Source organism: Psychrobacter sp. PP-21 (assembly GCF_033790785.1).
Taxonomy (GTDB): domain Bacteria; phylum Pseudomonadota; class Gammaproteobacteria; order Pseudomonadales; family Moraxellaceae; genus Psychrobacter.
Map to the genome: position 1 here is coordinate 173,015 of NZ_JAMYEB010000001.1, position 115,343 is coordinate 288,357.

91 protein-coding genes, 1 tRNA gene and 1 pseudogene (2 of these 93 running past the window's edge) are annotated in these 115,343 nt (G+C 44.0%); 47 read left to right on the forward strand and 46 right to left on the reverse strand.

The window, feature by feature from the left end:
* From NJD71_RS00790 to NJD71_RS00860, 15 genes are all read right to left on the reverse strand, one after another.
* Positions 1 to 803: the 5' portion of a phage tail-collar fiber domain-containing protein gene (locus NJD71_RS00790; protein ID WP_319050026.1), read on the reverse strand. 199 nt of this gene lie to the left of the window's left edge; only the first 803 of its 1,002 coding nucleotides appear in the window; the start codon lies at positions 801 to 803; its stop codon lies beyond the left edge, outside the window.
* Between the two features lie 21 nt (positions 804 to 824).
* Positions 825 to 1,355 (reverse strand): phage tail protein I, encoded by a 531-nt coding sequence (locus NJD71_RS00795; RefSeq protein WP_319050027.1) that lies wholly within the window; start codon positions 1,353 to 1,355, stop codon positions 825 to 827.
* Positions 1,348 to 2,238, reverse strand: coding sequence for a baseplate assembly protein (locus tag NJD71_RS00800; protein WP_319050028.1), 891 nt, complete (start codon positions 2,236 to 2,238; stop codon positions 1,348 to 1,350). The genes NJD71_RS00795 and NJD71_RS00800 overlap by 8 nt, the downstream gene beginning before the upstream one ends.
* A complete protein-coding gene (locus NJD71_RS00805; RefSeq protein WP_319050029.1) occupies positions 2,235 to 2,624 on the reverse strand; it encodes a GPW/gp25 family protein in 390 nt (129 codons plus the stop codon). Before NJD71_RS00805 ends, NJD71_RS00800 begins: the two co-directional genes overlap by 4 nt.
* Entirely contained in the window at positions 2,617 to 3,225 is a 609-nt protein-coding gene (locus tag NJD71_RS00810; protein ID WP_319050030.1) for a phage baseplate assembly protein V, read from the reverse strand. The genes NJD71_RS00805 and NJD71_RS00810 overlap by 8 nt, the downstream gene beginning before the upstream one ends.
* A gap of 84 nt (positions 3,226 to 3,309) precedes the next feature.
* The gene (locus NJD71_RS00815; RefSeq protein ID WP_319050031.1) at positions 3,310 to 3,753 is read right to left on the reverse strand and encodes a phage virion morphogenesis protein; all 444 of its coding nucleotides are present in this window, start codon (positions 3,751 to 3,753) and stop codon (positions 3,310 to 3,312) included.
* Between the two features lie 2 nt (positions 3,754 to 3,755).
* Positions 3,756 to 4,187 (reverse strand): phage tail protein, encoded by a 432-nt coding sequence (locus tag NJD71_RS00820; protein WP_319050032.1) that lies wholly within the window; start codon positions 4,185 to 4,187, stop codon positions 3,756 to 3,758.
* Positions 4,184 to 4,810, reverse strand: coding sequence for an N-acetylmuramidase family protein (locus tag NJD71_RS00825; RefSeq protein ID WP_319050033.1), 627 nt, complete (start codon positions 4,808 to 4,810; stop codon positions 4,184 to 4,186). The genes NJD71_RS00820 and NJD71_RS00825 overlap by 4 nt, the downstream gene beginning before the upstream one ends.
* Positions 4,807 to 5,118: a hypothetical protein gene (locus NJD71_RS00830; RefSeq protein WP_075106257.1), complete on the reverse strand. Its 312-nt coding sequence runs from the start codon at positions 5,116 to 5,118 to the stop codon at positions 4,807 to 4,809. Before NJD71_RS00830 ends, NJD71_RS00825 begins: the two co-directional genes overlap by 4 nt.
* Positions 5,105 to 5,512 carry a hypothetical protein gene (locus NJD71_RS00835; protein WP_319050034.1) on the reverse strand — a complete coding sequence of 136 codons (408 nt, stop codon included), beginning with the start codon at positions 5,510 to 5,512 and terminating at the stop codon, positions 5,105 to 5,107. Before NJD71_RS00835 ends, NJD71_RS00830 begins: the two co-directional genes overlap by 14 nt.
* Positions 5,503 to 5,709: a tail protein X gene (locus tag NJD71_RS00840; protein ID WP_093071408.1), complete on the reverse strand. Its 207-nt coding sequence runs from the start codon at positions 5,707 to 5,709 to the stop codon at positions 5,503 to 5,505. Before NJD71_RS00840 ends, NJD71_RS00835 begins: the two co-directional genes overlap by 10 nt.
* The gene (locus tag NJD71_RS00845) at positions 5,709 to 6,161 is read right to left on the reverse strand and encodes a head completion/stabilization protein (RefSeq protein ID WP_290176985.1); all 453 of its coding nucleotides are present in this window, start codon (positions 6,159 to 6,161) and stop codon (positions 5,709 to 5,711) included. Before NJD71_RS00845 ends, NJD71_RS00840 begins: the two co-directional genes overlap by 1 nt.
* Positions 6,162 to 6,267: 106 nt before the next feature.
* Positions 6,268 to 7,038: a phage terminase small subunit gene (gene gpM, locus NJD71_RS00850; protein ID WP_319050035.1), complete on the reverse strand. Its 771-nt coding sequence runs from the start codon at positions 7,036 to 7,038 to the stop codon at positions 6,268 to 6,270.
* A 57-nt stretch (positions 7,039 to 7,095) separates the two neighbouring features.
* On the reverse strand, positions 7,096 to 8,115 hold the full coding sequence (locus NJD71_RS00855) for a phage major capsid protein, P2 family (protein WP_319050036.1): 1,020 nt from the start codon (positions 8,113 to 8,115) through the stop codon (positions 7,096 to 7,098).
* 54 nt (positions 8,116 to 8,169) lie between these two features.
* A complete protein-coding gene (locus tag NJD71_RS00860; RefSeq protein WP_319050037.1) occupies positions 8,170 to 9,006 on the reverse strand; it encodes a GPO family capsid scaffolding protein in 837 nt (278 codons plus the stop codon).
* A gap of 181 nt (positions 9,007 to 9,187) precedes the next feature.
* Here NJD71_RS00860 and NJD71_RS00865 point away from each other — a divergent pair, with 181 nt between their 5' ends.
* Positions 9,188 to 10,972 carry a terminase large subunit domain-containing protein gene (locus NJD71_RS00865; RefSeq protein ID WP_319050038.1) on the forward strand — a complete coding sequence of 595 codons (1,785 nt, stop codon included), beginning with the start codon at positions 9,188 to 9,190 and terminating at the stop codon, positions 10,970 to 10,972.
* Positions 10,972 to 11,985: a phage portal protein gene (locus tag NJD71_RS00870; RefSeq protein ID WP_319050039.1), complete on the forward strand. Its 1,014-nt coding sequence runs from the start codon at positions 10,972 to 10,974 to the stop codon at positions 11,983 to 11,985. The genes NJD71_RS00865 and NJD71_RS00870 overlap by 1 nt, the downstream gene beginning before the upstream one ends.
* A gap of 407 nt (positions 11,986 to 12,392) precedes the next feature.
* Here the strand turns inward: NJD71_RS00870 and NJD71_RS00875 are convergent.
* The 3 genes from NJD71_RS00875 to NJD71_RS00885 all read right to left on the reverse strand — a co-directional run bounded on the left by NJD71_RS00875 (position 12,393) and on the right by NJD71_RS00885 (position 15,907).
* Positions 12,393 to 12,477 (reverse strand) — tRNA-Leu (locus NJD71_RS00875).
* 219 nt (positions 12,478 to 12,696) lie between these two features.
* Positions 12,697 to 14,463, reverse strand: a complete 1,767-nt coding sequence (locus NJD71_RS00880) for a sigma 54-interacting transcriptional regulator (protein WP_319050040.1) — start codon at positions 14,461 to 14,463, stop codon at positions 12,697 to 12,699.
* Positions 14,464 to 14,545: 82 nt separating this feature from the next.
* Positions 14,546 to 15,907 (reverse strand): two-component system sensor histidine kinase NtrB, encoded by a 1,362-nt coding sequence (locus NJD71_RS00885; RefSeq protein WP_319050041.1) that lies wholly within the window; start codon positions 15,905 to 15,907, stop codon positions 14,546 to 14,548.
* Between the two features lie 134 nt (positions 15,908 to 16,041).
* Between NJD71_RS00885 and rimO the strand changes: the two genes are divergently transcribed.
* From rimO to NJD71_RS00945, 12 genes are all read left to right on the forward strand, one after another.
* Positions 16,042 to 17,637: a 30S ribosomal protein S12 methylthiotransferase RimO gene (gene rimO / locus NJD71_RS00890; protein ID WP_319050042.1), complete on the forward strand. Its 1,596-nt coding sequence runs from the start codon at positions 16,042 to 16,044 to the stop codon at positions 17,635 to 17,637.
* Between the two features lie 172 nt (positions 17,638 to 17,809).
* Positions 17,810 to 18,535: a UMP kinase gene (gene pyrH, locus NJD71_RS00895; protein WP_319050043.1), complete on the forward strand. Its 726-nt coding sequence runs from the start codon at positions 17,810 to 17,812 to the stop codon at positions 18,533 to 18,535.
* A 98-nt stretch (positions 18,536 to 18,633) separates the two neighbouring features.
* Entirely contained in the window at positions 18,634 to 19,188 is a 555-nt protein-coding gene (frr, locus tag NJD71_RS00900) for a ribosome recycling factor (RefSeq protein ID WP_319050044.1), read from the forward strand.
* A 305-nt stretch (positions 19,189 to 19,493) separates the two neighbouring features.
* On the forward strand, positions 19,494 to 20,252 hold the full coding sequence (uppS, locus tag NJD71_RS00905; RefSeq protein ID WP_319050045.1) for a polyprenyl diphosphate synthase: 759 nt from the start codon (positions 19,494 to 19,496) through the stop codon (positions 20,250 to 20,252).
* A 174-nt stretch (positions 20,253 to 20,426) separates the two neighbouring features.
* Positions 20,427 to 21,236: a phosphatidate cytidylyltransferase gene (locus NJD71_RS00910; protein WP_319050046.1), complete on the forward strand. Its 810-nt coding sequence runs from the start codon at positions 20,427 to 20,429 to the stop codon at positions 21,234 to 21,236.
* A 158-nt stretch (positions 21,237 to 21,394) separates the two neighbouring features.
* Positions 21,395 to 22,603 (forward strand): 1-deoxy-D-xylulose-5-phosphate reductoisomerase, encoded by a 1,209-nt coding sequence (gene ispC / locus NJD71_RS00915; protein ID WP_319050047.1) that lies wholly within the window; start codon positions 21,395 to 21,397, stop codon positions 22,601 to 22,603.
* 102 nt (positions 22,604 to 22,705) lie between these two features.
* Positions 22,706 to 24,082: an RIP metalloprotease RseP gene (rseP, locus tag NJD71_RS00920; protein WP_319050048.1), complete on the forward strand. Its 1,377-nt coding sequence runs from the start codon at positions 22,706 to 22,708 to the stop codon at positions 24,080 to 24,082.
* Between the two features lie 263 nt (positions 24,083 to 24,345).
* Entirely contained in the window at positions 24,346 to 26,745 is a 2,400-nt protein-coding gene (bamA, locus tag NJD71_RS00925; protein WP_319050049.1) for an outer membrane protein assembly factor BamA, read from the forward strand.
* A gap of 138 nt (positions 26,746 to 26,883) precedes the next feature.
* Entirely contained in the window at positions 26,884 to 27,900 is a 1,017-nt protein-coding gene (gene lpxD / locus NJD71_RS00930; RefSeq protein WP_319050050.1) for a UDP-3-O-(3-hydroxymyristoyl)glucosamine N-acyltransferase, read from the forward strand.
* 46 nt (positions 27,901 to 27,946) lie between these two features.
* Positions 27,947 to 28,474 (forward strand): 3-hydroxyacyl-ACP dehydratase FabZ, encoded by a 528-nt coding sequence (fabZ, locus tag NJD71_RS00935; protein ID WP_319050051.1) that lies wholly within the window; start codon positions 27,947 to 27,949, stop codon positions 28,472 to 28,474.
* 176 nt (positions 28,475 to 28,650) lie between these two features.
* Positions 28,651 to 29,430: an acyl-ACP--UDP-N-acetylglucosamine O-acyltransferase gene (gene lpxA / locus NJD71_RS00940; protein WP_319050053.1), complete on the forward strand. Its 780-nt coding sequence runs from the start codon at positions 28,651 to 28,653 to the stop codon at positions 29,428 to 29,430.
* A 308-nt stretch (positions 29,431 to 29,738) separates the two neighbouring features.
* Positions 29,739 to 31,091 carry a sodium-dependent transporter gene (locus NJD71_RS00945; RefSeq protein WP_319050054.1) on the forward strand — a complete coding sequence of 451 codons (1,353 nt, stop codon included), beginning with the start codon at positions 29,739 to 29,741 and terminating at the stop codon, positions 31,089 to 31,091.
* 145 nt (positions 31,092 to 31,236) lie between these two features.
* Here the strand turns inward: NJD71_RS00945 and tgt are convergent, their stop codons facing one another.
* Entirely contained in the window at positions 31,237 to 32,388 is a 1,152-nt protein-coding gene (tgt, locus tag NJD71_RS00950) for a tRNA guanosine(34) transglycosylase Tgt (protein WP_319050055.1), read from the reverse strand.
* Between the two features lie 322 nt (positions 32,389 to 32,710).
* Here tgt and NJD71_RS00955 point away from each other — a divergent pair, with 322 nt between their 5' ends.
* Positions 32,711 to 33,370, forward strand: coding sequence for an SOUL family heme-binding protein (locus NJD71_RS00955; protein WP_319050056.1), 660 nt, complete (start codon positions 32,711 to 32,713; stop codon positions 33,368 to 33,370).
* A gap of 113 nt (positions 33,371 to 33,483) precedes the next feature.
* Here NJD71_RS00955 and asd read toward each other — a convergent pair whose 3' ends face one another.
* Entirely contained in the window at positions 33,484 to 34,617 is a 1,134-nt protein-coding gene (gene asd / locus NJD71_RS00960; protein WP_319050057.1) for an aspartate-semialdehyde dehydrogenase, read from the reverse strand.
* A 447-nt stretch (positions 34,618 to 35,064) separates the two neighbouring features.
* Between asd and NJD71_RS00965 the strand changes: the two genes are divergently transcribed.
* On the forward strand, positions 35,065 to 36,195 hold the full coding sequence (locus NJD71_RS00965) for an endonuclease/exonuclease/phosphatase family protein (RefSeq protein WP_319050058.1): 1,131 nt from the start codon (positions 35,065 to 35,067) through the stop codon (positions 36,193 to 36,195).
* A gap of 513 nt (positions 36,196 to 36,708) precedes the next feature.
* Here the strand turns inward: NJD71_RS00965 and NJD71_RS00970 are convergent.
* Positions 36,709 to 38,103: a peptidylprolyl isomerase gene (locus tag NJD71_RS00970; protein ID WP_319050059.1), complete on the reverse strand. Its 1,395-nt coding sequence runs from the start codon at positions 38,101 to 38,103 to the stop codon at positions 36,709 to 36,711.
* 158 nt (positions 38,104 to 38,261) lie between these two features.
* Positions 38,262 to 41,159, reverse strand: a complete 2,898-nt coding sequence (gene lptD / locus NJD71_RS00975) for an LPS-assembly protein LptD (protein ID WP_319050060.1) — start codon at positions 41,157 to 41,159, stop codon at positions 38,262 to 38,264.
* Between the two features lie 386 nt (positions 41,160 to 41,545).
* Between lptD and NJD71_RS00980 the strand changes: the two genes are divergently transcribed.
* Both NJD71_RS00980 and murU read left to right on the forward strand, forming a co-directional pair.
* Positions 41,546 to 42,661: an aminoglycoside phosphotransferase family protein gene (locus NJD71_RS00980; protein WP_319050061.1), complete on the forward strand. Its 1,116-nt coding sequence runs from the start codon at positions 41,546 to 41,548 to the stop codon at positions 42,659 to 42,661.
* Between the two features lie 96 nt (positions 42,662 to 42,757).
* Positions 42,758 to 43,504, forward strand: coding sequence for an N-acetylmuramate alpha-1-phosphate uridylyltransferase MurU (gene murU, locus NJD71_RS00985; protein WP_319050062.1), 747 nt, complete (start codon positions 42,758 to 42,760; stop codon positions 43,502 to 43,504).
* 111 nt (positions 43,505 to 43,615) lie between these two features.
* Here murU and NJD71_RS13980 read toward each other — a convergent pair whose 3' ends face one another.
* The 7 genes from NJD71_RS13980 to NJD71_RS01015 all read right to left on the reverse strand — a co-directional run bounded on the left by NJD71_RS13980 (position 43,616) and on the right by NJD71_RS01015 (position 53,177).
* The gene (locus tag NJD71_RS13980; RefSeq protein WP_423725573.1) at positions 43,616 to 43,732 is read right to left on the reverse strand and encodes a DUF2474 domain-containing protein; all 117 of its coding nucleotides are present in this window, start codon (positions 43,730 to 43,732) and stop codon (positions 43,616 to 43,618) included.
* A 95-nt stretch (positions 43,733 to 43,827) separates the two neighbouring features.
* A complete protein-coding gene (cydB, locus tag NJD71_RS00990; protein ID WP_319050063.1) occupies positions 43,828 to 44,844 on the reverse strand; it encodes a cytochrome d ubiquinol oxidase subunit II in 1,017 nt (338 codons plus the stop codon).
* Complete coding sequence (locus NJD71_RS00995) at positions 44,844 to 46,340, reverse strand: cytochrome ubiquinol oxidase subunit I (RefSeq protein WP_442967625.1); 1,497 nt, start codon at positions 46,338 to 46,340, stop codon at positions 44,844 to 44,846. The genes cydB and NJD71_RS00995 overlap by 1 nt, the downstream gene beginning before the upstream one ends.
* A gap of 452 nt (positions 46,341 to 46,792) precedes the next feature.
* Positions 46,793 to 49,264 (reverse strand): esterase/lipase family protein, encoded by a 2,472-nt coding sequence (locus NJD71_RS01000; RefSeq protein WP_319050064.1) that lies wholly within the window; start codon positions 49,262 to 49,264, stop codon positions 46,793 to 46,795.
* A 323-nt stretch (positions 49,265 to 49,587) separates the two neighbouring features.
* Positions 49,588 to 50,769: a tetratricopeptide repeat protein gene (locus NJD71_RS01005; RefSeq protein WP_319050065.1), complete on the reverse strand. Its 1,182-nt coding sequence runs from the start codon at positions 50,767 to 50,769 to the stop codon at positions 49,588 to 49,590.
* Positions 50,770 to 50,989: 220 nt separating this feature from the next.
* Positions 50,990 to 51,628 (reverse strand): 2-polyprenyl-3-methyl-6-methoxy-1,4-benzoquinone monooxygenase, encoded by a 639-nt coding sequence (coq7, locus tag NJD71_RS01010; RefSeq protein ID WP_319050419.1) that lies wholly within the window; start codon positions 51,626 to 51,628, stop codon positions 50,990 to 50,992.
* 217 nt (positions 51,629 to 51,845) lie between these two features.
* A complete protein-coding gene (locus NJD71_RS01015) occupies positions 51,846 to 53,177 on the reverse strand; it encodes an MFS transporter (RefSeq protein WP_319050066.1) in 1,332 nt (443 codons plus the stop codon).
* Between the two features lie 448 nt (positions 53,178 to 53,625).
* Between NJD71_RS01015 and NJD71_RS01020 the strand changes: the two genes are divergently transcribed.
* Together NJD71_RS01020 and NJD71_RS01025 are read left to right on the forward strand one after the other, a co-directional pair.
* Positions 53,626 to 57,051 carry a BamA/TamA family outer membrane protein gene (locus tag NJD71_RS01020; protein WP_319050067.1) on the forward strand — a complete coding sequence of 1,142 codons (3,426 nt, stop codon included), beginning with the start codon at positions 53,626 to 53,628 and terminating at the stop codon, positions 57,049 to 57,051.
* 100 nt (positions 57,052 to 57,151) lie between these two features.
* A complete protein-coding gene (locus NJD71_RS01025; RefSeq protein ID WP_319050068.1) occupies positions 57,152 to 62,146 on the forward strand; it encodes a translocation/assembly module TamB domain-containing protein in 4,995 nt (1,664 codons plus the stop codon).
* A 125-nt stretch (positions 62,147 to 62,271) separates the two neighbouring features.
* Here the strand turns inward: NJD71_RS01025 and hemP are convergent, their stop codons facing one another.
* Complete coding sequence (gene hemP / locus NJD71_RS01030) at positions 62,272 to 62,430, reverse strand: hemin uptake protein HemP (protein WP_227672156.1); 159 nt, start codon at positions 62,428 to 62,430, stop codon at positions 62,272 to 62,274.
* 298 nt (positions 62,431 to 62,728) lie between these two features.
* On the opposite strand from hemP, the gene NJD71_RS01035 reads away from it, so the two are divergent.
* The 19 genes and pseudogenes from NJD71_RS01035 to NJD71_RS01125 all read left to right on the forward strand — a co-directional run bounded on the left by NJD71_RS01035 (position 62,729) and on the right by NJD71_RS01125 (position 85,723).
* Positions 62,729 to 63,880 carry an NUDIX domain-containing protein gene (locus NJD71_RS01035; RefSeq protein WP_319050070.1) on the forward strand — a complete coding sequence of 384 codons (1,152 nt, stop codon included), beginning with the start codon at positions 62,729 to 62,731 and terminating at the stop codon, positions 63,878 to 63,880.
* Positions 63,881 to 64,335: 455 nt separating this feature from the next.
* Positions 64,336 to 65,502 carry a lipocalin family protein gene (locus NJD71_RS01040; protein WP_319050071.1) on the forward strand — a complete coding sequence of 389 codons (1,167 nt, stop codon included), beginning with the start codon at positions 64,336 to 64,338 and terminating at the stop codon, positions 65,500 to 65,502.
* A 353-nt stretch (positions 65,503 to 65,855) separates the two neighbouring features.
* Positions 65,856 to 67,298 carry a glyceraldehyde-3-phosphate dehydrogenase gene (locus NJD71_RS01045; RefSeq protein ID WP_319050072.1) on the forward strand — a complete coding sequence of 481 codons (1,443 nt, stop codon included), beginning with the start codon at positions 65,856 to 65,858 and terminating at the stop codon, positions 67,296 to 67,298.
* A 303-nt stretch (positions 67,299 to 67,601) separates the two neighbouring features.
* Complete coding sequence (gene cgtA / locus NJD71_RS01050; protein ID WP_319050073.1) at positions 67,602 to 68,804, forward strand: Obg family GTPase CgtA; 1,203 nt, start codon at positions 67,602 to 67,604, stop codon at positions 68,802 to 68,804.
* A gap of 78 nt (positions 68,805 to 68,882) precedes the next feature.
* Positions 68,883 to 70,055 carry a glutamate 5-kinase gene (proB, locus tag NJD71_RS01055; RefSeq protein ID WP_319050074.1) on the forward strand — a complete coding sequence of 391 codons (1,173 nt, stop codon included), beginning with the start codon at positions 68,883 to 68,885 and terminating at the stop codon, positions 70,053 to 70,055.
* A 232-nt stretch (positions 70,056 to 70,287) separates the two neighbouring features.
* Positions 70,288 to 71,424 (forward strand): uroporphyrinogen decarboxylase, encoded by a 1,137-nt coding sequence (gene hemE / locus NJD71_RS01060; RefSeq protein ID WP_319050075.1) that lies wholly within the window; start codon positions 70,288 to 70,290, stop codon positions 71,422 to 71,424.
* Between the two features lie 86 nt (positions 71,425 to 71,510).
* Positions 71,511 to 72,578, forward strand: a complete 1,068-nt coding sequence (gene argC, locus NJD71_RS01065) for an N-acetyl-gamma-glutamyl-phosphate reductase (RefSeq protein WP_319050076.1) — start codon at positions 71,511 to 71,513, stop codon at positions 72,576 to 72,578.
* A gap of 103 nt (positions 72,579 to 72,681) precedes the next feature.
* On the forward strand, positions 72,682 to 73,548 hold the full coding sequence (locus tag NJD71_RS01070) for a hypothetical protein (protein WP_319050077.1): 867 nt from the start codon (positions 72,682 to 72,684) through the stop codon (positions 73,546 to 73,548).
* Between the two features lie 186 nt (positions 73,549 to 73,734).
* Positions 73,735 to 74,130 (forward strand): ATP-dependent Clp protease adaptor ClpS, encoded by a 396-nt coding sequence (locus NJD71_RS01075; RefSeq protein WP_319050078.1) that lies wholly within the window; start codon positions 73,735 to 73,737, stop codon positions 74,128 to 74,130.
* Positions 74,131 to 74,858: 728 nt separating this feature from the next.
* Positions 74,859 to 77,253, forward strand: a pseudogene (locus NJD71_RS01080) (AAA family ATPase); the annotation flags it as partial.
* 361 nt (positions 77,254 to 77,614) lie between these two features.
* Complete coding sequence (locus tag NJD71_RS01085; protein ID WP_319050080.1) at positions 77,615 to 78,352, forward strand: uracil-DNA glycosylase; 738 nt, start codon at positions 77,615 to 77,617, stop codon at positions 78,350 to 78,352.
* A gap of 24 nt (positions 78,353 to 78,376) precedes the next feature.
* Positions 78,377 to 78,940 carry a tRNA adenosine(34) deaminase TadA gene (gene tadA, locus NJD71_RS01090; protein WP_319050081.1) on the forward strand — a complete coding sequence of 188 codons (564 nt, stop codon included), beginning with the start codon at positions 78,377 to 78,379 and terminating at the stop codon, positions 78,938 to 78,940.
* 178 nt (positions 78,941 to 79,118) lie between these two features.
* Positions 79,119 to 79,886, forward strand: a complete 768-nt coding sequence (cmk, locus tag NJD71_RS01095; protein ID WP_319050082.1) for a (d)CMP kinase — start codon at positions 79,119 to 79,121, stop codon at positions 79,884 to 79,886.
* Positions 79,887 to 80,182: 296 nt separating this feature from the next.
* Complete coding sequence (gene rpsA / locus NJD71_RS01100; protein ID WP_319050083.1) at positions 80,183 to 81,871, forward strand: 30S ribosomal protein S1; 1,689 nt, start codon at positions 80,183 to 80,185, stop codon at positions 81,869 to 81,871.
* Between the two features lie 322 nt (positions 81,872 to 82,193).
* Entirely contained in the window at positions 82,194 to 82,499 is a 306-nt protein-coding gene (locus NJD71_RS01105; RefSeq protein ID WP_319050085.1) for an integration host factor subunit beta, read from the forward strand.
* A 57-nt stretch (positions 82,500 to 82,556) separates the two neighbouring features.
* Positions 82,557 to 82,964, forward strand: coding sequence for a lipopolysaccharide assembly protein LapA domain-containing protein (locus tag NJD71_RS01110; protein WP_319050086.1), 408 nt, complete (start codon positions 82,557 to 82,559; stop codon positions 82,962 to 82,964).
* Positions 82,965 to 83,036: 72 nt separating this feature from the next.
* On the forward strand, positions 83,037 to 83,735 hold the full coding sequence (pyrF, locus tag NJD71_RS01115; protein ID WP_319050087.1) for an orotidine-5'-phosphate decarboxylase: 699 nt from the start codon (positions 83,037 to 83,039) through the stop codon (positions 83,733 to 83,735).
* Between the two features lie 246 nt (positions 83,736 to 83,981).
* A complete protein-coding gene (locus NJD71_RS01120; protein ID WP_319050088.1) occupies positions 83,982 to 84,779 on the forward strand; it encodes a metallophosphoesterase in 798 nt (265 codons plus the stop codon).
* A 107-nt stretch (positions 84,780 to 84,886) separates the two neighbouring features.
* Complete coding sequence (locus tag NJD71_RS01125; protein ID WP_319050421.1) at positions 84,887 to 85,723, forward strand: histidine phosphatase family protein; 837 nt, start codon at positions 84,887 to 84,889, stop codon at positions 85,721 to 85,723.
* A gap of 142 nt (positions 85,724 to 85,865) precedes the next feature.
* Here NJD71_RS01125 and rpsT read toward each other — a convergent pair whose 3' ends face one another.
* The gene (rpsT, locus tag NJD71_RS01130; protein WP_058024191.1) at positions 85,866 to 86,132 is read right to left on the reverse strand and encodes a 30S ribosomal protein S20; all 267 of its coding nucleotides are present in this window, start codon (positions 86,130 to 86,132) and stop codon (positions 85,866 to 85,868) included.
* 463 nt (positions 86,133 to 86,595) lie between these two features.
* Here rpsT and NJD71_RS01135 point away from each other — a divergent pair, with 463 nt between their 5' ends.
* Positions 86,596 to 87,297 carry an NAD-dependent epimerase/dehydratase family protein gene (locus tag NJD71_RS01135; protein ID WP_319050090.1) on the forward strand — a complete coding sequence of 234 codons (702 nt, stop codon included), beginning with the start codon at positions 86,596 to 86,598 and terminating at the stop codon, positions 87,295 to 87,297.
* Positions 87,298 to 87,477: 180 nt separating this feature from the next.
* Positions 87,478 to 88,014: a ribonuclease E activity regulator RraA gene (gene rraA, locus NJD71_RS01140; protein WP_319050091.1), complete on the forward strand. Its 537-nt coding sequence runs from the start codon at positions 87,478 to 87,480 to the stop codon at positions 88,012 to 88,014.
* Positions 88,015 to 88,131: 117 nt separating this feature from the next.
* Here the strand turns inward: rraA and NJD71_RS01145 are convergent, their stop codons facing one another.
* The gene (locus NJD71_RS01145; protein WP_319050092.1) at positions 88,132 to 89,766 is read right to left on the reverse strand and encodes a BCCT family transporter; all 1,635 of its coding nucleotides are present in this window, start codon (positions 89,764 to 89,766) and stop codon (positions 88,132 to 88,134) included.
* Positions 89,767 to 90,161: 395 nt separating this feature from the next.
* Here NJD71_RS01145 and mfd point away from each other — a divergent pair, with 395 nt between their 5' ends.
* The 3 genes from mfd to NJD71_RS01160 all read left to right on the forward strand — a co-directional run bounded on the left by mfd (position 90,162) and on the right by NJD71_RS01160 (position 96,303).
* Positions 90,162 to 93,872: a transcription-repair coupling factor gene (gene mfd, locus NJD71_RS01150; RefSeq protein WP_319050093.1), complete on the forward strand. Its 3,711-nt coding sequence runs from the start codon at positions 90,162 to 90,164 to the stop codon at positions 93,870 to 93,872.
* A gap of 172 nt (positions 93,873 to 94,044) precedes the next feature.
* Entirely contained in the window at positions 94,045 to 94,476 is a 432-nt protein-coding gene (locus NJD71_RS01155; protein ID WP_057759208.1) for an HIT domain-containing protein, read from the forward strand.
* 402 nt (positions 94,477 to 94,878) lie between these two features.
* A complete protein-coding gene (locus NJD71_RS01160) occupies positions 94,879 to 96,303 on the forward strand; it encodes an adenylate/guanylate cyclase domain-containing protein (RefSeq protein WP_319050094.1) in 1,425 nt (474 codons plus the stop codon).
* 95 nt (positions 96,304 to 96,398) lie between these two features.
* On the opposite strand, the gene fdx is transcribed toward NJD71_RS01160, so the two are convergent.
* The 8 genes from fdx to NJD71_RS01200 all read right to left on the reverse strand — a co-directional run bounded on the left by fdx (position 96,399) and on the right by NJD71_RS01200 (position 103,519).
* The gene (fdx, locus tag NJD71_RS01165) at positions 96,399 to 96,737 is read right to left on the reverse strand and encodes an ISC system 2Fe-2S type ferredoxin (RefSeq protein ID WP_319050095.1); all 339 of its coding nucleotides are present in this window, start codon (positions 96,735 to 96,737) and stop codon (positions 96,399 to 96,401) included.
* 83 nt (positions 96,738 to 96,820) lie between these two features.
* On the reverse strand, positions 96,821 to 98,701 hold the full coding sequence (gene hscA / locus NJD71_RS01170) for a Fe-S protein assembly chaperone HscA (protein WP_319050096.1): 1,881 nt from the start codon (positions 98,699 to 98,701) through the stop codon (positions 96,821 to 96,823).
* Between the two features lie 216 nt (positions 98,702 to 98,917).
* Positions 98,918 to 99,499 carry a Fe-S protein assembly co-chaperone HscB gene (gene hscB, locus NJD71_RS01175; protein ID WP_319050098.1) on the reverse strand — a complete coding sequence of 194 codons (582 nt, stop codon included), beginning with the start codon at positions 99,497 to 99,499 and terminating at the stop codon, positions 98,918 to 98,920.
* A gap of 64 nt (positions 99,500 to 99,563) precedes the next feature.
* Complete coding sequence (iscA, locus tag NJD71_RS01180; RefSeq protein WP_021814983.1) at positions 99,564 to 99,884, reverse strand: iron-sulfur cluster assembly protein IscA; 321 nt, start codon at positions 99,882 to 99,884, stop codon at positions 99,564 to 99,566.
* Positions 99,885 to 100,107: 223 nt separating this feature from the next.
* Positions 100,108 to 100,518 (reverse strand): Fe-S cluster assembly scaffold IscU, encoded by a 411-nt coding sequence (gene iscU / locus NJD71_RS01185; RefSeq protein ID WP_319050099.1) that lies wholly within the window; start codon positions 100,516 to 100,518, stop codon positions 100,108 to 100,110.
* 156 nt (positions 100,519 to 100,674) lie between these two features.
* On the reverse strand, positions 100,675 to 101,901 hold the full coding sequence (locus NJD71_RS01190) for an IscS subfamily cysteine desulfurase (protein ID WP_319050100.1): 1,227 nt from the start codon (positions 101,899 to 101,901) through the stop codon (positions 100,675 to 100,677).
* Complete coding sequence (locus NJD71_RS01195) at positions 101,898 to 102,407, reverse strand: Rrf2 family transcriptional regulator (protein WP_319050101.1); 510 nt, start codon at positions 102,405 to 102,407, stop codon at positions 101,898 to 101,900. The genes NJD71_RS01190 and NJD71_RS01195 overlap by 4 nt, the downstream gene beginning before the upstream one ends.
* Before the next feature lie 467 nt (positions 102,408 to 102,874).
* A complete protein-coding gene (locus tag NJD71_RS01200) occupies positions 102,875 to 103,519 on the reverse strand; it encodes a hypothetical protein (RefSeq protein ID WP_319050102.1) in 645 nt (214 codons plus the stop codon).
* Between the two features lie 453 nt (positions 103,520 to 103,972).
* Here NJD71_RS01200 and NJD71_RS01205 point away from each other — a divergent pair, with 453 nt between their 5' ends.
* Both NJD71_RS01205 and NJD71_RS01210 read left to right on the forward strand, forming a co-directional pair.
* On the forward strand, positions 103,973 to 104,293 hold the full coding sequence (locus tag NJD71_RS01205; RefSeq protein WP_161808411.1) for an HU family DNA-binding protein: 321 nt from the start codon (positions 103,973 to 103,975) through the stop codon (positions 104,291 to 104,293).
* Positions 104,294 to 104,644: 351 nt separating this feature from the next.
* Positions 104,645 to 106,519 (forward strand): SurA N-terminal domain-containing protein, encoded by a 1,875-nt coding sequence (locus NJD71_RS01210; RefSeq protein WP_319050103.1) that lies wholly within the window; start codon positions 104,645 to 104,647, stop codon positions 106,517 to 106,519.
* 162 nt (positions 106,520 to 106,681) lie between these two features.
* Here NJD71_RS01210 and purH read toward each other — a convergent pair whose 3' ends face one another.
* The 6 genes from purH to mrcB all read right to left on the reverse strand — a co-directional run bounded on the left by purH (position 106,682) and on the right by mrcB (position 114,713).
* Positions 106,682 to 108,262, reverse strand: a complete 1,581-nt coding sequence (purH, locus tag NJD71_RS01215; RefSeq protein ID WP_319050104.1) for a bifunctional phosphoribosylaminoimidazolecarboxamide formyltransferase/IMP cyclohydrolase — start codon at positions 108,260 to 108,262, stop codon at positions 106,682 to 106,684.
* Positions 108,263 to 108,411: 149 nt separating this feature from the next.
* Positions 108,412 to 108,774: a DNA-binding transcriptional regulator Fis gene (gene fis / locus NJD71_RS01220; protein WP_319050105.1), complete on the reverse strand. Its 363-nt coding sequence runs from the start codon at positions 108,772 to 108,774 to the stop codon at positions 108,412 to 108,414.
* 180 nt (positions 108,775 to 108,954) lie between these two features.
* On the reverse strand, positions 108,955 to 110,130 hold the full coding sequence (locus NJD71_RS01225; protein WP_319050106.1) for a DUF3426 domain-containing protein: 1,176 nt from the start codon (positions 110,128 to 110,130) through the stop codon (positions 108,955 to 108,957).
* Between the two features lie 162 nt (positions 110,131 to 110,292).
* Positions 110,293 to 111,219, reverse strand: a complete 927-nt coding sequence (gene prmA / locus NJD71_RS01230; protein ID WP_319050107.1) for a 50S ribosomal protein L11 methyltransferase — start codon at positions 111,217 to 111,219, stop codon at positions 110,293 to 110,295.
* A 187-nt stretch (positions 111,220 to 111,406) separates the two neighbouring features.
* Complete coding sequence (locus tag NJD71_RS01235; protein ID WP_319050108.1) at positions 111,407 to 112,222, reverse strand: tetratricopeptide repeat protein; 816 nt, start codon at positions 112,220 to 112,222, stop codon at positions 111,407 to 111,409.
* A gap of 46 nt (positions 112,223 to 112,268) precedes the next feature.
* Entirely contained in the window at positions 112,269 to 114,713 is a 2,445-nt protein-coding gene (gene mrcB / locus NJD71_RS01240; protein ID WP_319050109.1) for a penicillin-binding protein 1B, read from the reverse strand.
* Positions 114,714 to 115,247: 534 nt separating this feature from the next.
* On the opposite strand from mrcB, the gene NJD71_RS01245 reads away from it, so the two are divergent.
* Positions 115,248 to 115,343, forward strand: the 5' portion of a protein-coding gene (locus NJD71_RS01245; RefSeq protein ID WP_319050110.1) for a heavy metal translocating P-type ATPase. It continues 2,694 nt past the right edge of the window; 96 of the gene's 2,790 nt are visible here — the first part of the coding sequence; the start codon lies at positions 115,248 to 115,250; its stop codon lies beyond the right edge, outside the window.

The following is a 115,343-nucleotide window of genomic DNA, read 5'->3' on the forward strand; positions in this document are numbered from 1 at the left end:
TCAATCGTCAGCGTGTGCTCGTTTTCACCAAACTCATTACCGATAGTTTTATAGTCAGATGGATCATCAGCTTTGGTTGATAGTCCGACTAGCGTGCGGCCTTCTGCGAATCGTTCCCACGTACCATAGCCGTGATGGGTAGCCACAGCAGACGCGTCTGAATGATTGAGGGTTGTCTGGTAAATATCGCCAACTTTATATGGCTGTAAATCTAAAAGTCCCGCGATACCTTCCTCTATCTCGTCTAGACGATCTGACAGTAATTGAAACTGGGTGGCCATAAGCTCATCCTGTAATTGATTGATAATATCGTGTAGTTCACTCACTAAAGATTTCAAAGCAAAACGGTCAGTAACCCAATCGCGAGTAGCGATGACCACGTTGCCGTCCATTTCAATGACAACAGTCGCAAGGTTGTCTGCAGTAATCGTAAATATAAGCTCCATGTCACCGCCAGCGCCCTCAGTCAGCGTTGGGCGATAACCACCGTGAAAGTTACCCACGTAGACAAGCTTGCCGCTACTATCGGTAATCCCCACTTCGTGTAAGTTAAAGCCACCTACATTGGACGGGACAACTGCAGATACTTCAGCCGTCGTGTCATTGACGATCTTGATAGAGGTTACGGCTACTTTTGCTCTTTGATTCACCAGGCTAATCTGAGTCAAACGCGAATCAGGCAGATATGGCTGATCGTTAGCATCACCTAATACCACATCCGTTAAGGCAAGTTGTGAGTTCGCTTGGGCATTGGCAATAAATGACTTGCCATAGTCAGTGAGTAATACATAGTAGTTGGCCATTATTGTTACCTAAATAGTTACCTAAGCGTTTGGAGTTGATAGATAAGTGACATTGCCAGTCCGACAAGCGCCGGCAACATAAAATTGCGAGCCATTCACGACACTGGCATCAATAGAGAACTGATCACGGGCAGATTTAACACTGTCTAGCGCGGTATAGATCTCTTGTTGCTGCTGGACGCTCACACGACCGCTCGTAATTTTTACAGTAAAGGTATAAGGCGTGCCTTTTGGATATAGCTCATGCCATGCAAGCAAACTATGACCTATGCCTAGGTTTTGCATTGCTTGCGTCAGTGTGTTTTTAGTACCGCGCTGCGCGTTAAAAGCCCGTGCACCTTTTACTACGTCACGCTTTTTTGCTTCTGGCCATTGACCGTCCCAATACTCGACGCGGCGTGACCAAGCAAGCCACGGTAAAAAAGCTTCAGGGCATCTATCAGCATCGATCAAACGAGCAAAGGTAACAGGTAACGCATCAATGCGCTGCGTCTGGTAATCCAATGCTTGTTCGAGCTTGGTGCTGTTTTTTGGTAGTAGCGCATTAGACATCACGGTACTCCACAGCACTGATCGTCACGTCGATACAGTTGGCATATTTGCCATCTGGCAAACTGATATCAGCAGTAGGTTGTAAGAGGCTGACACGTTGGACACCCGCTTGATGTAATGCGTGATATAAACCAGATAACGTAACGTCATAACCTAAGTAGCGGACTTGCTCGATATATGTATCCAGCTGTGCACGGGCTGCAGCAATTACCACGTCTTTATCTGGGCCCGGATAGAGTGTCAGCTCCGCTTGTAGGCTCCAATTCTCTGGCTGACCAGCAGCTATACGCACGCTATCGGTAAAAGGCCGGCGCTCATCCGTATCAACGGCCAGTCTCACTTGTTCACGTAGTGCATCGCTAGCGATAGCATCATTATGGCTTTGAACATAGACAGTCACGCGACCAGGGGAGGCGGTAACGACACTTGCATCACGAACATCGCCATCAGCAGACAGTGCCCAAAATAAATAAGCGCCTTTACTACCTGCAGAGGCTCGTTCAGGCTCTAACTGGACACGGCGACGTAAGGCCGTATCAGATTCCATGACATCAGGGATCGGAGGGACAGCATTAGGATTGCCAGGCTTAACTAATAGACGAGTCACACCAACACCAGCGGCAAGATGATCAAGCGTTGTGCCAGTGGTATAAGCAAGCAGCATTGACTTGGCTGTCTGGTTGATATGATTGGTCTTAGACATCAAACGATAAGCAAACAGCTCAAGGATCTTGGTCAATGGCTCGCTTTCAAGCGTCAATGCAGCGGCAAGCTGTGGATCTTTGGCTGTCAATTCAGCTTTAAGGTCGGCAAGCTCTGCTTCAAAGTCTAAAGGCGTTAAAATGTCAGGGGCAGGTAGTCCAGATAGGTCGATACGGCTCATAGCGCACCGCCTAATGACAGATAAGTACGTTCAATCTTTTTGCTAATCACATAACGATATTCAATCATCAAACTGGCCACGCCTTGTGAGGTATTGTCGTCAGTCATCAGTTCAATGCGAGTTGGTGTGACACGAGTTTCCCAGCGCATGAGCGCATGAATGACGGAGGCACGAAGCTGCATAATGAAATAGGCATTAATAGGTGCGTCAATTAAGAACGGTAGCAATGAGCCGTAATCGCGGCGCATGACACGACTACCGATAGGCGTCATCAATATATCGCGGACGCTTTGTAAGATATGGTTGGTTTGGTCAATACGCTGACCAGTACTGCGTGACATGCCTTTGACATTGATCACAGTGACGTTGTTATCTTGATTAAGCATTAACGCCCCCAGTAGTGTCTGAGCCAGACTTAACGTTTTTATGACCGTGGTCTAAATACGGTTGGTCATTAATAATTAATTTTCCGTTTTGATTGATGGTTTGACCGTTTACGGTATAAGACTGGCAACCAATAGAATAGGACTCGCAATTAACATCAAAGTTATTACAATCAAAACTGACATCGCGAGCAGATATTTGCACGCGGTTGGAAATAAGCGTAGTAGTAGAATCATCAGGTAAAGTAACCCCTAGGTTATGTGTCGCGTGGTTATAGATGAAGGTTGCGCCATCATCACAATGAATCTCAAACGTATCAGCATTGGCAGACGGCATTGGCTGATCATCATAATCAAACGAAGTTGTCACAAGGCCTGTCGACAGCTCACCAGTCTCGCTAATAACTAAGACTTGCTCACCAACACACGGTGGATTCCAAATTTTGACCTTGCCGATGCGAGCTGCTGAAAACTTTAGCCAGTCGGTCTCTAACCCATCTATCTGCACCCGGCAACGAGCATTAGCATGATCAACGTCTGTGACAATGCCTCGATTGATAAAACTTTGGAGCCGGCGCTCGTTTTCGATAGGGGATGTATTCATGACGTTATCGTCACTCATTGCGATTTTTGATACAAAACAAAAAAGCGTGGATTGAGCAAATACACGCAAAAAATAGCAAGGAGCCTAGTCAGTGGCTAGCGACTCGCGTAGCACTCGAATAATGATATGTCTGTCAGCGCGAGAGATACCGACCAGCTCACGTTTGGGGTAGGGGAATTTCTTAGAACTATCAGGACGGACAGTACTGCGTTGGCCCTCGTGATGGATGCGTGCGATCTTAGCGGCGCTACCTTTGAAACCAATTTGGGCATAGCGGCTGGTTGCGTTAAATTTAAGATGACGCGCCTTGGTCAGCTCGCGAAACATGGGGTTGTTAGAAGCTTTCAGTGGATCTACAAAATCGCTACCATCAGGATCAGTTTGTGCGCGGATACGCTCTCGATTGACCGCTCGCATTTCCATAGCTAGGGTGCGATTGACTTTTTTTAACTGCTTATTATCTAGCTGACTCGCTATTGCGGTCGCCCATTCAGGTAATGCAGTGGCTAGCTCAGTTAAATCGCTCATGATTATAGGTTTGGATTATGTAAAGGTTTTGGCGGGTGTAGAATTGGACGTGGACAAGCATTGAACACGTAATGCCCACTATCATCAGTAGATACCTGGACAATCTCTTCAACTTTAATAGTAAAGACTACAGTGGTTGTGTAATTGCTCAATATATAGGATTCAAATTCAATCGGTGATGGCCCAGATGGTGGAACTGGATCTTGATTCTCTTGATACCATGCCAAAATAGCGACAATGACTAAATTGGCGTCAATGCTCTCGGGGAACTCATCAACCTCGACTAGCAACTGATAGTGTTGACGGTGGCTCAATGATTGACCAGTCCATTTCAGTGAGCCCTTTTCTACGCTAATAATTAACCGGTCAGGGTTCTGGGCAAAGAACTCGACTTTATCAGTTAAAAATCGGCGTAGGCTGTCATCAAATATCATGCGGCAAGCTCTTTATCCCAGTATTTTTTGCGATCGCGCATTTTAGTATCGTACTGGTTCTTTTTATAACCAGGCCCATTGTATACTTCAGCGAATAGTGCCCAATCACCAGTGCGAATGGCATTTAATAAACGAGGATCAGTTTCTATAAATCTGACAAAAGCTTCTAACTGTTCAGGCTCACCTTTGGACAGCGTTAGCACAAAATCAACAGCTGACTTATAGCCCAGTCGTTCCCAGTGAAAGCCCATAATCTGAAACATGCCCCAACTTGCTGACTCTAAGCCTAGGTCTTTATCAATGCGACGCGCTTTCTTTAGACGGTCGTGCTCAGCAGTACCACCACTATAACCACCAGTACGAGTATTGACCACATCGGGGCTAGTACGAACATGATCAAGCGCTTTGTCACGGCCAAATTTTTTGTCTAGCAATCGATACATAATATGGCGCTCAAACAATATTTTAATACGCCATTTTTTGTCATCTTTATCGAATAAGAACCCAGCGCCGCGTGACTCTACGTCACTAACAGAACGTATAGAAGACTCATCACAACGTAAACGGCGAGCAGCGACTTTATAATCACAGTCAATCAGTGTCATCGGTTGGGTAGTGCTCATACAAGATTATCCTTTTTTGATTGATTGATAGCGCTAATGAATACGCCATAACGCGCCCAAAAGGCTCGTAATTTAAAATAAGTAGTAGCGGTTGCAGCAGCAGCAAGCATACGGAATATTGGTAGGGCCCACACACCGTCCCGACCAGTGGTCTCATCAAATGCCAAGCCGACACAGCTCAGCGCGAAAAATAAAATAGTGAGCGTAACCAGTGAGCCAAGCTCGCGATGATATTTAATGATTGTCATAGCACAAACGATGGCAATGACAATGATAGATAAAGTCGATAACGTCTCAAGAATGATCATGATTGTCTGCCTCGTTGGCTGGTTTATCTTTGAATAAAAAAGGGAAAAAGTGACGCAAAGCAGCCATTAGAAGGGGCCGTACATTGTCATTCACGAAGTCATAAAATGTGACAAACAATTCTCGTCCGACCATGCCATAAATGACCGCATAGCCAGTGGCATAGTTGCCACCTGTTAATAATTTTGCAGTAATTTCTGATAGCATCACTGCAAGCAATACACCCGCAGTCGCATTTTGAGATCGCATCCAAAATGGCTCAGCGCGGATCAACAATAGACGGATGCAAGCACCACCAGCAGCGGCCCATATAACAGGCAAAGTAATCAACAACCATTGCAGATGGTTACTCATAACATCATCGATCGTTAATACCTGAATTTGAGTTACGTCCATAATTGAATGACCTGCTTTTGTGTACGTTCGGGCGCGTCTGGCAATTGGATATCAACGCCGGTAGGCAATACAAGATCGTAACCAACCAGATGCGGATTGAGATCCATAACTTGTTCAGTAACACCGCCAGTGAAGCTGAAATAGCGTAAGCAGATCAAATCTACTGTGTCGCCTTGCAATGTCGATACAACACGCATCAGATAAGCTCAATGGTTGAATGCGGCTCATCTTTGATATCAGCAATTGCATTGCGTGCATTGCGATAGCACGTATCGATTTGCGGTGTGAGCTCTTTAGTACGAGCAGTAGCATCTTTGCCTGTGTCATAGTCACGATAATGTTCAGTCAGTTGTGCCTTTGCTAAGTTATAGACGGCCTTTTTGAAGCTAAAACACTTGTCTGTATCATTAGTCAGGTCGTAATCTTCTAAAGTAAGAGAGCCGTGCTGGTGTAGCGCATTGGCCGTCCAAGCTTTTAACTCACGACAGACGCTATTTGCAGAATCAGTCAACGCATATTTCATTCGCGCTGGTGTTACTGTGCCGTCAAGCTTCATTGCGTCAGCAAAGTCTTTGACAGAAATATCAGGCATAAATGCAGGAGTAATTACTATGTTATCTACGACTGGATTGACAGCGCTAAAACCCATAACAACTCCAAGTATTGATAAGAAAAATAAAATAGGTTGAGGCGGTGGTCATATCGGTCATATGCAGTATCAACTGAATGCGTCAATGAGCCGCCTCGGCTCGCGGCTACGAGTTGTTTTCGTCCGATTGCTCAGACAAATTTGGTTCTGGTACCGCTTTTTCTTCTTCCGGTACCGCTTTTTCTTTAACTGGTCCTGGTACCAATTCTGACTCTGGTACCGCTTTTTCTTTAAGCTGTTTCTCAAGGCGTTTGATAGAGCCTTTTACACCACTATTTTCGTCAAATTTCAGCGCATTTTGAAAGTTATCTAATGCAAATACTGGATTGACAGCCTCAGTCAATTCACCGACTTGGCGTGATAGCTTTGCGCGTACCTGGTCAGGCATATCAGCATCAGCGGTGATATTGGATGCGCGTAGTACTTGAGCGATTTGCTCATCATCAATTTCATTGCTGGTTGCTAATTTCTTAGCAGTATCAGCAATTTCTTCAGCGACGACAGTAGCGAGCGTACGTTGATGTGCATCTGGCATTTTCAAATCATGCTTCATCGCGTATTCAGCGATATCAAGCGCACGCCAAAAACGGCCAATATCGATATGCCATAACATCAAGGTCGTCAAGAGATTATCTTGATCACCTTTACCGGCTGACAAAGTTGCATTGATCCATTCATCGTAATGACCAACCAATTCACGCTTCAGCTCAATTTTGGCTTGGATAGATTGCTTAGACTTTAACGCCTGCTTATCTTCACGCAATTTTAGTTGCAACATGCGATAGGCTTGATTAGGTCCCGCAGTGATATTGGTTACTTCTTTTTGTGATAGAGCCTTCTGGCGGTGTCGAGCCGCTGGGGTTGTTTTATCTGTCATGATTTCATCCTTCATTGAGTCTTTTGGCTACATTAGATTGCGAAACTGCTGTACTGGTTAGACCAGTACAACGTTTTCGATTAAGCAACCGGCTTTGTAGTCTTCAACAACATAAGCTTCGTTGTCTGACTCGTAGAATGCGACACGATCATACTCAGGCTCATCTTTATGATGGCGACGGCGGCTTTCATCTTGATAGTAGATAGACAAGTTGTCTAATGGAGTAATCAGGATGGCATCAGCTGGGAAGTTCGGAGGGGTAGACTCAATTTGCACGCCACCGACTTTATCTAACATTAATAGGCTGTTTACTGCGATGACTTCGCTTGGCGTGTTGTTGTCGTTGACCATATTAAAGTCACGCGAATCATGCAGGTCTCGACCTAAAATGACACGTAACGCACTGTCATCACGGACGATAGGATCAATCAACTGATTACGGCAATCTTTGACTAGGGCATCGAGGTTTTTGTAGTGTTCGGCATCCGCACCAACAGAAACTTGACCTGTACCGACTTCTGATTCAGTCATGACTGATTCAGGTGCTTTGGTACGCCATTTCTCTAACCAGCCAATATTCACATCTTGCAATAGTGGGTTTGCTTCGATATCAGTATCGGCGGCGACTTCGGTGCCATTAAAGCCAATCGTAATGCGATCAAGACCTTGCTGCTTGACGACTGCATCGCGGATTTTCTCTTGGAACTCAGGGACACGGGCCCAAGCGTCAAGCTTGCTATAGTTGATTGCTGTGTCAAAGTTAGTTTGTTCACAGACGTAAGTATAAATAAGACCAACTTCGCCAACGTTTTTAGGGTCGCGGCGTTTGCCACTTTTAGTATTGGTACGGCTTGCGATACCACCGCTGATACCTAGACCAAGTGCCTCACCTTTTTGATCAGTTACAGGGATGATATTAATCTTTTTCAAGAACTCGCTAGATTCTTGGATTCGCACTTCAACTTTTTGTTGGACTGATGGCACGACAGTATATTGATCAGTCGCATTGGGTACACCGTTCAGCTGTGCTTGATTTGCCAAATAGCCATTAAACTGTTGACGGGTAATAGTTTTCATATAGTGATGTCCTAATGTGTGTAGTAGTCAGTTAAGTATTGCTATTAGGGAGTATTAGCAGTCAGATTTGACGTAATCAGATGAGCCGGTTGCAGCTGGACGCTGGGTGTAATTGTCTTCAGGCGTATTATCAAGATTGTCTTGCACGCTCTTCAAAGACGTTTCGACTTCGTTTTGCTTTTCAGCAAAATCAGATACCGTCGTGTTCAAATGCCCAACAGAGGCGTTGATCGTGTCAATAGAACTTGCCATTGTTTGCATAACATCTTGGAAGCTTTTGATGGTTGCCGGCAGTTCAGCAAAAGCTTGTGCGGTGGCCAGCTCTTTATCTTTGTCTGTTTTAGGTGTGACAGGGGCGGCAAACATCTCTTTGACAGTTGCAAAGACTGATTTTGGCTCTTCTTTATATTCCCAAGCGCTTTCGGCTGTGGAAATGTAGGTGTCAGGGTTTTGTTTGCGAGCAGATAAAGGGCTGTCGTCGGGGTTCTGTTGGCAAAACTTCATATAGCTGGTGCCAAGTGAGGCAGGACTATCGGTACAAGCTAAACCAACCATATAAGCTTCTTTGGTATCAGCAAATTCTGGATAGAACTCAATAGAGAAATAAACCTTTTGCTTCGACTTGGCGAGCGCGATCAGTTCAGGCGTTGGATCAACTTCTGCCAATAGATATAAATGATCATCAACTTCTTCAGTCGATAGCGATATCACATCGCCATAACAGCGAAAGTCAGAGTTTGGGAACATTGCACGGTAATGTTCTAAATTCACCCGTGCGCCGTATACTTCTGGATTATAGCCAGCGGCCATTTGAGTAATGTGGTCACGAGTTATTTCACGGCCGTCTGTAGTTTGGCCAGCTCGTGCAACTCGAAAAGTCTTGGTAGTCATAGACGGTCCATGATGTAAATAATGAGAGTTTAGGGGTCATAATTTCAAAGCTTTACTTTGACCTATTGCGATATGCAAAAACAAAACAAAAAAGCGTGGATTGAGCAAATACACGCAAAACAAGCATGATATAGAGAGGCTGATAAACCAAAGTAGCGTCATACCCTTATGAGCTGCGTTAATGTCTGCCCTTATCACCCTACCGACTGGCGAAAATCCAAAAACTGTTGCCCGTGGTCTCTATTGGCAAGGTTGGAGTATCAGCGCGATTAGCGAGATGGTCAGTACGCCGCGCACGACCGTAGATGGATGGAAAAAATCAGACGGCTGGGATGAGGCAAAGCCTCTAGATCGAGTAGAGTCCACGCTCGAAGCGCGTATGGTTCAGCTGATTAACAAGGACGATAAGACTGGTAAAGACTTCAAAGAGATTGATCTGCTTGGTCGTCAAGTAGAGAGGATAGCCAAGATCCATAAATATAAAGAGTCTGGCAAGCAATCTGACCTTAATCCCAATCTATCTAATCGTGGTCGCAAAGCAGGACAGAAAAACCCATCCAACGTCATTCAGATAGACGACATCGATAAATTCAAAGATTCATTCAGAGATTGCTTGTTTGATTATCAAAAAGTCTGGTATAGCGCAGGTCTGACCAACCGTATCCGTAACCTATTAAAGTCACGCCAAATTGGCGCAACTTGGTACTTTGCGCGTGAAGCTTTTCTTGATGCCATTGAGACTGGCCGTAATCAAATATTTTTATCCGCATCCAAGGCTCAGGCGCGAGTATTCCGCGAATATATCATTGCATGGGCGATGGAAACTGCAGGGATAGAACTGACCGGTGATCCGATCACGTTAAATATAGAAGGGCCCGAAAAAGACTACAGCGCGACCTTATATTTCTTAGGCACCAATAGCCGCACTGCGCAGTCGTATCACGGCAACGTCTACATGGATGAATACTTCTGGATTCATAAGTTTATTGAATTTAGGAAAGTTGCATCAGGTATGGCTATGCACAAAAAATGGCGTCAGACATACATATCGACACCATCATCCAAGCAACATCAAGCATATAAGTTTTGGACTGGTCAACTGTATAACCGTGGCCGTAAAGGTGACGATCGCATCGAAATAGATGTGACGCCGCATAATCTGAAGAATGGCAAAGTCTGCGGTGACAAGCAGTGGCGTCAAATCGTCAACGTATATGACGCGATGAAAGGTGGATGTGATTTATTTGATATTGATGATTTACGCATGGAGTACAGCGAGGACGAGTTTAATAACTTGCTGATGTGTGAATTTATCGACGATACATTATCAGCATTTAGCGTTTCTGAGTTGCAATCATGCATGGTCGATACGTTAGAGATATGGGATGACTGGAAGCCTTACACGCCAAGGCCACTTGGTAATCAGCCAGTATGGCTTGGCTATGACCCGTCATTGAGCCGTGACAGCGCGGGACTTGTGATATTAGCAGCACCAACCACACCAAATGGCATGATACGCGGCATAGAGCGTTTGCAGTTTAAAAACCCAGACTTTGAAGCACAGGCGAACGTCATCAGAGAGATGACAGAGAAATATAACGTTGAATATATAGCGATTGATGTGACCGGTCTTGGCATTGGTGTTTATCAGTCAGTGATTAAGTTCTACCCGCAAGCCGTCAAACTACACTATAGCCCAGAGCTCAAACAGCAGTTTGTTCTGAAGACTAAAGACGTTATCAAGAAAGGTCGTCTATCTTTTGATCATGAGTGGACTGATGTAGTAGGGGCTTTCACATCGATTCATAAAACAATTACCAATAGCGAAAGGGCAGTGACTTATAAAGCCGATCGCAATGAAGATACTGGTCATGCTGACTTAGCGTGGGCACTTATGCATGCACTACATAGAGAACCTTTGGCAATTGCTCAAGGTGATGACGAATCAGCACTGGAGATATATTAATGAATGAAACCGAAAACCTTGATGCAGTAGATATGCCTGGTATGGAGGCTTTCACGTTTGGCGATCCGATACCAGTCATGGAGCAGTGGCAAAGTCTGTACTGGGGTGAGTGTCACAATCATCAACTATGGTATGCGCCGCCGTACGATCCAGATGCTTTGTCTAAGACAATGAGAGCATCGCCACATCATAGTAGTGCTATCTTTGTTAAGCGTAATATCTTGGCCAGTACTTTTATACCGCATCCTTTACTATCACATCGCGATTTCAGTAAGCTTGCACTAGATCATTTGACGTTTGGCAACGCATACGTTGAGCGAGTACAGTCACGATCCAAAAAAACTATGAAGCTAAACGTACCATTAGGTAAGTACATGCGTGTGGGTACTGATGGCGAAAGCTACTACTTTGCCACGCATAGCTGGGCCGAACCCCATAAGTACAAAGCAGAGAATATCTGCCATATTATAGAGCCTGATGTTAATCAAGAAGTGTATGGTGCACCTGAATATCTGTCCGCATTGAATGCAGCCTGGCTTGATGAGTCAGCGACGTTATTCAGACGTAAGTATTATTTGAATGGTAGTCATGCGGGGTACATCTTATACATCAATGATCCAGCAACAAACAAAGAAGACATCGATGCAATCCGTAAAGCTTTGAAAGACAGCAAAGGTCCTGGTAACTTTCGTAACCTATTCATGTATTCGCCCAACGGTAAAAAGGATGGAATCCAAATCTTACCGATCAGTGAAGTCAGTGCCAATGATGACTTCTTTAAAATCAAAGAAGCGAGTCGAATAGATATTGCAGCTGCTCATCGAGTACCACCTCAACTGATGGGGGCGTCACCAACCAATGCGGCGGGCTTTGGTGATCTAATCAAAGCAGCCAGAGTTTTCGCAGTCAATGAACTCATGCCTTTACAACAGACCATGCTACAAATTAACGATTGGCTAGGTGAAGAAGTCATCAGATTCAAAGACTACTCGCTACTCAAAGATGAAGATTAAATAACCAGTTTTAAGATCAATATATCCGCTCTAAATCGAGCGGATTTTTTTGGCTTTCAAAAAACGCAATCGAAGCCCCGCCTCGCCCACGATAAAAAAACATGGTTTTCGACGACCATGACGATCCTGGCGGTGGCTTTAGCGTAACTAGGGGCAGGGCAGATAATTAGATGTTTTAAATGACGAGATATGACGAATATTTATACTCAATCCCACGCTAAAATATATGGGATGTAGAAGTTAAGGCGCTGTACGCGAATAAACACAAGGTTTGCGGGTGATAGGTCAGTTCTGTGCAATCCCACGGTCTATCCCATCGTGGGATTAGACTCAAATTGCAGACATAAAAAAACCTGCTCGAAAGCAGGTCTAGTATAGGTTTGAGAACTTTTATCACTATCCGAAAATGGTGGGGCTGGAGAGACTCGAACTCTCACACCTTGCGGCGCCAGAACCTAAATCTGGTGCGTCTACCAATTCCGCCACAGCCCCATTTTCCGTTACTCTATCATCAAAAGCGATTAAATTCAAACGCTATCTAGACAGTTAACTGATTCGGTAGTGCGTCTCAGTGGTTGGCTATTATATAGAGTTTGAATTTTTGGTCAACCCCTATTTGCAATTATTTTTAACTATTTCGCAATTATTTTTCGTTATTTCTGTAAATATCTGATTTTAATAGCATTTAAATTTAGCGTCTTTAACCCTCAATTAATCTTTGGAAGGTACTCTTGGTGCAGAGATATCTAGTTGCTGTAATTTACGGGTTAGGGTATTGCGCCCCCAGCCGAGCAAACTTGCCGCCTCTATCTTTTTACCGCCACTATGATTGAGTGCTGCCGTCAATAAGACCCGTTCGAACTCAGGCGTTGCGGTTTGTAAAATATCAGTCTCGCCTGTGTTGAGAGATTGCTCGGCCCAAATAGCAAGTACTTGCTGCCAACTTGGATTTACAAGAGCGTGACTGGCTTTGATGCTTGGAGCGTCTTGAGCATTATTTATGGCAGCGTCACTGTCTTGCAATTGAGGCGTGTGAGTCACTTCTTGTGGTGATAGACCATGCTCCTGATACAGCTCTGCGTCTGCTGGGATATTTTCGAGCAGCTCAGGTGGTAAGTCTGCAGCCGTCACGGTATCACCAGTCGCCATTACTGTGAGCCATAAGCAGACGTTTTCAAGTTGACGGACATTACCTCGCCAGTCAAAGGCTTGCATGATCTGTACGGCAGCAGGATGTAAATGCTTGGCGGCCGTGTTCATCTGCTCAGCGGCAGACTGCATAAAGTGAGCCGCTAATGCTGGAATATCTTCGGGACGTTTGCGCAGTGGTGGTAGTGGTAAACGAATGACATTGAGTCGATAAAATAAGTCTTCACGAAATCGATTTTGGGTGACCAGCTCTTCTAAGTTTTGGTGAGTAGCCGCGATGATGCGTACATCGACTTGGATCGGCTGCTGTCCACCAACGCGGTAAAACTCACCATTGGCCAGTACGCGCAGTAAGCGCGTTTGAGTGCTAAAAGGCATGTCACCAATTTCATCCAAAAACAAAGTCCCACCATCAGCCTGCTCAAAGCGACCTTGCCGGGTTGTCGTTGCACCAGTAAATGCGCCTTTTTCATGACCAAATAACTCAGATTCAATCAAATCATGAGGTATCGCTGCCATGTTAAGTGCGATAAAAGGCTGCTGCTTACGCGGTGAGTGTTGGTGCAGGGCGCTGGCGACCAATTCTTTACCTGTGCCAGACTCTCCTGTGATCAATACAGAGATAGGGGACTGTGCCAATCGACCAATGGCGCGAAACACCGTTTGCATGGCCTGTGACTGACCCACTATGCCGCTAGGATTACCATTGTTTCTTGGATCAGGGATCACTTCAGCGTCATTTTTAGCGTTTTTGGTAGGTGAGCTGGTTGCTATAGGTTGTACATCACTCTCAGAGGTATCAGTGGTGGAGAGCTGACTGTCAGGTTCGCTTGGATAGTCAGCTGCGGCCATGTTTGGTTGGTAGTTGATGGCTTTATAGATAGTGGCAACGGCATCATCTAAATCAAAAGGCTTGGGCAAGTATTCAAAGGCACCTGTCTGATAGCTATTGATAGCAGAAGTGAGGTCTGAATGTGCTGTCATAATGACAATCGGCATATCAGGGAAATGCTGATGTACCCAGTCGCTAAATGACAGACCATCCATCATTGGCATACGAATATCAGTTAATATGACATCTGGTAGCTGAGCGTCTGATTCTGGTTGTTTTAACGAATCGTTGAGACGAGTCCATGCTGCTTGCGCTTGGGTAAAACTGATTACCGTCAGTCCTGCATCTTCAAACGTATCCGCCAAAACCATACGCAGTGCAGCATCATCATCGATCAACCATAGCGTAGCAGGGTGGTCGCTTGGGGTATTATTCACGGTTACTATTGGGGATTTGGCATCGCTTTTAGGTTTGTGGTTATCATTATATTCGGTCATGTATCGGGCCTAATGAGCAATTGTTATTGTTGGTTTGGGATTGAGCGTCTTATAATTTAGCAGTTTTAGAGCATAATGTGTTCTACGTTTCAGCGATAGGCTGGGTAAAGGGCAGATATAGAGTAAAACGTGTTTGATTGTCACTGGCTTCTTTTGTAGAACTCACATCAATCATACCATGGTGGTGGCTGATGATATCTTGCACGATGGATAGCCCAAGACCAGTGCCTGCAGCACGGCTAGTCACCATCGGGAAAAATATCTGTCCAATGAGTGCAGGATCAATGCCTGAACCATTATCGGTAATGGTGATTTGCAAGACTTGCTTGTGCTGCTGTCCTATAATGGTGTGCTGAAAGGCAACGCGAGTCTGAATGTGCAGAGTTGGCTGATAGCCAATGCTTCTATTGGCTTGCACGTCAGCGGATGATGCGTCTTTAGAGTCAGAAAGCTTATTCTGTTGCAGCGTTTGCTCAAACTCAGTCATAGATTCACAAGCATTATTGATAATGTTCAAAAATACCTGAATCAACTGATCTTTATCAGCGCATAACTCAGGCAATGACAAATCATAATCGCGCTGTATAGCTATTTTTGGATACTGGCTGACGACTAAAGTCAGCACATGCTCTAGGGGTTCATGGACATTCAGTGTCTGCCAGTTTGGTAGTTGGTTGGAGCCAAGCAACTGCCCAATCAGATGTGTCAAGCGATCGGTCTCTGAGATGATGATATCAGTATAGTTGCGCAGTTTTTGATTCATTTTTTGCAAATCATTGTTTGTATCAGGGCTGATACTCGATGAGGTATTGCTAGCGGTAGCATCCTTGTTGGTGGTCGTGACATCACTGAATTTGATAAATTGTCGCTGCAATAATTGCGCGGCACCGCGGATACCTGCGAGTGGGTTTTTGATCTCGTGAGCGACTGACCGCAGCATATGACGGGCAACGGCATATTGTTGCTGCTGTCGCTGCTCCTCTGATATACGGCTTTGACGATCTTTACCCCACATCTCAATGATGAAGTATGACTGCTGCTCATAGATCACAGGCGTCACGCTATAGTCAACAGAGAGTAGTAGGTTGCCATTTAATGGCGTCTTGATGAGGTGATCATGGTCAATAAACGGTTGCTGGTAATCTTGCGCTTGACTAAAACGCTCTCTTAAAGAGCAGATAGGCTCGTCCAGATGCCCATTCTCACTACTGTCGCTATTATCCAAAGTGGCGCTTTCCTTGGGTTTTAATTCTTCAGGTGCCAATAGCGTTAAGATAGACTGATTGATTAACCTTCCACTGCTAATAGCCAGCAATTGCTCTGCTTGTGCATTTAAACGTGTAATCGATAACTGGTCATTAACCCATAAAATAGCAGTAAATAGATGCTGTGATACAAATGCTAAATCAGGTGTGGTTTTGGTAGTGATAAAATCAGCGGTCATGGATGTTACCCAAAAAATAGGATGTTTGATTGAATATTTAACCACAAATCAAGACTATAGAGCGGCAAAACTGGTGATTTTTGCAAAAAAAACGTACAATGCGCTCAGCCAATTTATCTCTAGCAAGGTCAGCCATGTCCAAAACTTCTACCGAGTCAGTGAATACGACAACGACAATCCCTACGTCAGCCGTAAAAGATACTGCCACCGTCTTTAATCCTGCCAAGCCAGCTGTGGCAAAAGAGCAGAGCCAGACAGATAGCAGCCAAGCTAATACTAGCCAACCTTATCATCATAAAGCCAACCACAATCAAAACCGCAGCATTGTCCAAAGTAGCCATGCCACTTCAGCCTCGACAGCGAATGCCACGGCTACGATGCCAGTCAGCGCTGCACCAAAGATTGGGTTTGTGTCACTAGGGTGCCCAAAAGCCTTAGTAGATAGTGAGCGTATCATTACTGAGCTGAGCCGTGATGGCTATCAAGTTGCCAGCGACTACGATGGTGCTGATCTGGTCGTGGTCAATACCTGCGGCTTTATTGAATCAGCGGTTCAAGAGTCACTTGACGCGATTGGCGAGGCCATTAGCAAAAATGGCAAGGTGATTGTTACAGGTTGTCTGGGTAAAGAGGCGGACAAGATCCGTGAGATGCACCCTGCTGTACTCGCAGTGACGGGCGCGCATGCTTATGATGAAGTAATTACGGCAGTTGCACAGCATGTGCCAAGACCAAATCGCAGCTTGGACGCCAACTACGATCCAAAAATAAACCTGATTGATGAGGCGGGTATCAAACTCACCCCAAGTCATTACGCCTATCTAAAGATATCAGAAGGCTGTAATCATCGCTGTACGTTCTGTATTATTCCAAGTCTACGTGGTGATTTGGCATCGCGTCCGATTGACAATGTCATGAATGAAGCCATGGCGCTCAAAAAGGCGGGCGTGAAAGAGCTGCTTATTATCTCGCAAGACACTTCAGCCTATGGTCTTGATCTAAAGTATAAAACCAGTTTTTGGAATGGCATGCCGCTCAAGTCTAAATTTTATGACATGTGCCAAGCATTGAATGATTTAGGGATTTGGGTACGCTTACATTATGTCTATCCGTATCCACACGTAGACAAAGTCGTCGAACTTATGGGCGAAAAGAAACTGTTGCCTTATCTGGATATTCCGTTTCAGCATGCCAGCCATCGTATCCTAAAAGCGATGAAACGTCCTGCGCACAGCGAAAACACCTTAGCGCGTATCAAAGCATGGCGTGATATCTGTCCTGATATTGTGATTCGTTCGACCTTCGTGGTTGGTTTCCCTGGTGAGACCGAAGAAGACTTTCAGTGCTTGCTTGATTGGTTAGTAGAGGCGCGCCTAGATCGCGTAGGTGCCTTTACGTATTCAGAAGTCGAAGGCGCAGTTGCCAATGATTTGCCAGATCACGTGCCTGAAGATATTAAGCAGTCTCGCTATGAGCGCTTGATGGCGCTGCAACAAGATATCTCAGCACAAAAACTGCAAGAAAAAGTAGGTAAAACCTTAATGGTATTGGTCGATGAGATTGATAGTGATGAGAATATTGCTATTTGCCGCAGCTATGCGGATGCCCCTGAGATCGACGGTCACGTCTATGTCGATGAGATCAATGCTCAAGTCAAAGTTGGGCAGTTCTTAACGGTAACGATTGATGATGCTAGTGAGTACGATCTATTTGCCAGTTATCAAGGTTAGGCGTTTGACAAGATATACGAGTGAAAATTGCCCAATGGCGGGCAGTTTTTGCTACAATTAGCGCAATTTAGCCTGTTTAATACGCTTGTCTTTAAGTGCAGCGTTGCGACTAAACTTGATTTGTGTTTTACCCATAATTTTCTTTATAATTTCATGATAATAAGGTGACCTCATGTCTGACAAAAACCCGCGTTACGCTCGTATCTTGCTAAAACTCTCTGGCGAAGCCTTGGCTGGTAGCAAAGACATGGGTATTGATACCGAAGTGCTTGATAAAATGAGCCTGTCTATTGCTCACTTGCGCGGATTAGGGGTTCAGGTCGGTATCGTGGTCGGCGGTGGTAACTTATATCGCGGTGCACAGTTACAAAAAGAAGGGTTGGTTGGCCGTGTGACTGGTGATCAAATGGGTATGCTAGCGACCGTTATGAATGGTCTGGCGATGCGCGATGCTCTTGAGCGTCGTAATATCAAAACGCGTCTGATGTCAGCATTGCCAATTGGTGAGGTTACCGAAAGTTATAGCAGTCGTAATGCGATTCGTTATCTCAAAAACGGTGAAGTCTGTATCTTCGTTGCAGGGACGGGCAATCCATTCTTTACGACTGATACAGCAGCATGCCTGCGCGGTATCGAGATCGAAGCGGGCTTGATCCTAAAAGCAACTAAGGTTGATGGGGTTTATGACAAAGACCCAAGCCTACACGCTGATGCCAAAAAATACGACGGTCTCACTTTTGATGAAGTGCTAGAGCAAAAACTTGGCGTGATGGATTTAACGGCTATTGCACTGTGCCGTGAGCATAATGTACCGCTACAAGTCTTTGACATGACCAAACCCAATGCCCTGTTGAACGTCATCATGGGCGAAAACGAAGGGACACGCGTTTTTCATTAATTGATGTGGCACTGAACGCAGAGTTTAGCAAGCAGCTTATAATTAACACCCTGATAGTAAATAAAAAATTTGTCGATAGCGATAAATAAGGACACATAATGATTAAAGAGATTAAGCAAGACGGCGAATCACGCATGCAAAAAACACTAGAAGCGCTTGAGAGCACTTTTAGTAAAGTCCGTACTGGACGTGCCCATCCAGGCATGTTGTCAGGTGTCATGGTCAGCTACTACGGTTCTGATACACCGCTAAACCAAGTTGCAAGCGTCAACGTTGAAGACTCACGCACCTTACTGGTTCAGCCGTTTGACCGTACCATGGTTCAAGCAGTAGATAAGGCTATTCGTGAAGCGGACTTGGGTCTAAACCCAATGACTGCTGATGTGATTCGTGTGCCAATGCCAGCATTGACAGAAGACACTCGCCGCGACATGCAAAAACTTGCACGCGGAGAAGCGGAGAGCAGCCGTGTGTCTATCCGTAATATCCGCCGTGATATGATGAATGACATCAAAGATTTGGCAAAAGAAAAAGAAATCTCAGAAGATGACGAGCGCCGCGCCAATGATGATATTCAAAAAATCACTGACAAATATATCGAAACTATCGATAGTCGCTTAAGCAAAAAAGAAAGCGACCTGATGGAAGTCTGATATTGATACACTTGCTATTTATAGCAATGCTCAATTCAATCGACTATTTATAATGTGACAGCCAATACGTGATAACTATTGGCTGTTTATTCTTGGATATATCGATATGCATTTATTGATCTATCCATAACTTTGTAGTGTTTGCCCACAACATGGCAGACTATAGATTAGATGGTTTAGTTTACAATCTATTAAGGGATTTTATCTCTCAATGACGATAAGTTTGTGAATTATTTACATGACGCTTTTTAATCGCTGCTGCACACGTTATCATTGTTTCACCTTAATAATAAGCAAGTTTGCCTATGTCCTCTCCAGCCGCTATTGCACCTACTGTTCTTCCTCATCATATCGCTATCATTATGGATGGCAATAATCGCTACGGTAAAGCCAATAAATTGGGTAAGGGCCAAGGTCATATCGCTGGTAAAAATGCGCTAGATCCTTTGGTTGAGTATTGTGTCGATGTTGGTATCGAAGTGCTGACCGTATTTGCGTTTTCTAGTGAAAATTGGCAACGTCCACCTAGTGAGGTGGCACTATTGATGCAACTATTGGCATCGACCATCAATGAGCAAATGCCGCGTATGCATAAATACCGCATTCGTTTGCGTTTCATTGGTGATCGCAGTCAGCTTAGTGAAGAGCTGCAAGCATTAATGCTAGATGCTGAGCAAAAGACCGCGAACTTTGAGGCCATGACGTTAGTGATTGCCATCAGTTATGGTGGACAGTGGGATATTGCCCACGCTGCAAAACAACTGGCACATCAGGTGCAGTCAGGTGATCTCAATCCTGAAGATATCAACGCTGAGAGGCTTGGTGAGCAGGTACAACTGGCCGACGTACCAGCAGTAGATATGCTGGTGCGTACAGGCGGTGACTACCGGATATCTAATTTCTTGTTGTGGCAAGCGGCCTACGCCGAGTTGTTTTTTACGCCAACTTTATGGCCAGATTTTGTCCCACAAGAAATTGCTTCGATGATTGCCGAGTTTGCACAGCGTCAACGCCGCTTTGGCAAAACTAGCGAGCAGGTTGTGACAGAGCAGCAAAGCCACTGAAGTGTTTGTCGTCATAAAAATTCAATTAGTACCCTATAAGTGGTCAATATCGCTTGCTTGTAAAATGATAAACCGCTTTAATTAGTGTCACTGCTGTTATTGGGCGATAATCGACTAGCAATTACAATACATCTCTTGGCTGTATTTTCATCATCATTATAAGGCTCGATAAGTATGTGGCAACGAATTAAGACGGCAATTGTTCTCGTTATTATCGTTGGTATTGCAATGTTTGCGAGCCAAACACCTGTGTTATTTGCACCGCTGCTAGCGGTTGGCGTGGTTATTGCGGCTCACGAGTGGGCAAAACTAATGCCGAAATGGCGTCAGCCGATTGTATTTGTGTTATTGGTATTCGTCATTACTGTATTGTCGCTTATGTTCAAGGTGACTTGGCTCTTCTGGTGGATTGCTTCACTAGTCATATGGCTGATGGCGTTATCTTGGGTCAAAGTATTCCCCACGCAGACCAAATGGTATGGTAAACAACTAGCATTGATGGGTGTGGTCATTTTGACAGCGTCAATCACAGCGATGTTTTATCTGTGGCAGCTATCAGCATGGTGGCTCCTTTACGTGTTCTTATTGGTATGGTGCGCTGACAGTGGTGCTTACTTCGTTGGCCGTAAGCTTGGTCGCCGAAAGATGGCACCCAATGTCTCACCCAATAAAAGTATGGAGGGCTTAGCTGGTGGCTTGGTTACCGGTTTACTGGTAGTGGTTGCGATCAGTGTGTTCCAGCTACAGCTGACAGGACTTGCGCTAATTGCTTTTGCCGCACTATCTGCAATCACTATTCTTGCCTCTGTACTTGGTGATTTGTTTGAATCAATGCTCAAACGTCGTGCTGATGTCAAAGACTCTGGAACTATTTTGCCAGGTCATGGCGGTATATTAGATCGCATTGATTCATTGTTATCTGCCACGCCTATATTTGCCCTTGGTTTTTGGCTGATACAGCAGCTGGGTTTAATAGTGGTATAAAATGACAAGGTCGCTTAGCTGGTGTATGAGTATGATACTTAAGCTAAGTGACTGTCTTGGCGAGCGTCTCATACACAGCCTTATTCACGATTACATCATTTTATAGTTTTTCATATCTTGTTTATTCTTCTTTTACTTTCTAAATATCATAGGCATCAATGGTTATGACCCAACGCATCGCCGTATTAGGCGCGACAGGCTCGATTGGCGATAGTACGTTAGCAATTTTGGCTGTGCAGCCGCATCTCTACGAAGTCTACGCATTATCAGGCTACTACCGTTTAGACAAGCTGTTTGCACTGTGTCAGCAGTTCTTGCCAAAGCGCGTCAGTGTGCCAATGGCAGCGGTAGATGATTTTGCTAAAAGGCTCAAAGTAGCAGGAATCGATAGTGATGTCGTAGGGGGCGAGGAAGGTCTAGTAGATATCGCCACTGATCCACAAACTGATACCGTTGTTGCCGCTATCGTAGGTGCAGCAGGGCTACCGTCTACTTTAGCCGCGGCGCGTGCAGGCAAGCGTATTTTGCTTGCCAACAAAGAGGCTCTAGTGATGGCAGGGCAAGTCATGATCAATGCAGTCAAAACGCATAAAGCCACTTTGCTGCCACTCGACTCTGAGCACAATGCTATTTTTCAGTGTTTACCGCCTGCTATTCAACAAGACAACACCCAAATTCATGAGCCAGACCATGGTGTCCGTAAGCTATGGCTGACTGCCTCTGGCGGTCCATTTTTGCAACAGTCATTTGAGCAGATGCAGCAAGCAAGTGTGGCCCAAGCGGTCAAACATCCTAACTGGTCAATGGGGCAAAAAATATCTGTCGACTCGGCCACGATGATGAACAAAGGACTTGAGCTGATAGAGGCCTGTCATCTGTTTGACTTGCCTGAAGACAAGATAAATGTGGTCATTCATCCACAAAGTATCATTCACTCAATGGTAGAATATAGTGATGGCAGTTTTTTAGCGCAGCTGGGCAGCCCAGACATGAAAACCCCAATCGCTCATGCACTTAGCTACCCGAATCGTATTGATAGTGGCTCGCAGCCTTTAGATTTGTTTGCACTCAGTGGTTTAGAATTTATTGAGCCTGATCTGCAAAAGTTTGCCTGTCTGCGTTTGGCGCGTCAAGCCATGCAAACTGGTACGCAGGCGACTATTGTCTTAAATGCAGCAAATGAGATTGCAGTCGCCGCATTTTTGAATGGTCAAATACGCTTGACTGATATTGCAGATATTAATGAGCAAGCTTTGAATGATATACAGTTGCCACCCCTAGATGCCGCTGCTGATATCGAAGATATATTGGCCATTGATAAGATAGCACGTCACTTGACGGACAAGCTTGTGGCAAAACTGGCGTAATTACTCCAGGTGTGGTTGAGCCAAACGATAGTCGCGACGGCAGTACTGATAAAATATATCAATGTTAATAAAAGATGCTAAGAACCCTACTGAGAAAAGATCATGACGTTTTTACTAACGCTTCTTGCAGCAATATTTGTCTTAGGTCCACTCATCGCTTTGCACGAGTGGGGGCACTATATTGTGGCACGGATGTGCGGTGTCAAAGTATTAACATACTCTATCGGTTTTGGTCCTAAACTGTTTGGTTGGACCAGTAAAAAAAGCGGTATCGACTATCGTATCTCGGCCTTACCACTGGGCGGTTATGTCAAAATGCTTGATGAGCGTGAAGGCAATGTCGCAAAAGATGAGCAGCATTTGGCATTTAATCATCAGCATCCACTTAAAAAAATTGCGATTGTTGCTGCCGGTCCCATCATGAATTTTATCATTGCCATCGGGCTTTTTTGGGTGTTATTCATGACACCATCTGAGCAGTTGGCGACTAAGATTGGGCAGGTACTGCCAGATACGCCTGCGGCAATGGCTCAGTTGCCTGTCGGTGATAAGATTGTTGCGATTGACGGACATGAGGTACAGACGTGGGAAGGTATCAACTATCGTCTTGCAGGGCGTATGGGCGAGACGGACAATGTGAGCATCACCCTACAGTCGGATACCCAAGCCAATCAATCGACTCAAACCTATCAAGCTTCTGTCACCCAATTTATGCAGGGTGAAGCACAGGGCAAAGATGCGTTGACCAGCTTTGGGATGTTGCCGTGGCAGCCACAGATTGCGCCGATTGTTGGCGGTTTGGCTCCTGATGGCGCCGCCAGTCGTCAAGGTCTACAAGTAGGCGATCGTATTACAGCCATCAATAACGAAGCAATCAAAGACTGGATCAGCGCCACGCGTATCATTCGTGATAATCCTGAGGTATTGCTTGAGTTCACTGTGTTGCGTGATGATAAGACTGTTCAGCTACAGATCATGCCACAAGGCAAAAAAGACAACATGGGCAACGACTATGGACAAATCGGGGCTATGGTAGACCAAACTGAGATCGTGATCCCTGATGCTTACAAAACCACCGTAGTCTATGGCCCTGGTGAGTCTTTGTTCAAGTCGTTCGAGAAGACTGAACAGCTCGCCGTGATGACGGTAGACTCTATGGGCAAAATGCTCTCAGGAATGATTGGTCTAGATAATCTATCAGGTCCGATTACCATTGCCAAAGTTGCCAAACAAAGCTTCGATATCAGTTGGCAGATGGTACTATCGACTGCCGCGCTTATTAGTTTAAGTCTGGCGGTATTGAATCTTTTACCCATTCCCGTATTGGATGGTGGTCATATTGTTTATCATTTTATTGAGCTGATTCGTGGTAAACCGCTCTCTGAAGGGGTGCAAATGGTTGGGTTAAATATCGGCTTACTCTTACTGGCAGGTTTCATGGTGTTAGCAATTGGTAATGACATCAGTAGGCTGTTTTAATCGATTAATCCGTAATATATTTGATAAATCACGATATACTAATGGTTTAGTGACTCTTATCTACTGATTGTTGCTATGATACGCAAGATATTTTGTGTCGTAGCCTCTGTACTAATCGTAATTTTTAGTTTATTTTGTGATGCATTTTATATAAAGTGTTCTGAGTCAGCCATGTATGGAGTTGCAACTTCATGCAAAACGGGCTAGACAACATATATTTTTTAACTTAACTTTAGCAAGTTTTTTATTGACGGATAGTGTTTATGCGTACGCCTTTATTTATGAGCGCGGCTGGGTTGCCGTTAGTTGTAGCAATGATGAGTATGCCAGTACAGGCTGCAGAATTTGTAGTCACTGACATCGGTTTCAATGGTTTGCAACGCCTAACCCCTGATAGCCTCTATCCGGTCCTACCTATTACGGTAGGAGATACGGTAAATGACAGTAGCTTGGCTGCCAGTATCAAGGCACTATATGCGACTGAAAATTTTGCTGATATTCAAAGCCGTGTCGAAGGCGGTAATCTAAGGTTCGACGTGGTTGAGCGTCCAACCATTGCTGAGGTAAACTTCGAGGGCAACAAACTCATTCCAAAAGAAGGTCTTGAGCAAGGCCTTGGTAATGCTGGTTTGTCAGTTGGTGATGTACTAAAGCAGTCAACGCTACAAGGCGTGGCTAATGAGTTACAACAGCAGTATATCAGTCAAGGATACTACAACAGCAATATCGAAGTAGATCAGACGGTACTCGATGGCAATCGCGTCAAACTCGATGTGCGTTTTATCGAAGGTAAGCCTGCCAAAGTGGTCGATATCAATGTGATCGGTAACAAACACTTTAGCGACGAAGAAATCAAAGATGTCTTTGCGGTAAAAGAATCGTCATGGACACGTTTACTCTCAAAGTCTGACCGATATGCACAAGAAAAACTGGCCGCCAGTTTAGAAAACCTAAAAGCGCTGTACCAGAATGATGGTTATGTACGTTTTGCAGTAGATAATGCGGTACTAAATATCAGTGAAGATAAGCAGAGTGTGTTTATTGAAGTTAGTCTGACTGAAGGTGAGCAGTACCAGTTTGGTGAAACCAATTTCTTAGGCAAACCTACTTTTGATAACAATGAATTGAATGAGCTGGTTACTTTTGCACCTAACGAAAAGTACTCACAAGCCAAATTAGATGCCACTACTGCCGCGCTCAAAAGACGCTATGGTAACGAAGGGTATTATCTAGCCCAAGTCAGACCAGTACCACGTATCAATGACGATACCAAAATGGTTGATGTAGACTATTACATTGATCCTGCACGTCCTATTTATGTTCGCCGTATTAACTTTACAGGTAACTTAAAAACACAAGACGAAGTGCTGCGCCGTGAAATGCGCCAGCTAGAAGGGGCGCTTGCGTCTAGCGAAAAGATCCAATTGTCACGCACACGCCTTATGCGTACAGGGTTTTTTAAAGCGGTCAATGTCGATGTAAAGCCAGTGCCTAATCAGCCAGATCAGGTAGATGTTAGCTACACGGTAGAAGAGCAGCCTTCTGGTAGCTCAACGATTGCAGCGGGTTACTCTCAGAGTGGCGGTGTAACGTTCCAGTTAGATTTGACCCAAAATAACTTTATGGGTACAGGTAACCGCGTCAAAGCGGCACTTTCTCGCTCGGAGACACGTGACTCTTATAGTTTGGGCTATACTGATCCGTATTTCACAGAAAATGGCGTCTCGCAGGGTGTTAGTGCCTACTATCGTAAGACCAAGTATGATGATGACAACGTCAGTAACTATGTGACAGACTCATATGGTGCAACGCTAAATTATAGCTATCCTGTTGATGAAACCAAGCGTGTTAGTGCAGGTCTCAATGTTGATAACACAAAAGTACGTGGCGGTCGCTTCCTAGGTATCTCGAATGCTCAAGAAATTCTTGATGATGGTGGTACACAAACATTTGACGAAGACGATGATGGCGTTTCGACATTCAGAAATGACTATCAAACCTATAACTTATTACTTGGTTGGGACTACAGTACGCTAGATCGTCCAGTATTTCCAACTAAAGGTATGAGCCATAGTGTCGATGCCACTATCGGTTTGGGCGACGCAAATTATCAAAAACTTGTGTATAGCGGCAACGTATATTATCCGCTATATAAAGATGTAGTCGCACGTGGTTACACCAAGCTTGGCTATGGTAATGATTTGCCTTTCTACGAGAACTTCTACGCAGGCGGCTACGGCTCAGTACGTGGTTATGAGTCGTCTACTCTAGGGCCTAAGTCGCAAGTTTATTTTGATGCTATTAATGATCCAGATAACCAAACCTTTTTAGCAGAAGAGGTTGGTGGTAATGCATTAGTTACTTTTGGTAGCGAGCTGATTTTACCGATGCCATTCAAAGGCGATTGGGCAGATCAAGTACGTCCAGTGCTATTTGCTGAAGGTGGTCAGGTCTTTGATACCTCTGATAAAGAAGACAGAACCTTTAATGATTCAGATGTACCTCTATTAACGCAAGACAATGAATTCCGCTTTAGTGCTGGTGCCGGTGTGACGTGGTATACGCCAATTGGTCCAATCTCACTCAGTTACGCGGTGCCTTTCAATGACCAAGAAGGTGATGAGACTGAAAAAGTTCAGTTCCAGATCGGTAATACATTCTAGATTACTAATAAAATCTATCTAACCGCGCTTATGTTTATTTGAATAGGTTAGAATGTCATTAGTTTCCAGTAGGTCGTCAAAATAACAATGTGTTTTGGCGACCGTTTTATATACACCTATATTCTATTAATAGTCATTATGATAACGATTGAGCAACTTATCACTCGGATCGAGCAGCGGCAGCCTATTATCAATAAGGCTGATCTGGATGCTGATCAGTTATGTCGACCATTTGTCAGCGTTGGCAGTCTAACCACTGCTGGTGAGCAACAGCTCAGTTTTCTAGCAGACCCTAACTACATCTCTAGCTTGTCTACTAGCCAAGCAGGTGCCGTTCTAGTTACAGACTCGTATCGGGATCAAGTGCCTGCATCAGCCGTAGCATTGGTAGTATCAAATCCATACTTGGCTTATGCCAGCGCCAGTCAGCTGTTTGCTCGTAAGCTATCGTCCAAAGGAATTCATCCCAGTGCTGTCATTGCTGATAGTGCCATTATTGGCGATGAGGTTACTATCGGTCCTTTTTGTGTGATTGGTGAGCATGTACAAATAGGGTCACGTAGCTCGCTAGAGTCCCATGTGGTCGTCGAAGCACATACTGATATCGGTACGGATTGTGTCATCAAGCCACAAGTCGTTATCGGCCATGATTGCGTTATTGGCAGCCACGTTAGACTACATACAGGGGTGAGCGTAGGTGCTGAAGGTTTTGGGTTTGCACCTACTTCAGATCCTAGTACCTCAGGTTGGGAGCGTATTGCTCAATTAGGCCGTGTGGTCATTGGTGATCACGTGCGTATTGGTAGCCAGACTTGTATCGATCGCGGCGCCATTGACGATACGATCATTGGCAACCATGTTATTATTGATAACCTAGTACAGGTTGCTCATAATGTGCGTATCGGCAATGGTACAGCTATTGCCGCCCATACGGGTATTGCAGGTAGTACTACCATTGGCAAGCGCTGCATTATTGGCGGTGCTGTTGGTATTACAGGCCACATCGAAATAACAGACGATGTCGTGCTGTCTGGTATGACAATGGTCACTAAATCCATAAAAACTGCTGGTTCATACTCTTCTGGCACCGCTGCGATGCCAACTGCTAATTGGCGACGTGCAGCAGTACGCTTTCGTCAGCTTGGTCGTAATTAATCTACACAATCAATCAATATTCAAAACACAGCAAGGAAGCGGCATTATGAGCAGCAACAATATAGATATCCCAACTGATGAAGATATCAAAAGCTTGGCTGAGCAAGGTCTTAAGCTACCACTAACGTACCAGACGATTAAGCATTATTTGCCGCATCGTTATCCTTTTATGTTGGTAGATAGAATTGTCGCTTGTACACCTGGTGAGTGCATCACGGGTATCAAGAACGTGACGATCAATGAAGAGTTTTTTAATGGTCACTTTCCTGATGAGCCGATCATGCCAGGGGTACTGATGGTAGAGTCAATGGCGCAGGTTTCGGGCGTGCTTGGGTTTATTAGTGCTGGTTTGACCGCAGAAGATGGTTATCTTTACCTATTTGCAGGCGTAGACAAAGTGCGCTTTAAGCGTCGTGTCATTCCAGGTGATCAACTCATCATTCGTGCAAAAACAGTCATGCAACGTCATGGTATTTATAAGTTTGATTGTACAGTACATGTTGAAGATGAGCTTGCTGCCAGTGCGCAAATTATGATTGCACGCCAAGAGCAGCAAAAAATAAAAGATGCATAAGCGAAAAAGTGCGTAGTCAATAAAAGCGCATAAAAAGTGATATCAAACCGACCATTACAATTATAATTAGCAGGTATATTTAACAATACAGCCTAGTATTAATATCATTAATAAGGCTAGATGGGTTGTATTGGGCTTACTATTTACTCGTATTAAATGATACAAGGGTTCACACTATGAGTCAGATTCATCCCACAGCACTCATCTCCCCATCTGCGCAGATTGATGAGACTGCCATTATTGGTCCTTATTGTATCGTTGGTGATGAGGTGTCCATTGGCGCACATACGGTACTGCATCGCCACGTAGTCGTGACTCGGCTAACACGTATCGGTGCGCACAATCAGTTTTATCAGTTTGCAAGTGTTGGTGAAGATCCACAAGATCTGAAGTATGCAGGAGAGCGCACTTGGCTTGAGATTGGCGATCATAATACCATTCGCGAAGCGTGCAGCTTACATCGCGGGACTGCTCAGGATGGCGGGCTGACTAAAATAGGGTGCCACAATCTACTGATGGTCAATACTCATGTGGCGCATGACTGCGTGATTGGTGATCATAATGTACTGGCAAATAACGTCGGAGTAGCAGGTCATGTGTCCATCGGTAATCACACAATTATAGGTGGTAACTCAGGTATCCACCAGTTTTGCACGGTAGATGATTATAGTCTAGTGGGTGGGGCCAGCTTGATTCTAAAAGATGTGGCTGCCTTTACTATGGTGTCTGGCAATCCAGCCAAAACCCATGGTATGAATGTTGAGGGAATGCGCCGTAAAGGCTGGTCGAAAGAGACTATTAACGCACTTCGTCAAGCGTACCGTGTGATTTTTAGGTCAGGTTTGACGACGGTACAAGCGCTCGAAACGCTTAACAATGAGCTACTGCCTCAAGAGCCAAAAATACAGCTGCTTATCGATTCACTACAAAACAGTCGCCGCGGTGTGGTGCGCTAAAAGGGTATTGTGACTACTAACCTACGATGCCATTTTATATTTTTTAATTTGCCAAAAGGTTATTAATAAAAGATAATAGCGCCAAAAGCCATAACCAATTGTTATGGCTTTTTATATTTATGAATACTTGACTTTTTTAGTCGCTTAGCAGAAACTGAGCGTTTACGATATTGTAAACAATTCTTTCTTAATGTTACTGGGCGCTTCACATCGAAGTGTTTACTGAATAGTTCGGTAGTGGTACTGGCTATTTGTGGTGATCAAGGATGATTATCAGTGACGTTAATTTGAGCACGAGGACGGAAAAAATGGCTATCAACAAACAAGAACATGCACAGTGGAGCTCGAGTTTTGGCTTTGTACTGGCAGCAGTAGGCTCGGCAGTAGGTCTAGGAAATATTTGGAAGTTTCCATACATGGTAGGTGAAAGCGGTGGTTCAGCTTTCGTTATTGCTTATTTATTCTGTATCGCTCTGGTTGGTTTTCCTATACTGGTTGCTGAGTGGCTAGTTGGTCGCCGTGGACAAAAAAACCCAGTCAACACTTTTGCAGATGTCGCTGCTAGTGAAGGCAAGTCACGTAGCTGGAGCATCGTTGGTGCTACTGGTATCTTGGGTGGCTTTTTGATTCTATCGTTTTATAGTGTCATTGGTGGCTGGGCACTTAACTATATTACAAAAATCTCAACAGGTAGCTTTGTGGGTCAAGACAGCGATTCTGTCGCTGCAACCTTCGATGCTATGCTCGCATCAGCGGGTACATTGACGATTTGGCATACCGTATTTATGATCTTAACCGCGGTCATCGTTGGTATTGGCGTCACAAGTGGTATCGAAAAAACAGCTAAGATCTTAATGCCATTGCTGGGTGTTATCTTGTTCGTTATCGTTGGTTATAACGTGATGAATGGTGGTTTTGGTGAGGCAGTGGCTTATCTATTCACGCCAGACCTTAGCAAACTGACAGCTGACGTTATGCTGGCAGCACTAGGTCATGCGTTCTTCACACTATCAATTGGTATGGGTATCATGGTTGCTTATGGTTCGTACTTGGGCCGTGAAGTGAACTTACTAAAAACAGCACGTACGGTTGTTATTTTAGATACCGTTATTGCGTTGGCTGCTGGTCTAGCCATCTTCCCAATCATCTTTAGTAATGGTTTAGACCCTGCTGCAGGTCCTGGTCTTATCTTTGTTAGTCTACCGATTGCCTTTGGTAGCATGAGTGCAGGTACTATTATTGGTGCATTGTTCTTCTTGCTTATCACCTTTGCCGCTATCACTTCATCTATCTCACTACTTGAGCCAACCGTTGAGTTATTAGAAGAGCGTACCTCGATGAGTCGTACTGTATCGACTATCGTTGCAAGTACGGTAATCTGGCTATTAGGTATTGCTGCATTGCTATCGTTCAACCTATGGTCGGACTTTACTATCATGGGTAATGGTATCTTTGATGCACTTGATAAGCTTACCAGTAAGTTCTTATTACCTCTGACTGGTCTTGCTGCTATCTTATTTGTTGGTTGGAAGATGGATCAACGTGCTATCCAGCAAGAGCTTGGTTTGTCTAATGGCACATGGCAGCTTTGGCAGATCGTTGCAAAATTCATCGCCCCAATCGCTGTTGTGGTGGTATTTGTAACGTCGCTAATGGGCTAATATTAATAGTGATTTAGCACTACTAAATCATCTAATGTTAAAATAGCGCACAGCAAAAAGGGCTTAAGATAATTCTTAAGCCCTTTTTCTATGTTTAACAATGAAGCTATCAATAATCAAAGCTATCAGTAAGGCTTGCAACAGACTAACGTAAGTTCAGCTCAGGCACGGTTTGTCCACGTTTACTATAGAACTCGTTCACGAACTCATCGAACTGATCTTGTTCAATAGCATCTCTAATCCCTTGCATCAAACGCTGATAGTAGCGCAAGTTATGAATAGTTGCCAATTGAGCTCCTAGCATCTCTTTGCACTTATTCAAATGATACAGATACGCACGGCTAAAGTTCTGACAAGTATAGCAGTCACATTCAGGATCTAATGGACCTTCGTCATTGCGGTACTGGCTATTACGGATACGTACCACACCAGCATTGTCTGCATCGCCCGTCACAAAGTAATGACCATTACGCGCGTTACGAGTAGGCATAACGCAGTCAAACATATCTACGCCGCGGCGTACGCCTTCAACCAAATCCTCAGGCTTACCAACGCCCATAAGATAGCGCGGCTTGTCTGCTGGCATATCATCAGGGAGGTAGTCTAGGACATCGATCATTTCTTCTTTAGGTTCACCAACTGATAGACCGCCGATAGCATAACCATCAAAGCCAATCTCTAGCAGGCCCTCAAGTGACTGCTGACGTAGATCAGGATACATACTGCCCTGTACGATACCAAACAAGGCGTTGGTGCTGCCCAATCTGTTATGCTCATCAATACAGCGCTGTCCCCAACGTAGCGATAGCTCTAAAGATTTCTTTGCTTCTTCGTGAGTCGCTGGGTAAGGCGTACATTCATCGAACTGCATGACGATATCTGAATTCAGGCTGTACTGAATCTGCATCGATTTTTCTGGAGAAAGAAATACCTTAGCGCCATCGATAGGCGATTTAAAATTAACGCCTTCCTCAGTGATTTTACGCATGGCGCCCAAGCTAAATACCTGAAAACCGCCAGAATCGGTCAAGATAGGTTTGTCCCAATGCATGAACTTATGCAAACCACCAAATTTATCAATCACCTCAGTACCCGGACGTAGCCAAAGATGAAAAGTATTGCCTAGAATAATATCAGCACCGATGGCTTCGATGTCACGTGGCAGCATACCTTTGACCGTACCATAAGTACCAACAGGCATAAAAGCAGGCGTTTGCACATCGCCATGATTGAGATGAACCGTACCACGGCGTGCACGCGTGTCACCGCTGGCCGTTTTATGTAAGACAAATTGCATATGATAACCGCTATGTAAGCTATGAAAATGGCGCTAATTATAGCATTGTTGGTTAATTTTTTGGACATAGATATTGAGTGCTATCCATATACGGTGGACGCGGTACTCAATAACATTGGCTATGGTCACTTTGTCATAACCAAAAAACACAGACCATACCTCAAAAGACACAGACAGTACGAGTCGTCATTGATAAAGTATTAATCATACTGGTGAGGCATTTAGCGTCATTAGGCTATACGTTAAAGTATTAAAATTTAAGAAGTCATATTTTAAAAATTAAAATTTAAGAAACTATATTTTAAAAAACTAGGAAAACAATATGAAAAAGACAGGGTATTTATTATTAGCAGGCGGATTATTATTGATATCGAAAGGGGCGATGGCGGCTGATGTAGAAGAACCTGAGTACACGTTATTGGCACAAACAGGCGATTTTGAACTACGTCGCTATGATGAACAGCTCGTAGCACAGACGTGGGTGAGCGGTGACCAGCGCGCGGCAAGTCGTGCAGGGTTTAAAGTACTCGCAGACTATATTTTTGGTAACAATACCGCACCAACAGGTGGCAGTAGTAAGATCAGCATGACAGCCCCCGTCACCATGCAGCCTAATAACAATGATGGGGGTAGCGACTCACAAAAAATCGCGATGACGGCACCAGTGAGTATGCAACAAGATGACGGGAAGTGGCGCGTACAATTTACGATGCCTAGCAAATATACGATGCAAACACTGCCTAAGCCAAACAACCCAGACGTTGAAATCGTAGAAGTACCTGCACAAACGTACGGTGTGATTAAATTTTCAGGGTTTACTGGAAGCGAAAAAGTAGATAAAAAGACACAAGAGCTACAGGATTGGATGCAAAGCAAAAATCTAACGCCTACAGGTGATCCTGAGTTGGCACGCTATGATGAACCATGGACATTACCGTTCTTGCGCCGCAATGAAGTCATGATTGCCTATGAGCAAAAGTAGTCGTTCTACTGGGCTCTAAAGGAATGCTACTAGTTTCCTATACTATCTCGATTATTAATCAAAAAAAGACAGCCATTGCTGTCTTTTTTGTGTTCAATTTTTAGCCAGCTGGTTTAGCTGTTTTGCTCACGGATGATGTTGAGCATACGGCGTAATGGCTCTGCTGCGCCCCATAGTAGCTGATCACCAACAGTAAATGCGCCCAAATATTCAGGACCCATATTAAGTTTACGCAGGCGACCTAGCGCAACAGTTAGTGTCCCAGTTACTGCCACTGGGGTGAGGCGATTCATAGTGGCTTCTTTGTCATCTTCGACTAAGTCCAACCATTCGTTGCCACTGTTTTTGAGCGCCGCTTCGATCTCTTCTAGTGGGATGTCTTTTTTGAGCTTGATGGTTAGGCCCTGTGCATGGCAGCGCATGGCGCCCACGCGTACACACATACCATCGATAGGAATGGTGCTTGCGTCATCATTGCCCAAGATCTTGTTGGTTTCAACACCACCTTTCCACTCTTCTTTTGATTGTTTGTTTTCTAACTGAACATCGATATAAGGGATCAAGCTGCCTGCAAGCGGTACACCGAAGTACTGCGTAGGAAAGTCGGCTGAGCGCTGAGTTTGCGCGATTTTTTTATCAATATCAAGGATAGCGCTCGCAGGATTGGCCAGCTCATCCTGTACAGCGTCATGCAAGACACCCATGCCTGAAATCAGCTCGCGCATGTTATTGGCACCAGAGCCACTTGCCGCTTGATACGTCATTGCGCTGACCCATTCAACCCAGCCTCTATTGAACAGCTCGCCGATGGCCATCAGCATCAATGATACGGTACAGTTGCCACCGATAAAGTCTTTTTTGCCACCAGCTAGGGCATCGTCAATAACATTGAGATTGACGGGATCAAGAATGATGATGCTTTCATCTTTCATACGTAGGGTACTTGCCGCATCAATCCAGTAGCCACTCCAACCGCTATCACGCAGTGGTTGATGAACTTTTGAGGTATAGTCACCACCTTGACAGGTAATAACCACGTCACAAGCAGCGAGTGCGTCAATATCATGAGCATCTTTTAATTGACCGGTCTCAATACCATCAAATTTTGGTGCATCGCCACCCGCATTGCTGGTCGAAAAAAACACAGGCGTGATACCGTTGAAGTCATTCTCTTCTTGCATACGTTGTATCAATACTGACCCTACCATACCGCGCCAGCCTACCAAGCCTACTGTTAAATTACTCATGAAATTCAATCCTATTTACAATTATTTGTTGCGTCATCAACCGATAACAATGCCGTGAATGGCACAAAAAAGCAAGGCGTTTTGGCTATTATTTGGTCATTTTCTATACACTATTAAATATGCTCACTATAACTTTAGGTTATCACTATTCAAAATTACTGAGACATCTACTCGTTTCTGATATCGTAGAATAATGCTCAGAATGTCGGCACATTCACACATACTCATTATACTAAGGGGTCTGACATTGTAAATTTTTATGACAGTTGTCCCATAATCATGACTCGCTTGTAGGCGAAAATCCTATGAAATGCTAAAGTAAGCGTCTAGCATCATTACCTAACGTCAGTTCGGTCACATTAAGACTATGATGCACTGCGTCATTGAACAAACGATGTCTGACATCATTGACTCTATTATCCTCTCAATAAACGGTTAGTACATACTATGGATCTCTCACTATTATATTATGGCCTACAGTGGCTAGCAGGATTCATCGCATTTGTTACGATCTGGGGCTGGATACCGCTTGATAATTGGTGGGTGCGTGGTGTTGAGTTTCCACGTATTCAGATCATGGTGCTTGGTATTATTGCTTGGCTGGGGATGATTGTGTTTTCTTCAGAGTGGGAGCTGGGTCAATGGGTGCTGTTCGTTATACTTAGCATCACTTTAGCCTTTCAGCTGAGAATGATCCTGCCTTATACCAAGCTATGGAAAAAGGAAGTTCAAAAAGCAAAAGATAAGCCAGAAGGAAAAGTGCATCACTTAAAAATTATGGTATCAAACGTACTGACACCTAATGATGAGACGCAAAAACTGGTTGAGTTGGTTGGACAAAAGCAGCCTGATATTTTAATCACGTTAGAGAGTGATAAAAAGTGGGAAAAAGCGTTGCATCAGATTGAAACTGATTATCCTTATACGGTCAAGGTACCACTAGACAACCTATATGGTATGCATCTGTATTCTAAGCTTGAGCTGATAGATCCTGAGGTTAAGTATCTGATGATCGATGACATACCCTCTGTTCACACTCAGCTGCGTCTGCAGGGCGGACGGGTGATTTGGTTATACTGCTTACATCCTATGCCACCTAGTCCAACTGAAGCTGATAAATCAACCACGCGTGATGCTGAATTGCTCATGGTTGGCAAACATATCAAAGAAAACAACCAAACGGCGATACTGGCTGGTGATCTCAACGATGTGGCATGGTCAAAAACAACGCGACGATTTCAGCGTATCTCGGGTCTACTAGACCCTCGTATTGGTCGACATTTTATCAATACTTTTCATGTCAAATACCCGTTTTTACGCTGGGCTTTAGACCATATCTTTCACAGTGCTTGTTTTACGGTTGTAGACATCAAACGTATGCCGTCAATAGGGTCAGATCATTTCCCTGTAATGACCACTCTGCAATACGAGCCAGAGGAGACTAGTAATCAAGAGGGTAATGCACCTACTGCCGAAGCAGAGGATGTTGAAGAAGCAGACCATAAGATAGAAGAGGGCAAAAAAGAAGGCAAAAAAGTATCAGATGAGCATAGAGAAGAGCAGCGCAATTTTGCTTAATAATCAATATTACAGGCAGCTGGAACTGGTGCTGTCGTAACGTAAGCATATGCTTACGTCAAATAAGGTCTTTAGCTTCTATTCGTACTACATTGATTGTCCTATAATACCTCCATCAACACAAGGATACGCAAGGATGCAGTGTTGAGACGGTACCAATAAAAGAACAGGTCAGCCCGCTGTCTTATATGTTACTGTTTATGACTCAGGATGAGTCAACATGGAAGAGAGATAATAACAATAATATGAAGCGTCAAAGCCCCGAACCAATCGCCCTAGGTTCGGGGCTTTTCTTTGTGTGCGATTTTCTGATAATAGTATTGCTGATATAGCTGGCGGTATTCAATCACCTATATTAAATAAGTTTGTTGTCAGCTATCTTTATGATTCAATAACAAATTATCCATTTTTAGGTAGCAAAAAAGGGTACATGCTACTGCACATACCCTTTTTTCGTTAAGCTGTCTGATACTGGTATTACTACTTATTGCCGAGTAATCGAACAATGAGTATTTAGCCCAACACTTGGACGTAAGCACCTGCACGTAGCTCTTGTAACCAGTCTTCTTTGGCTTGTGGCGCTAGGCGCTGATACAACGCTTGACGTGCCATATTACGACGATACTGTTCGCTAACATCTTGCTCACGCTTGCCATCGACTTTTAGTATGTGCCAGCCAAACTGAGTTTTGAACGGTGCAGAGTAATCACCAACTACTGTGTTCTTCATAGTGGCTTCGAATGGGCCAACCATATCTTCTTCACTGACCCAGTCTAGATCACCACCGCGCCCAGCTGAGCCTGGATCGTCCGAATAAGTCGACGCTAAACTAGCAAAGTCAGCACCGCTACGCAATTGGTCGTACAGGTCGTTGATTTTTTGTTCAGCAAGCGCATCAGTCTGAAGTTCATCTACTTTCACCAAGATATGACGAGTATGCCACTGCGGTATGAGCATTGTATCGCTGGCCTTTTTATCAGCCAATTTGATGATATCGATACCTTCAGGTGTTAATAGTGGCTCACTAACTGCGCCAACATCAAGCTTGGTTATCTTACTCGATAACTCTGTAGGTAGAGAGGCTGCTTTATGAAAGCCCATATCTCCACCTTGAATAGGAATAGGGTAGCTTCCTTGACTTACCGCAACAGCTTCAGAGACACTGACGTTTGGCGCAAGCAGGCGAGTACGTAAGTTTTGAGCCACTGCTAAGGCTTCTGCGCGCTGCGCTTCTGACAAGCGGCTGTAGTCATCTATATAAGGAACACGGACGTGTACGGTTTGATATTCACTTTGGTTTAGACGCTTTGCTTCTGGTGATGCCAAAAAGGCATCAATATCTTGTTCACTAATGCGCACACGGCGACTGATTTGACGCTGCTGCAGTGCTTGGATAGAAGCCTCTTCAATAAGCTGAGCACGCAGCGCAGCGTAGCTACCAGGACGGGCGGCATCTAGACGTTGCTGCAGTCCCGAGATGCTATTGATGCCTTCAGCTTGAGCGATCTGAGCTAAGCGCTGATTGATATCCGCTTCATCAGGCGATACACCGACACGTTTTACCATTGATAATTGCAGTTCACGCAAGATCAGGGCATTTAGCACCTCAGACTGTAGCTGCGATGAGTTGGCAATAGGTTCTCCTGCTGCTCGTGCACGCGCTTGGGTCTGCGTAATAGCATTGACCAGCTCACTTTTTAGAATGGCATTTTCGTTTACTAAGGCAACGATACCATCTGTACTGGTAGCAGGTGTCAAACGAGCTGCTGTGCTCTGTTCGGCACTCGACGATGCTGGTGCTGCTGCAGGTTTTACAGTGGCTGCTTGAGCACTTAAGGTAAGCGCAAGGCTAGCGCCCGTAGATAGCAGTACAGCGCGGCTGGTTTGACGTAAAGAAAAAAATCTCATGATGCTCCTCATCAATGTCATCGCATCGGATGGTAGTTGGTCAACGCTATCCAATACTGTTAATAATCGATTATTCGACAGCGTTGACCATAATAGGGGTTCAAGTAATGTCTTACAAATATTCGTCTAAATAATAGGTCACACTAGCAAAAAGTGTATTAGTCTTTCCATGCTGTCTGAACAGGTTCAAAGCCCAACACTTTGTCAGCGAGCAATCGTGTCAAGCGGCTGCTGCCACTACCAAGACCATTTAACCGTATCTCTGCCATAACTGCTTCTGTTGGTTCGTCTTTCACATTTAGGTCATTATAGTAACGACGACCATAAACTGCAAAACCAAAGCAACAATCTTCGTAATCAACGCCGATAAGTGAATCGAGCATCTTATTACTATTATAATCATATTGACCTTGAGCCAATATCCGCCAGCTATTATTGATAGGGAAAACAGCAGAGGCCGTAAAAGCAGACAATGGCAACTGATCCGTATTTTCGTCGCGCTGACGTTTAACATAGCCCACATTGAATAAGCTATTGTCTGAGGGTTGATAGCGTAGCTCAGTCGTAATATAGTTCAAATCATAGTCGTTAGTCAGCGCACCGCTGACATCAACCCAAAAATTATTGTAAGGTTGCGTACTGGTATCCCATACCATGCCCGAAGACGAGGAGTTGAAAACTCGTTGCTCATCATCAAGCGTTACACGTCCATCATCTATATAGAACTGTTCTGCAATGCTACCATCAAAACGTGTCACACCCGTTGCATCGATGTAACGATAATTGACGCCAGGCGTAATAGAATGCAAATCCTGCAAGCGATCATGCCCTAAGAACCAACTGTCCGAAAATAGCTGCTCATAGTTTATAGAGGCAATACGAGTATTAAAGTTAGGGATGTCATTTTGATTCTTGTACGGCGAGTACGTGTATTTGACTCGTGGGCTGAGCAAGCGGTAGCCACCCATAGTGTCATCAAAAGCACCAAAAGGTGAGCCTGCTTGATAGAAGTTCAGCGCCGCATCAATACTGGCTTGTGGCACGAATACGGACTGGCTACCATCTTCCTCACTAATATCATTATCTGCTAAGCTGTCCTCATCATATGAGGTGTAGAGATGTTGCAAGCTTAGCTTCGGTCTAATATAGCCCCAAGATCTCTCCATCGGGTAAACAGCACTCAGTTTGTTATAGATACGTGCGCCGCTCTTCTCATCTTCAGAACCATCGTCGATAGACTTTTTGAAGTAGGCAGAATCATGTACACCAGTGATGTCAAAGTTCTTTGCCCACGGTAGTCTATAGTCAAGCTTGAGCTGTGGTAGGCGTGAATAGGGCTTGTCCTTGTCTTCTAACGCCTCACCATCATCGGTAAAGGCATCTAGTGTCTGAAAAGTTTCAACCTTTAGCTCACCATCGACGTAATCATTATAATAGTTAACCCGAGCACGGCGTGGTAGGTTAATGGTGTTATCTGATAAACCTAAATTATCAAAATCGTCAAGATAGTCTGAATCCGAAACGTAGCTATATTTGGCATCCGCACTCAAGCGTGGAATATCTTTAGATGTCCAATAGTGATCATAAAATAAGCTTTTACGATCTTCATCATTGAATTCTTTGTCGTTAGGCAAGTAAGAGCCGCTAACGATCCCTTCACCATAATTTTCGGTCAAGTAGCGAAACTCGCCTGACAACATAGGGTTGCGGTTGGTATATATTTGAGTATTGAGCGTGGCGTCGTAATTGGGTGCTAGATTAAAATAATAAGGCACATCAAGCTCTACACCGCTCTCACTACTCACGCTAGCGCTAGGTAACAAAAACCCGCTGCTACGTCGGCTGTCTATCGGAAAGTTAAAGTAGGGGAGATAAAATACAGGTACGTCAGCAATACGAAAGGTGGTGTCGTAAGCTTCACCGCGTCCAGTATCGGTATTTAGATCGATACTTTTTGCATCGAACTGCCATTTACGATTGGTAGGCGGACAGGTACTAAACATCACCTCGTCCAACTCGTACTCACTATCGTTGGGTTTGTTCAAGCGCTTAGCATAACCATGTGCTTGTAACTCGACACTAGCAAAGGCCACATCATTGGCCGTTGATTGTCCAGTTTCTGTATTATAGTTCAGGCTATCTGCGACTCCAATCAGACCGCCTTGCCTTGCTCTGTCATTGAGGCTCGCCTGAGAGCGGTTTGGCGTACTTTTGACTGATTTTCCAGTTGCCTGATCAGTAAACATAACCTTGCCCTGTGCAGCGGCAACGCCGTTACTCAAGTCAATAACGACTTTTTCTGCTTCAATGTGCTGGGTGCCTTGATCGACTTTGACATTGCCTGACAGTTCAGCGTAATTAATATTATTGTAATAACCATAGTCTGACTCTGTAAACAGGGGCGCTTGGTTATTCGGTACGCTATCTACATCAGCAATAGGTTGTCCATTTGCAGCACCAGCTTCATTCACAGCACGCTGGTAATTAGGGTTACTCTTTGGATAGACCCATTGCCCTTCACAGCGCTGCGCGCTATCTACCGCACTTGGAAGTAGCCGCAAATCTTTACCGACTTTTGGAATGGTTTTGGCTGCTGGTGCTAGGGTGCTTCGGGTATCCTCTGATTCGACGATCGTTACCTCATCGACATTATTTAAGGCAGAAGTGTCTGTTTCTGGTGTGAGCTCATAAAATTCTGCCAAACGCGTGAGGCTGGCTTGAATGCTCTCATCACTAGTATCGAGCTGTTGGTTATCTGTTACTGTGCGGTTAGGTGTAATAGTCGTGCTGGCCCGTGTGTCATTGATTTTTGGAGCACTGTCCACTGTATCTACGGGTTGTAAAGATGACGTATCATCGGCTTCATTAATTGCTGTGATGCTTAGCTCTGAGTCAACGTCTGAGTCGTCAGAGGCGTAGCTGCTCGCACTGCTCATTGATGGCTCAGTTGACTGGGTGTCAGCATCGTTGATAGCTGCACTGACAGATAGACTAGAAAAGCCTAAGGCACCAAATAAGATCAAACGAATGCTTTGGTAAAGCGGAGAATATAACAAGGGCACACCTATGATTGCAGAGCCTATTGGATTGCGATACTGAATTGCATAGCCATACTGTTCGACAACACATCACTGTCAACAAGCGGCTAAAAGATCACTTATTGATAGCGTCGTCTCAAGAGTTTGGCTATTTACATATAATGACGACTAATCATAGTCAAAAAAAACCAAATCAGCTACACTATTTACCAAAATTTATAATATAAGCAAGCTGATTGTGAACGAGATAGAGCGTTCAGTTGAGCATCAAATACTAAGTAATATCTTTATACGTCTACTGGCGCTGATGTTGCGGCCCAGGACAGGGCTATTTTAGCAAGTATTTGCCTGACTTATCACTACTTTAATTATTTATGATTTATATTTAACCAACGACACCCATTATGACTGATAAAATGACTATAGAGCCTGACATGATCGATAACAATAACGACAATCGCCAACAACAACTAGAGCAGTGGTTACAGCAAGTATTTACAGATAAAGCTTTTAATTTGGAGAGTTTACCTGGTGATGCGAGCGCCCGTCGCTATCATCGTATTCAACTATCGGAAGTTAATGAGTCAGAAAATACGCGCTATATTGTTATGGATTCTGCTGATGAGCAAGATGCCATGCGTCAGTTTATCAATGTCGCCAAGCTCATGTCGCCTGCCATCAATGTACCGACGCTCGTCGCGCAAAATCTGGAAAAAGGATTTTTGGTACTACAAGATTTTGGTGCTACAGAATTTGCGCATCTGCTCACAGACGCAGCGCCAGCGCAAATCAACGACTATTATCAACTGGCAATGCAGACACTAGTAGCGTTGCAAACGGTACCCGTTGAGACTGCAAAATCTGGGCACCAGCTGCCAGATTATGATACAGCGCTACTGGATCGTGAGATGAACCTATTTAGCGAATGGTTTATACCTTATATCGGCGTCGATCTAAACGAGACGGTATGGGAGAATTTGAAAACCGCATTGATAAATGCAATCCTGTTGCAACCACAAGTAGTTGTCCATCGTGACTATCATAGCCGCAACCTGATGCAAGACCAAGCGGACACATTACGTTTAGGTGTGATTGATTTTCAAGATGCCGTGATCGGCTCTTACACGTATGATTTGGTGTCGCTAGTACGCGATGCCTATGTCGAATGGCCAGAGAGTCAAGTGTCTACATGGATTAACGACTTTTGGCAGTTACAACAGCAAAACTCACTCTCTACAGCAGACACTGCGTCACAGCTTGAAAACGATGTGAACGTCATGGGTGTACAGCGTCATCTAAAGGTCTTGGGTATTTTTATTCGATTATCTGAGCGTGATGGCAAAGATCGTTATCTAGCGGATATTCCCAAGGTCATGCGTGATCTAATTATTGAATTAAACTGGTTGGCTGAACAAGGAAGTGACGACATCGCGCTTGCCGTTCGACCGTTCAATCAATGGCTACAAGAGACTGTCCTGCCTGCATATCAAGACAAATTTACGTCACTTTCGCTTTCTTAGGATGAGTCGCTACAATAAACATCAGTTAAACTGATTACTTGAATAATGAGCACTTAAATAACGAGTACTCAAATAATAATATAAAAAGGAGCGTACATGTCGACATCTACGTCTAAGATTACGCAAGCAATGATTTTGGCTGCTGGCAAGGGCACACGTTTGCGTCCATTAACATTAGAGACGCCAAAGCCCTTGGTCGAGGTCGGTGGTCAGCCGCTTATTGTGTGGCACATCAAAGCATTACAGGCAGCAGGTATTACTGACATTACAATCAATGCCTCTTGGTTGGCTGACAAACTTATGGATGGCTTAGGTGATGGGTCGCAATACGGAGTCACGCTGCATTGGTCAGTAGAGGACGATGAACCGTTAGAGACGGCAGGTGGTATTTTTCAAGCATTACAGTCAGGAAAGCTGCGAGATGAGCCGTTTATTTTGGTCAACTCTGATGTTTGGACGACCTACAATTTCGCTCAGTTACAAGACTATGTGCTGAGCGCTGACCAGCGCGCGCATCTGCTACTCATTGATAACCCAGAGCACAACAATGGTGGCGATTTTGCGATCAATAATGGTCTGGCTAGTGAGCACCCGATTGGCGACGCAGACAAATATACCTTTGCAGGTATTAGTGTGATGTCACCCGCATTGGTCGAGGGATTAGTACCAGGGCAGCCTGCTGCATTAGCGCCGCTGATAAAGCAGGCGATGATTAAGTTTCAGATTACTGCTGAAGTGATTACGGATAACTGGATAGACGTGGGCACCCCTGAGCGTCTGACACAAGTAAATGACTTTGTTGAACAACATGACATGAGTAGTCACCAGGGTAGAGCAGACTAGCTAATTTAGCAAAAACCCACAAAAAAGCAGCGTTGAATTATCAATGCTGCTTTTTTGTGGGTTTCGACATTTATCTCCAACATCAATGACTCTAGTCCCAGATGCTGTTTATTAAACGCCCATAGCAAGTTTGATGAGCTGTGCAATCGTAAACACAACTAAAAACCCTGCTGTATATAGACCAATAAACCATAACCATTGAGATTGTTTTTTACTAAGCTTTTTCATATCTTTCTCCTGATTAGCGTATGAACAGTGGCTATCGATTACCAACAATAACAGCCACCGTTTCTAGCTGATCCGTTACTTACCACTATTAGCGATTAGTACATCGGATTATGATCAGATTTACCCTTGAACGTATAGTAAGCAAAAGCGGTATAGCTCAAGATAATCGGTAGCATGATAACGGCGCCAATAAGCATAAATGATAGCGAAGTATCCGCCGCCGCTGCCTCATAAATCGTCATCTGATACGGTACGATATACGGGAATAGCGCAAAACAAACACCGATATAACCCATCAAAAATAGCGCAACCGTCAATAAAAACGGACGATACTCACGTTCGGTCTTTAAGTCTTTACGCATGATAAAGAACAAAATCACAGCAATGACAGGCATAGGAGCAAGATATAGCAGCTCTGGAAAACCAAACCATCCCTCTAACGCATCAATGTCCGAAAAATACATAAACGCGGTGACAACAATCATCGCTACCACTAACGCGGTCAGCATCCAGCCTGAGACTCTACGCGCCCATACTTGTAGGGTATGTTCTGTTTTTATGATGAGCCATGTCGAGCCAAGTAAGGCATAACCAATAATCATGGCAAATCCACAAACGATGGAGAAAGGCGTAAACCAATCAAACGGACCACCAGTATAGAGACGGTTGCTGGCCTCTAGCCCTTGCACCAACGCCCCAAGCATAATGCCCTGAGAAAAGGTAGCAACGACTGAGCCTACAAAAAAGAAAGTGTCCCATACATGTCGACGCGACGATGACTTGAAGCGAAACTCAAACGCTACCCCGCGCATGATAAGACCGAAAAGCATGGCAGTCACAGGCAGGTAGAGACCTGTCATGATAATACCGTAAGCAACAGGGAATGCGGCAAATAGACCGCCTCCGCCTAACACTAACCATGTCTCGTTACCATCCCAAAAAGGGGCGATAGAATTCATCATACGACTGCGATTTTTGTCTGAGCCTGCAAATGGGAACAAAATTCCGCAGCCCAAATCAAACCCATCAAGCAGCACATAGATAAAGACAGATAAAGCAATCAATCCGCCCCAAATGAGAGGTAAGTCTAATACATCACCGAAGTTAAACATTAGCGTAATCCTCCATCATCGACATCATCTGCAGGCGCATCTAAGTCCTCTTCAGTATTTTTGGCAGGATTGCTATCGCCACTCAATGCGCGACCTTGGCTTTCTGTTACTGAGTGCTCATAGAAGTTGTCTTCAGCAGGGTCTGTATAAGGCTTAGGACCTTGAGCAATCAAGCGTAAGATATAAAAACTACCGGCACCAAAAACAAATATATAGAGCACAATGAAGCCAATGAGTGTCGTAGCCACTTGCTGCGCTGCAAGAGGAGACATACTTTCAGCAGTACGAATCACCCCATATACTGTCCAAGGCTGACGTCCTGTCTCAGTCACGAACCAACCGGACAATAGAGCAATAAAGCCAAGCGGGGTCATCATCATCCACGCACGGTGGAACCATACGCTATCAGAATTAAATTGTTGTTTCTTAAAGTATTTGTAGAGACTAAATAAGCCAACCAGTACCATAAGCATACCGATACCAACCATGATACGAAACGCCCAGAACACAATGATGACCGGTGGCTGATCTTCAGGGGCCCAGTTCTTCAGACCTTTGACTTCACCATCCAATGAATGGGTAAGAATCAAACCAGTCACATAAGGAATTTTTACTTCATATTTATTAGTCTGGTTTTCTTGATCAGGAATCGCAAACAGTCGTAGAGCAGCACCGCGCTCATCTTCCCAAATACCCTCCATTGCAGCCACTTTGGCTGGTTGATGCTCAAGCGTATTTAGACCATGCTCATCTCCAATCAACACCTGCGCTGGCGCGACAAAGATAGCCATGATCATCGCCATACCAAGCATCACGCGACCATGCTCACGATGATCTGCGTGTTTTTTGGATTGGATATAGTAAGCACCAATACCACCGATAACAAAGGCAGTCGTTAAGAATGCTGCAGTCATCATATGGGCGTAGCGGTAGGGAAACGAAGGGTTAAAAATGATCTCAAGCCAGTCGGTTGGATAAAGTAAACCGTCTGCACCCATCATAAAACCTTGAGGGGTTTGCATAAAGCTGTTGGCAGACAGGATCCAAAATCCCGAGATTAGCGTACCGATGGCGACAATGGCAGTCGAGGCAAAGTGCATGCGCTTGCTGACACGTCCCCAGCCAAATAGCATGATACCCAAAAAAGAAGCTTCTAAGAAAAATGCGGTCAATACTTCATAGGCGAGTAGTGGGCCTAAAACGTTACCTGCCTTGTCAGAGAAGACAGCCCAGTTGGTACCGAACTGGTAAGACATCACCACGCCAGATACCACACCCAGACCGAAAACGACGGCAAATATCTTGACCCAATGCTTGTAAACTTCAGCATAGATAGGATTACCAGTTCTCAACCAGCGAAATTCAAGCACTGCAAGCCAGCTGGCAAGTCCGATAGAGAAGGCAGGAAAGACAATATGAAACGAGATAACAAAAGCAAACTGAATGCGTGCGAGCATCAGCGCATCGAGCTGGTCTATCATAAATGTAGCGAACATAAACGGTTACTCTCATCTGTTAGCTGAATAGCGCTGGCTTCCGTACAACGCTCAAGTAACTGTCCGTAACTGTACATAGATCAAGGTGACAATGATTACGGGCAATGGCTTTTGGTGATACAAACGTTAGCAACATTAGGCATAAATTGTGGCTAAGCTTGCGAGTCACGGTTTAGCTGGATTGAATAATTTATGTCCCTATAAATTCATATATTACAGTCATGTGCTATAGATATATTATGCGCTTCCCTAGATAGTCACGCAACCCGAGTAGGTAGCCAGTCACGTACCTAATAGTCATTAAAATAACCTCTAATGACCCTTGAAAAATAATATTAATTTTATAAAAAACAATAGCTTAAAAATTAGCCATATCGTTTAAGAAAGCTGCTGTCCCTGTTTTTGTGTGGTGATCCACGCTACCAGATACCCATAGATAACAAAAACATACATCATTCTTGTAACTGTTTATGAAGTATTCTTCGTAACGTCAAAATAGTCTGTGGATTGGTTTGGATACTATGACCACCGCTGATAATAGTTTCAGAAGCAGCGCCATCTAAGTGCGCGCTAGTATAAGGAACGATACCATCTGACAGGCGTTCAGTCAGTGCTTGGCTAATATCATCATTGACAGTCACCGCTGCGACTGTTGGCGTAGCGGATTGATCAGACGTGTTTTCTGTCACACTGACACTAGCATTCTCGTCTTCGAGATTTTTTTCTGTTGCTTGAGATAGGTCAACTTTGACACCCTCTGGCTGTGTTTGTGCCAGCCCTTGGGTAATGTCAGCATCATTATTGGCAATAATCGAATGATAGGTCACACGGTCATTAATCGTCAGGTCTTTGGTCAGTTCAATAAAAGAGGACTTGTTGCTTAATTGACTGGCACCGTTTTGTAAATACAACGCCCCTAATGGGTTTTGCGCCAGATCGCCCTGTGTCGCAATGGTGGCTAAGTTGTCAGTGACGGTCTTCGCCAACCCAACTGGCAAATAGACAATGCGGCGCAGTGCACGCGTGAACCAGCGGTCTGCATAGTCAGTACCTCGAAAGGGTGCGGACAAAAACACAGCGGTATCGACTTGTGGCAACGACTGTAGCTCAAACCGTTTTTTGAGTTCTTTTTCACCGAAAGAGGCTTTGAGTGCATCACGAATTTGTCGTTTTTCGCTATTGGACAGCACCTCTTGGTCATCCAGTCTGTCTAAGTCATCAACCAAATCATCATCAGATAGCATCATTCTGGCAATGAGTGCTCCCATACTGTGGCTGATAATCAGACTGTTCTGACTGGCGCGGTTTTGCCCATTGGGATCCGTCTGCTCATAAGTACTATTGATTAACTGTTGAATTTGATAGCGATTTTCTAAAATAGGTAAGTTGGTTGGATAAAATATCTGCCAAACTTGGTAGTTGTCACGCAGTTTGTCGTCATTAAGAATATCGTTGGTCAGATTAACCCATGTTGCCGGGCTAGAGGCCAGACCATGCAGCATAATGATGACACGCTTATCAGGATCATAAGGCTCAAGCATAAAGAGTTTAGGCAGTCTTGCCTCCGGCTGACGCGTGATCAAGTTCAGATAGCCGACACTATCCAATTGGTTTTCTGCGAGCCACATGCCGTAGCCTGCTGAAAAGTTGGCGGCCAAGGGATAGTTATCGTTGAGGACATTGACGGTTTCGGTCTGGTAAGGGTTGTACAAATGAACGTCGAGCTGACGGCTACCCAGCACATCCAATACGCTATCACCGCTTGGTTTTATCAGGCCTGTTAGCAGTAGGTGACCTGTAGGGTAAATGCGAGTGCTTGGTTCACTCTCTGTTTTATTCTTATTATCATCGGCTAATCGACCTGATAGAGAGGACGTGAGTAACTGACGAATGGTCGTGGTATAACGATCGTCCAATGAAGCAACTAAGCTGATGCCCAAACCTGGGCGTTTACTGACAGAGTTAAGCCCAGACAGACGCAGCTCATAAGTGGAGACTAGATCTGCTAGTGCAGAGTCTTGCTTATGAGCATTTTGCAGATAGTTGTTTTCATTTGGCAAATAAATACCAAGGTTATAGCCATCTACCTGTACATTCATGACCTTGATCTGATCAACCGCTTTGCCTTGTAGCGGTGCGCGATTAGCAATGGCTGCTTGCTCGCTACTATTACGTTTAGCAGCAGGGATGGGCAGGTATTCTACCTTTGTGTCATTCATCAACTTATCTGCGTCTTCTGTCGATCGATAAAGCTGAGTGATGACATCATTGCTAGCAGCATTATAAATATCTTGGGTCTGAATATCATTGTCAGTTGGGATGCGAGTCTGTGCGTGGGCACTACTGTAACTCTTATCGGCACCCTCAAAGTCATGGGTCAAGCTGTCATAAAACAAATAGGTATAGCTGGATTTTACGGCATCAAATAGTCGTTCCTGGTAGCTATTAAGACATAGATTGGTTGCGTCTTGCTGTTTTTTCGCATCAGCGTCGCTTAAAGGCGCGTTGGCATAATAGGGGTCAATTGGCGGTCGAGCAAGGGCGTTACGACAGTTTTGTGAATCAGCGAGCTGGCGCGCTTTTGCGTAGTGCAATTCCGCAAAAATAGCCAGTGCAGGTCGGTAGTGCTTATTTAAAATACTGTCAGTAAGCTGGGTCAAACACAACTCAAATTGCTGCAAGCAGGCTTGTTCATTTAGACCTGCAGATAACAAGGCAGATGCAGTATCGCTGCTCAGCTCATTATCAGTGACAATGTTGCCGCGCTGTGCTGAGATGGTCTTAGCTGATGCTTGTCTTTCTACCGAGACGACACTACATGCTGGTAGTAGAATAGCCGCTACCAATAATACGACTGAAGTCACAAACGGCGTTTTTTTATTGGTGGGTATCATCGTATGCTTGCTAGGGCTAACAGGAGTCATAGGTCAGTCCAGTAAAAGGGTAGTTTTGAGAAGAAATCAATTAAAATACTTTTGACTATAATGAGTGTAGCGCAACTTGTGACATTAGACTATGTTATTTAAGGTGCTATGACTAAGCGGTAAGTTTCAAAACGAGAGTATTTGCCTGAATAAGCTGAGGTAACCACTAGAGCGCTATAATCATTATTGTAACAGACACAAAAAAGCGCCTTTGTTTGTATTAATGGTTATATTAATAGAACAAAGGCGCTTTTTGTTTGGAGCTATTGTATTAGGCTAGTGCTGTGGTTTACTCATTTTAGCCATAAACCTGCAGACACAATCTACGCACCGGGTTTGACATTGATGTCAGGTGCCGGAATATCCCAAATGTAGAACTTACCCTCTTCAACAAGTTTAATTTGTTGAGGGATAACCGTATTGTTAGGATATTGTCCCTCAAGGCGGCGTAAGCGTTCTAATGCATTAGCACGGCGATCACTGAGTAGGTCTGATTGCGCTAAGCTTTGTTCAGCTTCGGTATAGCCAACAGAAACCGCTTTTTCTAGATACTTTTGACCTTCCTTAAATCCGCCACCTTCTGATAGCATCATGCCATATAAGAAGTTAGCTTCGCCGCTATTTGGCTGAATTTTAATAGCACGGTCGACATACTGTCCGCCGCGTACCGTATAGTCTGAGCCTAGATCTAGATTACGTCCCATACCATTTAGTTTGGCTGCACGGAGCAAGACGTCATAAGAGGCATTTGGTGATTTGGCATATGGCTCGATCCAATCAGTCAAGACTTTGATTTTTTCGCGCGTGTAATGGCGCTGAGTGCGGTTAGGGAAGTTTGGTGGATAGTGACGAGCATTAGGCGATACATCTGCGATGAAGTCATCAAGTAAGCTGACGTCAAGTTTATCAGTACCTAGACCTGTTTGCTGTGGAATCAGTACGGTCTTAACAAAGCTCATATCTGAAAGCTGTACTCGCGGTGTTGGAATATTTGGCAACTGACCGCTACGAAGATCAATACCGGCAGCAGACATTGGACCAGGCTCATAGACGCGAGTGGTGCCGCTGATCACGGGAGCATTAGCTGGACTCATCATTTGTGATGCTGGTGGCTGAGCGGCGCTGACAGGTACACGATTTGGTTGAGTATTGCTTGATTGCATCATCTGCGCTGCCTGTGCCGTGCTCAAAGGAGTACGGTTAGGCTGAGCGTTGGTTGACGGCATCATTGGCTGAGTACCAACTGACTGAGTGCTATTAGAAGGAGTAGACTCTGTTGTACCTTGAGCGGTACTGACCGTTGCACCTGGCCTTGCCAGACGAATCACACGCTTGCTCGAGTCTACAGCACTGGGTACCGAAGCAGCTGTAGCATCAGCTTCTGCAGCATGTACAGGTGCTGATAGCATCATCGTACAGGCTGCAGCTAAGGCGGTCAAAGTTGCAAGCTTCGGTGACTTATTCGGTGACGTGGCAGCAGTATTATTGGAGTAGATAGCTTTCATAGAAATCATTACCTTGTTTAATTTATTTAGTCGTTATTTATTCATTGGTCGGTTGATCATCAGGATGTATCGTCACTACCAAATCGCACAAATTTTTAATACCCTAGCAAATTAAGCTTTACGCTATCTGTGGTAGGAATGTTAATCGCTAGTATTGGATACGCTCAACAGTACGCGCCTTACTAGTGATAAAAACAACGATGCCCTCATCTACGAATACCTACAAATGATAAGCGGTGGCTTTCATACGATTGGCCATCCAGCGCATGGTCTGGCGGACAGGTGGTGACAATGCAGCGCCGCCACTCGCTAGAGCCAATTCGCGATGATGCAGCTCCTCAATATCCATTTGTGCCAGTATCTCTCTTGAGCGCTGATCATGTTGTGGTAACTGATTAATATGGTCTTGGAGATGCTCGCTGACCTGCGCTTCTGTCTCCGCGACAAACCCCAGACTAAACTCATTTGAGATCGCCCCTGCGACTGCACCCAGCCCAAAAGACATGCCATACCAAAGCGGTGTAAAGACACTAGCATGGCTACCGAGCTCATTTAAGCGCGTTTCGCACCAGACCAAGTGATCGACTTCTTCTTCAGCAGACTCTTGCATGGCTTGTTTGACATCTGTGTCTTTGGCTGCAAACGCCTGCCCGTGGTATAGACCTTGTGCACAGACCTCACCAGTATGGTTGATACGCATCAATCCTGCGACATGACGCGCCTCAGTGATGGTCAGCTCAGGAATCTCATCACTGCTCACCGGTAACGGGCGCGCACTGGGGTTTGAGTTTGGCACGACAGCTCGTAATGCTTTGTCGACCCCAAGTAGTAATTGGTCGACTTTGGATAAGGAACGCAGGGCCATGGTTCACTCCTGATGGCGTTAAATTCTATCAATAAAATAAGACTAGTGACTGCTCTCAGGCAATAATCCTATACATAGCTTTTATGCACATTACTATAGCAAACAATCCAAATTATCGGCATCAATATTATGATCTTGAGCACTATCAATTGCTATAGCCAACCAAGTTCAATATTGCCTGTTCAAAGGGCTGTTTTTTATAGGATCACTCTTATGGGGTTATCTCGTCATTGGTTTGAATGACGGCATGTTTGATATGCTTGTTCAATTTAATGTATAAAAAAGTACCAAAGGCAATATTGAGCACACCAGTGACCAAAAATAGTTGCGGTAGACTTAGTCCTAGTGAGTTTAAGATAACAATCGCAAAAATCGCTGATGTCACCATAAACATCGCATTAAAGATATTGTTGGCACCCACAATACGTGCGCGGTGGCTCTTAGGGGCATAAGCCTGCATAGAGGCATACAAAGGCACAATATATAAACCACCACTGAATCCCAAAAAGAACAAATCAGCAAAAACGCGCCAGCTACCACTCGTACCAAACAAATCACCAATACCGAGCAATACATCATTATTCACGTTTATGTTTAAGCTGGATAGGGAAAAGTACAAATCAATAGCAAAGATACTCAATCCAGCAATACCGAACGGCAGCAAGCGTAAGCTCACTTGATTTTTGGTCAACGATTTACATAATAGTGATCCGATCGATACCCCGACCGAAAACAGCGTCAATAAAAAGATAACGACTGACTCATCACCGTGCAAAATTACCTTGCTAAATTCTGGTACTTGAGTCAAAAAGGTCGCCCCATAGAACCAGAACCAGCTGTTGCCAAGAATGACAAAGAATAAAAACGGCAGTGAATATAAGTAGCGTACCGTGGACAAACTGGTAGTGATGATATTCCAGTTGACCTTGAGGTCCGGCTGCATGGCTGGCATATTAGGAATGTAACGAGCCGCTAGATAGCCTAATACAGCGACAACCAATACCGTGGCACTGATCCAATACAACGATTGGGATAACTGAGTCAATATGCCAGCGACGATCATACCAACAAGAATAGCCAAGGACGTACCCATCTGAAACAGACCATTAGCACCGACCAGCTCATCTTCTTTCATAGCTTGGGGCAGATACGCGTACTTAATCGGTCCAAAGAAGGTCGAGTGCGTACCCATCAAAAACAAAGCGACAAATAAGAGCGCATACCACTCAAAGACAAAGCCAACCGCAGCGATTGCCATAATGACCAGCTCAAGCATTTTGATAAATCGTGTGAGCTTTGATTTTTCATACTTATCGGCAATCTGTCCTGCCAATGCCGAAAACAAAAAGTAAGGCAGAATAAATAGCATCGCCGCCAAATTATTTAAAATACTGACTTCTACACCCAACTGACTGGCAGCGGTATAGGTAAGAACCAATATGAGCGCTTGTTTGAATATATTGTCATTAAACGCGCCCAAAAACTGCGTGAAAAACATGGCGCTAAAACGGCGGCGCTTGAACAACTGAAACTGATTGGACATGAACGTTCCTACAGATGAGACGCGGCTAATAAAGTAAGAAAAAGCCCTGAATATAGCTTATAGTATTATGGTAATCGTCAGTATTATCAAAAACTTATCAAAATATAGCATAGGTTTTATGAATATTAAGCCGTATAATAGCAAGGCTTAGGTAAAAATACATGTAACCTGCGCTATGATTTCATAATTAACTAAGTTATGATTTGTAAATTTTATATGGTTGTATTAAAAGGTGAGAGCGACGGTAAAGTTGACGACCTGCTATCAATCAAAACTGTCTGTATGGTGTCATGGTTCTAGTGCTACCGTTTGCATTGGTAACGTCCATCATTGAGAGCAAAGTAGTCAACCATTCATTCAGCAAACTGCGATAAGCTTATTCACCGGTCAGACTTAGCGATAGCTATCGTTAATAAAAGTGCGCCGTGTGAGGCGATAGGACACAGATATGACACAGCACCCTTTAACTCGAGCACGCAACACAACCACAAAGCAGCGTGATAGGGTGAGTATTCAAAGCAACACCAGTATTCAAAGCGTCTATGTCACCGCGCCGCGTATGTATTTTAAGCGCTCAGCACTCTGTACTGCGCTAGCAACCAGTCTAGTCAGTATTGCCCCTGTAGCATTGGCGGAAACAACCAGTAGCACAGGGATCACAAACCAATTGACCAGCAATCAGATGGTTAGTAACCAAGCTGCTGACAATCAATCAGCTACGCTATCAGACGATGATACCCAGCTAAATGCTGCCTTGGATGCGTTGCGTCTAAAAAAAGCCGTAGAACAAGGCATCATCGATCAGTCGGTCTTAGATGACTATAACGAACAAACCCTAGGTAACCAGACCTCTGGTGCTAATCAGTCGTCCACTCAAAATAGCAGTGTTCAAAGTAGCAATGTTCAAAGTAGCAATGTTCAAAGTAGCAATGTTCAAAGTAGCAGCTCCCAAAACAACACCCTTCGAAATTCGAACCTCTTTAATGATGATTTGTTGCAGCAGGCAACTGCCGTACAGCAGCAAGGCTATCAGATGATGACGCCTGAGCAGATCGATCGTGAGCTTGCGATGCTGGACTTGCAAAACGCTCAGGATATTGACAACATAAACAATCTCGATGGCGGCAATGCCTTTGATGCGCCAATTGCCACGCTAGATGATACAACACCGCCTATAGGCTTGGATATTGATCTGGATGCGACTAATCTACCTGAACCTAGCAATCTTGATACCTTAGGTACAGGGGAGACGATAGAGGAACGGGCAGCTACTGCTGAGATTATGGCACGTCCTATTGATGTCAGTGATTCTGTAAGTAGCGGACGTGTCAATACAGCAAATAATATCAATAATGAGATAATAGCGGGCAACAGCGATACATCAGATCAAGGCAGTACGCCTGCAGAAATTATCAATCCTGATGACTATCTACCCGATTACGAAAGCAATACCCAAGCGGTAAATCAAAGTATCGATCAAGCCGATAAACCAAAGCCACGTGCTCGTAACAGAGGCAATATTGTTAAGCGTCTCTACAATCGTTTTTTCAACGGCGGTGTGATGGCGCTGCCGAATGTAGAAACTACTGTCTATCTAGAGCAACTGTCAGCTGAAGATGCCCCTAATGGTAAGGCTGTACTTGTCGAGGCTGATAACGATATTCAACCGATAAAAAACATCAAAGCTGCACTTGATGATACGTCGGTACAGTCGGTTATTGATTTTACAGCAGCATTGCCACGCTTGCGTGAGACGGCACTAGATGCGGCAAAAGCGGTCGGCTACTATGATGTTACCCTACGTTTGAGCCAGCCTGATCGCGATACAGTCAACGTTGTTATTGAGGCGCTGGGCGAGCCTGTACTTGTAGACAGCCGTATTGTTGAGATTCGCGGTGAAGGTAGCGAGCAAGAAGAGTTTGTTGCGCTCAAAACAGAGCTGCCACCCCAAGAAGGTGATATCTTCAACCACCGTGTATATAAAAGTAGCAAAGCTGCGCTTGAGTCTTTGAGTAATACCTACGGATATTTTGATCAATATTGGTTGAACAAATCTGTGGATATTATCTTGCCAGACAATAAAGCTGATGTCTCGTTGGTATACAACACAGGCGATCGCTATGAGTTTGATGATGTGGTTTTCTTTACGTATGACGAAAAGACCAACACACTGACACAAGATCCTGACAAACTCCCAGTAGAGTTGTCATTACTGCAGCAATTGTACGAATTCACACCAGGCGACCCGTTTTATCGTCCATCAGTGACAAAGTTCAGTAATGATTTATCAGCGACCCGTTATTTTAATACTGTGAATGTCGAGTCTATACTGCCACCTGATGATAGTAGTCAAGCGAGTACATTGGCGTTTGACAATACGCCTACCAATAGCGACGGTACATTAGATGATGATATCAATGACGACAGTATTTTAGATGCTGCCAATGGTAATGGTTTTGCTAGCCTGACTAATAGAGAAGATACTCTCAACGACAATAGCGATATTGGCGGTGAAGGTGACAGCGCATTGACTGCCAACAGTGGTGAGACGGTCAACGAAGCTGATATCGCTGCCATCGAGTTTGAAGCTGATGAAGCGACGCTCGATAAGCTACAAGCAATAAGACAAAAAGCAGAACGCTTAAGCCGCCTACCAAATGATCGTGTGCTAGATGAAAAAGACCAAGAAGCTGATAATCTATTAGGAAAAATCAGTGACTCAATCAGTAACGTGGCGCAAAAGATATTCCCTGACGAAGAAAGTATATTGGCCGACGAAAACTTCGTTCCTCCGACATTAGCGGGACGCAAAACGCCGCAAGACGTTGCGACGAGCAAAAAAATACCGCTATATGTTTTTGTAGCTGCTGATAAGCCCCGTGACGCTCAAGTTGGTTTGGGTTATGGTACGGATACAGGGGTTCGAGCGACGGCAAAGATAGATTACAACTTGCTTAACCGTCAGGGTTATCAAGCAGGTGCAGAGACTGAGGTCTCAAGAATCAGCAAAAACGTCGCGGTCTATGCCAGTCGCCCTTGGAATCATCCACTCAATGATAAGTTGGACGCACGTCTTACTTATGAAGAAGAAGTCATTGACCAAGGTGAAGGTAACTTTGATCTGTCTACCAAAACGCTAAAAGCAGCGCTAGCACGTAATATCCGTAGTGATAATGGCTGGAATCGCAGCTACTCTGTGCGCTATCGTTTAGATGAGCTTGAGACGGGTGTTGATGGAGCAGCGCTTGATGACTTGCCGATACGCTTTACCTCGTCCAGCCCCAAGCAGCAAGCGTTGCTATTTGGCTATGGTATGAACAAGACTGATACGGATAGTGCTACTAACCCGACGCGCGGTATACGTCAGTATTACTCGATTGAAGCAGGTGCTGATAAAGCACTAAGTGATACTGATTTGGCAATCGTTCGTGCTGGTGTCAGCGGTATCTATAGTTTCGGTGACGACAACAAACACCAAGTGCTAGGTAGCGTGAATGGTGGTTATATTTGGGCGGATGATTTTTATGATGTTCCTTATAAGCTGCGCTTTTTTGCAGGTGGTGATCAGAGCATCCGCGGCTATGATTATGAGAGCCTGTCACCGCTAGAAAATGGTTATCTGACAGGTGGTCAAGTATTGGCGGTCGGTAGTGCAGAGTATAACTATGAGTTCAGACCAGGCTTTCGCGGTGCGTTCTTTACCGATGTTGGTAATGCCTATGACAAAGACTTTGAGACTGAGACAAAAGTCGGTGTTGGTGTCGGTATCCGCTGGGCATCTCCTGTTGGAATGGTACGCGTCGATGTAGCTGCAGGGGTGACCGAAGAAAGTATTCCTGTGCGCCTACATTTCTTTATTGGCTCACCATTGTAAATGCTCGCTTTATAAACGTGCAATCAGATTGTTTAAACCGTCTTATCTATTACCCATCGCGCCGATCGCTGGTCATCATTTTTTAACGTAGTTGAGTGTCATGCTGACAGAAAATACCCCGCCTAACCACGCACCAGATGAAGATCCAGCACAGCGCGATGCCCGCGCAGTCAAGCGTTGGTATCCGCTATCATTTCTCATCAAATTACTGGTACTGATTCTTATCGTACTCGCGATTATGTTTGCGATATTCTTTTATGCAGCAGGCACCGATGCTGGTACCAAGTTTATTTTAGAAAAAATCAGTGCTGAGACGGGTATTGATTTTAAATATGGACGCGGTAACTTGCGTGACGGTATTTGGGTAACTGATATCGATGTCGATGCAACTGAAGACCTTGAGATATTAGTAGACAAAGCCTATGTCAAAATAGGCTGGCGTGCAGTATTTGCAAAAGAAGTGCATCTGAGTGATGCTGATATAAATACCATCGAAATTATCAATAAAAAACCACCTACGGGTGAGCCGTTCGATTATAAAACCTTAGAACTACCCATTAATTTACGTTTTGACCAAGCAAAAATTAACAAAGTCGTTTATAGACAGGTTACCAAAGATCCGGTTGTTATCAATAATATTACGGCTCGTGATCTGACGTGGGTCGGTAGTACCGTGACCGTAGGACGCGGTGATTTGCAGTATGCTGATATCGTCAAAATAAGTGCGCTACAAGGTGAGATTGATCTACAAGGCGACTATCCATTAGATCTGAGCGCGATAGCTGAAGTCAGTGCGCTTGAAAAAGCATACATCGACCCATTAAATATTAGTGCGACCGGCACACTGAAACGTACTGTTGGCAAAGTGCGCAGTCGCTACAACGATAGTGATGTCAGTGGTGATTTTGTGGTGCAGGGGTTAGATGCAGGCGCACCGTTTGACGCAACATTACAATGGGATGATATTTTGATCCCTTATGCCGACAGCCAAGATATCCGTTTACAAAGCGGTACGGCTACGGCGTCAGGGGTTATCTCCGAAATACGGTTGCGTATCAATACTGAGCTGACCGCAAAGGATATTCCGTCAGGTCATTATCAAGGGCGCGCGGTCATTGCCGATAGCCAATTGCGCATTGATCGTTTGGAGGCTGATGTCCCAGCGGGGCGTCTGGCGTTACAAGGTATTTTAGGCTGGAGAGACGGCTTTGATGCCACGATACGTGCAACGGGTCGTAATTTTGATATTCGCCGTGCTATCCCTAATGATTATGCTGATTTCAAAGCTTATGCCCCGCAAACACTGAATGGCAGACTATCACTACGCTATCAGCAGCAGAATGTTACGGGCAATACAGAGATCGATGCTGACTTACGCCAGCGAGATGGTGAACATATCAATGCGAATATGGTCCGCGGCAAAACTTCTGCTAAATCTAAGCAGGTGGCGCCTTGGTATATCGATGCCACGTGGCAGAATCTGATCCGCCGCGATGTCCCTAATATCGGTAGTATCGACAGTCCTCGTGGTCAGGCAGATGTCATCGTTCGCGGCTCGAATCTATCAGTCGATGCCAATGCGGTTATTAATGAGCTCAACGCTGCGCCTAAGGGTAACTACGACGTGCGCTTACGTAAAGCAGGTGACGTCATTGATATCAATCGACTCAATTACGATGGTATCGTGGGTGATCTATCAGGTACTGGGCAGATCCAGCTTGCAAACCGCAACCGCCCATTGACATGGCAGATCGACGCCAGTACCAAAGGTCTACTGCCTAAAAAATACCGTAGCGACCTACCACTTGAGCGTCTTACAGGGCGCCTAAGTGCTCGTGGCCGATTGCTCAATATCAGCAAAAACGGTGTAAGTGGTCAGCGTCATGTGATTACTTTAAACAATACCGACTTACAGGCGCAGCTTGATGCCACGCAGAACGGCCGTGCTATTGGGGTGACAGGTAGCGGCGATGCCAGTGTTGATATCGTGGGTGGTGAGTTGTCTGTATTTGACGCGCGCTTTGATGGTCAGGTCGATACAGCAGATGTACCAAAAGGTCGTCTCTCAATTGATGCTGCTGGTACACCAAAGCTAATCAGTATTCGCAAGTTAAACTATAACGGTGAAGCTGGTGCAGTAAATGCAAAAGGTGTCATAGATCTACGGAACAATATCGGCTGGAATGTCGATGGCCGCTTTGACAAATTTAATGTAGGGTATTTTTTACCCAACAATCCAGCCATTATCACAGGCAATCTAAAAACTAGCGGTGAGTGGCAAACTCCTGCCAAAAACAATACGAATGCCGCAGGTAAGTTGCAGCGTTTTGCCATTAATTTCGATGGGGTTTTGGATGCTGAGCAATTGCCAGCAGGTAAGCTTAATATTGAGGCCAGTGGTGATAGCCAACTGATTCGTATCAATCGCTTCCGTCATGTAGGGGCAGCAGGTAGTATCAATGCAGAAGGAACAGTCGATGTGCGACAAGGCATTGCCTGGGATATCAATGCAGTCATGGATCGTTTCAACATTGGGTATTTCCTAAAAGACACGCCAAGCCTGATCACGGGTACTATCGATACCGATGGTCGCTGGGGTGATACGCAGCAGACCATCAATATCAATCAAATAAACTTGAGCGGTATGCTAAAAGGTCAACCACTCAGTGCCAAAGGTAGCTTGGCTGCAAAACTGCGCTTGCCAAAAGACGTGGCCAGTTATTTTAAGCGTCTGCAAGCACAGGATGCTCAAGCACAATATAAGCAAGTAAATGCCTTAGTGGATAGTTTGAACGCTGATAATCTAGTGCTGCGCTGGGGTGATAACTACGTCACTGCCAATGGTAATGCCAAACAGCTGCAAACCAAAATCAATATCACAAGTTTAGATCAATTGTCTGATAAGCTTGCTGGAAAAGTGACTGGCGGTGCCACATTGGCTCAGCCAGCAGGACAGGCGTTACCAACGATTTATATCGACTTGGTCGGTGAACGACTTGCACTACCAGGATTTATCTTACGTCAGGGCCGTATCCGCGGAAAGCTTGTCAACTTAGCCAATAGTCCCAGTCAGCTCATTGTCACTGCTGAGGGACTAGATGCTGCTGGACAAAGTTTCGATAGTATAAAAGCATCATTTAACGGTACCGAAAAATCTCATGTAGTCGATCTAAACATCGCCAATAGTAAGTTAGATATTGGGGCCAGACTCAAAGGTGGCTTTGATAGAGATAAGCTCAGCTGGTCAGGGGTGATTGGTAAAGGCCGCGTCAAATCCAAATACGCTACCTTAAACCAATTACAGCCAGCACAGTTGATTGTGAACTTGCCTGATAACCAAAACGGCAACAATACAGACCTAAAGGTACAGTTAGCAGCGCATTGCTGGCAGGCAGCTGACCAAACGGGCAAGCTATGCCTGCGCCAAAAATTGGTCGCTTCACCATCCAATGGTGAAGTCGATGTGGCACTGCAGAATTTAGACACCTCACTATTTTCAGTATTTTTACCAAAAGATATTGATTGGCATGGCAAAATCAACGGTAAAGCCGTTGTCGGCTGGCAACGTGGTCGTCCGCCAACCATAAACACAACCCTATACTCAGACAATGGCAAAATCGGCCTGATTCAAGATGGCGATAGTACACCAATGACCTTGCCTTATAAGCGCGTTTCTCTTATCGCTTTGTCTGTGCCGGAAGGGATTAAGCTGCGCACTGATATCAATACAGGACGCGGTGCCCGTGGCTATGCTGAGGTTGTCGTTGATCCTTACAAAGATCCTAAGCCAATCTCTGGTGCCCTAGTGCTCAACGAGCTTGATTTAGCGATATTGAAGCCTTTCTTCCCAGGTATGCGTGTCCTAAGAGGTAACGTCACGATGGCAGGCGGACTGGGAGGTACTTTGACTAAGCCGCAGTTCTACGGTGATGTAAAACTCTCTGACGGCCGCGTCGCGATGCTTGACTTACCAGTCAATCTAACCAACGTGAATGTAGAGGCGAAAATACGCGGTACGCAAGCGACCATCGATGGGACGTTCAACAGCGGTGATGGTAAAGGTGAATTGTCTGGTACCGTCAACTGGCAGCAAAAGCTTCAGGCCAAATTAAGTATCATTGGCGAGCGCTTAGTGATCACTCAGCCACCATTATTAGTGGCTGAGATTGACCCTGATATCGATATCATCGTGCGCCCAAGTGATCGCTATGTCGATATCAAAGGCGCTATTAGCGTACCCTCAGCTACCATACGTCCACCAGAAGCCAGTGAAGACATCATCACTCAAACTGAAGATGCCGTCGTATTGGACCGACGTTTGATTGGTAACATTGATGAAGTATTAGCCATCTCAAAACCATGGTCAATCAACGCTGATATCGGTGTCGATTTGGGTGATGATATTAATTTCCGCGGTTTTGGTGCTGTTATTCCATTAGCAGGTGCGATTAATATCACACAAAGCGGTACAGGTATCATGCGCGCAACAGGTGTCGTACAGGTCTCACGCCGTACCAATATTAATGCCTTTGGTCAGAACTTAGAGCTTAATTATGGTCAAGTACGCTTCAATGGTGACGTGATGAAGCCGATATTGAGTATTGAAGCTGTCAAAACGATCACTGGCAAAACCGTGGGCGTACGTGTGAAAGGCAGTACAGAGAGTCCGAACATCACTGTCTTCAATAACGCAGGACTGACCCAGCAGCAAGCAATGAACGCTCTGGTAACAGGACGTATTGATAATAAGAGTGCCACTCAAATCAGTGAGCAAGGATTTAAGTCTCAGGTGACCAATAATCTTGCCGCCGCTGGATTGAGCTTTGGCTTAAGTGGGACACGTGGTCTGACCAACCAAATTGGTCAAGCTTTTGGCTTACAGAGTTTGACGGTTGATGCCTCAGGCAGTAGTGAAGATACCAATGTCAACGTTACCGGTTACGTGACCCCTGATCTATATATCCGCTATGGAGTGGGTGTGTTCAATGCTCAAAACAGTCTGTCGGTTCGCTATCAGTTGACCCGCCGTATTTACGTAGAAGCAAGTTCAGCGGCAGAAAATGCCGTGGATGTCGTCTATAGTTGGCAGTTTTAATAACGTATCTCAAGGACAGATGTTTCACTATTGACGTCAATTGAATCTATTTGAATAATGACTGTCCAAAAAAAACGCCTTGTAATGAAGGCGTTTTTTTATAAGTACAAAAAAACGGTACTAAACTATTTGGTCAGGATTAAACGGTTATTACGAGTTAGGCGTAATCGATACTCTTCGCCCTCATGCTCAATACGCACTTCTTTGGTCAAAGCAAATAGATGCTGTGATTGTAGAGTCGGCAGACGATTTTCACGGCAGTTTAAATAACGAGAGATAACCATGCTCATGGTGAATTCCTTTTGATAGTAAGTGGCTTAGTAAATTAGCTATATCGTAACTGACTTTAACGATAATAATTATCATTTAGATTAAAGGAATTTGCAAGCAATTGATAAAATAAAATGCAGTTATTATGTAAACTTATCTAAGCTTGATGTCACAAACTATAAAGTTCGAGAGTTATGTACGCAAATTTGTACGCACAAAAATCTCGTATGCCTGAATCAACTTCATTGATACAGCCGATCCAAACCAAATAATTAAAAATCATCAACAGACATAATCGTAGAGGACAACGCTATGCCAAGCGAATCAAACAGCCCGTCAGCAATAACAAACGTAACCATCGTCAATGTGGCTGTCGCAGTTATCCATTACCAAAACCAGTATTTGCTGGGGTTCCGAGATGCAGCACAGCATCAAGGCAATCGCTATGAGTTTGTAGGCGGCAAGATAGAGGCGACTGAAACAGCAGAGCAGGCACTAAAACGAGAAGTAGCTGAAGAGACAGGTATATTAGTCGATGATAATACTATCGTTAAGCTTGGGCGTTTGCACCATGATTATGGTGATAAGCAAGTCAGCTTGCAGGTTTATAAGATTGAGCTGACAGCGCAGCAGTACGAGCAGTACAAGGGCCATGAGTATGGTCTAGAAGGACAGGCAATAACGTGGGCAGATAAGTCGCGTCTACTGGCAGGTGACTACCCGTTGCCTGCTGCCAACAAAACTATTCTAGAATGGTTAAGGCTACCTACACAAATAGCCATCACTTATCCTTTAGCTGATTTTCATCAGCATACTGATCCAAAAACAGCATGGCTACAATATCATCAAGAAAAACTACCACCAAAATCTTGGGCATATATTCGCTTGAAGCACAATGGTTCAGAGTCTATAGCCAAGCAGCTAATGGACGCACGTCCAGATCTTCTGGCAATTTTACCGTATAGCAGCGATTATCAATACACTGACACTGAAGTATCAGTAGAAGCTACTCACAAAAAAACCAACGATTCAATCGTCGCTAGGCACTTAACACATTCAGCATTAATGGAATGGCTTACTAATACTCAAGGCGTTATAGCGTCTGAACCGTTACTGCCTGATAACTATTCATTCACTTGCCAGTTGCTCGCTAGCCACTCACTCAATGATTATCCACTCATTGTTAGTTGCCATGATACTGCCAGTATTGATGCTGTCAACAAGCTTGCCAGCGCGCGTATCGAGCAGGGTTTACCTCCAGTCATCGGCATGTTCCTGTCTCCTGTATTAGCGACCCAAACGCATCCTGATACAGTACCACTTGGTTGGCAGTCATGGTCATCATTGGCACAGTTGGCTGATATGCCTATTATCGGCTTAGGCGGATTGGCGCCTTCGATGATTGAACAAGCATTAGACCATGGAGGTCTTAGTATTGCTGGTATCCGTCAGTTTCATTTGTAAGAAATACAAAAACAAATATAGTTCAGCAATCGATATTGTTTGTATAGACTTTGGCCAGATCATCACATGCGACTATTAAAATAAGTAAATGTAGATGACTGATTTTTAAAATATTTATTCAGTAAGTAACTGTGTGGTTATGATGTATTTATAGCAATGCACAAACACATCGTTATTTACAAACCGTTGCGTTTCCCTACATTGGACTACTGTTTTAATCGCCTGACTGCCCTTAATATATATTGCATATCTAAAGCACATTTATTTTTCAGTGATGGATCTACTAACGACGACTCTATAATAATTATAATAAATAAAAGCGTTGGTAGTAGTGAAGCTTGAATACGTTCTCGATTTTATAGCCAATATTCATTTAGAAATTAGATAGATAAATGGAACTGGATAGATGATATACGCAAAGAAATTCAACAGTCACTATTAATAATGGTATCCCTATGAAAACCAACAAGTTACCTAAGTCAGAATGGACTGACACACAGGCAGCTGGTTCTCAATCTCAGCAGTCTATACCGTCTAGCGATTATCGCAGGCACAGTTATGTCACGCAGCAGACCAAAAATGCCAGTAATGACGCTAGCTATAGCCATAAAGACATAAATAATGAACGTTCAGATGATGAGTATTCAGACTACTTAGCAGAAGATAACGTCTTATCACATAAATATTCTGGATACAAAAGCGCCGACCAAGATTCCAATGATGTAGAAGAGTCAGCTATGAATCGTCAGGTCATAGAACAATTCAATACTGCTAATGGCTACAAACGACCAAAAACACTGAACAAAGATGAGCCGTTGATATCAGGGCTTTTGGATGATCAAATGAGCAATTTAAAAGATAACGTCCAACAGGATACTAACGTATCGTCAGCCGATATCGACTCATCATATAAAGAGATACCGGAGCGCGTATTTATGAATGGACTTATCAAACATACAGGCATTGCGTTAGCGATTATTATACCGTTAGCGGCCTTTTCAGCCTATGCAGCCACACCACCAGTAGATATGGCAACTACTGAAACGTCTAGTAATGCGATGAGCGAAAAAACCACAACTGACATGTTATCAATCAAGCCAAGTGATATTATTTATAAGTCTACAAATACACCAACCACAGTAGATAATGTAGACCTAAATTCTTACGCAGGGACATGGTATGAAGTTGGTCGTTTACCGATGTATTTTCAACGTAAATGCGCAGGTGACGTAACGGCAAACTATACGCAAAAGACTGATGGCTCAGGAATTATAGTCACCAATAAATGTATGGCTGCAGATGGCTCAGATATTGTTGCAGAAGGCCTAGCAAAGCCAGTAGATGATAGTGGCAGTAAATTAAAAGTGACGTTCTTACCGAAATGGATCAGGTGGATTCCAGTAGGTCGCGCAGATTATTGGGTGCTGGCACGTGATGAAGACTACAAAACGGCTCTCGTGGGCACACCTGACAAAAAATACTTATGGTTATTGGCACGTTCACCAAATATCAGCCAAGAGACCTATGCTAAGTACCGCCAAATTGCGCAGCAGCAAGGTTACGATTTAAAAGAGTTTATGCTGACGTCACAAACTGATCAAACCGTCAACTTGGTACCATAAAGCTGAATAAGCCACATATTTTCTTCTGCAGAGATTTAGATGCAAATTTTTGATATATCATCAACAATTCATATTCAATAGCTAGACTAATTCAAGATAAAGCAGCCGTCCGTGCTGCTTTATTTTTATTGCTATACATCAGAATTGGGATGCTAATAGATACTATGTAAACGGTTATCACTGGCAAAATAAGGCGTTTTAGGCTAAAATCTAGGCGATTTGAATACTCTGACGTCAAGAACTGATGTTGATAGTGGTTGATAATCGCATTAAAGTCACCACTTAGAGCATACACGACCTATCTCATTTATACTTCTCCGTATTTTATTGATCATACATTACTGACCATAAGGATGTTTCTCGTGAGCAACGCTGATACCTTACGCCAATTACATCAAGACCACTTAAAAAATTACAACAATCAAGAGCAACAAGCCATTGAGCTTATGGGGCTATTGAATAAGCTTTACAATGCGCAAGATGTACAAGTGACTTTGTTTGGTGAAACGCTAGATTCTACCTCAGTCAGTCAGATATTAGCGCTACATCAAAAAGTAGCCCTACGTGACCACGGTGCCAAATCTATCGACATCTCTGATACTTTAGCAATGGTAAAAGTAATTGCAGAGAGCGAAGAGATTCAAGCGAGTCGCATTGACGTTGGTCAACTGCTCGCTAACGATACTGACTTACAAACTGCTCTACAGTCTATCAACAACGCGGGTGCTTCAAATGGCGCGACAGATGTTGTGCTATACGGTTTTGGTCGTATCGGTCGTATCTTGACTCGTCTGCTATTGTCACAAGCGTCAAGCGCAAAAGGTCTACAACTAAAAGCCATCGTTGTGCGTCCAGCTGCAGCTGGTGACTTGGCTAAGCGTATCTCATTGCTTGAGCGTGACTCAATCCATGGTAGATTCTTAGGCGGCATCAGTATCGATGATGACAATAACGGCATGATCGTAAACGGCCGTTTTGTACAAGTTATCTATGCCAAAGACCCAAGCGAAATCGACTATACCGCTTATGGTATCGATGATGCATTAGTTATCGATAACACAGGTATTTGGAAAGATGAAGCTGGTCTTGGTAAGCACTTGCAAGCGACAGGCGTGAAAAAAGTCCTATTAACAGCACCTGCTGGTGGCGATATCAAAAACGTCGTTTATGGCGTGAACAATGATACCGTTGGCGACGATACCATCGTTAGTGCTGCTAGCTGTACAACCAATGCGATTACACCAACGCTAAACGTGCTAAACGATGAGTACGGTATTGTAAATGGTCATGTAGAGACTATTCACTCATTTACTAATGATCAAAACTTGGTTGATAACTACCATAAAGCCGACCGCCGTGGTCGTAGTGCTGTTATGAATATGGTTATTACCAGTACAGGTGCCGCAAAAGCGGTGGGCAAAGCATTGCCAGAATTAAACGGCAAGCTAACTGGTAACGCGATCCGTGTACCAACGCCAAATGTCAGCTTGGCTATTTTGAACTTGAACTTAAAAAATGCACCAGCAAATGCTGAAGCTTTAAATGAGTTTTTACGTAAAATGGCTAACAGCAGCATGTGGCAGTCGCAAATCGCTTATACAGACTCTACAGAAGCAGTATCGACAGATTTTGTGGGTACAACCCATGTTGGTATTGTTGATGCACAAGCGACTATCCTAACTGACAACCAAGCTATCGTATATGTTTGGTATGACAATGAAGTAGGTTACAGCACTCAGGTGCTACGTCTGGCGACACAAATGGCCGGAATCAGCTACGCTCAAATTCCAGCATAGTGTACTGAACATCTTAGAGCAATGACATATTATTAATCATATCGAAGTCGTATTTACTTTAGATCAGCGTTATTTAATAATTATGCGTTCGTAGATACCACTTTGAATAGATTGATATGACTTTAACTGTCATACTTAGACACCCGATAGTCCGATTGATTATCGGGTGTTATTGTCATAATGGGCGTTGAGTAATAGATGCTTGTCTAGTTTTCATTATGACGTAATAGTCTAGCAAAACCCAAAATACAGCCGTTGGTTGTTACCAGTTTATACACTGGATTGTGAATTAAGGAACGTAGAATGCGATTTATTGATGAAGCCGTCGTAACGGTAAAAGCAGGTGACGGTGGTAACGGAATCGCCAGTTTTCGCCGAGAAAAATATGTCCCGCGCGGTGGTCCTGATGGTGGTGATGGTGGCAAGGGTGGAGATGTGTATGTCATTGCAGAAGACAACACCAATACCCTAGTTGACTATCGTTACACACGTCGTCATGACGCTATGAGAGCAGAGAATGGTCATAGTAGAAACTGTTCAGGTAAAGGGTCTGATGATTTGTATTTGCCAGTACCAGTTGGTACGACGGTGGTCGATACCGAAACAGATGAGGTATTGGGTGATTTAATTGAGATCGGCCAGACACTACTGATTGCCAAAGGTGGTGACGGTGGTTTGGGTAATACGCACTTCAAGAGTTCGACCAACCAAGCGCCGCGTAAAGCCACTTCAGGTTTTGAAGGTGAGCTAAAGGTTCTTAAGTTTGAGCTAAAAGTCGTGGCTGATGTTGGTTTGATTGGTTTGCCTAATGCAGGTAAGTCTACCTTTATCCGTCAGGTTTCTGCTGCTAGACCAAAAGTTGCTGACTACCCTTTTACCACGCTAGTTCCTAATCTAGGTGTGGTTGATATCGGTCGTCATCGTTCGTTTGTGATGGCTGACATTCCTGGTCTAATTGAAGGCGCATCAGAAGGTGCAGGACTTGGCATTCGCTTCTTAAAGCATGTTGCGCGTACCCGTCGTCTGTTGCATTTGGTTGATGTAAAGCCAGTCGATGGTAGTGACCCGGTCGAAAATGCACGTGTTATCTTAAATGAGCTTGAGCGTTTTTCGCCTGAATTGGCTAATCTACCGCAGATTTTGGTATTGAACAAAATTGACCAAGTGGCTGAAGAAGAGCTAAATGAGCTATGTACGCATATCGTAGCAGAACTGGGCTGGACAGGCATCGTATTCCGCACAGCAACCTTAACGGGTGAAGGCGTCGATGCAGTCAAATATCACTTAATGAATGAGATCGAACGTGAGCGTGAGCGCGAGATAGAAGATCCTATCTTTGCTGACGCACAAAAAGAGCGTTTTGAGCGACTAGAAGCAGAAGTACGTCTAAATACTGAAGCACAGCGTGAAGCATACCGTGTAGCCAAAAAAGCGGCACGTGAAGGTTTGGATTTGTCTGATGAAGACGATGACGACGATGGTGTTGAAGTAATGTACGTTCCTTAAGCTAGTATGCTTGAGCTGATATACTTGAATGATTAAATTAATCCCTCTAATCAATTTATGTGAGAAAAAGGAGTTTATATGGCAGGTGACATCGCAAATACGACCGAAGAAGCAAGGTTTATTAAACAAGATCGCAACTTTGATATTCAGCGCGTTATTGTCAAGATTGGCTCATCGTTACTGACTAACAATGGTCGGGGGCTGGATCGTACTGCCATATATGAGTGGGCAAAGCAAATTGCACGCTTACACAAAAAAGGCGTAGAGGTGTTGCTGGTGTCATCAGGTGCCGTCGCCGAAGGTGTGGTACGTATGGATCTTGAAGAGCGTCCCAAAAAACTGGCCGCACTACAAGCTTGTGCGTCTATCGGTCAAATGGGTTTGATTGAAACATGGTGGTCAGCTCTGATTCAGCATGGTATTCAAAGCTCGCAGCTTTTATTAACGCATGATGATTTGTCGAACCGTAGCCGTTATCTAAACACCACAAGTGCGCTGACGCAACTGTTAGAATGGCGTGTGCTACCCGTTATTAATGAAAACGATACCATCACTATTGATGAAATCAAATTTGGTGATAATGATACGTTGGGTGCTATGGCAGCGGCAATGATCAATGCAGACTTGTATATTATCCTAACGGATCAAGAAGGGGTGTTTACTGACAACCCACGTGACAACCCCAATGCCAAAATGATCCGTCAAGAGCGTGCGATGGCTGATTATTTATTTGATATAGCGGGTGACGGTGGTAAGCTCGGACGCGGCGGTATGTTGACCAAAATCCGTGCGGGTCGTCTGGCTGCAATGGGCGGTTGTCCAACCGTTATTGTGAGCGGTGCGATTGACGATGTGATCACTCGTGTAGTGTCAGGTGAGGCTGTAGGCACGTTACTGACTACCAATGACGAAGATAAAATTATTGCACGTAAACAGTGGCTTGCAGCTCACTTGCGCATGGCAGGCAGTCTGATGGTTGATGCTGGCGCTGCCAAAGCACTCACTGAACACAATAGAAGTTTACTGCCTGTTGGCGTGGTAGATGTGCGCGGCGACTTCGATGAAGGCGACGTTGTAGAAATCACTCATCAAGATACTGGCGAGCGTATTGCAGTGGGGCAGGTGAATTTTTCATCGAATGATGCACGCCGCGTCGCTCGTGAGCGTACTGAACAGTTTGACAAGATTTTCGGTAACAATGAAGAACGTGTGGTTATGGTACATCGTGATAATCTTGCACTCACCGTTTAGCGCATAAGTTGTGTAGCCGCCTTTACTTTATCTAGCGTCTCTAAGTTTTAGGTACGTTAGATATTAGGTGCGTTAGATGAATTTATCAGCTACAAATAGGTGATAAACTTTGTCTTAACCTCAGTTGATGTAGTTCATACGCTATAACCGTTTATCATTTTATTCAATCTATTTTATCCAATACAGCATCCGTTAACAATTATGGATATTGTGTTACTCTGGAGATTTGTACATGAGTGCTTTAGACAATAGTGACTCGATTCAGCAGCAGTTTGCCCCTTTAAAAAATGACAGACTGCTACGCGCATTGCGCTTTGAACCCATCGATACCACGCCAGTTTGGATGATGCGTCAAGCTGGTCGTTATCTACCAGAGTACAAAGCCACTCGTGCTGAAGCAGGCGACTTTATGAGTCTGTGCAAAGATACAGATCGAGCTACTGAAGTGACGCTCCAGCCATTACGTCGTTTTGATCTAGATGCGGCTATTTTATTTAGTGATATTTTGACCATTCCTGATGCTATGGGATTGGGTCTTTATTTTGAAACGGGTGAAGGTCCTAAGTTCAAACACCCGATTCGTGAACAGGCAGATCTTGATAGATTGCCGGTACTTGAACCTAATGATTCTCTTGACTATGTGATGCGCGCCGTCACAAGTATCCGTAAAGCATTGAATGGTCAAGTACCATTGTTTGGGTTTTCAGGCAGTCCGTGGACGCTAGCTACGTATATGATTGAGGGCGGAAGCTCAAAAGATTACCGCTATACAAAAGGTTTTTTGTACAGTAATCCTGGTTTTTTACATCAATTATTGGATAAGCTTGCGACCTCGGTTATTGATTACCTAGATGCACAAATCGTTGCCGGTGCTCAGATTGTACAAATATTTGACAGTTGGGGCGGCGCACTTGGCCATCGTCAGTTTATTGAGTTTTCGCACGTTTACAACAAACGCATCGTCGCTGAACTGAAGCTGCGTCACCCGCGAGTACCGGTAGTATTGTTTACTAAAGGTGGCGGGTTATGGCTTGATAATCAAGCTGATAGTGAGGCTGATGTGCTAGGTCTGGACTGGACGATGCCAATTGACCGTGCGCGTCAAGTACTGACTGAAAGCCAGCGCCAATTGACCAAAAAACATAAAAAGCTGCAAAGTAGTAAAGCCATTCAAGGTAATTTAGATCCAGCAACACTATATGGATCACCAGCGACTATTCGTGCTGAGGTGAATGCGATGCTTGATCGTGCTTATGCAGATGGCGAAAAGACAGGCTATATAGCAAACTTAGGTCATGGCATCACTCAATGGGTCAACCCTGACAATGCCAAAGTCTTTGTCGATGCAGTACACGACTATAAAATCTAAAATTGGGCTTACTCTTGTATGGCTAGATGAGCCATGTAAGAGCCTATCGGTATTGTCTAGTAATTTTGAATAAAAGAGAATGTTTTATGATTTCAGCAGCTATTGTCGGTGGTACAGGCTATACAGGTATCGAGCTTATTCGCTTATTGTCTGCTCACCCTGAGGTTTCTATTGATTTGCTTACCTCGCGTAGCGAAGCTGGCACTCGTGCTGATGAAATATTTCCAAGTTTGCGCGGCATCTCTGACATTGTGTTCAGTGATTTGGGTGATAACACGCTGAGTGCACTACAAGAGTGTGATGTTGTGTTTTTTGCAACGCCACATGGTGTAGCGATGAAGCAAGCTGAAGCGCTCACGCAAGCTGGCGTAAAAGTTATTGATTTGGCTGCTGACTTTCGTTTGCAATCATTGACTGAGTTTGAGCACTGGTACAAACAGTCTCACGCCTGTCCTGAGCTGTTGAAGACAGCGGTTTATGGATTGCCTGAAATCAATCGTGATAAGCTTGCCAGTGCATTGTTAGTAGGTAATCCTGGCTGTTATCCAACCACTGCAATCTTGGGACTAAAACCAATCATCGAAGCACAAAATGAACATACAAAAAGGTTGATTGAGTCTCGTATCGTAATTGATGCCAAATCTGGAGTATCTGGTGCTGGTCGCCAAGCATCGCTTGCACTTAACTATGCTGAGACAACCGATAACTTCAAAGCCTATAGCGTTGAAGGTCATCGCCATTTACCTGAGATTGAGCAGGGTGTTGCACAGTTATTAGGTAGTCAGTTTGACCATCGTATCCGTTTCTTACCGCATCTGGTACCGATGATACGTGGTATGCTGAGTTCAATTCATATGGAATTGACTGATGAGGGTGTGGCTATTGATTGGCAGCAAACGTTTGAAGACAGCTACGCCTTAGAAAGTTTCGTTGATGTCATGCCAAAAGGTATTTATCCAGACACGCGCAGTGTGCGTGCTAGTAATCGTTTGCGCATTGCGATACATCAAGACAATGAGCGCGCTGAATTGACGGTTATTGTTGTACAAGATAATTTGGTGAAAGGTGCAGCAGGACAGGCCGTTCAAAATATGAATGTGATGTTTGGATTTGATGAGACAATGGGACTAAATTTTGCGCCTATTGTTCCTTAATACTGACTTTGTTGCGTTTAAGTCATTCATATTTATGATACTAGGTATTGATTATAAATTCCGCTATAATGACTTGCCCTTACTTTTAAGAGATACCCTCTAGATGCGTACTAAGCTTGAACTACGCTTTTTCTCGAAGTCAGCACGCTTATCGTGTCAAGTTCCTGTTCTATCTGATTTGGGATACAAAATACATTCCAATCAGGATGATAATGGTTTTGAACAGCATGTCGGGAGCAACCAACGCGGCGCATCTACGCTAGTACTGGCATTGTTCGTGGTAGCCGTATTGGTAACAGCTGTGGTTGGATTAGTATTTGGTCATAAGCTTGGCTATCAGCGCGGCTTTCACTCGATGGAAACACAAGCCAAACAAGCAATTATCGATGGTACTGAAGCGACAGCAGCACTTGAGGACTTGCGTCTCAGTAACAAGATAGCGACGAATCAGGCGGCAACTGCCAAGCAAGAATTGGCCATAAGCTTAGCGAACCTCAACGAGCTGCGTGAAAACCAGCAAGCGTTAACAGTAGAAAACAGACAAGTCACACAGCTCAATGAATTATATGCTGATGTCATTAGTGATAAAGGCGGTATGCCACTGCAAGTATTAGGCGCCAAGATTGAGCCACTACCCGAAAATGCTTTTGAGTATGGTTTTGACATCGGGATGCTTAGCAGCGATGGTCAGGCTAAGCGTCTTAGACCAACGTTGACACTGCTCAACAATGACGACCTTGTAGAAGTGCCTTTAGATCCTGCAAGCTACGCTATTGAAGGTATTGTCCGTATACGTGGTCGCTTTGTGATGCCATCAGGTTTCAAGCCTTTACAAGCAAAGCTTAGCTTGCAAGCAGGTGGGCAAGAGGTGGAACAGCTGTATGATTGGAGACTCGGCGATAGAGTTGATAACATGCTACCATCACTTTTAGATTTGCCAGAAGTCGATGAAAGTCCTATTTCGCAATAGGGACGTGTCCTAATAAACATCTAATAGCGATGATATAGCCAAAAGCAAAGTAGAACGATTATAGTCATAGAAAGTAGAGCGACTATAGTTAGTAATTATATTTTGCATCATGGCTCACCGCCTGCCTTTACAACTTCTTTTATTTTAAACTTACCTTATAATTATACTTTGATTATGATGAAAAAAATGATATCACAAGACATGCCAACAGCTGCTGATTGGCACTTTCCGCATATACCTGCGTATCGTGCCCAAGACGGCGATACCGATGATGAAACATCACCGCAAGCAGATGTATTGGTCGCAGAACCAGAAGTCGCTAAACCACCAATGTATGCAGTGGTTATGTACAATGACAACTATACGCCAATGGAATTCGTTGTTTATATTTTACAGTCAGAGTTTCGCCATACCATGGATTCTGCGGTTGAGATTATGTTGACGATTCACAATAGTAGCAAAGGCATTGCTGGCATTTACCCCAAGGATATTGCTGAGACCAAAGCCAAAAAAGTAAATAGCTTAGCGCATCGCGAAGGTTATCCATTGCTGACGCAGATTGAACCTCATCAAGGCGAATAAGCGTTTGTATCTGATTTTTTCATCAGTATTTGCCTTACCATGCCGAATTTTTTAACATATATCAACGGCTCGCTATCACAGTGAGCCTGACTATTTCTCTTCTCAGCATCTGCTTTTCTTTCGATACGTATTTTTCTAATCACTTCGTTTCAAATCTTCATTGCATCAACCATATTAGTGAGCAGCCACGTCGCTATGATAGACTTGATTTTTTCATAATATATCCTTATATATTAAAGTGTATCTATAAATAGCTTTGAATTCGATACTATTATGATAGCTGCACTATGATGATAGCTGCTTTGTTGGCTACAGAGCTATTTGGCATAGTCATTTGGCATAGTACTCAAATAATCCTCTCGATATTAATACCCCTAATAATCCATTCATTTTTTATCTGCTCAAAAATTTGAGTGTCAGTCGTTGCTGTTTAGCCTTTTAACACTTACTTTTTGTATGCTTTGATACACTTTAGTCTGCGTTAATAGATTGACTCCGTCCAAATATCGTGTTGATATAAAGACAAGCGACTATGAATTATCACAATCACTGCTAACTGGTAGATAGGTTAAGCATTCGTAAAACAGTCTTTACCACAAACAATATATCCACGGCTTGTAATAATACGAATATCACCCTTGAACAATCGATCTGCCGCCCTGATTTACTTACTAACTCATTCATAAAACTATCAATTATAAAGATAGATATAACCGTAGGAAGTTGTTATGTTAAGTCGTCATCTTGAAGTTTCTCTACGTTTAGCAATGACGCTTGCGCGCCAAAAATCGCATGAGTATCTTACTGTTGAACATCTGCTACTAGCGCTACTAGAAAACACCCACGCTGCCAATACGTTGACTGCTTGTAATGCCAATGTGTCGGCGCTACGGTCTGAGCTTGAAGCGTATATTAATAAGCATACGCCAACTATCGATGCAAACACGGAACAATCGCCGCAGCCAACGCAAAGCTTCGATCGTATTTTGCAGCGCGCTATTTTTCACGTGCAATCTATAGGCGGTGGTCGCCTAGTTGAAGGCTCTGATATTTTAGTATCTATGTTCTCAGAGCATGATACTTATGCCGTTTATTTGCTCAAAAAGCAGGGCATTAGTCGCCTTGAACTGACCCAGTATTTGTCACATGGTCAAGACAAAGAAGAGCCGTCTGAACCACGTGCTTCTATGTCTGGCGAGCGCCGCAGTGCATCTGAAAAAACCAGCAAAGATCCATTGGTTGAATTCGCGACCAATCTAAACCAACGTGCTGCAGAAGGTAAGACAGATCCTTTAATTGGACGTGCTTCTGAAATTGAGCGTGCAGCTCAAGTCTTATGTCGCCGTCGCAAAAACAACCCCTTATTGGTGGGTGAGCCTGGTGTTGGTAAAACCTCTATCGCTGAAGGTTTAGCATGGTTAATCATCAATGACAAAGCGCCAAAACCACTTAATGGTTGCGTGATCTATAGCCTTGATATTGGTTCACTGATCGCGGGCACCAAATATCGCGGTGATTTTGAAAAGCGTATGAAATCATTGCTTGATGCCTTAAAGAAAAAACCAAATGCTATTCTTTTTATTGATGAGATTCATATGATCATTGGCGCAGGGTCGTCGATGAGTAGTAATATGGATGTATCAAACTTAATTAAGCCGGCACTTGCCAACGGTGAGCTGCGCTGTATTGGTTCAACTACCTTTACTGAGTATCGTCAGGTGTTTGAAAAAGATCATGCACTATCGCGTCGCTTCCAGAAGATCGATGTAAAAGAGCCTAGCGTCGATGATACTATTGATATCTTACGTGGTCTCAAACCTCGTTACGAAGAGTTCCACAATGTCGAATATACCGACGAAGCATTAGTCACGGCAGTACAATTATCAGCCAAGCACATTCACGAACGTTTCTTGCCTGATAAAGCTATTGACGTAATCGACGAAGCAGGTGCTTATAAGCGTTTGGGCGTGGTACCTGATGTAGAGGACATTGATGCTGAAGAGAGCTTTATTGCCGATTTAGAGCAAGATTTTGATGCGCAAATCGATGCCGAAGCGGTCGATATCGCCGCAGATAATGACAGTGACAATGAGATGCAAGATGAAGCAGAGGCTGCTAAGGCGAATGACCGCGCTAAGTCTACTGATGGTGTGAAAGTAACAAAAGCAGCAAAACCGCCAATGAAAATCGACGTGGCTGATATCGAAGCTATTATTGCTAAGCTTGCACGTATTCCGCCTAAGTCTGTATCAAGTGATGACAAGAGCATTCTTGAACACTTGGATCGCGACCTCAAGCATCTAGTGTTTGGTCAGGATGAGGCGATTGCAACACTTGCTGATGCCATCAAACTGTCTCGTGCAGGATTAAAAGCACCAGATAAGCCAATCGGCTCGTTTATGTTTGCAGGACCAACAGGCGTGGGTAAAACAGAAGTATCACGTCAGCTTGCTAACTTGTTAGGCGTAGAGCTGGTACGTTTTGATATGTCAGAGTATATGGAAGCCCATACTGCCTCGCGCCTGATTGGTGCGCCTCCGGGCTATGTCGGGTATGATCAAGGTGGATTGCTCACTGAAAAAATCAACCAACATCCGCATTGTGTATTGCTTCTTGATGAAATTGAAAAAGCACATCCAGATGTGTTCAACTTGTTACTGCAAGTCATGGATCATGGTACCTTGACGGACAATAACGGCCGTGTTGCTATCTTCAAGCAAGTCATTGTTATTATGACGACGAACGTTGGTGCTGATAGTATCAGTCGCTCTTCTATGGGCTTTACTCAGCAAGATCATAGCCGTGATAATACCGAGTCACTCAAGCGCGTCTTTACGCCAGAATTCCGTAACCGTTTAGATGCGATTATTCAATTCAATCCCCTAGATACTTCAGTTGTCGTATCGGTTGTTGATAAGTTCTTGGTTGAGCTGCAAGTACAGCTTGATGATAAGCAAGTCACTTTAGAGATTGATGATGACGTACGGGATTATCTGGCTGACAAAGGTTATGACCGTCTGATGGGTGCGCGTCCGATGCAGCGCCTGATTCAGGATGAAATCAAAAAGCCATTGGCAAGTATGATCTTATTCGGCGAATTGGTGAATGGTGGGGTAGTGCACTTGACCTTGGAACCCAAAGCAGACGACACACAAGATGGCGATACCGTGAAGCTAGATAAGTCTACGGATAAAGGCTCATCTGACAGTCGAATCGTTCTGACAGTCGTTGAAACTCACGAGCCGCGTTCGGACTCTGAGTCAGTAGCCAGCTAAGCAGCTTACTGAGGCACTTACTACTAATGCGTTTAGTTCTAAGGTGCTGAGTTCGATTGAATGACAAACGGTTACCGTATGAATGCGGTAGCCGTTTTTTTATTGCTATAATTTACAAACAAAGCTCATATGGTTTTTTGTTACCATTAGCCTTTAAAATAAACCAATCATTGAGCCCTATCTCATAATAAATATAAAAAGGATTTACTATGGAACTGTTTGACGAACAAACAACCAAAACGCCAGAGCAAAAACAAGCTATTCTAGATAATGTCCGCTTGCCAGAAGACTGGAAGACGGCATTGGCCGATGAGTTGACGTCTGAAAATATGGATAATTTACGCGCATTTTTGAAAGAAGCTTACCAGTCGAGTGATAGCATCTACCCACCAGCACCACTTATGTTTAATGCGCTGAATCTTACCCCTTTATCACAGGTCAAAGTTGTTATCTTGGGTCAGGATCCTTATCATCGCCCAGGACAGGCTATGGGTTTGTCATTTTCTGTTCCTAAAGCCATCCCCAAGCCGCCATCACTTAATAACCTCCTAAAAGAGATGGCAGATGATATCGGTATCCGTCCGTCAGCGCATGGGGATCTGACCTATTGGGCGGAGCAAGGTGTTTTACTATTAAATAGTTCACTGACTGTACGAGAAGGCGAGCCGAATAGTCATCAAAATAAAGGCTGGGAGCAATTCACTGATGCAGTCATCGATGCGGTGAACGAACAGACAGAGCATACTGTGTTTATACTATGGGGTAGTAAAGCACAGAAGAAGGGAAAATATATTGATACCGATAAGCATCTGATTCTGACTGCAGTACACCCTTCACCCTTGGCAGCCAACCGTGGTGGGTTCTTTGGTACCAAACCTTTTTCCAAAACTAATGATTATTTGGTGCAATATGGTCAGACACCGATTGATTGGCAACTGCCACAATAGATGATGACCATATCGAGTACAAGTTTGAAACCTTATCAATCGTTGAGTCGTCAGCCAGATATCAAAGGTGTGCATACTAGTACATTTTGGTTAGCTGAAGATGCCAAATGGATGCAAAAAGCGCTGAGACTGGCTGAACAAGGCGCTGAATGTGGAGAGGTGCCAGTAGGTGCGGTATTGGTACATGATCAGCAGATCATCGGTCAAGGGTTTAATCAACCAATTGGCTGTCACGATGCGACAGCGCATGCTGAGATAGTCGCGTTGAGAGATGCGTGTCAACGCTTAGAAAACTATCGATTGCCACTACACACAACTCTATATGTGACTTTGGAGCCGTGTACAATGTGTATTGGCGCCTTGATTCACGCCCGTGTAGACAGGCTCATATATGCAGCGAATGAACCGCGTGCTGGTATGGTAGGTAGTCAGCTCGATTTATCAATTCAGCCTTTTTACAACCACAATATCCAAGTTCATAGAGGGTTGTGCATTGAGCATAGTAGTCAGATGCTAAAGACGTTTTTTCGTGAGCGTAGGCGAGCAGCAAAAAAGAATAAAAGTAAGGCTTTGATTGAAAATAACTAATAAACAAGATATCAGTCTTGGTGCTAGTGATAGCGTCTATTTTTTGCTATAATGTCGCCCTATTTGGTAGCGAACCTTTTGTTCTGCTACCAAACATATGATATATCAGTAAATATTACTTTATTGAGATTATGTGATAGATCCCATAAGTAGCAATTATTATTGTTGAGTAAGCACTATGACCGTCTCCACATCTGACAACGATTTGCTCAACAAAAGTGATAGCAAAGGTCATCTAACGCGCTATCCTGTGATCTGTATTGATGGCCCTAGCGGTGCAGGAAAAGGTACGGTCACTTGGCGTTTGGCACAAGTACTGGGTTATCAATTGTTGGATTCCGGGGCGTTATATAGAATCGTAGGACTCAAGGCATTTGAAGCTGGATTAATAACCGCAGATGCTAGCCAACCAATTGACGAAGATGCTGTATTAGCACTTACAAAAAGCTTAGATATAGCGTTTGTACCGAACAATGACTCAGGACGTGTAGACATCATCGTGAATGGGCAAGCAGTAGGTGAGCAAGTACGCAATGAGACAGTCGGTGGATATGCGTCGCAAATTGCAGTGTTTCCACAAGTTCGTCAGGCCTTACTCACATTACAACAAGACATGGCCACACGCTCAGGGCTTGTCGCTGATGGTCGAGACATGGGAACGGTTGTATTCCCAGATGCGGATGTCAAAGTGTATTTGACTGCCAGTGCTGAAGCGCGTGCTCAGCGCCGTGTCACTCAGCTGATTGATGCGGGTCAAACGGCAGATTTTGAAGCGATTTTATCAACGATCAAAGCGCGTGATGACCGTGATGAAAACCGTAGTACAGCGCCATCAAAACCTGCAACGGATGCTTTATTACTTGATAGCTCTACACTTAGTGCTGATACTGTTTATGAGCAAGTAAAGAAGCACTGCCAAGATCAAGGTGTTTTTTTTAGTAGTTAATTAAAGAGTAATAGCTAGTAAAAACAACATATTAAGTACCAAAAAGTTCAACACAAGCTTTGTTTTTGATGTAAAATTATATAGTTAGGATTTGATTTTTTAACTGGACTGAAATAGTTAGCTGAAAAACTCAAACAAAGACAGTTGTTGTTAGTAATTTCGATGATGTGCTTACTAACAACAAACGTTTTTTTATATGACTGTATGAGATATAAAACCAGTATCCTCGTTTTATACAGTCATAAATCTGATCCGTACTGTGCTGGACAGGATACGGCTATACAAAGGTAGACATAATGGAATCATTTGCTGAACTATTTGAAGCGAGCATCGAAGAAACAGGCCTAGATATCGAGCGTGGCTCGGTTATCAACGGTACTGTTGTGGCCATCGATAGCGATTGGATCACAGTAGATACTGGTCTGAAATCTGAAGGTATCGTCGCTCGTGAAGAGTTTTTAAGCGAAGAAGGCGAACTTGAAGTTGAAGTTGGCGATAGCGTTGATGTCGTAGTTGAAGCGGTTGATAACGGCATGGGTCAAACCTTGCTGTCACGTGAAAAAGCTAAGCGTGTTGAAACTTGGAACTTCCTTGAAAAAATCGCTGACAATGATGAAATCGTAAAAGGTATCATTTCAAGCAAAGTTAAAGGCGGTTTCACTGTAGATATCGGTTCAGTACGCGCATTCTTACCAGGTTCATTGGTAGATGTACGTCCTATCCGTGATACGACGCATCTTGAAGGCAAAGAGCTAGAATTCAAAGTCATCAAACTTGACCAAAAACGCAACAACGTTGTTGTTAGCCGCCGTGCAGTTATGGAAGCTGAAAACTCAGCTGAGCGCGAAGAGCTATTGAACAAGCTTGAAGAAGGCATCGAGATCGAAGGTATCGTTAAGAACCTTACTGATTACGGCGCGTTCGTTGATTTAGGTGGTATCGATGGTCTATTGCACATCACTGACATGGCATGGCGCCGTATCAAGCATCCATCTGAAGTTGTTGAAGTTGGTCAAGACCTAAAAGTTAAAGTATTGAAGTTTGACCGTGAACGCAATCGCGTAAGCCTAGGTCTAAAACAACTTGGTACTGATCCTTGGGACAACGTTAGCGGTACTTACCCAGTGGGTAGTGTGGTTAAAGCACGCGTAACCAACCTAACTGACTATGGTTGTTTTGCTGAGATCTCTGAAGGTATCGAAGGTCTAGTACACGTATCAGAAATGGATCATACCAACAAAAACATCCACCCATCTAAAGTTGTTCAAGTGGGCGATGAAGTTGAAGTAATGATTCTTGATATCGACGAAGAACGTCGCCGTATCAGCTTAGGTATCAAGCAGACTCTAGCTAACCCATGGGATGAGTTTGATAAGAAACATGAGCGCGGTGATAAAATCACTGGTACGATCAAATCAATCACTGACTTCGGTATCTTTATCGGTCTAGACGGTGGTATTGATGGTCTTGTTCATCTATCTGATATCTCTTGGAACGAGACTGGCGAAGATGCTATCCGTAACTACAATAAAGGCGACACTGTAGAAGCTATGGTATTGTCTGTAGATGCAGAAGCTAACCGTATCAGCCTAGGCGTGAAACAGTTGAGCTCTGATCCATTTAACGAATACCTAGTTGGTAACGACCGCGGTGCTGTCGTTAATGGTAAAGTAAAAGAAGTAGACGCTAAAGGCGCTACTATCGAGCTTGCTGACGAAGTTGAAGCCTATCTACGTGCTTCTGAGATCCAACGTGACCGCGTTGAAGATGCAACCAAGCATCTGAGCGTTGGTGATGACGTTGAAGCGAAAATCATCAGTGTTGATCGTAAAACACGCAACATCAACTTGTCTATCAAAGCGAAAGACGAAGCTGAAGAGCGTCAAGCGATTAAAGATCTTGGTAGCACCAATACTACTGCTGCTCCAGGTTCTGATGCACAGCCGAAAACTATTGGTGACTTGATCAAAGAACAAATGCAGTAAGCTGTAAGTTATTGATATAGTAGTAATATAAAAAAGCGACTTCGGTCGCTTTTTTTTTGATTAAATTTTGATAGGGATAATTAATAGCGAAGGTTTTTGGCTAAATGGACAAACTCTTATTCCTATTTACCGCAATATCCGCTATCATTTGCAACATTGAGTAACGAGATGTGAGCATCAGTGTATGCAGAGCTATAACCTAACTCTAGCCATGAATGTATTTTTTAATGAATAGCTAATCATTAGCTATTAAATTATTTACTAAGCACACGATACTGTTTCATCATCAGTTTATCCATTAATCAACAAGGCAAGTGTAATAATGCAGCAAGCGATCAACAAATCTGAATTTATTAGTAATTTGAGTGCGAATTGTGACAACATGGCAGATACTACTGTCGATGATGCCGTTCGTGAAATATTAAATTTAATGACTCATACTTTGGCTAGTGATGGTCGAGTCGAGGTTCGCGGGTTTGGTAGTTTTTGTCTACATCATCGCCGTGCTCGTGTGGGACGCAACCCTAAGACGGGTGAAAGTGTACCAGTCCCAGCCAAAGCCATTCCACACTTTAAACCAGGTAAGGCTCTGCGTGAAGCAGTCAACGATAAAGTAGCACATAGCTAATATTTATCTATTATTGACCAAGCACACCTTATCATTCTAAACAGGGGTAACTGTCTCATGCGCTTTTTACTATTTGTATTGCTGTTCTTGAGCTTTGTTTATTCGCTTGGTTTGGTATTAGCAAATAATACCGAGGTTGGAGTCAATTTACTGTTTTCGCAAGCGCCTACGATGAACTTGGGGCTGCTACTCATCCTGTGCTTAATGCTCGGTATTGTCATTGGCATCTTGCTGTCATTGCTTATATTCCGTGTCTTACAGAATAGATGGGAAATATCACGTCTAAATAAGGCGAACACACATTTAAAAGAGCAGCTGACGCAAGCCAATGCGGTTATTGATCGTCAAGCAAGTGCGCCAACGGTGGATGAAGCCGTTTATGGTGCGAGGACTACTAATGTCCAGGGCGCCGCGGAAACTGACTTGAATGCTGGTGGTACGCTGTCCAAGCGTAAACGTGACTAGCTTACTGAGCGATAGCAGTACTGCTGACCTCAAAAATATAATGCTTTGATAATTCTGACATATGGCAAAACCATGAATAACATGATTAATTCTCCAGTGATTGTTGCCCTAGATAACATGACTCTGCAAGCCTCTTTAGCGTTAGCTGATCAGTTAGATCCAACATTATGCCGATTGAAAGTAGGCAAAGAGTTGTTTACTCGCTGTGGCCCTGAGGTTATTAAGGCGCTACACCAGCGTAATTTTGAAGTATTCTTAGACTTAAAATTTCACGATATCCCTAATACGACTGCTCAAGCAGTAGTGGCTGCAGCCGAACTTGGTGTGTGGATGGTGAACGTCCATGCAAGTGCAGGTCTAGAAGCTATGTCTCTGGCAAAACAACGTTTGCTAGATAAAGATCTTGATACATTGCTCATTGCCGTTACTGTATTGACCTCAATGGACAATGAGGCGCTGATGCAAACAGGTATTACTGATGGCTTAGATATACAAGTGAGCCGTTTAGCACAATTGACTAAGCAAGCTGGTTTGGATGGTGTGGTTTGCTCTGCACAGGAAGCAAAGGCACTTAAGCAGCTCTGTGGTCTAGACTTTAAGTTGGTCACACCTGGTATACGGCTGGCTGACGACAATGCTGATGATCAAAAGCGCATCTGTACACCGAGTCAAGCATTGATAGACGGTTCTGATTATCTGGTTATTGGGCGCTCGATTACTCAAGCGACAGATCCTGCGGCTAAGCTGAACAAAATCCTTCAGAGTATTTGATATATAGTGTTTGTAGTAGTTAACAGTAAAAAGGCAGCCTGAACGGCTGCCTTTTTACTGTTCGATGACAGATAGAAAGCTGCTACACTGTTTAGTCTTATGCTTCATAGAATTTTTCAAGTATTGTCGACCATAGTGAGTATTTGGCTTGCTAAGCGCTGGCTTAAAGAGTGAGGCTGCACTTGATGTACGTTTGTATGCTAGTGAGATGGTCGATAATGACATTACTGGATGATATTGAATAATATGAAATTACAGATATTGAGTGACTTACATATTGATAGTTATGTGCGCCAGTCGCAGCCTATCGGGCATATTCCTAAGACTGATGCAGATATCGTATTGGTAGCAGGAGATACCGCCAATAGTGATAAGGGTATGCCATGGCTACAAGAGCAAGCAGCACGCTTACAGGTGCCTTTGATTACTATCGCAGGCAATCATGAGTATTTTGATGAAGATGTACTGAGTTTTGACCAAAACCTTGCGACTTGGGATAACTACAACACAGCTTCTGGTGAGGGTGTCCGTGTCTTACAATGTCAGCACATTGATATTGGGGACGTACGGATCTTGGGCTGTACGTTATGGACTGATTACCAGTATCATGCTAATGAAGACACCATGGCTGCTGCTAAGCATTTTATGCGTGATTATAAGCAAATCTATGCTGGTAAAGAGATGTTCTCGCCTGAAATCTCAATGCAAATTCATGCAAAACACCGTCAGTGGTTGCAACAAGCATTGATCACTGCCAAAGCGCTGGGTAAAAAGACCATAGTAATGAGCCATCATAGCGTTAGCGCATTGTCCGTGTCCAAAAAATACGCCAACTTACCGAGTAATGCGGCCTTCGTTAGTGATCTATCTGGATGGATGGATGAGGACTGGGCACCAATGCTATGGGTACATGGACACACTCATGAAGCCTTTGATTATCAGATAGGCAATACGCGGGTAGTCGTCAATCCAAGAGCCTATCCCAATGAAGTTAGTAGTACGGCCTTAGCATTTGCATGGGATAGAGTCATCGATATTGGTTAAATTAGCTTTGATATAACATTAAAATACTACCAAATATTTACAAGATATATTGCAACTGAATTTGTATGTTGTTCATTCCTGACAAAAAATCTGCTACGCTTGCTACCATGAGTAAATATCTGAATGATACCCCATCAAAAATATCTACTGACAAGCTTGCGAGTCATACACCAAGTGCGCCCGCGCCATCACATCTGCCAGACAGTATGATTCCCTCTGTCAGTTTATTGCCTGAAGACAAACGTCTGATATTGTTTACTAGGCATTCTTTGCGTGAGCGCTCTGATGGCAATGGGTTTGCCAGTTATCAGCTACCGCTGACGCCTAAAGGTCGCGTATTGGCTAAGTCTTGGGGGCGTTGGCTTGCAGGTCACCTCCCATACTCACTCGATGTCGATAGTATTTCAAGTCCGATTGGACGTTGTATTGATACCGCGCAGCTGATGCAGGAGGGGGCTGGTCTCAAACGTGATATTGCACATCAATCACTATTGGTTGAGCCTGGTAGCCTCGTCACTGAGCCTGAAATAGCAAATCCAGTATTCAAAGAGATTGGGGTGCTAAACTTTATCAATCGCTTTTTGCAAGGCAATCTTGAAGGCACCAAAAATGCCTATCAAGGTGGTCTTGATATTCTATCGCTTTTTTATCAAAACCAACCACAGCACGGTCATTTAATGCTTGCTGTGAGTCACGATACATTGTTGTCTGCATTTTTAGCAGTGATGTTTGATTTGGTTGAGATTGACTGGAATGACTGGCCAAAGATGATGGAAGGGGTGTTTTTGTGGTTTGATGATAAACCTTTTGATCAGGCAAATGCGCATTTTATCTGGCGTGGTCAAGTATATACACGTCCGATTAGTTCATTGTTGAATGGGTATCGTGCAGCAGGGTATCACCCAAGTAAACTGCTATTACCACCAGGGGTGCAATGGACATAAGATTTCATCAAAAAATGGTAATGACGTTCCACTAGATATATATCGAGTAGGCATAAAAAAACCTTGCCCCGGTATGAGAACCAGTGGCAAGGTTTTAGTCATTACGCTATAAAAGCGTGATGCGGTCTAAACAATACAAATCTTAAGCTTGTAGGCCTTTGATTGTTTTGTTTAGGCGGCTCTTACGACGAGCAGCTTTATTCTTATGAATAATACCTTTGTCAGCCATACGATCAATAACTGGTACCGCTTTTTTGTAAGCTTCGGTAGCCGCGTCATAATCTTTAGCTTCGATAGCCGCATCAACACGTTTTAAGTAAGTACGAACCATAGAGCGTTGTGACGCAGAGTTCTGACGACGTTTGGTGTTTTGACGGGCGCGTTTACGAGCTTGTGCAGTATTAGCCACGCGTATCTCCTTGATAAAGACAGATAAAAATATGAATGTTGATTGCAATAATGGGTTTAACAATCATCGGTGACGAGCAGCCGTCTCGTCAAACATGATGTCGATGCCTAATATTAAAGTATCTAATATAGATAGACCATCGTAAGCGCCAGAACTGTTTGGAATAATTAAACAGCGTTGACGTGTAAAGCCGGTTATCTTAGCAAATTATTGAGCACAGGACAATATATTTGATGATTAATGCTCAAAGAAGTGGTGTAATTTTATAAATTTGGCTCATTTAGATAACGAAACCAATCATAGACACTAGAAGATATAAGTAGCTGATAAAATCTTTTACAATATATTGTGCATAATGGCGTCAGCTGGCTATGAATTTAGGTATGATATCCTAACGATAGACCTTAGCATGGGTCATTCTTCATCAATACAGAATTTTTAATGTCATATAAGTGGATAGAGTATGCAGCGAAAAGCAATTGTGATTGGCGCAACGGGATTGGTAGGGCAGCATTTGGCAAAACAGCTGAGTGAGCTTTATGACACACTGATTGTGATCGCTCGGCGCCCGCCACGCTACATTAATGCCAGCATGCGATTTTATCAGGTTAATGATTTTGAAAACCTCTCTGAGGTGTTCGCAAGCGTCGGTGCTGACCGAACGACAGATGCCTTTAGCTGTCTGGGTACGACCAAAAAACAAGCGGGTAGCGATGAGGCTTTTCGAAAGATAGATCACGATTACAATGTCAACTTTGCCAAACTATGCCGTGATAAAGGGGTAGAAAACTTCTTTCTACTGTCGTCGATGAATGCTGATATCGACAGTCGGTTTTTGTACAATCGTGTTAAGGGCGAGACTGAGCAGTCTATTATGGCATTGGGCTTTACGCAATTGGTGATCTTACGACCTTCGTTATTGCTAGGCAAACATCAAGGACGTCCGCTTGAGAGTATTGGTCAAAAAGCGTTTAAGCTGATCTCGCCTTTGGTCTCAGAGTCGCTCTCACTACATCCGATCTCTGCCAAACGTGTCGCTAGTGCTATGGCGATGAGTGCGCATGAGATCTATCATCGTAGTAAATACCGCTCCGAACCTCAGACCCAGCAGACAGACATTATCGAAAACAAGAAGATGCTGTCAATGACTCGCGTCAAGAAATAACGGTATGGTGTCTTTTGAATGCAGAGTACGTTCTAAAGTTGCCATACGAGACTGCTCATCTAGAGTGAACATCTACCAATAATACGAGCCTAAAATTACAACACTGGCAGAAAATACAGTATTTTTAGTTGGCATAAAGATATTAACGAGCAAACTCATTAATGATAAGGAGCAGAAGAAATGTCAGAATCAATGGAAATGAATAGAGAGAATTTTGTGACTTGTGATTTATTGGATGATAATCCTGAGTCGCAGGTATGCTTACCTAATATAGAAGGTAAGTCGTTTCATAGCTTTGGCGCAAAAGATAAGTTCTGCGGCGAAATCGTGACTGTCAAATGCTTTGAAGACAATAGCCGCGTTAAGTCACTATTGAATAGTAATGGCAAAGATGAAGCGGGCAACGGTAAAGTGTTGGTCGTCGACGGCGGCGGGTCTATGCGCTGCGCACTACTGGGGGATATGATTGCGCAATCAGCCATCGACAATGGCTGGGCTGGAGTGATCGTATATGGGTGTGTACGTGATGTTGATGACATGGCAGCGATGAATATTGGTGTCATGGCGCTTGGTTGTATTCCGCGCAAGTCGACCCGACGTGATGAAGGCCAAACAGATATTGAAATCAGCTTTGGTGATTTAACGCTCAACTCAGGCATGTTTGTTTATGCAGATAACAATGGCATTATTGCAAGTTATGAGCCTTTAATAGCGTAAATTATTATTGGTCTGAACTTCATATAATCACTAACAAATATATATCCCAAACGACTATAAAGAAAAAACCCAGTTCAATGACAGAACTGGGTTTTTTGATTGAAAATAAGCAAACCGTTAATATTTTTCAAGCTCCGAGAGCATCTGCTCACGTGCTTTATAAATTCTGCGTAAGCCAAGCCACAAACTAATACACATCACGATCAATACCGAGGTAAAAGGTAGGCCTGTGCTTACTGAGCCTGCTTGGATGGTTTTTAGAGCTTGTGCGCCGCCGCCATAAAGAAGCGCAATAGCAATAAGACCTTGAGCAACCGCCCAAAATATACGCTGGTATATTGACGCTTCAAGCTTACCACCCGCTGTAATCGTGTCGACAACCAAAGATCCTGAGTCTGATGAGGTCACAAAAAACACCATTACTAGAATGATAGCAATTAAAGAGGTAATGGTCCCTAAAGGAAGATTTGCTAGCATCTGAAACAAGGTTAAGGACGCATCACTAACCCCACCTGCCAGCTTACCGACTTGGTTGTCATATTGGCTCAATCCTGACTGTCCAAATACCGTCATCCAGACGATGGTTACTAGGGTAGGGGCTAGCATCACTGAGGTAATAAACTCACGCACGGTACGACCCTTTGAGATACGCGCAATAAACATACCTACAAATGGTGACCAGCTGATCCACCACGCCCAATAAAATACGGTCCAGCCGTGAAAGAACTCACCATCACTGCGGCCTATAGGATTAGATAAAGGGATGATATAAGTTGCATAATCAATAGTGGTGGCGCCGATTTTGCTTAGAAGCCCGAGTGAGTCTCCGACGAAGAATACGAACAATAGTAACGCCAAAGCGACCAACATATTAACGTTACTCAACAGCTTGACCCCGCCATCGAGACCACGTGCCACTGATATTGTGGCAAGCGCAGTGACGACCACTATGATGGCAATCTCAAGTGAATTACCTGCAAAATCCCAACCAAACAAATAATTGAGTCCACTGGCTGCTTGTTGAGCACCCAAGCCTAGTGACGTTGCTAAACCAAATATCGTCGCTAGTACGGCCAATATATCAATAATATGGCCAGGTAACCCCCACGTCTTTTCTTTAAAAATAGGATAAAACACGGAGCGCATGGTCAATGGAAAGCGGAAATTATAAGCAAATAGGGCCAATGACAAACCAACGACGGCATAGATACCCCAAGGATGCAAACCCCAATGATACATCGTTGCACCCATAGCAGCACGATATGCTTCAGGACTGCCTGCGGTTACGCCAAGTGGTGTACCTGCCCAGCCGCTTGCATAAGCCAATGGTTCAGCCACACTCCAAAACATAAGACCGATGCCCATACCAGCTGCGAACAGCATTGAGAGCCATGAGCCCCGGTTGAAATCAGGTTTGGCATTGATACCGCCAATTCGGATACTACCATAGGGTGACACAATTAATATCAGACTAAATACCACCATGATATTAGCGGTACTGATAAACAGCCAATCAAAGCTATTGACCACCCAATCCTGAGCACCATTAAGCCAAGCGTTAGCTATATTAGGTAGTAATAATGCAAACAAAACAAAGCCAATAACGGCAAACGCGGTAAAGAAGAATACAGGCCTGTGTAAATCTAACCCTAATATCTCAGTGTTGTTTTCACCAGTGGTATGCTCAGTGGTATAGAGTCTGCGACGGAACTTGTCGAGAAGATGCTTTGGAATCTGTTTTTGCTCGTTCATAGGTGACGAATCTCCTGATGAGTTAGCTGAGCTGGACACCGTCAAAGTATCGACTACTTATTAATAGTAAATAGTTTTTGGCAGCTACAAGCTTTAAATTTTAGGTGATATAAAAGGGCTTCTAAGGATCTATAAATCGTAAAAGCTACTGAGTAGTTGACACTCAGTCAGAAGCCTTTATAGGAGATAATTGTTTAAGCTAATATGCGAAAGCATATATAGAAACAATAAAATGCTAATAATAGAAAGAGAGCTCAAAACAATAAACGTTAAGATCGGTAATTATAAAAAGCGTGCCATACTAACAAACTGTTTGGTTTTGTCAAATCGTATTGGTAATTGCTCAAATATTCGTATAATAGCTTTCTAATTCCCTAACTTTGATCCTATCTTTTATGCCTATTACTGCTTTGACTGATGCGTTCGACCCTATTAACCAGCAGTTGTTCCCTATCCAAAATGCCGAGCGGCGTTGGCTAGCGCCTGTCCATGGTGCGGTCAGTAGCTTGTGGTTGGCAAGTTTGGTTCAGACGCCACTATGGAATGTTGCCGAGCGATTAAAGGTCGTGGTGGCACGCGACCAAAACCAACTCAATCAGATAGAAACCGAGCTGGCATTTTGCGGGGTCGATGCCTATGTGTTCCCCGACTGGGAAACACTGACATATGATGAGCTGTCACCGCATCAAGATATCGTCAGCGAACGTATTAACTTGTTGACAGATATGCCAAGCTCAGGCGTGCTACTTATCTCAGTACAAGCGCTAATGCATCGTGTGGCGCCGCCGAGTTGGTTAATTGGTCAGCATTTTGACTTGAGTGTTGGCGATCGATTCGATATCAGCACTCAACGCGGGCTATTGGCAAAAGCGGGCTACCGTGCTGTTGACAATGTCTTTGAGCCTGGTGAATTTGCTGTGCGTGGCAGCATTATTGATATTTTTGCTATGGGTCAGCCTTTCCCACTACGTTTGGACCTATTTGATGACGAAATCGAAACCATTCGCTTTTTTCATCCGCAAACGCAGCGCACTTTGACCGCTGACGATCTCAAGGCAATGCTAACGGGCAATGACACCAGTATGGGCAAAGAGTCACTGTCGCTGCTGCACAAATTGCCGGATATTTCTAAGCCTATCGAGCAGTTTCAAATACTTCCCGCAAAAGAGTTCCCACTGGATGAGGGTCGCGAGACGTTCCGCATGAATTTTGCGGCCATGTTCCCTAATGCCAGTAGCCGCAAGTCTGAGCTGCATAAAGATGTGATGGCAGGTATTGCGAGTAGCGGGCTGGAGTATTATCAGCCACTATTTTTTGACCTAAAAGACTGGCAAGAAGAAAGTACATTGTTTTCTTATTTGCCAAGCGATGCGCTGTTTATCACAGATGAACTCATTAACGAAAAACAGGCGGACTATTGGTCACAAATCCAGCGCCGTTATGAGGAGCGCCGGCACGATATTGATAAGCCTATCGTGGACCCTGCGCTGTTATATCTATTATCTAACGCGCTCAACGAGCAGTTAAACCAGTACCCGCGAGTGATACTAAGCGCACGCGATGAGCTAGCGACACAGGATATTGAAAGTAAACTCCCATCTGAGAGACAGCTGCCGCTCGATATCATTGATAATGAGACTAAACAGCAAGGCCTAGTCACATTAAGTGCGCAAAAACCGCCAGAGCTGGCAGTCAACCACCAAAAATCTGAACCATTGGCTGAGCTACTAGCCTTCTTAACCACACAACAAGAAACCGCAACGCCAGTACTAATCGTCGCAGAAACTGCTGGCCGTCGTGAGATTCTCATTGAGCTGTTTAGAGGTAAGGTTGATATCAAAGCATACGATAGCTTTGAAGCATTCTTAGCAGCAGATAAAACGAGTGCTATGAATAATGCTCGTTTACCGCTTGTCGGTTTGACTGTGGCACCGATTGAGCGCGGTGTCTATGTGCCTGAACGCTTAGTATTAATCAGTGAGACGCAGCTGTTTGGTCGTCAAGTCTTACAAACGCGTCGCCGTCGTCAAAGCGGGGTATCAGAAGAGTTCTTAGTCAAAAGTGTCACTGAGATAACAGACGGTAGCCCAGTGGTTCATATTGAGCATGGTATCGGTCGCTATAACGGTCTGATTACGCTAGATGTGGGCGATGGTGAGCAAGAGTTTATTCATCTAAAATATGACGATGATGCCAGCATCTATGTGCCAGTCGCTAACTTGCAAATGATCAGTCGCTATAGTGGCGGCGATCCAGCGTTAGCACCGCTCCATAAGATTGGTAGTGGTAAGTGGGATAGGGCGAAGCAAAAAGCATTAGAACAGATTCATGATGTTGCCGCAGAGCTGCTCAACATGCAAGCGAGGCGTGAAGCTAAAGTTGGCATCCACTTTAAAATAGATCCGTCACAATATGAGCTATTTGCCAGTCAATTTGCGTTTGAAGAGACTGCTGACCAAGCCAATGCCATCCACGCGGTTATGGAAGACATGAGACAAAACCAGCCAATGGATCGTCTCATTTGCGGTGATGTTGGTTTTGGTAAAACAGAAGTGGCCATGCGAGCTGCCTTTATTGCTGTTAGTGCAGGCTATCAAGTGGCGGTATTGGTACCTACCACACTGCTCGCAGGACAGCACGAAGACAACTTCCGCGATCGTTTCGCTGATTGGCCAGTGCGTATTGAGAGCTTGTCACGTTTCGGTGGTAAAAAACATCAAGACATGGTGCTGGCGGATTTGGCTGATGGTAAAGTCGATATCGTGATTGGTACTCATAAACTATTGCAGCCTGATGTAAAGTTTGCCAACCTAGGGCTGATGATCGTTGATGAAGAGCACCGATTTGGCGTACGCCACAAAGAGCGTATAAAAGCCATTCAGACAGATGTAGATAGTATGTCTATGACAGCGACGCCTATCCCTAGAACGCTTAACATGGCGCTCTCAGGCATGCGTGATATGTCTATTATCGCAACCCCACCTGCACGTCGCCTTGCCATCAAAACCTTTGTCATGCAAAAGACAGAAGCATTGATGAAAGAGGCTATCCTACGTGAGCTGCTACGCGGCGGGCAGGTATATCTATTACATAACGATGTGGCTAGTATTGAGCGTATGGCAGAGACCATTCGTGACCTCGTACCAGAAGCGCGAGTAGGTGTCGCTCACGGGCAAATGCAAGAGCGCCAACTTGAGCAAATCATGCAGCAGTTCTATCACAAAAAGTTTAATGTACTGGTATGCTCGACTATCATCGAAACCGGTATTGATGTGCCAAATGCCAATACCATTATCATTGAGCGTGCTGATAAATTTGGTCTAGCGCAACTACACCAGCTGCGAGGTCGCGTAGGACGTAGTCATCATCAGGCGTATTGCTACTTATTAGTGCCTTCTCTTAAAGGTCTTAAAGGAGATGCCAAGCGCCGCCTCCACGCGATTGAACGCGCCAATACACTTGGCGCAGGTTTTATGCTGGCGAGTGAAGATCTAGAGATTCGCGGAGCAGGTGAGATATTGGGTAAGCAGCAAAGTGGTAATATGCAGGCGATTGGTTTTAGCCTGTATATGGATATGCTGGAGCGAGCGACTAAAGCAATTAAAGCCGGTAAAGAGCCTGACTTGAACACACCATTATCACTAACCAGCGAGATTAACTTGCATAGCTCGGTGCTTATTCCAGAAGAGTATCTACACGACGTACATCAGCGCTTATTGTTTTATAAACGAATTAGTAACACCGATGACAAAGAATCGTTGACGGATATTCGTACAGAGATGATTGACCGCTTTGGCGCGTTACCGGACCAAACCAAGCAGCTATTCGCCATTCATGGACTACGTTTGCAAGCAGAACCACTGAAGATCAACAAGATTGATGCGAATAGTAGTAGTATGACGCTGGAGTTTGCGCCAGATACGCCAGTCGATGCCTTAGCTATTATTAAGCTAATTCAATCGAATGGTCAGCATTACCGTATGAATGGCGCATCTGGTATTCGCTATCAACATAGCGATAAGTTGGCAACACCGCAGCAGCGCGTGACAGTCATACAAGAACTGTTGCGCTATTTTAGCGAGCATATGGTAGCAGAACCTGCTTAGCTTGGCTTTGACAAAGGGTAGAGAGTTTGAGTAGGTTGATAGGTAACAGTGAAGCAGTCAGTTATGGTGCTATTTTATCGAAAGGATAACTGATAAAATAGCCAAACTGTATTTCACCTTTTATATTTTGTACCTACTTTTATTTGCATTAAACAACAAGAGAACCGTCATTATGTTCCAACTTCATCATAAACTTGCTGCTGATAGTTTTTTAGTAGGGGATTTTCCATTATCCACTTGTCGTTTAATTAATGACTGTCAATTTCCCTGGCTGATATTAGTGCCGCGCGTATCAGGTATAAAAGAGCTGTATGAGCTGTCTGAAGCAGATCAGACTCAGTTTTTACGTGAGTCAAGCTGGTTATCGAGCCAGTTAGCTAAAACGTTTCAAGCGGACAAGATGAATGTCGCTGCCCTTGGCAACCAAGTACCCCAACTTCATTTTCACCATATTGTCCGTTATCAAAACGACATGCAATGGCCAAATCCAGTATGGGGTGTACCAGCAGTCCCTTATACCAAAGAAGTGTTGGCACAAATGCAGCAGACATTGATGATGGCACTACGCGGTCATCATCAAATGCCGTTCGATTGGCAAATGTAGTAAGTGATCGACACTATTGTTAGTTGATACTATTTATTAATAGTGCCGCTAACAAAAGAAATCGGTAATAAAAAAGATTCGACGTGTCAGCGTAACAACGACAGTTATGAAGTAATAAATAATGCAGAAATGAAAAGAAGCCAGATACCTGATTGTATCTGGCTTCTTTTTTAATACTATTGGGTGTTTACAGCCATAAAACCTTACGAGTCAGTAGTGCAATTAGATGATAAATGGTGTTTTTTTAGTTACCGATGACCTAGGTTTCGTACTATTTAAAAAGTATAATATATTATTAGATATATCTTATGATTATTTATCATAAAGACAAAGTGCCTATACATGTTATTCTTATATGTCTTGTCTCTTCGATAGTCCGTCTTATTTAAGTGAACACTCAATATGCCTTTTAAAGAGACATTGAAACCAAAAACTTTATTAGAGGGTAAAGGCATCTGCCGATTTGACTACCCAGAAGTTTTTGTTTTAATACTCACGGTCATGTTACTCGCTGTATACTACGACTTCCGTCCTACCTCAATGGCATTGCTCGTTATTATTGCACTGCCTAGTCTGATGATTCTCATCTATAACTATCGACGCCAGACCAACTTTTGGACGTCCAATATTGTCATTGTTTTACTGGCAGTCGTTATTGGCGTGACACAGTTTTGCATTATTATATCGCTCAGCTTGGCGTCTTTGATTGCTGTTAGAATTATTCTAAATAAGCCTCAGAATCGCCTAAGATTGTTTACCGTAGCCTTAGTGACTGCTGTCATTTTCTATTATGTCAGCGCCATTCTAAGACCCAGTGGAATAGACTGTAATGACAGCTGGTTACCACCTACAGTACTATTGGCAAGTATGGCTGTGATTCTATGCCAGTTTCGGCGTACGTATCGAGAGTATGTTGCCTACAAATCATGTGCTCAGCAGGCAGGCGAGCGTTTGAGTACGATGGTATCAGTTATCAATAAGCTGACTCGTTTTGTACCACCGCAAATCTGGGAACCCATTGTCAGAACAGATAGTCCAGTTAGTGTATCTAACAAGCGTGCTAAATTAACCATTATGTTCTCAGACATTGTAGGCTTTACGGAGCTGTCTGATAGTTTAAGTGCGGATAATTTGGCTGATATTTTGAATACCTATATGCATTGCATGACGTTGATTGCTGAAAAGCATGGGGCTGTATTGGACAAGTTTATTGGCGATGGTATGGTCTGTTTTTTTGGAGAGCCTGATAGCCGTGGTTCACGCCAAGATGCACTAGACTGTGTGGCGATGGCGATAGATATGCGCCGAGAGATGCGCACCTTACGTCAGAAGTGGCGGCTTATGGGGTTTGAGGGTTTGTATATACGCATCGGTATTACCACAGGCTATTGCCACGTTGGTAATTTCGGGAGCAACAATCGCCTCAGCTATACGCTCATCGGTAAAGAAGCTAACCTAGCATCAAGGCTTGAAGCACATGCTGGCAAAGATGAGATACTGGTCAGCGAAAGCACCTATGATTATATTTGCCATAACTATGAGTGTCAGCATGCTGGTGCGTTTCGACTAAAGGGTTTTGATAATAAAATTGACGCATGGCAGGTGTTTGACCCTGATGCTAATAAAGGTCACTTGTCTAAATGGGTGGATCATACCTTGCCGGGTTTTAACTTGCATTTGAACTTTAAAGATATGAAAGACAATGATTATCAGGACATTAGAACACGCTTGAATTTTGCGCTTGAGCGTATCGAGCAAGAAGAAGAAAAACTGGCCACTAGTATAGCTGAAGAAAGTAAACGCCATAGCACTCAGAAAAAGTCATGATATGAGCAGTAATATCGTGACATGTTATCGATGGAAAAAGCCAGCTATTTAATCATAGCTGGCTTTTTTGAGAGTAAAATAAAACTTGTTGTTTATTAATGGTTTTCTTTTGCATGGTTCAGCGTATATTTGGGTACTTCGATGGTTAAATCCTCATCATCAAGCATGACCTGACATGACAGACGCGAGTCAGGCTCTAAACCCCATGCGCGATCCAATAGATCCGCTTCCACATCATCCATCTCATCTAGACTATTAAATCCTTTGCGTACGACAACGTGACACGTCGTGCATGCTTTTGACATCTCACAAGCATGCTCAATTTTGATGCCTTTTCCTAGCAACGCTTTGCATAGGTTTTCGCCAGACTCTAGCTCAACTTCTGCACCTTCTGGGCAAATTTCGTGATGGGGTAGTACAGTAACTTTTGGCATAAATTATTTGTCCAATGCTAATCAATCTAAAAGTAAGAAATTAGCTTAGTATAATGACTAAGCTATCATTTTAAGCGTGTCGCTTACCAGTCTTTAGCACTAGTACCTGCCATGCTGGCTTTGACGCTTTGATTCATAATGCGAGCAGCAAAAGCATCGCTATGTGGCTTGAGCTGAGCCTGCTGCGCTTCTATAAGTGTTAAATCACTAGTGCCAAGTGCGGTCTTCAGTGCTTGTATTTGCTCTGCTAAAGACTGCTGCTCATCAGAAGAGAGTAGCGCTGCAAACTCGTTCAGTGCAGACTCTAAAGCCAATACTTCACGTTCAGCTTCTACTTTAGTTTCAATTAACGAGCGCGCATTTTTATCTTCTTCTGCATGCTTAAACCCAGCAACAAGCAATTGTTCTTTTTGCTCATCAGACAAACCATAAGACGGCACAATTTCGATCTTACTTTCTGTTTTGGTCGTCGTTTCCTGAGCACTGACAGTAAGCTGACCATTGGCATCGATACTAAAGGTGACTTCGATACGAGCAAACCCAGCTTTCATAGACGGAATACCATATAGCTCAAAACGTCCAAGCGAGCGACAGTTTTCGACGGTTTCGCGCTCGCCTTGCACTACATGGATAACCATGCCAGTTTGACCATCTTGATAAGTAGTAAACACTTGGCGTTTTTTGACAGGGATAGGCGTATTACGCGGAATCAGTACTTCAACGAGGCCGCCCATGGTCTCAAGACCTAATGATAATGGCGTCACATCTAACAACAACAGATTGCTATCACTGTCGCCATTGACCAGCTGGTGAGCAGTTTGGGCCGCGCCTAAAGCAACAACTTCATCTGGATTGAGACGAGAAAGCGGCTGCTTGGCAAAAAATTCAGTGACGACTGCTTGTATGGCGGGCATACGGGTTGAACCGCCAACTAAAATCACTTCGTCTAAATCTGTAGCATTTAGCTTAGCATCGCGCAGTACTTGTTCACATACGCTCAAGGTGCGACGACTAACAGGCTCGACAATAGCTAACACGTCTTCACGGATTAGTGTGCCTTTGTAAGACTGTCCGTTGACAGTAACGTCAATATCAACCTGTTCTGCTTCAGTTAATGCTTGCTTATAAGCTTTGGCTTGTTGTGCGAGTATCGATTTGTCATGAAGGCTTACCTGTTTTGGATCAATACTCAACTGCTTGATGATCCAGTTGGTAATAAGACGGTCAATATCGTCCCCGCCTAGCGCACTATTACCACCCGTTGCCAATACTTCAAAAACGCCATCATTTAACTTTAGAATAGACACATCGAAAGTACCACCGCCCAAATCATAGATTAGGTAATAGTTTTCTTCGTTATCATTTTGATTTTGTTGATCGAGACCGTAAGCGACTGCAGCCGCAGTTGGTTCATTTAACAACCGTAGCACATTGATACCAGCCGCTTGGGCAGCGTCTTTAGTCGCTTGACGCTGCGCTTCATCGAAGTAGGCAGGAACCGTAATGACAGCACCTTCTATACTGTCTGCAGGTAGGGCACTTGCTGCACGTTGCTCAAGCGCCGCCAATATACGAGCTGAGACTTCCACAGGTGACACTTCACCTTGAGCCGTGACAAATGCTGGCATAGCATCTGTATTACCAGACAACTCATAAGGATGAGAAAATTTGATATCAGTTTGGCTACGACCCATAAAACGCTTAGCCGAGACGATCGTATTTTTTGGATCGTCTGCTAAATGAGATAAGGCATCATAGCCCACTAATGGGTTACCTGTCGCTGGATAATAGACTACAGAAGGCAACAACGTATCTGACGCTTTGCCTGCTTCTAAGACTTGCGCCTTGCCTGAACGTACTACGGCGACCAGTGAGCGCGTGGTGCCAAGATCAATCCCTAGACCAAAACGATGCTGGTGAGGTTGGGCGCTTTGATTGGGTTCGGCAATTTGCATTAAAGACATAAGAATAACTCAGGGATAAAATGAATAAGTAAAATGGAGCAAATATAGTGTAGATATAACAACTACGTTCTCACATTGAGGACAGAAAATCTTGGCAGTCATGCATACTTAGGGTTAGAGATTATACGGCATAGTTGATATTAATTTAACCATCTATACAGAATCGAACGCCAAAACTAAAATCTAATTGCCAAAAAATACACGACCTACGGACATCTAAACATAGAGATCGTCATCATCTGAATGCGCTGTACTGGCGACATCATCGAGACCAGTCGTCACATCAGCATTTAACTTCACTAAGAATTTCAGTTTTTGTGTCGCATCAATGGCTGTACCCCAGTCTTGCTCTGTATAAGCAGCATTAAAGCGTTCAGACTGATTGTTTAGGCGTGCTGTAATTTGAGGATGTAACTGCTGCAAGGTTGCAAGGTTTTTACCTGTAATAGCGTCATCTAGATCCATTCGCATCTCCATCGCATCTTCTAAAAAATCCAAATCTGCAATTGAGTGCTCTATATTTTGAGCTTGATCTGCCATATCCAATAGATAACCAGCACGGCTATCAGGTGCACTGAGCGTTTGGTATGCTTGATTGATGATAGCGGAGGCTTGCTCTGATTGCTGCTTTGCTTGCTTGGTATCTGCTAAATTCTTTGCGACATTATCAGGATGATAGCGTTTTTGTAATAGACGTAGATGTTGATCCAGACTGTCTTGGTTGACTTCAAATTGTACAGGTTGCTCAAATAGGGCAAAGAAGTTCTCAAATTGCGTGTCTAGAATAGAGTCTGTCATATCATACGCCTTACTTTTTATTTGTTTTTTTAAGTCTTTATCTGGCTAGTAGTTTATCAAAGTATTAGACAGTAAAAGATTCACCGCAGCCACATTCGCCTTTCTGATTAGGATTGGTGAATTTGAAGCCTTCGTTTAAGCCTTCTTTTTCGTAATCCATTAACAAACCGTCCAAATACACTAGGCTTTTGGGGTCAATAAAGATGCTTACACCGCGGCTCTCATAGCGCGTGTCATTCTCATCAGGAGTATCTACAAACTCTAAAACGTAAGCGAGGCCCGAGCAACCCGCTGTACGAATGCCAACTCGAATACCTTCACCTTTGCCGCGGTTGTCCAAAAAGTCTCGAACATGCTGAGCGGCGCGTTCTGTCATTTCAATCATGCCAACTCCCATTGACTATTAATAATCATAAGTATTAATAAAAATTTGTATAAATTGGCAACTAAAATTAGAAGTTTGCCAAAATAATAGACTAGCGACTACCAGAAAACAAAAGGTGACAATTACATAATGTCATTGTCACCTCTTTAGCGTCAGTAGCTATTTAGATATTGCCACTTTAGCATTGCTAGTAAATCATAACGCAGACGCTAATAGGTTGAGCTTAGATAGCAGCTTCTTCTGCCGTTACTGCTGTACCGTGCTTACCTTTGTAGTCGCTGATAGCTGCTTTAATAGCGTCTTCTGCAAGTACAGAGCAATGGACCTTTACTGGTGGTAACGCTAACTCTTGAGCGATATCGTTGTTTTTGATTTCGCCAGCTTGATCCAAGCTCTTGCCTTTTAGCCACTCAGTAACAAGCGAGCTTGAAGCAATTGCTGAACCGCAGCCATAAGTTTTGAAGCGTGCGTCTTCGATAATGCCATTATCATCAACTTGGATTTGTAGACGCATTACATCGCCACAAGCTGGGGCACCGACCATGCCGGTACCAACGTTTTTGGCATTTTTATCAAGATTACCAACGTTGCGTGGGTTTTCGTAATGATCAATAACTTGGTCACTATAGGCCATGGGGTTTTCTCCTGGTTAGATGATGAATAGTCGTTTGTTAACTTTGAATGTCTGACTACTCATCGATAATTGGGGTCAAACGCTTAACTTAATTGTCTAATCAATCGTTTAATAAACTATATATGGTTACTTAATACTAAAAAGCTATACTAAAAATTAATGCTCAGCCCACTCAACTGAGTTCAGGTCAACACCTTCTTGGTACATATCCCAAAGTGGTGATAGGGCACGCAATTTGTCAACAGCTTCATGCATTTGCTTAATAACGGTATCGACGTCTTCGTCAGTCGTATAACGACCAAAGCTGAAGCGGATTGAGCTATGTGCCAATTCGTCTGGGCGACCGATAGCGCGCAATACATATGATGGCTCAAGCGTTGCTGATGTACAGGCTGATCCTGACGATACAGCTAAATCTTTTAGCGACATCATTAGCGACTCACCTTCAACAAAGTTAAAGCTGATATTAACGATATTAGGTACGCTGTTTTCAAGATCACCGTTTAGATAAATCTCTTCGATATCTTGAAGACCATCCCACAGCTTTTGACGTAATTTTGCTGCATGTGCATGGTCTGTCTCAAAGCTTTCATTGGCTAGAGCAAACGCGGCGCCAAGACCAACGATCTGATGCGTCGGCAGTGTACCTGAACGCATACCACGCTCATGACCACCACCATGTTGCTCTGCTTTTAGGCGAATACGTGGCTTGCGACGAACAAATAATGCACCGATACCTTTAGGGCCATACGCTTTATGACCTGAGAAGCTCATCAAATCAATTTTCATTTCTTCAAGATCGATTTTTACTTTACCAACAGACTGTGCGCCATCGACGTGGAATATGACACCAGCTTCACGAGTGATTTCACCGATTGCAGTCACATCAGTAATCGTACCAAGCTCGTTGTTCACCATCATAAGTGATACTAAGATAGTATCGTCACGTAGCGCTTCTTTTACTTGCTCTGCTAAGATAAGACCAGTGCTTGGCTGCGGCTCAAGATAGGTAATCTCAAAACCTTCTTGCTCAAGCTCACGGCACGTGTCTAACACGGCTTTATGCTCAATTTTGCTAGTGATGATGTGTTTACCACGAGACTGATAGAAGTGAGCTGCGCCTTTAATAGCTAGGTTGTCAGACTCAGTAGCACCAGAAGTAAAGACAATTTCGCGTGGATCAGCGTTGATAACTTCAGCAACTTGCCCTCGAGCAGTCTCAACAGCTTCTTCTGCTTGCCAGCCATAGCCATGTGAGCGAGAAGCTGGGTTACCAAAGATGCCATCTACTGTCAGATATTCGCTCATCTTAGCAGCTACTGGTCTAGCAACTGGTGTAGTGGCGGCATAATCTAAGTATATAAGGTTGTTGTGTTGGCTCATGCTGGGTTTGCCTCGCTGTTCGATAGAGTAATAGTATTGATGTCTTTTATAGAAACATCTTTTGTAGAGGTGTGCTGACGCTCTGATACTGACTGCACGTTTTCCATATCTAATAATTGCGCTAATGTTATATTTTTCAAGTACTGCTCAATATGATTTGACAATGCACACCATAGGTCATGGGTCAGGCACATTGTACCACCTTGACAGTCACCGCGTCCTTCACACTGCATAGCATTTACCGACTCGTCGACGGCAGATATGATACTCATCACATCTATCTCATCTAACGGTTTAGCTAAGTGGTAGCCACCTGCAGCACCGCGAATACTAGTCACAAGACCACGTTTACGAAGTTTGGAAAACAACTGTTCGAGGTAGGAGATAGAAATCGATTGTCGTTTGGCGATATCAGATAAAGAAACAGCACTCTCTTGTTGACTGGTTTGCAGTGCTAAATCTAATAAAGCAGTGACAGCATATCTGCCTCGAGTAGTTAAACGCATGTGTCATCTCCAAACTTGTATGTCATTTTATTCAACAACGATCTTAGAGGGGTATATGTAAAGGTAATACTATAGCGGTATAGCATTTTTACCCAGCTAAGTTGTGTTTTATCGTTATTAGACAACAGATGGTTAGCCCGATGTGTGCAACGATTAGGTCAATTATACTTAATCCTGAGTAATTTAGTCAAGATTAAAGTGTGGTCGAACGGTTAATAGAGCTTATCGCTATGATTGATAAAAACAATGACGTGTGACATGTACTTATAAACCAGTAGTAGAGTTGATTATATATACAGATTATAAAAAGCTTGTTAAATGATGGGTAGTGATAAGGTAGCTAGCGATAAAGGTGTGGAGTAGAGAGGAGGGTGCTATACATAAGCGTTTAATACTACTTCGAGTATTAAACGCTTATGTATAGCTAGTACTAAGTATATAAGTGTTGAGAGTGCTCTTGATTAGCGCTAGTTCATAAGTAGAGCAATGACTGAGCCGATCATAATGACAAGCGCTACGACGGTCACAACCACTAAGGTTTTTTGCTTACTTTGTAGCTCTTTTACCGTGGTCTCAAGCTCGCGGTTTTTGATGGTCAATGTATTGATTTGGGTTTGTTGTTCTTTAATGCGCTGCTTGTAGTTATCTTTTTTCTCTGCCATTTCAGCATCGGTCGGTTTGGTTTTGCCTTTACCGCCTTTTATTTTTCTGATCAAACCCTGAATCAGGCTCCCAAGACCAAGCTGTATAATGAACTGCTTGACCAGTTGCACTTGTAGAGATTCACCGCGCATTTGTAATTTTTCGGTTGTTTCTCTGTCATGAGTCGTGATGGCGTTGATGACCTGAATACTATAGGCATTGATGACAACATCAGGCTCGCTACGTCCAACAGGTAGCTGCGCATCCAATAACACACCTTTGGTGCTAAAAGTAGCAAACACTTCTACATGAGGTAGGTATAAACGTAGTGCCACAACGGTACCTTGCTTAGCAAGTGGATAAGCGGCTTTACGCAGTTCAGGATCTAAACGCAACAATAGTGTTAGCGCTGACTCTATGAACACCAGAATAATATTAAGAAGAGAGTGAGACAACGTAGAACGCTTCATGCAAGTAATCCATTTTTTTATTTAGCAAATTGAACATCAGTGAACTTAAGTTTATCTGTATACAGAATTTGCAGTGATATTTCGTTTATAGTAACGCCTTTATAATAAAAAGTAACGCTAGTTTCTGTCAGTGGCAAAATTATTACAGTACAATTTAGCAGTCAATAAAGACACTACTATTTATGACTGGCAGTGCACAGACACCGTCTGACAATCGTTTCAAAGCATAAATAAATATGCAGGGTGGTTAGATAGGATAAAGTAACCTGCCTGAATACAGGTTGCAGATGTTTTGCGTAACATTGGGTGTCAAATACGTAGTATATCGCACAAAAATATGTAAAATCGCTTGCGCTCCTTATGCTGCCTTGATATAAAGACGATAACAAAGTGAAACCTGTTAATACGCCAGTCAGGTAGTTTTTATTGCGTAAGTACCATGAGAGCGTTACAATGCTTGGCGTGAGCGTTTATTACCCCCTTAAACTTGAAGGAAATTTTATGAATAAGTCAGAATTAATTGATAGCATCGCGGACAAAAGTGGTCTAAATAAGACTCAAGCTGGTGATGCTTTGAATGCTGTAATGGAAAGTGTTGGCGAAGCTTTAGAAGCTGGCGATAGCATCTCTCTAGTTGGTTTCGGTACTTTTAGCGTAAAAGATCGCAAAGCGCGCACGGGCCGTAACCCAAAAACTGGTGAAGAGCTAAGCATCCCAGCAAGCAAAGTACCAAGCTTTAAAGCTGGCAAAAACCTAAAAGAGCGCTTGAACTAAGACGCCCTATAGCAAATGAGTGCTTTGGCTGATGTCATAAGCTAAGCACCAAGAAAGCACCTAATATTTAGGTGCTTTTTTTGTCGCTATAGTTTGCATCATATAACGTGAATAATACGATGTGAATATTTTGAGTATAGATGAAAAATCACGTATCATAGGGCGCGCGATAGATGCGTTGTTCAAGTAAGGTTTGCTATTCAGCCTTGTTTTATTTTATAACATGCAGACGTTCTTCTTTTTTGCCATTGCCGGCTTAGATAGCATTGATATTGGCAGGTTGCATTTATTGGCTCCTAGCGGTATTACAATGGTTTTTCATCAATATAGGTTAATAAAGCAGAGATAACTATGGATAAATTGCGCGATTTCTTAAAAAGCTGGCCGGGTCGCATTTTATTGATTTTATGCCTATCGCCACTTGCCTTATTGGGTGTCGAAAGCTATTTTGGCGGTGGAGTTGATCCCAATCAAGTCGCTCAGGTAGGTGAGGCAAGCGTAGGGTTGTCCGAGTATCAGACTGCCGTCAATAACCGCCGTAGCGAAATACTCGAGCAAGTTGATGATGCCAGTTTATTAAATGAAGACGTACTGCATGAACAAGTGCTAAAAGGTCTGATTGACCGTACCCTGTTAGAGCAGCAGGCGGGCAAGCTTGGCATGACAGTCTCTGATGATACGATCAATCGTCTACTGCGCGAAGAAGATATATTTAAAGACGCGGATGGCAATTTTTCTAATGACCAGTTTTCAAACTTCTTGCGTCAACGTGGTATGACCAAAAACCAGTTGTTTGCAGAGTTTCGTAATCAGCTAAGTTTGGATCAATTGAATGCCAGTATCGTAGGGACAGCGGTATATCCCATGCAGGCGGTTAGTCAGTTAATTGACTTACAACTAGAGTCACGCAATGTCTGGATACACCGTTTTAACTGGCAAGACTACGCAGATCAGGTCAAGCTCAGCAAAGCCGACATCCAAACGTACTATGATGCCAACAAAGACACATTAAAAAGTGCGGCGATGGTCAATTTGGCTTACATCCAGCTTAGCCCGCAGACCATCAAAGTCGATGAGATAACCTCAGAAGAATTACAGCAGCAGTATGAAGCGTATAAGCAAAGTATTGCTGCTACTGACGAGCGCCGAGTGAGCCAAATTCTATTGACGGGTGATGACGCTAAGACACGAGCAGACAAAATCAAAGCGCGCTTAGCGAAAGGGGAGTCTTTTGCTGCTGTGGCCAAAACAGAATCAGATGATCCAACAGGTGAAACAGGTGGTGATATCGGTCGCTTCAACCCTTCTGTATTTGGTAGTGATGCTGATACGGTTCAGAACGCTTTAGAAGGATTGAGCGTCGGTGATGTGACCGCACCTATCAAAACCAGCTTTGGCTATCAGATATTTACAGTTACCGAAGACAATGGTGAAAAAATACCGAGTCTTGAGAGTATGCGTGAAGAGCTAACAGCAAAAGCGAAAGAATATAAGCGTCAAGAGATTTATGCGGACAAAGTAACGTCGATTAATGATTTGGCAGCAGATGGTTTTAGTATCGAAGATATAGCACAGCAAGAGAATGTGACGCTAAAAAATATCAAAGATTACCGCAAACAAAACAACAGCTCAGTCCTGTCGCAACCAGCAGTGGTCAAACAGGCTTTTGATGAGTTTACGATTCAAGATCAAGCAGTAACAGCTGGTATAGAAGTCGGTAATGGTACGGTATGGGTACAACCAACCAACTATCGTCCTACCAAGACGCTTGCTCTGAGTGCTGCTACGCCAAGAATCACTCAGATATTACGCCAGCAAAGAGCCACAGCGTTGGCATTAAAAGAAGCCAAGGCGGTAGCTGCCGGTATCAAAACGCCAGCCGATATCTCTAAGCAGTCAGTAAGCTTACGAGCATTGGGTGAGATAAACCGTCAGACGACACTGCTAACAGACAAAGAGCGCGGCTTGGCTTTTAGCAAGCAAGCTACTGATGGTAACGTGGTGGCCCTTGCTAGTGAGACTGAGCTTGGTGCAACGCTGTTGGTGGGTGATCGCATCCAAACTGAGCAACAGTCACCACTGTCTGATATGCAACGAGCGCAGACCGCTAGCATCATTCGTGACAATTTGGGTCAAGATCAGTTGCAAGACTACTTAGATTATCTGCGTCTGATGTATCAGGTTGAGATCAATGAATCTAATATGGCTAATGCGCAAGGGCGCTAAGCGTTTATCCTGTTACTAAAAAAAAGCATTGACTAGAAAAAAGCCACTGTAATGTTACAGTGGCTTTTTTGTGGATAGCACTTATATTGTTAAGATTGATCATAAATAGCAGTTGAATATCACGACTGCTATTTATGTCAATCTATAAAACGACATTACAGTCTAATGACGGAAATGACGCATGCCAGTGAATACCATCGCAATACCGTGCTCATTAGCGGCTGCAATGGTCTCATCATCACGCATAGAGCCACCTGGCTGGATGATAGCAGAGATACCCACTTCGGCAGCGTTATCGATACCGTCACGGAAAGGGAAGAAGGCATCTGAGGCCATAACGGCACCTTCAGTGGCCAGTCCAGCATGCTCTGCTTTGATAGCAGCGATACGTGCTGAGTTAACGCGGCTCATTTGACCCGCGCCAACACCGATAGTACGTTGACCTTTCGCATAAACGATAGCATTAGATTTGACATATTTTGCCACATTCCAGCTGAACAATAGATCCGCCACTTGTGCTTCAGTTGGTTGTACGTCAGTGACGATTTTTAGATCGTTTGCCGTAATCAAACCAAGGTCTTGCTCTTGTACGAGTAGGCCGCCATTGACGCGTTTGTAATCAAGCTGACTATCACGCTGATCTGGTGCTGGTAGTTCACCACATACCAATACGCGTACGTTTTTCTTAGTAGCAGTCGCTTCAAGCACACCGTCTTCAATGCTAGGCGCAATGATGACTTCTACAAATTGATTGTCAATGATGGCCTTTGCAGCAGCAAGAGTTAATGGACGGTTGAATGCAATGATACCGCCAAAAGAAGACTCAGGGTCAGTGCTAAAAGCAGTGCGATAGGCCGCTACTTGATCATTATCAACTGCAACGCCGCAAGGATTGGCATGTTTGACGATTACGCAAGCAGAGGCGCTAAAGGCTTTTACGCATTCAAGGGCAGCGTCAGTATCGGCAATATTGTTATATGATAGCGCCTTACCTTGCAACTGCTTAGCTGTAGCGATAGAGGCCTGCTGGCTTCTTAGGGGTTGGTTTTCAGTATAAAACGCTGCGTTTTGATGCGGGTTTTCACCATAGCGTAGGTCTTGTACTTTTTCTAGCTGCACATTGAATGTACGTGAGAAGTTTTCTGGCTCTTGTGTCTCATTGACACGGCTACCTAAGAAATTGGCAATCATACCGTCATACTGTGCGGTATGCTCAAAGGCTTTGACTGCCAAATCGTAGCGCAGCCCAGCTGTTAGCTCAGTGGTGCCATTTAGAGCGTCAATCACGCGATCATAGTCGGCAGGGTCAGTTACGATACCCACATGAGCATGGTTCTTTGCCGCTGAGCGTACCATAGTAGGGCCACCAATATCGATATTTTCGATAGCATCGTTCATAGTCACGTCAGCACGAGCAATCGTCTCAGCAAATGGATATAAGTTTACGACCACCAAATCAATACGTTCGATGGCATGGTCACTCATAATCGCATCGTCTGTACCACGGCGACCCAAAATACCACCATGGATTTTAGGATGTAGTGTCTTCACACGACCATCCATCATTTCAGGAAAGCCGGTGTAGTCTGAAACTTCAGTCACAGCAACATTGTTTTCTGTAAGTAGGCGATAAGTACCGCCAGTAGAAAGTAAGCCGAAACCTGCTTTGATAAGGCCTTGAGCAAACTCAACGATATTGGATTTATCAGAGACCGAGAGTAGGGCAAGTGGGGTTGTACTCATAAAAAATCTTCCATAAAAAAAGCCTGACGTAAACGTCTGGCAAGGTGGTGATGACAATGAGCATAAACTCTATCGTGATAGATAAAGCCATGAATATTCAATTGCCATGCATGATAATTGGTGACGATGAGTAAGCTCATATAGCAGTGCTACATTAAGTCGTAAGTTTTAAGTTTTTTGCGTAAAGTACCCCGATTCAGACCCAATATTTGCGCGCACTTGGTTTGATTGCCACGAGTCTTTTCGAGAACCACAGATAAAAGAGGTTCTTCAACCTGTTTTAAGATAAGTTCGTATAGGTCGGTCGGCATCTCGTCACCTAGCATTGCAAAGTATTGACGTACCACACGCTCAACATGTACATGTAGAGGTTGTTGTACGCTACTGGCAGCACTATCTAAAGAGCGCGAAAAATCATGAGTAGAGGAGTGATAGTCTTCTTTATTATAGTCGGCAGGATGCTCAGAGCTTTTAGCAAAATGAGGGGCATTATGCTGTGCATGAGGTGCCATAAGATAATATCCTTGAAATGAAAAAAGTGTCAAACCATAAGATGTCAGAATAATAGTATATCAAACTAATATCGTCTAACGCTGACAGATTAATGGCTATCTTGATTACAACGATACGCATCGAGAGTAAATATGGTGCATATCACCTATGAAAAATGGTTGTGCTGATACTAATAAAAATCAATAAAGTGGTGTCATGGTAACTTCACGGATCTGTCTGTCGTCAATGGGTATAGTAAACAGCAGACGTTTTTTATCGTTAGCGGGTAGCTGGCTCTGTTTACCCAATAAGTAATCGGTGGGCGCTGCAATAAACTCTCCGATAAGGCTATCGGCGCCATAAACGCTGACTTTTATGTTTGGATAGAGCTGTGCTTGTGTGCTTTGGTTGTTTAATGTTGCACTTATATCGCTAAATGTGCCTGCTGTCTTTATTTGACTGGCTCTATAATTTGGCGTAGTGACAGTGAAAGCGGTCAAGTCTGCGCTTGGTAAGCTACACGCTGCAACAGAGCATGCGGCTTGCAGCCTTTTGGCATTGGCAGGATTCTTGACTAAAGTCTCTAAATTAAACATAACATATTGTGCAGCAAGTAAGAGCGCCAATACCAAGCACCCGAGTATCCAAAGTATAGAGGCGATCGAAAGTGCTGCTGATGTGGGCGCAAAATGTGCCTGTGCTATTTTTGCACGTTCTGCGGCAGAGATTTCTTCATCTCTAATAGGAACACCCATATCTATTAGCAGCTGTGATAAATCTGTATCGTCTATTGGCTTTTCGTCACGCTTACTTTGCTCGTCAAGAAGTGCCTCAAGCCATGAGTTGTCAGTTGTATCATCTACACTGGCGTGAATATCATTGGCAGCTGCAGAACTGAGGACTTCTTGTGCTATCGAGGAAGACTCTGGTACCACATGTGTCGTAGCAGATTTTGCCATTGGATCGTTATTTTTATGTTTGTTATCAGAGGGCGAGTGTTGCCCAGTAGCTGATGTTTCTGTAGTAGAAGGTATGTTGCTGACTTGGGTCAACCAAGCATCCATACTATCTAAAGAGGTATATTCTGTAGGATTATCGTCTGGCTCATCAATATCCATATCATCGTAGATAAGATCATCATGAATGAGAGTGTCGGATGAACGTTTTTGATTGAGTGACGGTTTAGTATTGGGACGTTTTGCTTTGGTACTTTGAATTGCTGAGGTATCAGAAGTTACGACGAGGTTCTTGTTGACCAAAAAACTTTGATGACACTGATCACAGCTGACGGTAGCATTGACTTTATTTAGCTGAGTTTGTTGAATATTAAAGTAAGCTTGGCAATGAGGGCACTGAGTTTTTATAGGGGTGGTCATAGGGCCGAATCCAAAAAAGTATGGTTATCAATACCGCATCGCCACTCACCAACAGCTACCTACAGTGCTCTTAAAATTATATCAATCATGAGCAAAGACAGAGTGGCGTCAAATACCTAACGTTTGACTGCCCTCTATCGTAACAGATGTAATTAAATGTTGCTAGCTAGTAAATGTACCAGATAAACGCTGCCAATGTTGGTCTTCTTGAGCTGTAAAAGCATGTTTAGGATCGAGGGCAAAATAGGGCTGATAAGCTGCCACAACTTGCTCAGTTTGTGACTCAATCAAGCCTGCTAAAACAATCCGGCCCTTTGGTGCAATCAAGGTTGAGAAGTAAGGCGCCAAGCCAATTAAAGGTTTTGCTAGGATATTTGCGACGATGACTTCTACAGGTAAGATATTGTTTTGCGAACAGTGTTCAGTAAACGCTTCTGGCAAAAACGCTTGCAGACGGTCACCCACATGATTGCGTACCGCGTTTTGATTAGTCGCGAGCACCGCTTGCGGGTCGATATCAACTGCATATACTTGGCGTGCACCCAATAATAAAGCAGCGATACCTAAAATACCTGAGCCACAACCGTAATCGATGACTACTTTATCTGTCAGATCTTGCTCTGTCAGCCAATCAAGGCAGAGACGAGTTGTGGCATGGTAACCGGTACCAAAAGCTAAGCCTGGATCCATGATGATATTTGTCGCCTGAGGATTAGGTGGCGTGAGCCAGTCTGGCACAATCCATAAGTCATTGGCACATTCAATAGGATGATAGTTGCTCATCCATTCGCGCTCCCAGTCTTTGTCATCAACGGCCGTTAGCCAAATGCGGGTTGCTTGTACTTGTGCTGCGATTTCGTGACTGAGCTGCTCAACAGCCTGACGGCTACCAGAATCAGTGGTCGCGTCAAATAAACCAGTCAATATCACCTCATCCCACAGTGGGGATTCGCCTGGTAGTGGTTCAAACAAAGGCTGATCACCTGCATCATCTAGGGCAATTGATAGAGCGCCGGCCTCTAATAAAAGCGCTTCGGCCAAATCGACGTTTGATTTTTCACATTGTAAGTGCAGTTGTTGCCATGCCATAAAGATAACCTTAAGCTAAAATAATAAATGTGTATTTTGAATGAAAGACAGATATTTGGTGTCGAAAGTGGGACGCCAAATATCTGTCAAATAATAATGCGAAATTTTATAAGTTTCTGAGTAGATTCCTATCAGTTAGATATCTGCCTATTAACTATGTAACGTCTATCAACTATGTACCTGTCTATTAGCGCAAAGCTCGCCTTGCTTCATTGATAACGCGTGAATTACCTTGGGCTTGACCTGATTGTAAGATAATTTGCCACAGTGCCCGTCTGCGATTGGCATCTTGTGACACACTAAGACCGCGTCGTGCCATTGCTTCTGCCTTGCGTGGTTGGTTCTTTTTTAGGGCGACTTGGGCCAAATAGAAGTACACGGCAGACGATTTAGGTGCCAAACGCTGTGCACGAGTAAAGCTGTTTTCGGCGTTGGTCAGTTGGCCGGCTTTTAGCTGATTGATACCGACCTGCATCAAGTTACGAAATGCAGGCAATGTACTGTTGCTGCTGGTCGACTGTTGAGCCCGCTGTTGCGAGTTTTTTCGTGCCTGCTCTAATAACTCGTTGTGGGAGGGTGCTGATGGCTCAGAGATGATATAGTCATTACGCGAGGGTAAGGCAATGCCTAGGTCAGGCTCTGTCGTTACTGGAGTAGAGGGCTCAAATACAGGCGCCTCTTGCGTCAATGGGTTTGGCGACTCGAGCTGCTCAGGTGGGATATAAGGCTCAACTGGATACTCATTTTCATCATCTACGTCAACAATGGGCGCCTGGGTGATGGTGGTTGTGCTTGCAACTGTCGGCTGTGATGATGGGATTGTCTGTATCGGTACTGTGTTTGTCGCAGTCGTCGACGTACTGGGTAAGGTCTGACAAGCGCTGAGACTCAGCATGCCAGCTAAGGCACCACCTACAAGTAAAGTGTTGGCTGACATCAGCTTTTGGTGCCACTGGGTCACTTTTTGTTTGACAGTGACAGGTTGCTGTAAAGATGGGATCATGTCGAGACCTTTTTTAAATATTAAAAGCTAAATATCAAAAATAACGTTAGAACCATTCAACAGCACGGTCGTACCAAGTATCCGCGCGTTCTTCGTTACCATTGTCTTGCTCATTGCTGTTTTCTGAATCAGTACCTTCAATAGCTTCACCATTTGGAATCTCTAAACCTTCACGGCGACGCTGCTGATTGATGACACCTTGCTGGTTTTGGAATTGCGTTTGCTCGCGGGCACGATCTTGTTGGTACAAACTCAGCGCACAGCTACTGGCTTCTTCTGGTAGATATGCGGACATGACTGGTAAATAGCGCGCATTGGCACAGCGCTCATTAGACAGCTTGCCTGAGTTGTTCTCTAACCACAACCATTCTATACCTTCTGGCTCTGGTAACGCTACAGGAGTGAGCTTCAGACGGTTCATATAGTCAACCCAGACAGGAAGTGCACCAGTACCACCGCTCAGACCGATGGGTTTATTGTCATCACGACCAACCCAAACCACACTAACGTAGTTACCGCTGTAGCCTGCAAACCAAGCGTCACGGTAGTCATTCGTTGTACCCGTTTTACCGGCAAGGTTTAGATTGCTACCAAGCGACTGGGCACGTCTGGCGGTACCGTTTGAAACCACCTGCTGCAACGCATAGTTCGTCAAGAAATTGGTCTCAGGTGGAATGCTGCGCTGAGTATTCAATCCAGTACGCTGCAAAATGCGGCCACGATCATCGATAACCGTACGAATACTATGAATAGGGGTGCGGAAACCACCAGTGGCAAAAACCTGATAAATACCCAGCATATCCATTGGGCTAAGATTGACAGAACCTAACAGTGCTGATGGGTACGGTGGTATCTTTTCCTCAACTCCCATGCGGCGTAATTGTTTGGCAAAGGTATCGACCCCAAACTCCATACCCAGACGTACCGCAGATTGGTTATAAGATTGCGACAATGCTGTGGTGAAGGGTACATAGCCATGATCACGGTTGTCGTAATTTTTGGGATTCCAATCGGTACCGTCGCTTAGGTTGACAGTGATAGGGGAGTCATCCACTGAACTTGCCAAGTTATAGCGACCACTCTCAAGCGCTGTCATATAGATAATAGGCTTTAATAAAGAACCAACTTGGCGTTTGGCATCAACAGCACGGTTGAATCCTGTGAACTCACTGCCACTACCGACGACAGAAACCAGTTCGCCAGTCTCTGGATTGGCACTGACGAGGGCCCCTTGCAAGTCTTTAGTTTTGCTACCGCTACGGCGCAATTCACCAAGTTTTTTGTCAACCGCTTTATCTGCTGCTAATTGCGCGATAGGGTCCAAGGTACTGATAATGATGAGACCTTCGTTTTTGAGGTCGTCTGAATAGTAAACAGTATTAAGCTCGCGTTTAACGATATCCAAAAAGTCAGGGAACTGGCTTTTGCCTTCGGCAGGCTTGTCCACAATACCAAGAGGCTGCTCTAAGGCTTTATCGTAATCTTCTTGGCTTAGCGTACCCATTGTGAGCATGTTGTTAAGTACCACATCACGGCGTGCTTTTGAATCATTTGGATTGCGACGAGGGTTATAAATACTTGGTCCCTTTGCCATACCAACTAGCATGGCTTGCTGGTCTAAGCGTAGCTCATTGAGCGGTTTGTCAAAATAAAACTGTGCAGCCAATCCAAAACCGTTAATAGAGCGGTTACCGTTTTGACCCAAATAAATCTCATTTAAATACGTTTGTAGGATCTCATCTTTGCTGTAATGCAGTTCAAGCAATACGGCCATTAACGCTTCGTTGGCTTTGCGCTTTATGGTGCGATCTGAGTTGAGATAAAAGTTCTTGATAAGCTGCTGGGTAATGGTTGACCCGCCCTGTCTTGCGCCACCAGAGAAATTATTGTAAACAGCACGAGCGATACCACGTATCGAGACGCCTTTGTGCTCATAAAATGCGCGATCTTCGGTGGCAATCAAAGCGTCAATCAATGGCTGAGGCACGTCATCTAAAGACACCACCATTCGATCTTCATTACTATCAGGATAGATACCACCGATATTCACCGGCTCTAGACGTATGATGCCGCTTTTGGCGGGTACGGTACTTTGAATAGAGTCCACTTTATTATTAGCAATCGTCATTTTGATGACTTGCTCAGCATCTTTGTCACTGGAGCTATAAGTAAAGCCGCGTGTATGGATATAATAAGTATTGCCTGATCTATGGTAAGTACCAGTACGGTCGTACGCTTTATTGCTCTGATAATTAAGCAATTCTAGCCACGTCTTCATCGTATCCCTATCGACGTTGGCACCTTGATACAGCTCAAGTGGTTGTGAGTATACTTTGGCTGGAATATCCCAACGCTTACCTTCAAACTTATGGGTAATGGTGCGATCAAGTTTGATCAGGTACAGTGCCAAGAGCACCATGCCTGCGATGATAACAATTAATAGAAGGCTACTAAACACCAAGCCGCGCTGCTGTGAAGGTAATGTACTCATAGCAGGCTTAGATGATGGAGCTGACTTAGTATTTAATAACTTAAAATTGGATTTTTGCACGGACGTCGCACCATTTTTGGATAAAAAACTGCCTCATAATGACGCAAATTGATGAATTTTTCAATCTATCATCGTCAACGGGCGCATTCATTGGTATCAGAGCAGTGCTGATGTTACTGCCTAGGGTGATTGCTTGTAGTATAATCTTAACTGAAACACTGGTAAGAGCAGTGAGGTGTGAGCAACTTGTATAGCGTTGATAAACGTATATAGGATAACAATTTATTATTGCTGCAACGATGTAATTTGTATGAAACAGCCTTTGGGTTTTGTTTTTACAATCAGCCTTTAACAGCAGTCGCAATCAATAGTAATCTTAACGAGTAGCAACTCCAATTAGTAACAGTTTCAACCAGTAGTAATGTCAGTATCGTCAAAAATGACTGTTCTTATTTAATTAATAGTCAATAACAGCAAGCTTGCTTTTAGTGAGTACGTTTTGAGTAAGCTTGTCAAAGGAAGTAAGCGCCGACTATGTCTAGTACCTCATCATCTGTAGCATCTACTACAACTCATTCCTACGAAGATAACTCTATTATTGAAGGATTAGTGCTTCCATTGGCTGATCAC

Coding starts and splice junctions, on each gene's coding strand:
- NJD71_RS00795 (WP_319050027.1), bottom strand. CDS start 1,355: ATGTCTAATGCGCTACTACCAAAAAACAGCACCAAGCTCGAACAAGCA.
- NJD71_RS00800 (WP_319050028.1), bottom strand. CDS start 2,238: ATGAGCCGTATCGACCTATCTGGACTACCTGCCCCTGACATTTTAACG.
- NJD71_RS00805 (WP_319050029.1), bottom strand. CDS start 2,624: ATGCTTAATCAAGATAACAACGTCACTGTGATCAATGTCAAAGGCATG.
- NJD71_RS00810 (WP_319050030.1), bottom strand. CDS start 3,225: ATGAATACATCCCCTATCGAAAACGAGCGCCGGCTCCAAAGTTTTATC.
- NJD71_RS00815 (WP_319050031.1), bottom strand. CDS start 3,753: ATGAGCGATTTAACTGAGCTAGCCACTGCATTACCTGAATGGGCGACC.
- NJD71_RS00820 (WP_319050032.1), bottom strand. CDS start 4,187: ATGATATTTGATGACAGCCTACGCCGATTTTTAACTGATAAAGTCGAG.
- NJD71_RS00825 (WP_319050033.1), bottom strand. CDS start 4,810: ATGAGCACTACCCAACCGATGACACTGATTGACTGTGATTATAAAGTC.
- NJD71_RS00830 (WP_075106257.1), bottom strand. CDS start 5,118: ATGATCATTCTTGAGACGTTATCGACTTTATCTATCATTGTCATTGCC.
- NJD71_RS00835 (WP_319050034.1), bottom strand. CDS start 5,512: ATGGACGTAACTCAAATTCAGGTATTAACGATCGATGATGTTATGAGT.
- NJD71_RS00840 (WP_093071408.1), bottom strand. CDS start 5,709: ATGCGTGTTGTATCGACATTGCAAGGCGACACAGTAGATTTGATCTGC.
- NJD71_RS00845 (WP_290176985.1), bottom strand. CDS start 6,161: ATGGGTTTTAGCGCTGTCAATCCAGTCGTAGATAACATAGTAATTACT.
- gpM (WP_319050035.1), bottom strand. CDS start 7,038: ATGACAGATAAAACAACCCCAGCGGCTCGACACCGCCAGAAGGCTCTA.
- NJD71_RS00855 (WP_319050036.1), bottom strand. CDS start 8,115: ATGAAAACTATTACCCGTCAACAGTTTAATGGCTATTTGGCAAATCAA.
- NJD71_RS00860 (WP_319050037.1), bottom strand. CDS start 9,006: ATGACTACCAAGACTTTTCGAGTTGCACGAGCTGGCCAAACTACAGAC.
- NJD71_RS00865 (WP_319050038.1), top strand. CDS start 9,188: ATGTCTGCCCTTATCACCCTACCGACTGGCGAAAATCCAAAAACTGTT.
- NJD71_RS00870 (WP_319050039.1), top strand. CDS start 10,972: ATGAATGAAACCGAAAACCTTGATGCAGTAGATATGCCTGGTATGGAG.
- NJD71_RS00880 (WP_319050040.1), bottom strand. CDS start 14,463: ATGACCGAATATAATGATAACCACAAACCTAAAAGCGATGCCAAATCC.
- NJD71_RS00885 (WP_319050041.1), bottom strand. CDS start 15,907: ATGACCGCTGATTTTATCACTACCAAAACCACACCTGATTTAGCATTT.
- rimO (WP_319050042.1), top strand. CDS start 16,042: ATGTCCAAAACTTCTACCGAGTCAGTGAATACGACAACGACAATCCCT.
- pyrH (WP_319050043.1), top strand. CDS start 17,810: ATGTCTGACAAAAACCCGCGTTACGCTCGTATCTTGCTAAAACTCTCT.
- frr (WP_319050044.1), top strand. CDS start 18,634: ATGATTAAAGAGATTAAGCAAGACGGCGAATCACGCATGCAAAAAACA.
- uppS (WP_319050045.1), top strand. CDS start 19,494: ATGTCCTCTCCAGCCGCTATTGCACCTACTGTTCTTCCTCATCATATC.
- NJD71_RS00910 (WP_319050046.1), top strand. CDS start 20,427: ATGTGGCAACGAATTAAGACGGCAATTGTTCTCGTTATTATCGTTGGT.
- ispC (WP_319050047.1), top strand. CDS start 21,395: ATGGTTATGACCCAACGCATCGCCGTATTAGGCGCGACAGGCTCGATT.
- rseP (WP_319050048.1), top strand. CDS start 22,706: ATGACGTTTTTACTAACGCTTCTTGCAGCAATATTTGTCTTAGGTCCA.
- bamA (WP_319050049.1), top strand. CDS start 24,346: ATGCGTACGCCTTTATTTATGAGCGCGGCTGGGTTGCCGTTAGTTGTA.
- lpxD (WP_319050050.1), top strand. CDS start 26,884: ATGATAACGATTGAGCAACTTATCACTCGGATCGAGCAGCGGCAGCCT.
- fabZ (WP_319050051.1), top strand. CDS start 27,947: ATGAGCAGCAACAATATAGATATCCCAACTGATGAAGATATCAAAAGC.
- lpxA (WP_319050053.1), top strand. CDS start 28,651: ATGAGTCAGATTCATCCCACAGCACTCATCTCCCCATCTGCGCAGATT.
- NJD71_RS00945 (WP_319050054.1), top strand. CDS start 29,739: ATGGCTATCAACAAACAAGAACATGCACAGTGGAGCTCGAGTTTTGGC.
- tgt (WP_319050055.1), bottom strand. CDS start 32,388: ATGCAATTTGTCTTACATAAAACGGCCAGCGGTGACACGCGTGCACGC.
- NJD71_RS00955 (WP_319050056.1), top strand. CDS start 32,711: ATGAAAAAGACAGGGTATTTATTATTAGCAGGCGGATTATTATTGATA.
- asd (WP_319050057.1), bottom strand. CDS start 34,617: ATGAGTAATTTAACAGTAGGCTTGGTAGGCTGGCGCGGTATGGTAGGG.
- NJD71_RS00965 (WP_319050058.1), top strand. CDS start 35,065: ATGGATCTCTCACTATTATATTATGGCCTACAGTGGCTAGCAGGATTC.
- NJD71_RS00970 (WP_319050059.1), bottom strand. CDS start 38,103: ATGAGATTTTTTTCTTTACGTCAAACCAGCCGCGCTGTACTGCTATCT.
- NJD71_RS00980 (WP_319050061.1), top strand. CDS start 41,546: ATGACTGATAAAATGACTATAGAGCCTGACATGATCGATAACAATAAC.
- murU (WP_319050062.1), top strand. CDS start 42,758: ATGTCGACATCTACGTCTAAGATTACGCAAGCAATGATTTTGGCTGCT.
- NJD71_RS13980 (WP_423725573.1), bottom strand. CDS start 43,732: ATGAAAAAGCTTAGTAAAAAACAATCTCAATGGTTATGGTTTATTGGT.
- cydB (WP_319050063.1), bottom strand. CDS start 44,844: ATGTTTAACTTCGGTGATGTATTAGACTTACCTCTCATTTGGGGCGGA.
- NJD71_RS00995 (WP_442967625.1), bottom strand. CDS start 46,340: ATGTTCGCTACATTTATGATAGACCAGCTCGATGCGCTGATGCTCGCA.
- NJD71_RS01000 (WP_319050064.1), bottom strand. CDS start 49,264: ATGACTCCTGTTAGCCCTAGCAAGCATACGATGATACCCACCAATAAA.
- NJD71_RS01005 (WP_319050065.1), bottom strand. CDS start 50,769: ATGAAAGCTATCTACTCCAATAATACTGCTGCCACGTCACCGAATAAG.
- NJD71_RS01015 (WP_319050066.1), bottom strand. CDS start 53,177: ATGTCCAATCAGTTTCAGTTGTTCAAGCGCCGCCGTTTTAGCGCCATG.
- NJD71_RS01020 (WP_319050067.1), top strand. CDS start 53,626: ATGACACAGCACCCTTTAACTCGAGCACGCAACACAACCACAAAGCAG.
- NJD71_RS01025 (WP_319050068.1), top strand. CDS start 57,152: ATGCTGACAGAAAATACCCCGCCTAACCACGCACCAGATGAAGATCCA.
- hemP (WP_227672156.1), bottom strand. CDS start 62,430: ATGGTTATCTCTCGTTATTTAAACTGCCGTGAAAATCGTCTGCCGACT.
- NJD71_RS01035 (WP_319050070.1), top strand. CDS start 62,729: ATGCCAAGCGAATCAAACAGCCCGTCAGCAATAACAAACGTAACCATC.
- NJD71_RS01040 (WP_319050071.1), top strand. CDS start 64,336: ATGAAAACCAACAAGTTACCTAAGTCAGAATGGACTGACACACAGGCA.
- NJD71_RS01045 (WP_319050072.1), top strand. CDS start 65,856: ATGTTTCTCGTGAGCAACGCTGATACCTTACGCCAATTACATCAAGAC.
- cgtA (WP_319050073.1), top strand. CDS start 67,602: ATGCGATTTATTGATGAAGCCGTCGTAACGGTAAAAGCAGGTGACGGT.
- proB (WP_319050074.1), top strand. CDS start 68,883: ATGGCAGGTGACATCGCAAATACGACCGAAGAAGCAAGGTTTATTAAA.
- hemE (WP_319050075.1), top strand. CDS start 70,288: ATGAGTGCTTTAGACAATAGTGACTCGATTCAGCAGCAGTTTGCCCCT.
- argC (WP_319050076.1), top strand. CDS start 71,511: ATGATTTCAGCAGCTATTGTCGGTGGTACAGGCTATACAGGTATCGAG.
- NJD71_RS01070 (WP_319050077.1), top strand. CDS start 72,682: ATGCGTACTAAGCTTGAACTACGCTTTTTCTCGAAGTCAGCACGCTTA.
- NJD71_RS01075 (WP_319050078.1), top strand. CDS start 73,735: ATGATATCACAAGACATGCCAACAGCTGCTGATTGGCACTTTCCGCAT.
- NJD71_RS01085 (WP_319050080.1), top strand. CDS start 77,615: ATGGAACTGTTTGACGAACAAACAACCAAAACGCCAGAGCAAAAACAA.
- cmk (WP_319050082.1), top strand. CDS start 79,119: ATGACCGTCTCCACATCTGACAACGATTTGCTCAACAAAAGTGATAGC.
- rpsA (WP_319050083.1), top strand. CDS start 80,183: ATGGAATCATTTGCTGAACTATTTGAAGCGAGCATCGAAGAAACAGGC.
- NJD71_RS01105 (WP_319050085.1), top strand. CDS start 82,194: ATGCAGCAAGCGATCAACAAATCTGAATTTATTAGTAATTTGAGTGCG.
- NJD71_RS01110 (WP_319050086.1), top strand. CDS start 82,557: ATGCGCTTTTTACTATTTGTATTGCTGTTCTTGAGCTTTGTTTATTCG.
- pyrF (WP_319050087.1), top strand. CDS start 83,037: ATGAATAACATGATTAATTCTCCAGTGATTGTTGCCCTAGATAACATG.
- NJD71_RS01120 (WP_319050088.1), top strand. CDS start 83,982: ATGAAATTACAGATATTGAGTGACTTACATATTGATAGTTATGTGCGC.
- NJD71_RS01125 (WP_319050421.1), top strand. CDS start 84,887: ATGAGTAAATATCTGAATGATACCCCATCAAAAATATCTACTGACAAG.
- NJD71_RS01135 (WP_319050090.1), top strand. CDS start 86,596: ATGCAGCGAAAAGCAATTGTGATTGGCGCAACGGGATTGGTAGGGCAG.
- rraA (WP_319050091.1), top strand. CDS start 87,478: ATGTCAGAATCAATGGAAATGAATAGAGAGAATTTTGTGACTTGTGAT.
- NJD71_RS01145 (WP_319050092.1), bottom strand. CDS start 89,766: ATGAACGAGCAAAAACAGATTCCAAAGCATCTTCTCGACAAGTTCCGT.
- mfd (WP_319050093.1), top strand. CDS start 90,162: ATGCCTATTACTGCTTTGACTGATGCGTTCGACCCTATTAACCAGCAG.
- NJD71_RS01155 (WP_057759208.1), top strand. CDS start 94,045: ATGTTCCAACTTCATCATAAACTTGCTGCTGATAGTTTTTTAGTAGGG.
- NJD71_RS01160 (WP_319050094.1), top strand. CDS start 94,879: ATGCCTTTTAAAGAGACATTGAAACCAAAAACTTTATTAGAGGGTAAA.
- fdx (WP_319050095.1), bottom strand. CDS start 96,737: ATGCCAAAAGTTACTGTACTACCCCATCACGAAATTTGCCCAGAAGGT.
- hscA (WP_319050096.1), bottom strand. CDS start 98,701: ATGTCTTTAATGCAAATTGCCGAACCCAATCAAAGCGCCCAACCTCAC.
- hscB (WP_319050098.1), bottom strand. CDS start 99,499: ATGACAGACTCTATTCTAGACACGCAATTTGAGAACTTCTTTGCCCTA.
- iscA (WP_021814983.1), bottom strand. CDS start 99,884: ATGATTGAAATGACAGAACGCGCCGCTCAGCATGTTCGAGACTTTTTG.
- iscU (WP_319050099.1), bottom strand. CDS start 100,518: ATGGCCTATAGTGACCAAGTTATTGATCATTACGAAAACCCACGCAAC.
- NJD71_RS01190 (WP_319050100.1), bottom strand. CDS start 101,901: ATGAGCCAACACAACAACCTTATATACTTAGATTATGCCGCCACTACA.
- NJD71_RS01195 (WP_319050101.1), bottom strand. CDS start 102,407: ATGCGTTTAACTACTCGAGGCAGATATGCTGTCACTGCTTTATTAGAT.
- NJD71_RS01200 (WP_319050102.1), bottom strand. CDS start 103,519: ATGAAGCGTTCTACGTTGTCTCACTCTCTTCTTAATATTATTCTGGTG.
- NJD71_RS01205 (WP_161808411.1), top strand. CDS start 103,973: ATGCTTGGCGTGAGCGTTTATTACCCCCTTAAACTTGAAGGAAATTTT.
- NJD71_RS01210 (WP_319050103.1), top strand. CDS start 104,645: ATGGATAAATTGCGCGATTTCTTAAAAAGCTGGCCGGGTCGCATTTTA.
- purH (WP_319050104.1), bottom strand. CDS start 108,262: ATGAGTACAACCCCACTTGCCCTACTCTCGGTCTCTGATAAATCCAAT.
- fis (WP_319050105.1), bottom strand. CDS start 108,774: ATGGCACCTCATGCACAGCATAATGCCCCTCATTTTGCTAAAAGCTCT.
- NJD71_RS01225 (WP_319050106.1), bottom strand. CDS start 110,130: ATGACCACCCCTATAAAAACTCAGTGCCCTCATTGCCAAGCTTACTTT.
- prmA (WP_319050107.1), bottom strand. CDS start 111,219: ATGGCATGGCAACAACTGCACTTACAATGTGAAAAATCAAACGTCGAT.
- NJD71_RS01235 (WP_319050108.1), bottom strand. CDS start 112,222: ATGATCCCATCTTTACAGCAACCTGTCACTGTCAAACAAAAAGTGACC.
- mrcB (WP_319050109.1), bottom strand. CDS start 114,713: ATGAGTACATTACCTTCACAGCAGCGCGGCTTGGTGTTTAGTAGCCTT.